We start from the raw sequence: 115343 nt of genomic DNA, 5'->3' as shown, positions 1-115343 counted from the left end.
CCATCGAAGGCGCGTTCGCCGGTGGTGCCAGCGAGGTGGTCGTGGCCGACAGTCATGCCGCCATGACCAACCTGCGCGCTGAAAACATCGACCCGCGCGCCCGTTTGGTGCAGGGCAAACCACGCGGTTTGTCGATGGTGGAAGGGCTGCAACAGCAGCAATTCGATGGTTTGATGTTCATCGGCTACCACAGTGCCGCCGGTGAGCACGGCGTATTGGCGCACACCATTAACGGCCGGGCATTTTATCGGGTGCGTATTAACGGTGAAGTGATGGGCGAAAGCGACATCTACGCAGCGGCAGGTGCTGAACTGAACACCCCGTTGTGGCTGGTTAGCGGTGACGACACACTGCAAAGCTGGATCAACCGCTACTACCCGGCGGCCGATTATGCCTGCGTGAAACGCGCCATTTCCCAGACCGCGGCAGAATCGCTCAGCCCGGAGGCCGCCCGCAACGCTATCCGGCTGGCAGCAACCCAGGCAGTGCAAAAAGCGCATAAAGAAACCACCACCCGTTTGCAGCCACCGTATGAGCTGGAACTGATGGTCGCCAAACCAGTACTGGCAGACCTGTTCTGCCTGATCCCCGGCGTTGTTCGCAAAGATGCCATCACCGTGGGTTACCAGTCACCCACCATCGCGCCGATCGTCAGCTTGCTGGGTGCCTTTTCCTATCTGGCAACCACGCAGAATTAATGCCCTGAACATAAGGAAGTACATCCAAGATGAAACCGGTCATTGTGATTCATGGCGGCGCAGGCGCGCTGAGCCGCACGGCGATGGACAGTGAAAAAGAACAGCGCTATCGCGCCGCGTTGCAGGCGATTGTCACCCGTGGACAGGAGATTCTGGCGGCCAACGGCAGCGCGCTGGATGCGGTCACCGAAGCCGTACGTCTGCTGGAAGAGTGCCCGTTGTTCAATGCTGGCAAAGGTGCCGTATTTACCCACCGTGGCACCCACGAACTGGATGCCAGTATTATGGATGGCCGCTCGCTGGACGCGGGTGCCATTGCCGGGGTTAACCATATCCGCAACCCGATTCTGGCTGTTCGCACCGTGCTGGAACGCAGCCCGCACGTAATGTTCACGGCAGAAGGCGCAGAAACCTTCGCCCGTGAGCAAGGGCTGGAGATGGTCGAGCCAGATTTTTCTCCACCGACGAACGCTATCAGCAGTTGCTAAAAGCGCAGGCAGGCAATGACAAGATCCTGCTGGATCACGACGGCGAACGACAAACACAGCAGGGCGCCGATCCGCTCGATCCGGATCGCAAATTCGGTACGGTGGGAGCCGTTGCGCTGGACGCCGCCGGGAATCTGGCAGCCGCTACGTCCACCGGCGGCATGACCAACAAACGCGCCGGACGTGTCGGCGACTCACCGATCATCGGCGCTGGCTGCTACGCCAACAACCGCACCGTCGCGGTCTCCTGCACTGGCACCGGCGAGGTGTTCATGCGTACCGTCGCCGCCTATGATGTCTCCGCACTGATGGAATATGCCAACCTGCCGCTGTCGCAAGCCGCCGATAAAGTCGTGATGGAAAAAGTGCTGGCGCTGGGCGGTAGCGGCGGGCTTATCGCCGTTGATCATCAAGGCAATATCGCACTGCCGTTCAACAGCGAAGGCATGTACCGTGGATACGGTTATGTCGGCGAGGACGCCGTAGTGGGGATTTATCGGGATTAAACACCCGTCGGCGAAGGAAGTCGCACACCAGAAAGGAAAACCCGTATTCCTTTCTGGTACCAATAGATCAATCCATCAACCTCACCCGCGCTGATTGTTAACGAGTGGCAGAGCCAACACGTTTTTCTTTTCAAATTACCCTACTGCCAATATTTACACCCATATCATAAATAAAAAACATTTAGACAAAAGGATATAAATATGGTTAAGTGCGCTAATTAACAACAAGGAGCGTTGATAAACTATGGCTAATTTAATCTATTTAACGATCGAAGGAAAAAACCAAGGTTTAATTTCTTCCGGATGTTCTACATTTGAATCAATAGGTAATAAATACCAGAAAGCACATGGCGATGAAATATTTGTCCTATCATTTGAGCACGACATGACAAGGGCGATGAATATCAATCATATGCCTGTTTCGTTCACAAAACTCATTGATAAATCATCCCCATTACTTGGTGTAGCGATAACAGAAAATGAGGAACTCTCGTTGCACTTTAAATTTTATAGAACATCAGAAACCGGCGGAGTTGAACTTTACTATTCAATAAAAATAAATAAAGCCTTTATTGTTAAACTAAGCGTTATCTATCCCCACGCTATAAATCATGCTGATAACCAACCTGAAGAGCTCATAAGTATAAAATACTCTGATATTCAGTGGAGCCACCACATTGCCAGAACATCAGGATACAGTATATGGGGAGAGAGTAGTTTCTAAGGGAATAATATGAAAAATCAATTCTGTGATGTAGACGAGCTCGGCTTTCCAAAATTTAATGGATTCGACGTCATCAGATGGCAACTACCAGATAACCCTAGACTTATTACCGGAAAATACTACTTATGGGCTTATAAAACGGCTTATGTGACTTATAACAGAGAAAGAATTATACAATATGCGCATGAAGAAAACATACCAGCATTTTTATTAGCTGGTATCGCCTTGGCAGAAGTGGGTGGCACACCAGAACGATTTAAAGCCTATGGTGTATTGCAAATCAGGCAAATGATTAATGACAATTTCAACGGCAACAATACATCTTCAAATGCTACGTCAGTAGGTTCGCTCGCTATTCAGCTAAGAGCTGCAGCAGAAACTATTGGTATAAACCCTGCAACATTAACATCAAGACAGCAGTTGCAACTGTCTAATTGTTTATTATCAGATAGTTTTAATATAAGAATCGTTGCTAAACACATCAAAACACTCATCCTACATGACTATCCTGATATAGCTGACACCGGCTCACTAACTGATGAACAAGTTATTTTAGCTGGTTCAAGGTATAATAGAGGCATTGAGAGAAAAAAAGAAGACTTTATCAACTCACTGTCGTCACCCATTGGCTCACCACAACGAGAATACAGCTCTTACGGCAGAAAGATAGTTGAGAGAAAAGAATCCATCAATAAAATACTGAGAGGAAGATGACATGCGAATCCAGGTAAAATTTTTTATTTTTATCTTTTTTATTTCGTTGTTACATTTATTCTCTTTATTTAAGGAGGAATCCTACATTGATGGAAAAGAGGTTTTCAACGCCTGCGTGGCATTTAAAACATTTGTAACTGATGATATACGTGATGTTACTGCACCGATTTCATTTTTTCTTCTTATACTTCCATTTTTTATCATTCTCTTTAAAGAGCGATTTAAAAAAACAAGCACTATAATATTCATTTCTTTTTTATTTTTATACTGGCTATGGCGTTTCTTTATCAGATTGAACATCTGTTAGATGAAAATCCATATAGAGACAATGAAAGATAATTATAAATCCCCAATCAAAATTCACTATATCAAAAATAATTCGAGTAGCAGGAAAGTAACAAACATATCGTAGTGGGGATTTATCGGGAAAACACCTGAACGTAACCGGCTTGCAGACCTTGTACTTCCACCCCTTGAACCACAGACCGACCGGGTGTGACAAGGACTCTGGAAACCGGTGCATCCGGTGTCGGCCGGTAAAACACGTAGGGCTGACCATGCTCATCAGTCTGTATCGCCTCTGGCGCAACGGCCATGCCCTGCTCAGTGCGATACAAGATAACCGCCAGCCGCGCACTCATCCCGAGGCGAATGGGGGGCGTAAAGTCCGACAATGCGCTATCGACCGAGACCACGATGTCGTAGCGCGCGCCAGCGCTCTGCACATCCGTTTCGCTACCCTGAACGGCGATAGAAGCTATGTGCCCGACCAGTTCCTGACCAGCAAAACCGTCCCCGGTGATTTGTACCGGCATGCCTTCCTGCAACAAGTGCAAGTCGGTTTCCTCAACGCGCGCGAGTACCTGGAAACGATCCTGTCCAATCAGCGTCAGTAGCGGCGTTCCCTGCGCCACCTGAACACCGGGCTGCACCATCACCGGTCGGCTGTTTTCCGGTGTGGTGGGCCGGACAATAAAACCCGTGACCGGTGCGGTAATATCCCGGTGCGCGTACATCACTTCCAGTGCCTGATAACGCGCCTGTGCATTGAGCAACTCCATCTCGCCAATCTTACGTTCCTCACCCTGCCCGCGCGCTAACACCGTGGCAAATTCTTCCTGTGCCGCAAGTAGTTCCTGACGCTGCGTGCGTACTTGTTGCGTGAGCGCATCCACTTCCATTCGCGCCACAATACCGCGCGCAAACAGCGTTTGTGTATCGCGTAAACTGGCTTCGGTATTGCTCAATTCCTGTCTGGCATTTGCGACAGCGCGCCGTGCACGAGAAACCTCAGCCCCTTTTTCCCATTGACGGTATTGCTGTACCTCACGCTGAGCCTTGAGGACATCGGCCTGAGCCTGACGCATCTGGATTTCAAGCAAGGCAGGATCGAGGGAAAGCAGGATTTGATCCCTGACAACCGACTGGCCTTCTCGTACCCGCACCTCACGGACAACACCTTCAAAGGGGGCCGCCAGCGTTATCCTGGTCGCTGCCTGAATTTGCCCAACCAGACCAAGCTGATTTTCCAGACGCTGCGGTTCAATACGCACCCATTGCGCTGGTACGCTATCGGCAGCCCCGGTATCAGCATGTCGGAAAGACAGCCCGGCGACCAGCAGAACCAATGCGACCGTGCCCAGCGCCAGGAAACGTTGTTTTCGTGTCTTGATATTAATCATTCAGCGCGATATCCCAACTTTCCAGCGTAGTCCCTAATGCCTCATCCAATACCGCCTGAGCATTCATGTAACCTATCAGGGCATTAAGCCGCGCATTTTCCGCGTTGCGCAGATCGTTTTCAAAACTCAGCACCTGAAAGTTACTGGAGCGGCCGACCGCGAGTTTTTCCCGCTCAATGTCCAGCTTGCGACGCGATAAATCACGGGCACGCTGTGCTATTTCAAACTGTCGCCATCGCACACCAATATCCCGAACCGCATTGGTCACATCACGCTCAAGCTGCTGGCGGGCTTCAGCCAGTTGCAGCGCCTGATCGCGCACCCCGACTTGCGCCTGCACTTCGGCTTGCCGACGGCTCAGATCGCCGATTGGAATATCCACCTGAACGCCAACATAGTTTTCCCAGGTACGCGCATTACCGCTCTGCGTGTTTCGGTCATTAACCTGGTTAGTCCCACCGACCAGCGATACGTCCCACAACTGGTCATTACGCGCGACCGTCAGATTGATTTGCGCCTGCTCGCTGGCAATCAGATGGCTGAGATAAGCCGGTTGCAATGACTCGGCCTGGCCCAGCGCCTGCGCAGCATTCACGTCAACGCGCGATGCCTGCATGGCCTCCGTCGCTACAATCGGCGTATCCAGATTCAAAGCCAGCAATTGCAGCAGCGCCAGACGTGTCGTATCCAATTGATTACGGGCATCTTCATAACCCAGTTCCTGATTGGCGACTTCAGCCTCGGTTTGTACTATCTCGAACTCGGCCATACGACCAGCGGCTATCATGGCGCGGTTAACCTCAACCAATTGTCTGGCCCGCGCCAGCGCGTCCCGCGCAATCTGTACCTGCTCCTGCGCACGCAGTAACTCACGATAGGCGGTGATTATCTGGGTAATGGTCTGTGAAACCGTAGATTTCAGGCTGAGCCGGTTCATCTGTTCAGCCAACCGGGCCTGCCGTACCGGTGCGGTTGCGACATCTTTTCCTGCACCGCGCAGTAGTGGCTGGATAACTGAAAAATTTACCCCGTCATTACGCGACACACCCGCCACATTCGCGTCAGTACGTCGGTAAGCCCACCCCAGACTCACACGCGTACCATAAGGTGTGAGCAAGGTTGACGTCGGCGTCAGGTTACCCTGGCGATAGCGATCCGACTGGTTTCTGGTCGACAAATAGCTACTGCTGAGCACCAGCTTGGGTGTAAAACGATCTTCAGCCACACGCAGATCGAACTTTTGAGCCACCCGGTACAGATAAGCACTGCGGATAGCCCGGTTATCGCGTAATCCCAGATAGATGGCATCGCTGAGTGTCAGATCAATGGTCTGTTCATTGAGCGACACACGGTCGGTGGCCGGTGAAGACGCGCCGGAACGTGTCGGCTGAGAGGGGGTCAGTCGCGTATCCGCCCTGGCACACGCACCGAACAACATGAGTAACCACAAGCAGAACAGCACCTTATTCATCGCGTAACGCCTGTACCGGTTGGAGGCGCGCCGCTGACAACGCCGGATTGAGACCAAAAAACAGGCCGGTGAGCACCGAACTGCCTATTCCCAATGGCAACGAGAGGGGGGAAAGCGCAAAGCTCGCCCAGTCGGAAACCATCACAAATAACCAGGCGGCACCAATGCCGCCGACAGCCCCCACCAACGCGCCCACCACCGCCAGTGCGATGGCCTCTAGCAGAAACAGGCTGGCAATATCACGGGAACGCGCCCCCAGCGCCACACGCACACCAATCTCACGCCGACGCTCCGAGACATTCATCAGCATCACGTTCATCACGCCAACGCCGCCCGCCAGCAGAGAAATCCCCCCCAAACCTGCCAGCAACCAGGAAAACATGCGCGACTGTTGCGCAATACCCGATAATAATTGTTGTGGTATTTGTACTTCTATCTGACGACCCGGCAGTGCGCTCAGCAGCCAGTCGTGTAGTTGCGGTGCGATGCGTTCCAGCGTATCGCTACTATGGCTACGGGCCAGTAACATATTGATTTGCGGCGAGGGAACCAGACGACGCATACTCTCTCCCGGCACTAAAATGCTGTCATCAACCGACACCACCACCATCGGATTCTGCTCCCGGGGTTGCAGGATTCCCACCACCTGAAACAGATAATCGCCCAATTGCACTCTCTCACCGGGCGTGACGGAAATACCTTTCGCGAGCAGTTCAGCCGCGATATGAGCGCCAAACACGGCGTAAGTACTGCGAGCATCATACTGACTCAGAAAACGACCTTGCGCCGTTTGTAAGTCCAACACCCGTGCCAGGGCAGGATTGACCCCGACCACCACCGTATTGAAGGAGCGCCCTTGCACGCGGGCTTCAACCGACGTCATCGTCAGCGCAGAGGCCCCCAGGATATCGGGTATCACCTGATACAGCGCGGCGATGTCCAGTATTTCCGGTGTGTAGCGTCGTGTCTGATTACCGGCTGGTAACTGGATATTCGCCACTAGCAGATCGCTGCCCATATTCCTGAATACCGACATCGCCTGTGCCTCGGCGTTATGGCCAACATTGATCAACGCCACCACAGCTCCACACCCCATAGCAATCCCTAACAACGCCAGCACCGCACGGCGTCCCAGCATCCGCAGGCTCTCAAGCGGTTCTATTAATCGCTGGCGCAGTGAAGGCCCGTAAGCCACAGGCACCATCTCACGCATGAGACCGCTCCCATACCCGGCCATCCTGAACCTGAATGCACCGCTGCATGCGCCCGGCAATCTCCCTATCGTGAGTCACGATTACCAGCGTCACCGCCTGATCACGATTAAGGGTAAGTAGCAAATCGATAATGTCGCGTGCGGTTTCGCTATCGAGATTACCAGTAGGTTCATCCGCCAACAGCAGGGCCGGTTCCCCCACTAGCGCACGGGCAATAGCAACTCGCTGACGTTGCCCACCTGACAGGCTGGCAGGGCGATGATGAAGATGGTCAGCCAACCCGACGCGCACCAGTTGGTGCCGGGCTCTTTGCCTGGCTGAATGGGAGGGTATGCCCCGGTAACACAGTGGCAATGCCACGTTGTCCAAAATATCCAGCCGGGGCAGCAGGTTGAAGCTCTGAAACACAAAGCCGATGGCCTGATTACGCATCACAGCCCGCTCGTCGGCGCTCGCCTGCGTCATGTCATAACCTGCCAGCCACAGGCGGCCGGAAGTGGGTCTATCCAGCAAACCAGCGATATTCAATAAGGTGCTTTTACCCGACCCCGATGCACCAACAATCGCGCAGGACTGCCCTTTAGGGATGGACAATGAGACATCATGCAGTACCGGTCGCACCGCTGATGTTTGTGCCGCATAGGCATAAGTAATGTGTTCTAAACAAAGCGCATCCGTTATGCCAGTCTCAGGCATCCTGTCCTTTATCCTTTTGTTTTTATCGTGCGTGACTCTGCACTATTCCTTCAGATAGGTGACCCATTCAGCGCTATCCTCAACCCTTGTCATCTGGATGTGGTCTGCGCCTGCTCGGCCCGCAGCGTCAGGGCATTCAGTAACGGGCGCAGCGCCTCCTGCTGGCGGGTCAGGGCATCATCACTGCCGCCTTGCTGGATCTGCGTCATCAGTTGCGACGCGTAACCATCCGGCAACTGCGCTTCTTCTATCGCTGGCAACGACTGGTAGTGATCCAGCATTGACCTGTAACTACTGGCCGACACTCGCCCTGTGCGATCGTATTCCTCTTTCACTTTGGCAAACATTGCTTCGTTCCAGGCTTTTTCCTGACTATACGACTCTTCCCAGGCAGCCCGGCGCTCATTGACGGTAAATGCGCCGCTGTCGTCGTAGGTGATCAGCGCCAGTTGGTCGCGTGACATCCCCTTGAACGGGTTCGTCCCTTTACCGTTCAAAAAATCGGTCGCCTGTGTGGCTTGTGCCAGCCGCTGCGGGTCCGTTGAGTCCGGTACTTCGGCATCATACGCTGCCTTGTTCTGGTTATAACCGGGCCCCAGCAGTTTTTCGATAGTCGCATCCGCTATCGCCTTCAGCCCACTACGGTCCGTGCTGGCATCGCGAGCGGCGGCACGTGTCGCCGCCTCACTCAGTAACCGCGCCATGCCGGAGAGTTGCACACCGCCGCTACCGGTTGCCTGCGCGGCGTCTGTCACGGTGCTGGCTGTCGCAGGCTGTGCCGCTGTTGATGAACGCGTCAGCGACGCTGCCTCACTATAGGCAGAGGAAGAATTCAGGGTATTGATGTTAGCCATCGTTGTTCTTATCGCCTGTCAGGACTGGACTGCTTGCGCCTGCTCTGCCCGCAGCGTCAGGGCATTCAGTAACGGGCGCAGCGCCTCCTGCTGGCGGGTCAGGGCATCATCACTGCCACCTTGCTGGATCTGCGTCATCAGTTGCGACGCGTAACCATCCGGCAACTGCGCTTCTTCTATCGCTGGCAGCGACTGGTAGTGATCCAGAATCGACTGATAGGTGCTGGAAGATACCCGGCCTTTGCGTGCGTCTTCCTCATTCATTTTTGCAACCATTGCTTCACTCCAGGCCTCTTCCTGATCATACGCTTCTTTCCAGGCAGCCCGGCGCTCATTGACGGTAAATGCGCCGCTGTCGTCGTAGGTGATCAGCGCCAGTTGGTCGCGCGACATCCCCTTGAACGGGTTCGTCCCTTTACCGTTCAAAAAATCAGTCGCCTGTGTAGCCTGCGCCAGCCGCTGCGGGTCCGTTGAGTCCGGCACTTCGGCATCATAGGCAGCCTTGTTCTGGTTATAACCGGGCCCCAGCAGTTTTTCGATAGTCGCATTCGCTATCGCCTTCAGCCCACTACGGTCCGTGCTGGCATCGCGAGCGGCGGCACGCGTCGCCGCCTCACTCAGTAACCGCGCCATGCCGGAGAGTTGCACACCACCGCTACCGGTTACCTGCGCGGTGTCTGTCACGGTGCTGACGGTAGCAGGCTGTGCCGCTGCTGATGAACGCGTCAGCGACGCCGCCTCACTATAGGCAGAGGAAGAATTCAGGGTGTTAATATTGGTCATAATCTGCTCCTGTTAATAACGCAAGGTGTCGTTTCATCAGGCTCCTGGCTTGATATTATCGGCAGGATAGGGTTGCCCCTCTCCACTACAGCCCTCGGAAGGGGAGAAAGGCAACACCAGATGGGGATTACTTCATCGTGAACTCAACGCTCCACGCATAAGTGGAGAAATTTTGAGAAGTAATGGTAGCGTTACATACCGCCCCACCACTCGCCTCGGCATTTTTGGTCCACTTCGGTGACTTCAGAATCTTGCCAGTTAACGCGCTGCCCGGCACGATGGTGTTGATAAAGGTGGTGCTAAATACGCAGGTCTTTCCACCGATGGTGTAGCGCACCACAGCGGCATTAGCGTCAGGGCTGATTGTATTCTGTACGCGATATACATTTAGGTCTTGAGCAGCGATCTGGGATAAAGGTTTCGGACTGGCAATAGCATTGGTGCTGATCTCGTTGTTGGTGATCGGCTTGTAAGTTGCAGTTTCATTGCCCAAATTCTTAAACGTAATAGTTACTGCTGGCCCAGCATACGCAGCCCCAGCTGCAGACATCATTACCGCCGTCATTGCGGCACCCAGGATATTTTTTTTGCTTAACATATTAATAGTTTCCATGTGTTGACATTATTTCTGTCACAGAGCGGCACTCACGCCTGCTCTGTCCGGTCTACAGCAGGTGCTGTAAATCCTCTCCCGGTCACTTTGCAGCCCTTGCCTTCCGTGAAGAACACCCCAGCTCACGCAAAGTCCCTTTAAGAGCCTATCCCATTAGGGCTATTTCACTTGCCATTTTGGCCCTGGGCAGTGCTCGAACTCCTCACGTACTCCGTGTACGCTGCGGGTTCTCCGCGCTGTCCGTGTCCAAACTGGCTACGCCAATAACGCCTACTGGGATAGGCTCTACGTCATCAGCAATAAAACACTGAAGAGGTTAACGGCCAGAACACTGGAAACTTTAAAATTATTTATGAGTTAGCGATTCCGCTAATGATAACGATGGGTCGTGTGACTGCTGTCACCCACGCTGATACCGCACCACCCGACTGCGATTCAGTAACAATGTCAGGTAGCCATCTTGTATCAACAACGAGAACCGTTTTTCCCACGGCCCGTCTTGCACAGTCGCCAGTGCACGGCCGTTGCCGAGCGGTTGCAGAGAACCGGCGATCGCCGCCGGACCGAGCCCCATCACGATACGGTCACCGTCGATCACCAGTTCGCTACGGGTGTCCGGCCAGTACCAGCGGCCTTGCAGCCGCGCCACGCTATCGTCAGCTTCCACCGGCCAAAAACGGCACGGTGCGTGGCCGATTTCTCCGGCTATCGCCATGCCGTCCTGCCGTAATCTCATCGGCAGATGGCTGGACAATGACGCCGCCACGCCGGGCTCTTCGCTACGGTACAAGGTTTCCGTCGCCCCCAACCAGCAGGCACCTGGTCCTTTCACCTCCAGCCAGTGCCCGCCCTGATCTGCAACATACAGCCCCGGCGTCAGGTCATGACCGCGCGTGGGCAGCGGCTGACCCAGCAGCGCCGACATCACCCGCAGCACACTGTCGTAGGTGGCGACATCTTCGCGGTTAGCGACCAGCGCTACCCCCGCCTGTGATAAGGGGTCGAGCAGGAAGTAACTCTTGTAACCGGCGTGAGAGCCGCCGTGCCCTACCAGTTGTGCCGACCCAATGCAGCTGTGCGCCACACCGAGCCCGTAGCCAGTCACGCAGCCATCACGCAGGTAGCGCGGCTGGGACAACCGTGCCAGCACGCCCTCACCCGGCCCCTGATTCATTAGCAACGCTTGTAGCCAGACGGTCAGGTCGTGCACGCTGCCGGTGACGCAACCCGAGGTGGACAGATGCAACCCGGCACAGGATAACTGCCAGCCCTGCGGCGCTCGCCAGTAGCCCGGCACCAGCCCGGGGACGATATCAAACCAGGTTTCCGGCGCGCTGAGGGCAATCCCCAACGGCTGGTTGATGTGCTGGCGCAGCAGGTCGGCAAAATAAATGCCCTTGGCTTTCAACGCTTCTTCCACCAGCCGGTAGCCGGTGTTGGTATAGGAGATCTCGCTGCCCGCCGGGTAATTCAGCTCGCCGTTCTCCGCCAGAAACGCCAGCAAGCTGTCAGCCGAGGTGGCGTTGTACACCGATAACCCCAGCAGCGACAGGCTTTCGCGCACATCCGGCAGGCCGGATGTCATATCCAGCGCCTGCCCGACCGTCACCTGACCGTTTTCGCCGGTCAGTTGCGGCAGATGCCTCTCAAGACGGTCCGTCAGCGCCAGAGCCTGACTGGCTGCTCCCGTCACCAGTGAGGCAAACAGGTGCTTGGTGACCGAGGCGAAACGCACCACGCTCTGGGTGGTAAACGGGGTGTTCTGCGCCAAATCCGCCAGCCCACCGCAACAGGCAGCCCGGATCTGTTCGCCGTCGAATAACGTGATAGCACCGCCCGGCTCACCGGGTTGATGCCAGGATTGTGTGATCGCCTGCGCTTCATCAATGGCGCGCTGCCAGTGTAATGTCATGCCGGTTCCTCCAGCGTCATGCTTAAATCGTACAGTTCCGCCGTGTGGGGGTGATGCAGGTTACGCGCCCGCAAGTCTTCCACACTGAGCTGTTCCACCATTTCGCCATGCTGCATCACACCGACGCGCTGGCACAGATGCGACACCACCGCCAGATTGTGGCTGACCATGATATAGGTCAGCCTACGCGCCTGACGCAGGTCTGTCAGCAGGTTGAGGATTTCCGCCTGCACCGAGACATCCAGCGCTGAGGTCGGTTCATCCAGCAATAGCACTTCCGGCTCGGCGATCAGTGCGCGGGCAATCGCCACCCGCTGGCGCTGGCCACCAGAAAGCTGATGGGGAAAACGAAAACGCGCCGCGGCAGGCAGGCCGACTTCCTCCAGCGCACGGGTAATGCGCTGTTCGGCACGATCGAAGCGGTGCACCAGCAGCGGCTCATGCAAAATACGATCGATAGTCTGACGTGGATGCAGTGATCCATACGGATCCTGAAACACCATCTGCACCTGCCGAAAAAAGCTGCGATCCCGTCGGGCTAATTGCGCCATGCCGCCAAACTCGATGCGCCCTTGCCAGTGGGTATTGAGCCCGGCCAGCGCACGTAAAATGGTGGATTTGCCGGAACCGCTTTCGCCCACCATACCGAAACTGTCGCCACTCTCCAGCGCGAAGGACACCCCTTTCACCACCTCGAGGTTACCGAAGGCAATGCGCAGGTTTTCTACGTTAATCATGCATTTTCCCCATTACGCATCCCTCCAGGCCGGGTCACGCTGCAGCACCGGCAGCCGGGCACGCGGGTGTTTCAACGACGGCAGGCAGGCCAGCAGCCCTTGTGTATACGGGTGCTGCGCCTGTAACAGTTCGCTGGCCTGTAGCATTTCGACGATCCGCCCGGCGTACATCACCGCGACGCGATCGCAAAAGTGCGACACCAGCGGCAGATCGTGACTGATCAGAATAAGCCCCATGCCACGTTGCGAAACCAGATCGTCAATCAGGCAGAGGATCTCCGCCTGCACGGTGGCATCCAGCGCAGAGGTCGGTTCATCGGCAATCAGTAATTCCGGGTCCGGTGCCAGCATCATGGCGATCATCACCCGCTGCCCCATACCGCCGGAAACTTCATGCGGATAACGCCCCGCCACCCGCTGCGGGTCACGAATGCGCACCTGATCCAACAGGTCGATGGCAGCATCCATCGCCGCACGGCGGCTACCGCCTTTGTGCTCGCGCCAGGCTTCCGCCACCTGCTGGCCGATGGTCATTACCGGGTTCAGCGAATATTTCGGGTCTTGCAGGATAAAACCGACCCGCTTGCCACGGATTTGGCGTAGCGTTTTTTCAGTGGCACCGCGCAGGTCGATACCGTCAAAACTCAGTTTGTCGGCCTGAACACGGGCGCTGCCCGGCAGCAGTTGCATCAGACTACGGGCCGTCAGCGACTTACCGGAACCGCTTTCACCGACGATAGCGAATTTTTCCTTACCAACACTGAAGCTAACGCCACGTACCGCCTCAAACGTTTCCATCCGGTTGGCAAACGCGATACGGAGATTCTCAATTTCCACCAGCATTTAGCGCTCCTTCGGGTCCAGCACATCACGCAGGCCATCACCCAAAAAGTTAAAGGCCAGCGAGGTCAGGAAAATGGCGACGCAGGGCACTAATGGCACCCACCAGGCGTTGAACAGGAAACGCCGCGCGGTGGCGATCATCGTGCCCCACTCCGGTGACGGCGGCTGTGCACCCATGCCAAGAAAGCCCAGACTGGCGGCGGTGATGATGATGGAGCTCATGTCCAACGTCACCCGCACAATCAGGCTCGGTACGCACAACGGCATAATGTGGCGCAGAATGATGCGCAGCGGCGCAGCACCGGTCAGGCGGCTGGCGGCGATAAAATCGGTATGACGGAATTGCAGCGTTTCCGCTCGCGCCAGCCGGGCATACGGTGGCCAGGCGGTCAGCGCAATCGCCAGAATGGCGCTTTCCACTCCCGGTTTCAGCGCCGCGACAAACGCCAGCGCCAGCACCAGTCGAGGAAAGGCCAGAAAGATATCGGTCAGCCGCATCAGGATTTTATCCAGCCACCCACCGGCATAACCGGCGATACAGCCAACCAGCAGGCCGATGGGCGCGGTCAGCGCCACCACCGCGAGCACCATACCGAGCGTGGTACGCCCGCCGTAGACAATACGGCTGAACACATCACGCCCCAGTTCATCGGTGCCGAACCAGTGCGCCGCAGACGGCGCGGCCAACCTGTTAGACAGGTTCTGAAAACCGGGGTCGTAAGGGGCCAGCCAGGGGGCCACCAGTGCCAGCAGCATCACCACCGCGATGATGATCAACCCTATCACCGCCAGCGGATTGGTGCGAAACCCCAGCCACAGGCGGTAACGCTGCCCCCACACCGCCTGACGGCGTGTGGCGGGCGTTTCGTCGAGCAACCAGGCTCGTGAGACCAAAAAACTCATGTTACGCGGGGATCCAAAAGTCGATAGAAAATGTCAGCCAGCAGGTTCAGCAGCACATAGACTGCGCCTACCAGCAACGTGGCACCCACCACCGGGTTCATATCTGCGTTGAGCAACGCGGTGGTAAGGTATTGGCCCAACCCCGGCCAGGAGAAGACGTTTTCTGTCACCACCGCCCCTTCGAGCAGCCCGGCGTAGGTCAACGCCAGTACGGTGACCAGCTGTACCGCAACCGTGGGGAACGCGTGCCGCCAGACCACCCGACGGGACGATAACCCTTTGGCGCGGGCGGTGATCACAAACTCGCCGCTGAGTGCGTTAAGCATGAAGGTGCGGGTCATACGGGTGATATACGCCATACTGAAATACGCCAGAATCAGCACCGGCTGCACCATGTGCGCCAGCGCGTCACGCAGTGCGTCATAGTCACCCGCCAGTAGCGAATCCACCGTCAGCAACCCGGTCACGTGCGGCACCATATCCTGAAAGATGATGTCCTGCCGCCCCGGCCCCGGCGCAATGCCCAGCACCGCATAGAACACCAGCAGGCTGAGTAACGCCAGCACAAATACCGGCAGTGAATGGCCCGCCAGACAGATGACGCGAATCACCTGATCGACCCAGCGCCCCTGGCGCACCGCCGCCCACACCCCCAGCGGAATGCCGACCAGCGCCGCGACGATGATCGCCGCCGTCGCCAGTTCCAGCGTGGCAGGGAAATAACGAGCAATATCGGTGGTGACCGGGTTAGAGGTCAGCACCGAACGACCTAAATCGCCATGCAGCAGTTGATTCAGGTAGTGACCGTATTGCACCCACAGGGGCTGATCCAGCCCCATTTCCTGACGCACCCGCTCCACCACCGCCTGCGGGGCATTGTCCCCAACGGCGGCAAGCACCGGGTCGGTCGGCATAATCCGACCGATGAAAAAGGTCAGTACCGAAAGCCCCAACAGGGTCAACAACAGGCTGCCGAGCGTACTGCAAAAACGAATCAGTATCTGCATCAGGCTTTCTTCACCTGCTGGTAAGGCACCTTGCTTAAGACCGTCATAGTGACGTCGCTGAGGTTCTTGCGACAGGCCAGCGTTTTCTCATCCTGCATCATCAGTGTGAACGGGCTCTGCTCACGGTGGTTACGTTGCAGGGTTTCGTACAGCGCGATGCGTTTAGCCGGGTCCTGCTCATGCAGCGCCTGCTCGGTCAACTGATTGAATTTTTCATCCGACCAGTTGCAACGCCACGCCAGCGTGCGGTTGCGCGCACCCTCGCTGTTGTCGGTGTTGATGCAAAACGCTTCGGCGTTGGAGTTCGGGTCAAAATAGTCGGCCCCCCACGCTGTCAGCGCCAGTTGCTGCTGGCGGGCGCGCATTTTGGTCAACACCTGACGGTTTTCCGCCGCGATCAGTTTCACGCGGATGCCGATAGCGCCCAACTGGGTCTGGATTGCCTGCGCGATATCCGGGTACGGCTGCGCGGAGTAGTGATCCAGGGTAATGTCAAAACCATCGAGATAACCGGCGTCTTTCAGCAACGCTTTGGCTTTGGCGACATCCAGGTGGAACGGGTTATCGTCCAACGCCGCCGGGAAGCCGCCCGGCAGGAAGCTCTGATGAACCTTGTGCGTGAGCGGCAGAATGTTTTTCTGGATGCTGTCGTAGTCCAGCGCCCACTTGATAGCCTGCCATACCTGCGGCTTTTTCAGGAACTCGTTGGCGGTATTGCAAGACAGCAACATCACGCTGGCGATGCTCTCGCGCACCAAATGGTAGTTGCTGTCGTTCACCAACGGACGGATCTGCTCGGTGGTCAGGTTGCGGGCGATATCCACGTCCCCTTTTTGCAACATCAGCAACTGGGCGGACGGGTCAACAATGTGTTTAATCAGCACCCGTTTGAAGGCGTTGTTCGCCGGGAAGTGATCGTTTTTCTGCAAAATGATGCTTTCACTGGCCTTCCAGCTCACCAGCGAGAACGGGCCGGAACCGGCGCTATTCTGCTTCAGCCACTGGTTGCCCAGATCGTCATTTTGCTGATTCGCCAGAGCGGCTTTTTTCTGCACGATGCTGCCCACCGGAGCCGACAGGCAATACAACAGGAAGGTTTCCGCCGCCGGTTTATCAAGGCTTATCACCAGTGTGCTGTCATCCGGCGCGGTAATGTGCTGCTCCACATTATCTTTGGTAAAACCGAACTGGTTGATGATGAACGCCGGGCTCTTATCCAGCTTCACCGCACGTTGCAGCGAGAAGGCCGCATCGGTAGCGGTCACCGGCGAGCCATCAGCGAATTGGGCCTTCGGGTTGAGGTGAAAAGTGAACGTTTTGCTGTCGTTGGCCACTTCCCAACTGACAGCCAAATCACCAATCACCTCTTGCGGGTTGGTCGGATTCGGCATCACCAGACGCTGATAGAGATTGCCGATAATTTCAGTTCCCACCGCCTCGAACCCTTCCTGCGGGTCGAGACTGGTCATGTTATCAAGCTGCATCGCCATCACCAGCATGGATGGCGGCGTATCGGCGAACGCGGTGTTCACATTAAGCCAGGACAGGAAAGGTACGGTAGCGCAACCGGCAAGAAAACGTCTTCTGGTAACCATTAATCCCCCAAGTGTCTGATTTTAAAATACAAAATAAGATATTTTTTTCTTTTTGCGGCTTGACAGACATCACGGGCGCTGGCTTAAATGGTGACGCGGCGAACAAAATTTCTCCGCCTGAATGACCTGCACCAGGAAGGTGCACATCAGGTTCCATCTCAGAAAATCATTTTCCTTCAATCCAGTATCGGTACTTCATCCATGTCAGATTCGCCTGTGTCAGACAAGCCGCTTGAGCAGCACGCCGCACTCCCTGTCTTTGATGGTCACAACGACGTGTTATCACGTCTGTGGCGGCTTCATCGCGATAATCCCACCGATGCCTTTCTGAACGGGCCGTCGCAAGGTCACATTGACCTGCCCCGGATCCGGCAGGGCGGATTCGCTGGCGGCCTGTTCGCCACCTACGTTCCTTCTGCCAATGGTGATGCAACATCCATACCAGATGGTAACGTTTCATTAACGACTCCATCGATGGCGCAGGCGCGTGACATCAGCTTCTGGATGCTCTCCACCCTGTTGCGCCTTGAAGCGGCGTCTGGCGGGCAACTGCGAGTCTGCCGCAGCGTGGCGGATATCCGTCGCTGCATGGCAGAAGGCGTGGTGGCCGCCGTGATGCACATCGAAGGTGCCGAGATGCTGGATGCCGACCTGGATCTGCTGGATATTCTCTACGCCTCTGGGCTGCGCAGCCTGGGGCCATTGTGGAGCAGGCCGAATATCTTCGGTCAGGGAGTGCCCTTTCGCTTTCCTTCCTCCCCAGACACCGGCGACGGCCTGACCGACGCCGGGCTGCGACTGGTACGCGCCTGCAACGCCAAACGCATTCTGGTGGACCTCTCCCACATGGATGAAAAAGGCTTCTGGCAAACGGCAGCGGTTTCCGATGCACCATTAGTAGCCAGCCACTCCAATGCCCACGCCTTGTGCGCCCAGTCGCGCAACCTGACAGACAGCCAATTGGCGGCGATTCGCGAACGCGACGGGTTTGTCGGCGTCAATTTTGGTACCTCCTTCCTGCGTGCCGACGGCCGTAAAGACCCGACCGCCACGGTGCAGGAGATCGTCCGCCATGTGGAGTATCTGCTGGAAAAATTGGGAGAAAATGGCGTCGGCTTCGGTTCCGATCTGGATGGCACCACCATCCCCGGTGACATGAAGGATGTGGCCGGTTTCCCCATTTTGGTGCAGGCACTGGCCGGGCGGGGCTACTCACGCACTCTTATGGAGAAGATCTGTTACGGCAACTGGTTGCGCGTGCTCGAAGCCACCTGGGGCGAATAGCCAGCAGCCGCGGCTTACAGCGGTTGCACCGCGTTTTTCAATTATCTGGCGTGAATTTTGCTTGTTTATACGTTGGATCGTGCTCCATCGGGCCGGTCGGGAACACACCATACACAGGACTCAGGTTATGCGTTTACGCCACATCGAAGTCTTTCAGGCGATCGTTCAGGCCGGCACCATCAGCGGTGCAGCACGGCTACTCAACGTTTCCCAACCCAACGTCAGCCGGGTGCTGAATCACGCCGAACAGCAATTGGGATTCGCCCTGTTCGAACGGCGTTCGCAAGGCCTGGTCCCTACAGTGGAAGGGCAACGGCTGATGCCGGAGATAGAACAGCTCTACAGCCAGTTGCAGGCGATTTCCCGCCTGACCGAGAACATTCGCAAAGGCCAGTGCGAAACCATGCGGCTCGGTGCGGCTCACGCCTTCGGCCAGATGATTGTCGCCCCGGCGATGGTCGAGTTCCAGCAGCAGGTGCCGCTCATGAACATCGAACTGGTCACCGAGCACTTCAGCACCCTGTGCCAGAACATTCAGCAGCACCAGCTCGACCTGGCGCTGGTATTCGGCCAGCAGGTGCCGCCGGATTTACTGGCCGAACCGCTGTGCCAGTCACGTATGGTGGCGATACTGCCGAAAGACAGCCCGCAACAAGGGCCGGTATCGCTGGAATGGCTGTGCCACAACAACCTGTTGATGATGCAGCAGCAAGACCCGCTGGGCCAGGTGGTACATCGCGCACTGCATGATCGCCGCCTTAAACCCGCCGCGTCGCTGTACATCAAAACCTATTCGGTGATCGCCGACATGGTGCTGGCAGGTGGTGGCACCGGTATTGTCGACCTGTTCACCGCCCGTCGTTACGCTGACCAGCTCAAAATCGTGCCCATCAGCCAGCCACTGCCGTTCGAAGTGATGCTGATAAGCCGCCGCGATATCCCGCAATCCCGCGAGATCCTGCAACTCAAACAGGTGCTGAAAAGTAAGTGCCGTGAACTCGCCAGCCAGTGCCAGCCGCTGCTGGACGCCGCCTGATTCCCTCCTTACGTTTCCGGCCACGGCACTGCCCGGCCGGAAGCCGTGATTTGTCAGCCCGTTACCGCTGTCGCTTTTAGTAAAGCGCCCGTTATAATTACCTCATCACTTCTTAACAGGTATGCACCGATGATTCGTAGCATGACCGCTTACGCCCGGCGAGAAATCAAGGGTGAATGGGGCAGCGCCGCCTGGGAGCTGCGCTCCGTAAACCAGCGTTATCTGGAAACCTACATCCGTTTACCCGAACAATTCCGAAGCCTGGAGCCGGTAATCCGCGAACGCATCCGCAACCGTCTGACCCGAGGCAAAATCGAGTGTGGCCTGCGTTTTGATCTGGACCCGCGCTCACAGGGGCAACTGATCCTCAACGAGTCACTGGCCAAACAACTGGTTGCGGCGGCGAATTGGGTGAAAATGCAAAGTGACGAAGGCGAGGTCAACCCACTCGACGTCCTGCGCTGGCCGGGAGTGATGTCGGCACAGGAGCAGGATCTGGACGCCATCAGCACAGAACTGATGCAGGCGCTGGAAGCCGCGCTGGATGACTTTATCCTCGCGCGCGAAAGCGAAGGCAACGCGCTCAAAGCGTTGATTGAACAACGTCTGGTCGGCGTCAGCGCCGAAGTCGCCAAAGTCCGCGCCCACATGCCGAACATTCTGCAGTGGCAACGGGAAAAACTGCAAAGCAAGCTGGAAGAAGCGCAGGTGCAGCTCGACGGCAACCGGCTGGAACAAGAGCTGGTGCTGATGGCGCAACGCATCGACGTGGCCGAAGAACTCGACCGGCTGGAAGCCCACGTGCGGGAAACCTACAAAATCCTCAACAAGCAGGAAGCCGTCGGCCGCCGTCTGGACTTTATGATGCAGGAATTCAACCGCGAATCGAACACGCTAGGTTCCAAATCCATCAACGCCGACGTCACCGCCTCCGCCATCGAACTGAAAGTGCTGATCGAGCAGATGCGGGAACAGATTCAGAATATTGAGTAAGTTCTCTCAAAATCCATTTGATTACACAAGCCCATGTTATATGGGCTTTTTTATTGAAAAAATCGTCTACCAAAGAACATCTAAATCCAGCAAGAACCACCGATAATCGGGGGGTAATCTGGAGATCATTTTAGCTTTACTAGGGTGTGTCCCTTAATTTGACAACCGCTTTAAAAATAACCGGATAGCGCCCAACTTAAGCATACTCAGGTAGTTTCTGGCTGTTTTTTCCGAGCGGGTTGCAATTCGGCGATGTTCCTTCAGCCGGGCAAAACAGCGTTCAACGATATTACGTTTTTTGTACTTCTGGATATCAAGTTTCCGACGCCTATCCCGGCTGGCTTTTTCATTCGACTTGAATGGAATTACAGCTTTTATTCCTTTTATTTTCAAATGCTAACGTAGTGAATGGCTTGAGTACCCTTTATCAGCCAGCACCGCGCCCGGACGCGATTTCAGGTGCCCGCTTTTTCTGATAATCCCAATCCGGTTAAGCAAGGTTTCCGCATATCGGCTCTCGTGGGCCTGTCCACCGCTCAGACAAAAACTCAGCGGTAATCCTGTGCTATCCGTCGCCAGATGGATTTTGGTGCCAAAGCCGCCTCTAGAGCGACCCAGCCCATGACAGTAGAGTTCATCGTGGTATTTTTTTTAGCCCCCGCAGCGGCTTTCAGTGCGGAGGTGGAGGTGCGGACATTAAGCGGTGTTGTTGACACAGCCAGTGAAACTGGGGTTTCGGTCTGTGTTACCTGTATCTGCGCAACGTGAAAGGCTTTGCCTGGAACCACAAAAGAATTTACCGGATTTACTGCGAACTGTCGCTGAATATGCGGATAAAACCTAAAAAACGGTTGAAACGTGAAAAGCCTGAACCACTGAGTGTTCCCGCAGGCCGTAATGAGAGCTGGTCAATGGATTTTATGCATGATCAGTTGTCAGATGGCCGCTCAGTCCGTCTGCTGAATATTATTGATGATTTCAATCGCGTGGCCCTGGCAATAGAAGTCGATTTTTCCCTTCCGGCTAGTCGGGTAGTCAGAACTCTCGAACAGCTGGTTGAATGGAAGGGAAAACCGGTATCGATTCGTTGTGACAACGGACCGGAATATGCAGGTAACACTCTGATAATATGGGCTGAACGACAAAATATTACCCTCAATTTTATTCAGCCGGGGAAGCCACAGCAGAATGCGTATATTGAGCGTTATAACCGGACAGTGCGTTATGACTGGCTGGGGCACTATCTGTTTTATTCGCTGAGTGAGTTGCAGGAATACGCCACACAATGGCAATGGTTCTATAATCATGAACGACCGAATATGGCGCTGAATGGCTTCACACCAATGCAGCATATTCAGCGCTTATCCGATTCTACTCATCTGCCCGGTTAAAAATGGGGGGATTACCCCATCAGGAGAGGTTTAAATAAATGTATGAGACTATTCTTTCTGACTCTTTTTTATCAAAAGTGGAAGAGTTAGACATTAAGGATATTCCTGAACCAAATTTTTATGATATAGGCGGTTCTGGTTATTTGGAAAATCCTACTTCAGACCTCATGTCTGTATTTATGGGATTAGATCCAAATATTAAACCGTGGCTATTGAAATCATTACTGCAACTTCTTGGGCAAGATGTTGATAATATGGATTTCTCTTCGCTAACTGTTCAGCGTGAGGTTGTCTGTAAAAATGGTGAACGGCTTGATATTGTTATCATTCATGACGATTTTATCATTGGGATTGAAAATAAGGTTTATTCATCTGTAAACAATCCGTTTAAAGCTTATGATGAATGTTTAGAAAGTCTTAAGAATAATTCCCAAGAAATATTTAAGTGTATTTTAAAACCAGAGATTAATAGATTTCCAGTGTTTAGTGATTGGACAGTAATAAACTACTCAAAGTTAGTCGAAGCTGCATTATCTAGAGTGGGTAAAGATATAACAGTTGAATCAGTAGATAAATGGTTTTTCTTCTATAAAGAATTTCTATCGCATCTTTTAACATTAAATGATAATAATGTGAGTAATGTTATGAATAAAGATCAATCAGACTTCATTATCAATAATTTTGATCGTCTTTTAAAAGCAAAAGAACTTCTCTCTTTCTTTGAAGAAGCTGTATACCAAGAGGGTAAAGATATTGTTGCAAAGATCTTACCTGATAGCACAATTGTCAAAAGTGCTAATAACTGGGAAGGGGATTATAAAGCTTTAAATTTCAAACCCAGTGAATGGGGAAATGGAAGTTCATATCTTAGACTTGTATATCGTCCTTCTAAGGAAGATACTGGTGTTCAGTTTTATGTAGATGCTGAAATTAATGAGAATGAGTATCCTGAATTATCATCGCTTAAAAATGAAGTGGAAACTCAGATTAGGAATAATGCATTTCTGAAAACTGCGAGTGATGATGAATATGGTATTGATTTTTCTAAAAGTGGTCGGCATCTAACATTAAGTTTTTGGGGATCCGCCAAAGATAAAGCAGCTGCTATGGCATTATTAGAGGATATGACTACATGGATGAAAGAGAAAATTTCACTAGCAAGTAAGATGAGAAATATCTGACTTGTGCTTCATCCTGATTTATTAAATTAAGCGGAAGTGGTTTTTCTTTCTAATCAGCAAGAAAGTCCATCAAAGTGATTTAACTATTTATCTCAGTGTCATATAGGAATAATTACATGAGTGAATTTGAAGGATTATCCTTTCCAGAAAAAGAATTAAAAGAAATTTTAAAGGCCAGTGAAAACAACAAGCTTGTTTTTTTCATAGGATCTGGTTTTTCTAAGTTTAGCGAAACTGAATTTAGGAAATCGCCGGACTGGAATGAGTTAATTGATGAGCTAAAAGAGGACTTAAATGCCTCACATGAAAGAGATCCTTTAAAGATTGCACAGCTTTATTTTCTTAAGTTCGGACACCATACTTATGTAAATAAAATAAAGTCATCTATTATAGAGCTAGAGCCGAGTGATTTTCATAGAAAACTTTTCGATTTAAATCCGCATTATATTATTACAACAAATTGGGATGATTTAATCGAAAAAACAGCTAAAAGTTTAGGGCTTGCTTATGACTTGATAAGTTCTGATGCCGATTTAGCACAAAGTCAATTAGATAAAAAAATTATCAAGATGCATGGTGACTTTCGTCAGCATAATTTTGTTTTCAAAGAGGACGATTATTTAAGATATAGTAATAACTTCCCACTCATAGAGAACTATATTAAAGGGATATTCTCGACCAGTATGGTTATATTTTTAGGATATTCATATAGCGATTATGATTTAAAACAAATTGTTACATGGATTACTAATATTTCAAAATCGACGCCAAAAAAATATCTTCTCCAAAAGAATTTTGATGATGCTCAGGTTCATTATTTAAAGAATCATGGAATATCAACATTAACACCCTTAATGGGGGCCGCATCCTATAAAGATTTGTATAATATTTTCTTCGCAGATCTAAAAAACATAACTAAAACAGATGAGCTAATTGCCAAATATATGTTAACTTTAGGTGATGCAATAAACAGTCCTGATGAGAAGTCTTTCATACTAAGGAAAATTAGTAACTATATAAATAATAAGCTAGGGGTTTTATCTCAGTATAACGTTGTACTACCAGAACAAATAGGTAGAAAGTTTACTAACTGCACCATTGAATATGATAGGGATATAATGTTTCGCGTTCAGGGAGACGATTTAACCACCGATTATAATAAATACAGCCGAATTGTGAATGAGTTTTATTTTAATAATATACTTAATTGCGATGACGAAAATCGTGATTGTATTATTAATATTTTAAATAAAGCATTCATAAGCAAGGTCGCTGTTGGTGGTAAGACATATCCAGTAAAAAGTTTTTTATTAGACGGTGATGATTTGTTGCGTGACAAAATTAGCTTTAATTATTCAAGTGATAGCGATGTGATATTGTTTGGTAATAAAGAGTTTAGAAAGCTTTTAGAGTATTTTTTATGTAAGGTACAACATTATATTAATGAGAATAACTATGTTATGGCTACTATACATATGGCTAATTATGATATTATCTATGATATTGTCGAATCGAATGCTTCGAATGAATATGATAAGCTATATGATGTTTCAAAAGAAATAATAAAAGATTTCCTCCCTTATGATTATAATAAAAAAATTCGCGATTTCCCTAAGTCGATACAAAAAGATCTTGAATATTTAATAAAAATAATAGAACTTGATGAAATATATAAGGCTTACTACAGGTTCAATGTAGAAATTCAGAAAAACCAGAGCTATGCTAATATTAGAATAAATGGTGGTTTCGCGTCATCTATCGATGAACTTAAACTAAGAAATAAGCTTTACCCATATATCTTCTTTATTATTGGGAACGATATCTTTATAGATGTGTTTGTTGAAACAAAGAATTTTTTTGAATCAACCATTTTAGGTAGTTTAGAACACAATCTAATGGAAGATGACTTTCATATCAATGTCCTAGATCTATTTATCCTTATTAAATATTGTAAGAAAAATAAATTAGAAGATTTCGCTCGTAAATTATTTACAGATAAAAGATTCCTTGCCGTCTGCAAGATTAGTATAAACGAAATTATTATCATAAAGAATTACTTGTTGAGTTCTATAAAGAATATTTGTCATCTTTTTTATTTTGAAGATCAACGCTCAATTTATCTTACATCTATACACAATTGGTTTTATAATGTCATATTAATTTCTGGGTTTGTCAGGTGGAATGATAAGCAACTTGGTGCATTAATAGACTGTATATTACCTGTTTTTGAATTTAGAACTAAAAATGTAGATATTTATGAAAGTATTAAATATTTTAAAGACATTAACTTATATTTTTATGAAAAACATCACCCTTACTTCCTCAAAATGATCGATGTAATTCTTAACAAGATAATCCTTGATGAACATAATGCATATGATAAATTTGTCCTCACAAGTAAAACGGTGTTAAATATATATGCAACCTCATTGAAACATGATTTTTTTTATGAAAATGTAGAGCTATTGGATAGTGCTTTAAGTAAACTAATGGGCAAGAGTGATAGGGTGAAAACATTTTTCACCGATAACTTATTACTAGATATAAAAGAAATTGGTAATGTTGATGTTAAAACTAGCATTGATAATTTTATCTATAATAATGTATTGGACGTTTCACTCAAAGAACCAAGTGATTATATTTCAAAGCTAATGTTATTTTCTCGTGGGTATCCTATCCCTGATGGGTTTATTCAACGATTAGAATTATTTATAAATGAAAGCATACCAGGTAAATTATTAAATGATAAATTTCTTTCCGCTGACATTCAAAATAGATTACCAAGTTTACTAAGGTTTCTGATTGAAGTGAAAGGACTTTCTCAATTCAGTGATGCACTAACGAATATCGAATCTAAGATGGGAGATCAGAAACAATAGAATAGAGTTTTTTATTTATTAATTCTTGAAAACCTTGATCATTCAATAGTCAAGGTTTTCTACATTGTAATAGCTTGGTTTAAATATTTAGTTTATAGATATATGGTTACGTTCGGTATAAAATTAAAGGTTTTATTGAAGGGGGAATTTCGATATGTCTAGAGTTTTTATAGCCAGTTTGAGTAAATATTAATTGCCTTATAAAAATAAGCAACTCGGTTTAGCTTTAGGAGTCATCACCTTTGTCCAGCCAAAAATAATTAATCTACTCTCCAGAGTTAGGTCAGATTAAATATAAAATAATAAAACAAGCCCCACAACGAGGCTTTTTTATTAGAATTTGAATGGAACAACCACATCATCGTAAATATCAGAAGTGGTTTCTTTATACTCCATCCCTGTAACACTCGCCAACAACACTGGTTTTACACCTAATTTATCGGCCATCATTTCAAATGTTATACCTAACTGCTCTTTCATAACAATAATACTTTCTTTCAGTATATGAGGATCTTCCATTTGGAGAATATCATCAAACTTCTCTTGTCGTGCTTGCCTAGTTTGGCTGAACCAGACATTAGCACTTCTATATTGTTGTGCATTAATGAAGCCTAAAAAATGAGCTCTGTATATTATTGCTTTTGCACTCACTTTCCATCTGACTTTTAATTCGTATACTTTTTTCCAATTAAAAGAGCCATCAAAATTCATACAGGCTGGAAATTCACTGGCAAATGACTTTCTTGGGAACAAAAATGCGCTGGCAAAAGCATCTGCCTCCCTTTCCGTTTGTTTACAACCTGTTTCAATGCCATCGTGCATCACTAAATGGCCACATTCGTGAGCCAAATCGAATCTCATTCTGCAAACACTTTCCTTAGCAGTATTCCTTATTATTATTGGATATTTTCTATTTACAGATAGAGCATCAACTTTATCGGACACACCATTGAAACAAGTTACAATAGCCCCTTGATTCTCCAACACATTAACCATGTTATCGATCGGAGCATCTGCTGATAAATTCCACCTGAGGCGGGCTCCCTCAGCAATTTTTTCTATTATTGGAGGGGTGAGTTCAGTAATCTTAGTATTATCGATTAAATTAAAACCATTTTGAGGCATATCTAAATGCTCATGCAACTCAACCACAAGCTGCTCAAGCACCGTGCTATATGCTTGCACCCGCTCTTTTACTCCCACTGGAGTTGTTTGTCTCTTCCGAAAATGGCATTGCTCCGGTTTAACATCTCCAGAGATAGGTATACCAAAAAAGCCAGGAGTTACTTCAAGGTATTCTGCCAAAGCGTTTCTGACATCCATTGAAGGAGCCCTTGCATCACTTTCATACTGGTGTATGCCCTGTCTGGAAACCGACACAGCATCACCTAGCTCTTGAAGAGTTATCCCTTTGAGTAAACGAGCCAGCCTTAATTTTTCACCATAGAAATCTAGATACATACCTTACTGACCATTATCCTCGCCATCATTCTCTGCTTTTTTGTCTTTCTTTTTGACAGAGACTGATGCTTTTTTCGTTTCAACTGGCTGAGGCAATTCACTTATGGCAGGGCCAAAAGCAGAAACCCGCTCATCAAGAGGAATCTCCCAACACGAAATCTGCTGTCCTTCAAGGAAACCGACAAACGTTACTCGCTCAACGTATCGCATTTCATCCAATTCGATAGCAAAAAACCAAAGTGCAGCAGCAACATCACCGACTTCTGGCTCAAGCCATGACATTTGTCTTAATGCTTCAATCGAAGGGATTAACCTTCTTTCTTCGGGGCAACTGGGCTTCCCTCTGTAAAGTCTTACAGGGACGGATTGAATAGAAAAAGTGAATCGACCATCAGGTTTCACAATTCCCAACCAAGGCCAATTTTTACTATCCTTTACCGCACGAATGATGCGTGTTCGTGAACACTCATAAGCCCTCATGCCAGTACCACGGGCCGTATCACCTATGTCGTCATCATGCCGATCAATGACATCATCCCTAACGTCTCTTATCAGAGAAGCTAGCTGTTTCAATCGATCAGCTGTTAGTACAGAGTTGAGTTCCCAAGGTTGCTTCATTCGAAAATGTTCCTCTTTCACAGGACAGATGCAGGTTTGAGGTAAGAAGATGTGACAAAGCAAATAATCTTGCACTTTTCAAAATTTGTCAAGCAAAGTTAAAAAAGTAACACCTACTTATGATTGTCAATTTCTGCTCATAGCTAAACATTCAAATTCATGTGTACTTATACGTGTACGCAATAACTAATGATCAAAAATAAAAACAATATAAATCAATGATAAAACACCAAACTCAACATTCAGATTCAACAACGCATCACCCACCATCAAAAAACCAATAAGCCCGGCGCATAGCGGGCTTTTTTAATGCCATAGAATCTAACGATATCTCAAAGTGTTACAAAGACTTTCCGGTACTTCTGGGACTCCGCCCCTCTCATACCCCACCCCATCAGCCATAAAAAAACCGGGCAGAGCCCGGTTAATAAAAACCTAAAAAATAAACACAGAAGAGGGGAGGGGGTTATCACAGCAGGTGAGGATGGGAAGAGCGAGCCCTTCCCACCTCGTCAATCACATTATTTATACAGAACCGCGTTGCCGTGCAGCGTGTCGTCACCCTGAACGGACGTGATCTGGAATGATTTAGCGCCAGCGGCATCCGCTTTGGCAGCCAGTTTAGCCTGCAGGCTATCGAGCGTGTTGGCACTGGCGGAGATGCTGCCGACTTCCTGACCCTGCGGGTATTGGATTTCAGTTGCAGCAAAAGCGCCGACGGACAGAGTGCTCAATGCGATGGCAGTAAAGACAGTTTTCATGTTCATGATGGTTTCCTTTTTTGCGTCTTCGTTGTTAAGGGTGTTCGTAAATGACAAGTCAATTATCACTATGGTAACTATACCCAACTTCACAAAAAGTGCGATCCATATCACATTCCTATGTCAGAAATATGAAACCACAGTGTATTCAGTCGATTACTGCCAGATCTGATCGGATGTTTTTTTGAGCGGCGAGGGAAATAAAGAAAATCTGCCGGGCAAACGGGCTGGGAACCCAGGTACAGGGTATGAACCCCTACCAAGGAATTCGCTACGCTATTCTGCATCGTTTATAAGGCGTGTTCTGCGGGAGTCAGTACATAGCGTTTTTCAATACGCCTGCATATTATTCCAAATATTATTATTTGTATTGTGGATATTATTACGCTCCCTGCGGGAGTTATCTCACTTCTGGCATACGCCACAAAAGTGGATATGGAAATAATATGTCAACTAATTAAAGTCAGTTTCCCTTAAATGACCTCAAATAATCACGCTGGAAAATCAAGCAATAAAAACGTTAAAATATCTCCCCACCAGGCGAGTTCCTGCGAAAAAAGACATGAAGTTAAGGACAGGGGGAAATATGTTAGAAATATTTGATGTGAGTTTTAGCTTAATGTCAAATAACAAGCTGGATGAGGTGTTTACACTACGAAAAGATACCTTTAAGGACCGCCTTGACTGGGCCGTCAACTGTATTAATGGGATGGAGTTCGATGAGTATGATAATGAGCACACCACCTACCTTTTAGGTGTCAAAGAGGGAAAGGTGATTTGTAGCGTCCGGTTTATAGAAATAAAATACCCCAATATGATTACCGGTACCTTTTATTCTTATTTCGATAATCTCAAGATCCCCGAAGGGAATTATATTGAATCCAGCCGTTTTTTTGTTGACCGTGATCGGGTAAGAAATTTAATTGGCACCCGCAATCCGGCATGTCTGACGTTATTCCTTGCTATGATTAATTATGCCAGAAAATACCACTACGACGGCATCCTCACTATTGTCAGCCACCCGATGTTGACCTTGTTAAAACGTTCAGGCTGGCGTATTTCCATCATTCAGCAAGGGCTCTCGGAAAAGCAGGAGCGTATTTATTTGCTGCATCTGCCCACAGATGACGACAGCCGACACGCGCTGATTGAGCGAATTACCCAAATGACACAGGCCGAGTCCGAGCAGCTTAAGACCTTGCCTTTACTGGTTCCACTGGCTTGATCAGGTTCATTTCGACCCCAAGCCGGATAGCGTGTTTAGCATTCAGTACACCCAATTTTTTCACAACATTACCAATATGAAATTTAACGGTGCTGGTGGTAATACCAAGAATAAGTGCAATTTCCTGATACGTTTTTCCCATACTTGCCCAGTAGAGAATTTCATTTTCTCGTTGTGAGAAAAGATTAGGTTCCTGCGACTTGCTGTTATTTCTGTTTTTGCTCATCTCCCGGTAAAGGGAGGTGAGCTTCTCATGGGCGGAAATCAACAGCATTTGCAGTTTTTCTTTATTATTCTGGACAATTTCTTCCAGTTCTCCGCTGCGTTTTTCTTCAAACATGAAAGACAATGTAGCCAGATTATTAGCTGGGTCATGTAACACAAATGTATAACCGTTAACAATGTCGTATTCTTTGGAGAGATTGAATATTCTGGAGAATTTTAATTTTGAGCTGATAACCAGGTCATCATCCCAGGAGAAAGGAGAGATTTTATTAATCGCCGTCAGAATAACCGGGTCAATGTGTTGATAATTATTACTCCGATAAATCTCAACCCATTCCGATGGATAATTAGAAATAATGACCACGTCCGTCGGCTTTTTCTTATTCATGATCAAATAGGCGTATTTCAGGTCGCCATAGCTCTTTAACTTTCGGTTAAGATAGTTTTGTATTGTGCTATTAATGAAGTCAACGTTAGAGAATGATATAGACATCTAACTCTCCCAAAATCGTGTACGACAGTGCAATCTGATCATGACGGCACGAAAGTATAGTATCAACCTATACCTAAGTCTAACTATCTTTCCCGGTGCAAAATCCTTAGAATTTTCAAAAAATAACATCAAATATGAAAATAAAAAACTCTGATCGCTATTAGCGTTCGGAAAGCCAATTTGGCGCACACCAGGGAAATATTTGTTAGTCTATTAATTATACCCAGAATAATTCGATTGCCATCAGGCAGCCACCAGACGCATCGCCAATAGCAGGTGTTAAGCCGCTAACGGGAGATGATTATGGTCGCCAGTCTTGCTGGTCATCTGAAGTATGACGGGTCAGTAGTGTTATTTTATTCTTCACCCTTCTCTCTCCTGTTACCGTTCGCAGGAGGGGGAAAGGTCGTTTTATCCGCCACGGTTATTCCATCACCCCTATTCCACTTTCAGCCCTCTGGCTGCTTCTGACATAAATCACCGGTAAACGCCGCGAAATACTGCCATCAGAATACATTATGGGTCTTTTTCCGTCTAACTGACGACATAGCTCCCGGTACATCAACGGGCATGCAATCTCAAACAAAACGCCCGAAGACAACGCTGGTTATACTCCCCAAAAAACAATGATAAGGGGAGTAGAATGGATTATACGGTAGTGACTCATCACGATGATGACACATTGCATACCCTTCTGCGTGATAAACTCACCGCGATCGGCATCGATAACGGTCGTATCACCGAGATCTTTCAAGGCGCTGCGCTGTTCGGTGCCGAAGGGCTGCTGGATTCCATCAATATCGTCAGCCTGATTGCCGTACTCAGCGATCACTGCGAAGCGGCTTACCATCTGACCGGTGACCTGTTTGATCTGACAGATGACCGCGTGTTCGATGCCTTCCAGAATCTGACCAGTCTGACAGCTTTCCTGCGTGAGCGGCTTCATCATGGCTGACCCTGCTCACCCCGCCACCCAGCCTGACGCGCTGTTTGCCAACGGCTATGTAGAAGAGATATCGGTTGCGACGATCGCCCGGCATGTCGGCACGCCTTTTTATGTCTACAGCGCCCGCCAGCTACGTCGTCAGCTTCATCATCTCTATCAGCAACTGCCAGCCGGAACAGCGGTGTACTATTCTCTGAAGGCGAACCCGAACCTGTCGGTAGTGAAAACGCTGGTGGAGCAAGGGACGGGGTGCGAGGTGTGTTCACCGGCGGAACTGGATACCGCGCTGGCAGCCGGTGTCTTACCGCAAAATATTCTGTATGTCGGGCCGGGCAAGTCGCTACCGGCACTGGCGCACGCCATGAATTGTGGTATCCGGGCGATTGTGGCGGAATCCGTCACCGAACTGGATAACATCAACCAGTTGGCGGCACAGGCTGGCACCGTGCAGACGGTGGCGCTACGTATCAACCCGGATTTCAGCAGCGAACACGCCAGACTGGTGATGAGCGGAAAACCCACCCAGTTCGGGATGACGCTAGATACGCTGCACACCGTGCTGGCCTCTCTGTCACGCTGGCCTTCCATTATTGTGCGCGGTTTTCATGTCTATCTGGGAACACGTATTCTCAACGCTCAGGCTATCGCCGACAACACCCGAAATATTCTGCAATTGGCGCTTAACCTGCGCGATCAATATCAATTAACGCTGGATTTTGTCGATATCGGCGGTGGTTTTGGCGTTCCTTATTTCCCCAAGGAAACACCGCTGGATCTGCCCGCATTGGGTGACGCTATCGCGCCGATTATGGCGGACTTCCGCCGCCAGGCCGCCGATACGCAAATCATTATTGAACTGGGGCGCTATCTGGTGGCGGAAGCGGGCCTGTTCGTTACCCGAGTCAACACCCTGAAAACCGCCGGTGGAAAAACATTTGCCATTTGCGATGGTGGTGCCAATTGCCATAGTGCGGCGGCAGGGCTGAACAGCATGCTGCGTAAAAACTTCCCACTACTACGGCTGGGTGATAACCAATCTCGTCCATTGCAGCCTTATCAGGTCAGCGGACCGCTTTGCACCCCTACCGACCTGCTGGGCGACAACGTGCTGCTGCCGACGCTGGCGGTCGGCGACCTGATCGGTATCACCCATTCTGGCGCTTATGGGTTAACCGCCTCACCCGGTTTGTTCCTGAGCTTCGGTTACCCGGCGGAAGTGATGGTGGATGGACACCGGCTGATTCAGATTCGCCAGCCAGAGACCACGGCACAGTTACTGGCTCGCCAACAGCCGGTTGAGCTCTGGCACGGAGAGGCATCATGACGTTGTGTATCCAGCCGGATGATCTGGTCTGGCGTACGTTCTCATCGGCAAGCGCACCTGAATGTGATGACGCATCACGGGTGCCGCACCCGAGCCAGGCGCTGATGGCGGATTATCTGCGGGCTTTTTTTCGCTCTCACGGCGAAACAGCCGAGCCGGACAGCGCGGTGCTGAACCGCTGGCTGAATAGCCGCCACTCCTTTACCGCGATGATGCAAGCGCTGTTACCTGAATTGCAGGCACGTCATACATTACAGCCGCTTGATGTGGTGGTATTCGCCCACTGGACCCCGGATAGCGACCTCGGCTGCGCCGTCTCTAACGCCCTGATCCACGCGTGCGAGGCTCACCGTGCGTTCGGGTTTTCCGTTTCGGATCGCGGCCTGGCGGCTCCGTTGTTCGCCCTGCACGCCATCAATGACTATCTGGCCTGTGAAGATGATCGGCATGAGGCCTTGTTGATGATTGCCGATCAGGATATCGCGCCTTATCCCAGCGAACGACTGGCACAGTTGCAGCCCCAGAAAAACTGCTGCCTGATGCGGATAGAAAAACGGCCAGCCGGACAAGCCAGCGGACTGGTATTTGAAGGCTACTATCGCCAGCCTTACGCCGATAACGGCGACATGACGGCGACCCTGCGCCACCTGCTCGCACGCTTGCCGACGCAAGAGACGCTACCGCTGACGCTACTGGGTAGCCCGGCGCTGATTGAGGCGTTGCAAGGCGGCGTTCCTCACTGCCAACGGGTAAGCGTGCCAGAGTCATTACTGTGTGCGGCCCCCTTTGTCTACCTGAAACAACAGGCACAACCGGGTCACCGTTACTTGCTGGCGGTACCCGAAGCGCGTCATCTCACCACCTGTGTGTTGCGTTATCAGCCGCACCACACCGGAATGTTCACCCGCTCCTCCTGTCCCCATTAAGGATGCTCCATGACGAACATTACCCATCTGACTCACTGGCTTGACCAGGCCGCCAAAGAAGCGGCCAATAAAACCGCCGTCATCGATACCGATCGCGAAATCAGCTGGTTTATGTTGCGCCTGCAAGCCCGACAACTGGCGGATTATTTGCGGGAAAAAGGGGTGGATAAAGGTGACCGGGTGATCGTCTACATGCCAAATTCACTGACGTTCGTGCTCTATTTCTGGGCGTTGCAATATCTGGGTGCGATCTTCATTCCACTGAACCCGGAAACCAAGGCCGGTAAACTCAGCTGGCTGGTGGATAACGCCGGATGTCGCCTGTTGATAGCCGACCCAGCCCTTAACGATGAAATCACCATCGCTCAGGTCAGTGAGCACTGGCAGCAGTTTAACCGCCACACGCGGGTCTGTTTTAGCCACGAGGTGGCTGCGGCACTGGCGAACGAACCGTACCGCATCTCCGTTGAGTGCGAGCGGCTCGCTACCGGCATTGACCTTGATCTGGCGTGCATTATCTACACGTCCGGTTCTACCGGTCACCCCAAGGGGGTGATGCTCAGCCGCCGCAATATGATTACCGCCGCCAGCTCAGTAGCCGGTTACCTGCAACTGCGCGACGATGACCGTATCATGTCGTTCATTCCGATGAGCTTCGACTACGGGTTATATCAGGTCATTATGTCTGCGCTGGCGCAGTGTACGTTAATCGTGGAGCCGGATTTCCGCCGACCCCTGTTAGCACTACAACGTATGGTCACCCTGCGCGCGACGGTGTTGCCTATCGTGCCGACCATGCTGCGACTGATCGCACCGTTGGCTTCGCGCTACAACTTCGCCTCGATTCGTACCGTCACCAACACCGCCGCTGCGCTGCATGCCGGTGATATCGACCAATTACGCCACATCTTTCCACACGCGCGCATCTACTCAATGTACGGGCTGACCGAGTGCCACCGTTGCACCTATCTGCCACCAGAGTACCTTGCCACCCATCCGCAAAGCGTCGGCATCGCGATTCCGAATACCGAACTGTGGGTGGTGGACGACAAGGGTCAGCGCCATACCCGCAATGCCACCGGCGAGCTGGTGATCCGCGGCGCGACCGTGATGTGCGGCTATTGGCGCAATGACGAGAAGAGTGCCGAGAAACTGCGCCCCGGTCTGCTGCCGGGCGAAAACGTCCTCTACACCGGCGATATCTGTCGGCTGGATGATCAGGGCCTGCTCTATTTCATCGGCCGTCGGGACGAAATGCTGAAAAGCTGCGGCGAGAAAGTCGCGCCCAAAGAAGTGGAAACCGTGCTTAACCGTCATCCGCAGGTGGTGCAAGTAGCCGTTGTCGGTATACCGCATGCGATTTACGGCGATGAAATCATCGCCTGTGTCGTTACCCGTGGCGATCTGAACGAAAAGGCATTGTCGCGCTGGAGCAAAACCCAGATGGAATCGTATATGGTGCCGCACCGTTTCCTGCTGATGCCGCAATTACCGCTGAATCAGAATGGTAAGGTCAACCGTACGTTGCTGCGGGAACAACTGATGGCAGGGATAACGGTAGCCGCCTGCCCACAACCCGGTTTGATGGAGTAACCGCGATGTCACATGATACTGATTGCCCCGCTAACACCGACTACAACCCGGATTTTTATTACCAGAAGATCGTCACGGCGATCGGTATGGTGCTGGAAACCGATGACCTGTCGGAATTGCATCCGCACACCGATCTGGAGCGGGATTTAGGGTTTGAGAGCGGTATTTTCATCGAACTGATGATGTATCTGGAAGAGATGATCGAAGGATTATCGATAGACCCGGTAACACTGGATAGCCAGCAGCTCAGCACCATCGATTCGCTCAGCCGCTTCATTCACTCACAACGGGAGCATGGCGTCTCTTGTGTATGATCGCATCGTGGCAATACCTGACTTCCCTGCTGGCGCGCTTCGATGGTGTGCACACCCCGGCCTGCCATCACATTGACGGTGAGCTGACCTACCACCAGTTGTACCACGGCGCGCTGGCGCTGGCGGAACACCTGCGCGCACATCATGTCGCCAGCGGTCGCCCGCAACCGGCACCGGTTATCTTGTACGGGCACAAGCACCCGGCCTGCCTGATCGCCTGGTGGGCCTGCCTATTAACCGGCCACCCGGTGGTCCCGGTCGAAACCGATAACACCGACGAGCGCCTGCGTTTTATCGCCAACAACATTCAAGCCGGTTTGCTGCTCAACGCCACCAGTCAGGCCGCGCCGCAGAGTGGTATCCCAACGCTGCCGGTGTCACTGCCAGAGGGAGATAGCGTCGCCGCCCGTCAGCCCGCCGCCCGACTGGCTGATTTTTGCCATCAGATGGGGCAGGCGTTCGGCCAACACGCCGTCAGTGGCATCGCCTACATTATGTTTTCTTCCGGTACCACCGGTGCCCCCAAAGGTATCCAGGTGAGTTACGCCAATCTGGCGCACTTCGTTCGCTGGGCAGTCGAGGCCTTTCCCCTATCCGGCGCAATCAGCGGCAATATTCGTTACTGCTTTGACGTCGCCCAGTACGAGCTGTGGCTGGCGTGGCATTATCGCCAGCCAATTTCAGTGCTGGATTACCGCGATTTCATCAATACCCGCAAAATGATCGCCCGCCATGCCGATGCGGGTATCCAGACTTGGGTGAGCACACCGTCGCTCACCCGCAACTATCTGCGGGATCGGGCATTCTGTCAGGACAACCTGCCGCACCTGAAAACCTTTATCTTTTGCGGCGAAGTGCTGACAAAAGAGCTCGTCGCCACATTGTGGCGAGTATTCCCTGACTGCCGCATCGTCAATACCTACGGCCCGACAGAGTGTACAGTCGCCATTACCGCCTGCGACATCACCCCCGATATGCTCAATGACGATGCGCCGCTGCCGCTGGGCTATGTCCGCCCAGGCGTCATCGTGCACATTGAGGCGCAGGCGGACAGCGATCGCGGGGAAATCGTTATCAGCGGCCCGGCGGTGAGCGAAGGCTACCTGAACGCATCGCCAATTCAGGCATCACGCTTTGTGGTTCATCCCGACGGCACGCGTCACTACCGCACTGGTGATCTGGGCTCACTACGCCATAACCTGCTCTATTTTCACGGTCGGGAAGACAGCGAGTTAAAAATACAGGGCTACCGCATCGCCCTTGACGACATCGAAAATGCACTGCGGGAACACCCTCAGGTACAGGACGCGATTGTCACTCCGTGGCTATTACACAACACCCCTCAGGGGCTACAGGCGTTTATCCTGTCCAGTCAGCCGGATATTTTGCCAGCGCTGGCGGACTATTTACGCCGCTACTTTCCGCTCTATATGGTGCCCAAATTTTGGTATCCGGTAGACCACGCCGCGCTCAACCACAACAGCAAGCTAGACCGCCAGCGTATCGCACAACAGGCGCTTGATAAGGGTAAACGCTATGTTTTCGTCAGTTCTTAATCCGATTCAAACCCGGATACGGGAGAACCCACAGCATCTCGCCATCGTTAACGATGAAGGCAGCTATACCTTTGCGCAGCTAGGCATGCGGGTGGGAGCCATACGTCAGGCGCTACAGCAGCACCGACCGCGTTGCGTGATGATTTACGGCCACAAGCAACTGGATGCCGCCGCCGCCATGCTGGCCTGCGCGTTTGAGGCCATCACGTTCACCTTTGTCGATATCGCCAATCCAGCAGCCCGTATCGCGCATATTGTCGCAGTAACGCAAGCGGACATGCTATTGCTGGCCTGCCCGCCACGTACCGCGTTACCGCCGCTATCCATCCCGCTCTGTACTACCGCCTCGCTGCCGGATACCCCGTCGCTTACCCAGCCGGTCAGGCCTGCACCTGAACAGATATTTTATATTTTGACCACCTCAGGCAGCACTGGCGAGCCGAAGGGGGTGAAAATCAGTTATGGGAATTACGATGCGTTGGCAAGTTGGGCCATACCGACACTGCATGGACAACAACCTGGCGTACATGTGAATCATGCCTGCTTGTCGTTCGATCTGGGCATCATGGATATTTTCCTGACACTGGCAGCAGGTAAAGCATTGGTCATGCTGGACCACGTCAATAATATCCGCCCACGTAAGAACCTCTCACTGCTAACACAACCTGCATTACGGATAGACAGTTGGTTTTCCACACCGGGTTTTCTTGAAGTGATGTGCTCAGACCCGAGCTTCAATCAGCTCACATTGCCCCATCTGACATGTATCGCTATTGGCGGGGAAGCGCTATTGCCGCCACTGGTACAGACCCTGCATCAGCGTTTTCCACAAGCGACCTTGTTGCATTGCTATGGCCCAACCGAAGCCGCCTGTATGACACATGCAGCACGCGTGACGCCAGACGACCTCCCCACCAACCCTCCCTTATCACTCGGCCATGCTAATGATCATAACAACGTCATCATTGTAGATGAACACGGCGAACCGCTACCTGTCGGTATGGCCGGTGAAATTGTACTTCTCGGCCCACAAATCAGCCCTGGCTACCTGCCGGAATCTGATCAACGCAATCGCCTTTTTAGCTGGCGACAAGGCCAACGTAGTTACCATACTGGCGATATCGGCTATCTGAACGCACAGGGAAATCTATTTGTAAAAGGCCGCAATGATGGTCAGATCAAATGGATGGGTAACCGAATAGAAATCGGTGAAATCGAAGCGGCGGCAAACCAACTGGACGATGTACAACAAGCTGTCGTTGTTGTCCGAAAACAGGATAACCATGTGACAGAATTAGTGTTATTCATACACCTCTCTCCTGATACCCGCGAACGGCGCGATAGCTTTCGGCGCTCTCTGGCGCAACGGCTACCTGCGTATATGATGCCACGCGTCATCCGTTTCACCGGTCCGTTTCCCCTGACGTTACATGGCAAGACCGATCGACAGGCGTTGATGCAGCAATGCCAAACCGATGTGCTACCAGAGCACGGCAATAGCACGACGCTCTATAGCTCACCAAAATAGCGGTACGACCTGCAAGCAGACATAAAAAAAACCGCTGTTGCCGGTAGTCTGTTACAAACGGCATTGACGGGAGAAAAGTCATGAAATTCAGCCATCTTGGATATATCGTCAAAGATAGTGACGCGACTATCGCTGCGATGACGGCTTTTTTCCCCCAGATCATGGTGTATCGCAAGAAAGTCAGCGCCCAGCAGATTTACGTCACCTTCATGAACACCACCCGTCAGGATATGCAGATAGAACTGGTGGAGCCGCTGCCGGAAAACCGGCTGTTAAGTGGCATGCTGGACAAAGAACGCAAAGATTGCCTGCCGTACCACATTTGCTTTGAAGTCGATGACTTCAACCAGAAATACCAGCAGTTGCGTGCAGATGGCTGGCTGGCGCTGACGCGCCCGTTCCATGCCTACCCACAAGGACCGCTGGCCAGTCATCTGTACAAACCGGAGGCAGGCATCATGGAGATCATGTCCGGCAGTACCAGCCTGATCGCGCAAGGAGAAACCGCGTGAATGATTACGCTCGCTTCCTTTTGCCCTTAAAGCGCCTGATTGAAGACACCGTGTCTGAAGGGCGCCACCTTGGCGGGCAAATCGACGTTGCCCCAGAGAAAGCGCGCCTGACGGCGCAATACTCACTGGCCCCCATGCTTAATACGCTGGGTGTCCCCGCTGATTACCAGCCAACGAGCTGGCTGGAGGAACAGGGTGACGCCCTGCGGATGTTACCATTACCCCTGCGCTGCGAGGCCTATGAATCGTTCGGTTATATCGATCCGAACCTGCTATTCGCCGCCCCTGGCCCCGGTATGGCGGCGCTGGTCGTCGAAAACATGGGCAACCAGGAACAGCGTGATGCATTCTTCTCCCAGTTTAATCGCGAGCTGACCTGGAGCTGTTTTGCCATGACCGAACCGGAAGCCGGCAGCGACGCACAACAAATCCAGACCAGCGCCGTCAAGGTGGATGGCGGCTGGCTGATCAACGGCGAGAAGTATCTGATTGGTAACGGTGTCATCGCCGATACCGGCGTATTGTTCGCCCGTACCGCATCCGGTCCGCTTGGCATTAATGTCTTCACGTTTTCACCACGTCATCAGGATGGCGTGTTCGCCGAACGTATCCCCATCAACGGAATACCCGGCTGCAACGTATCGCACCTGAGGCTTCGTGATGTGTTCGTACCGGACAGTGCACTGCTGGGACAACACCTGAAACCGACCGAGCGTTTTGCCCGTTCCGCGATGGTAACGTTCGATTCATTACGCCCTTGTGTCGGTGCTATTGCGCTGGGTGTAGCCCGTTCCGTACTCGATCTCACCTTGCAACAGCGTTGGTCTACGCCACGTGCCGCCTGGTTACTGAAAGCCCGACGTCAGTTGCAGGCCGCTATGGCGCAGGTACGCATGGTCTGTGAGCGTTTTGAACAAGGCGAAAACTGTGGGCGCGACGCCGGGCTTGCCAAAATTACCGCCACCCGGGTGGCCGAGCACGTGGTGATGGCCGCGATTCATCATGCGCCACCTGCCGCGTTGGGCGAGTATCCTCGTCTGGCGAAAGCCTGGCGTGACGTGAAGGCCTTTGAGTACACCGAAGGTACCACGTTCATCCACTTGATTAATCATGGTTATCGGGGGGCATAGTGTGGAATCTCCCGTTATCTCCCCCATCAACCACGCGATAGCACAGGAAGCCGGAAGTCTGACGGTGGAGACGCGCGCCACACCGCTTAGCGCTGAACAGCATGCCTTGTTGTTACCCTGGTTTGCCCTGAATGACGCCAACCCTGATATGCCCTGGTTTCTGCATCAGCCGGTTCATAGTGAGGAATCCGGCCTGCACGCCGCCGAGGTGATCGCGCTCTGCCGCCATTTTTGTGCCCGCCATGCCAACAGTGTCCTGCTCTATGAGTATCATGGCGTGCCGCCCCAGTTTCGCACCCCGCAGTTGCAAAGCCTGCTTTATGCCGCACCGGGCTTTCATCGCAGTCTGGGGATCAAAGCGCAAGGGCAGACACTGGCAGAGCGTGGCCTCGCCTGCACGTTGCTGGATCACGATAGCGCCGTACTCTACCTGAGCGATCCGTTGCGTCGTGTCAGCCCGTGTGCCGACGCGCAACCGGTCACCTATCGTTACTGCCGGTTTTACCCGCGCTAACGCTACCCACCGCGACCATGCTTATGTCCCTTGCCACGACGTCGGACCCACTGCTCACACTTTTCCGCCTTGCCCACTGTCAGGAGCGTACTTGTGCTGGGACACATTGAAGCGATAGAAATCGCATTTCCCCCCAACATTCAGTCGCTGGAGGATGTCGCGCAGGAAGTCGGCCTGAGTCGACTCGATATCCGCATGTTTGACCGCTTTTACGGACTACGCCGTTTTCATGGTGGCCCCGGCACGCTGGACGATCTACTGACGCCGGTTGTCGACCAGATACAACACCACCAGCCGCAGGCTTTCGCCGCCATCAGCCATGTAGTGCACTGTCATACCGTTCCCTGTGTACGGGTGTTCGACACCGCCAGCCTGACCCCTTCATGGCTGAAGCGCTTCCCACGCCAGACCGAGTTTGCCAGCCTGACCATGGGCCACTGCGCCACCCCACTAACGGCGGCAGAATGGTTACTCAAACAGCTCTCGCCCGGTGCGTTTGGTCTGATGCTGATCGGCGAGAAAGCGTTTCACCCCAGGGTCAAACTGATCAAAGACACGACGCTGATGGGTGAAGCCGCCTGTGCAGTATTACTGACCCGTAACGGTAACGGACCGGCCATCCTCAGCCGCTACACTGGGCAGGATGGCCGCTTCAGTATCCAGCAAGGCGCTGATGAACATGAAACATCAGATTTTGGGCAACATTATGTGGATTTTACCCGCCAGCATCTGCAGGCAGCGCTCGACAAGGCGGGGATCACCATAGACCGTGTCGACTGGATAGCGCCACATAACGTCAACCTTGCGTCATGGCATCGTCTGGCGCAATTGATGCATTTTCCACGGGAAAAAATCTTTCTGGAAAATGTCCCGCGATATGGTCACTGCTTTGGCGCGGATCCGTTTATTAATTTGCACCAGTTGCAGCAGCAACAACGTCTGCACAAAGGCGATACCGTATTGCTGGTCAGCGTCGGGTTGGGCGCCACCTACTCCTCGCTGCTGATTGAAATTTGACCTAATTGCAATACCGGACAATACAACGCCGTTATTCCCGATAAGGTACATAGTTATCGTGCGAATGGTATGTTTTGCGACTCGACTAACAGGACAGCTCATGAAAGCGCTTACGTTCAATAATGTATTAAAAGAATTGGATGCACTGGGCGAAAAATTACGGCACGCCGCCAGTCAGGTAGAATCCGATCGTCAGCAGGCTCTGTCCTGTCTCGAGGATGAACTGCTTTATACCATCGCCTATATCGGCATCCCACCCGAATTTATTCCCTTTCGACAGTGGGACTATCAGGCCTGCCACTACAGCGATCACATCGATATGCTGGAATACCTGAGCCGCTTTGATGCCAGCGGTTTGATGATGTTGCCCGGGGCGTCGCTGTCAGCGCGAGCGGTGACGACACTGGGTACGCCGGAGCAACAGGCGTTCTTCTTTTCCCGCTTTAATAAACCGCCCTGCTGGGCGTTTTTTGCTGTTACCGAGCCGGATGTCGGTTCCGATACACAATCGATCGCCTCGCTACTGACGCCGACAGAAAACGGTTACATACTGACTGCCCGCAAGAAATTTATCGGTGGCGGGCAGTTGGCATCCGTCGGGCTGGTTTTCGCCCGTGAAGATAACCGTCAACTGCTGGTCATGGTCGAGCCGGAACAGGCCGCATCCCATATGACTATCACGCCGCTGCAACAGTTCGGATTACAGGGCTCTAACCTGACGGAACTCGAGATTAACGGACTCGCTGTCACACCGGACCGCATTCTGGGCCATGACCGCAAAGGGCTGAATCAAGGGTTGGCCGCACTAGGGCAGGTGTTTGAACGCCACCGCCCGATGGTTAGCGCAATGGCGCTCGGCACCGCCTACGGGTTGCTGCAGGTGTTGGATAACGCCCCCTTAACGGCCGACCAACAGCGCTGGCGCGCTCAGCAATGGCGAACTTACCACCTACTGCGTCGGCAATTGTCGGACATCGCCGTGCGCTACCAGTCAGGTCAATCACACTATCACACCACCAGCCAGCTCAAACGGCACTGCACGCTGTTCGTGGAAACGGTGGCACACCGTATGCCGCACCTGTTGAGCGAACAAGCCTGGCTGGAAGACACATCGTTACGCCGCCGTTGTCGTGACGCACTGGCATTTGAATACATGGAAGGTACCGCCAATATTCACCTGATGAACAGCTTCCGCTGCTATACCGCCAGGGGAGGCGTCTGTGCCCACGTATCTTGACCCACGGTCAATACTGCACCGCAGCTTTACGGTGCCCATCAGTATGCCGCGACAGGCGATAAGTCCGGCACAGGAGTACTATTGGCACAGCTATGCCTCTCGGTTTTTCGCCAGTAACGGTCTTGACTGGCATGAACGGCTGACCAATGTGCAACACCGTAGCCAAACCAGCGATATGACTGCGTTCATCAGTATGATCAACCAGTTGCTGCCGGTTTACCGGGCTAGAAACGACCTGGCGCATATTGATAGTGTGCTGATGGCACACTGGACGCCAGACCTGCACCTTGGCAGTTCGGTGATTAACTATGTTATTGAATCGCTAGGATTACCGGCTTGTCTGGCGCTGACTATCAGCGATCGCGGACCGGATGCGGCGCTGTTTGCACTCTCCAGCATTGCCAACTGCCAGCGTGAAGATAACCACGACTCGCTGTTGCTGATCGCCGACCAAAGCAGCCTGCCCTATCATTCTGATTTGCTCGACTCGATCGCCCCGGAAAATAACGCCTGCCTGTTTTCCGTCTGTTGTCATGAGCGAGCGCTGCATTATCGGGGCTTCTGTCGTCACCCCCAGCCCAGTGCGCAAACATTACCGCAAACCGTCACGGCCTTATGCCAGCGTTTTGATCTACAGCGAAACCGCTTATGCGTGGTGGCAGAGCCGCTATTGCTGGCGACCTTACCGCCATCCATGAACGGCATCGCCACCAATCCGCATTTGGTCTGTGCGGCACCGTTTGTCGCGTTGGCGGAAAATTACCAGCCAGGCTGCGATTATCTGCTATTGGTTCACTATCAGGACATGCTCAGCGCTGTCGCTCTGCAAGGATTGGAATAGTGCGGCTGACCCATTTTGTTACCTGGATACCAGAGCGTCGGCTCAGTGCCAGCGACATCATCCAGGCAGCGGGTGCCAGCGCATCGGAAGCCCGGGTCTTCTCGCAGCTGTTCGGCTTTCGACACGTTGCAGCCCTCGATAACGGCGTACCGCTGGCGTCGGTATTCCATCGGCTGCTCAGTGAATTACAACACCAGTCGGCACACCCCGAACGCCCGGCTGATGTACTGATTTACGCGCATGGCATGCCGGTTCAGTCGCCAGAACAATCCCACTGGCTGGCGCAGCTTGGCCGAGAACATCCCTTTATTCATGCACATGCGCCTTGCTACGAACTGGACCAGCAAAACTGCGCGACGCTATTCTGGGCACTGGACCTGGCACAACGGCTGTTATCGCAACAACGGGCAGAACGGGTGGTGATTATTGCTGGCGATACCTTTGCCGCCTACCCGATACAAGAGCGTTATGTACCGGGTTGCTCGCTTGCTGGAGATGCTTTCGCCGCATTATTGCTGGAATCAGAACCTGGCGGGCTACAACTGGATCCCGTCTTCATGACGCAACGGACAGAATTTCATGAGGGATTGTACGGCAGTGACGAGGCATTGAAGGCTTTTTATCTCGCTCACGACGACATGGTCAATACCGCGCTATGGGGTGCCCTTTCCCATCTGCCAGATGTAGAACGGCATCAATTATCTATACTCCCCCACAACGTCAATCGGTTAAGCTGGCTCAACTATTCCCGCCGTCACCACCACCCGCTGGAAAATATCGCACTGGGCCTGATGCCGGATATCGGCCATTGCTACACCACCGACCCGCTGCTGTTATTGCACGCCGCTTTGCCCGCCATCCGCGCCGACAAGCCACATGTCATGCTGTCCGTCGGTCTGGGAGCCTGGATCGGCAGTTGTCGGATCAGCTATACCGGCACGCCGGGTTGATGCCTTTCGGTTTGACACCCTATGCACTATTCAGTCAGCACGGTGTTATTAGCCGGGCTTTAGCGGGACGGCTTAGAACAACATTTAATCGTATTTATTAGGGAAACTCTCAATCTCAGACAACAATGGATAATTCTGCTATGCATAATAGCACTCAGGGAAAGCTTTCGTTGGCTTGCCAACGATAAGAGACAAGGACGTAACTGCCCCGCACCGCCCGGTACCAGGGATGCATCATCGGACGGATTGGCCAGACAAGGATTGGCTGGCCGCGGGTTCCCTCCTGATAAGGATATCAGGCTGGCAGATAAGGATAGCGACGGGAAAGGAGAGAGGAATGAAAGCGCTGCTTTGTTCCGCGCTGGTGCTGCTACCATTGACGGTGGCCTGTTCGCCAACGAATCAGCAAAACGTGGATGTGCCCTCCTTTACGACATTGGATGTCAGCCGTGGTCTGAATGTCACACTGGTTTGCGGTAATGGATACCGCGTGGAGACCAGCGCCAGACAGGATGTTCTGGAGAAGCTGGTCATCCGCCCCCAGGGTCAGAGTCTAGTCATAGAAAACCACGCCAGCGATGACAGCATTCTGCGTGATCATGACGCGACCGTCAGGATAACGGTCAGCGCGCCGATCACGGTTGTTAAAGCGCAGGCTGGTGTCACGATGTCCATTCCCGCCTGTGCAGTATCACCGGATGCCTTCGCGGTCAACGGCAGTATGGGAACAGCGGTCAATGTCGCAGGGACAACGCGTCGGCTCGATTTGTCGCTGGCGATGGGAGCCTCGTTTAACGCCCATGAAAAGACCTTTTCGGCACAAGAAGCCGTCGTGAATATCGCGATGGGTGTTGATGCACGGTTATGTCAGGTAAGGAAGTTAAGCGGCACTATCACGACAGGAGCCAGAGTACGGGTCGCGCCAGACACGCTGGTTCAGACCAGCAATGGTATCGCCGGTCTGGTCGAGCATGATGGTTGCTAGCTACTGAGGTAGCCGACCGCATCTCGTTACGCCTGCACGTATGCGGTGCTCATCTCACCCTGTAGCCCTATCATCTGGTGCGCGCTTCATCCTGTTGTGTTTCATCTTGTAATAACAGCAAGCGCCATGCACCCGCGTCAGTCGATGCATCGGGTAACAGACAACAGCTCAGTGCGACGGCAGGTTCCCCTTCGACCCATTCCTCACTCAATCGGCACGCGACCACACTTCCGGAATCGACCACCTGGAGTGCGCCCTGATGGTCAGTCAGGCAGCTAAATGATTCCAGCGACTTGTGTAACCCCATCCCCAGCGCTTTGATATAGGCTTCTTTACGACTCCATAAGCGGGTAAACGCCGACAAAAATTGCACGTCATCAAGCGATTCCAACCAGCGGATTTCATCAAGGTGAAAAAAGCGTTTCGCGACTGCCCGTTTACGGTCCGCCTGCCCCTGACAACGTTCGACATCCACACCGACCTGGCTATAACGCGCAAAAGCAAACGCGAAAGCGCTACGGGTATGGGATAGATTGAACTGAATAGCCGGGTGTTGTGGTAAGAACGGTTTGCCATAGGGGTTGCGCGCAAAACACAGTGCAGAAGCCTCCTGTCGGCATAGCGGGGCCAGTAAAAGGCGCAGCATGCCTTCTGCCAGTTGACGCGATGTTAACGGCGCATCAGCAGCGAGACCACAAGCCTGACGCGCTTGTATCACGATCATCGGGTCCGGTTCTCGCGCTCGCGATACCACCACACAATGGGGGTACGGCCATGTTCTTGCCGTCAGGTCATCCCAACGGCAGGAAGATATTGACGACACAGCCTTCTGCATCCTTACGGTTCTCCAACGTCAGGTGTCCGTCATGCCCTTCAACAATCTGCCGACACAAAATCAGACCAATGCCGCTGCCATGCGTCTTGGTGGTATAAAACGGTACGAACAGGTTTTCGATATTCGCGACCCCTTTACCCTGATCGATAATCTCGATGTGCAACTGTCGGGCGACGGCTTTCCAGCGCAGTACAATTTCTCCCTGCCCCGGCGGCATCGCCTCATCGGCATTTTTTAGCAGGTTGATGAACATCTGCTGCATTTGGTTGGCATCAACCATTACCTGCTTCGGTGCTTCACCGGCAAAAACCAGCTTACGCTGCGGGAATAGCATCGTCATTTGCATCATTAACCCGGCGATATCACACGGCTGCTTATTCGCAGGCGGCAGGCGATTTAACTGACGATAGCTGCCAACAAACGTGATCAATTCACGGGCACGATTGTTGATGATCTCCATCCCATTGACCAGATCCGGCGCTGATGGGTGCGAGTTATCCTTACGGAATACCTGTAACAACGTCTGGCTGATAGAGGCGATCGGCGTCAGCGAGTTATTAATCTCATGGCTAATCACCCGCAGCAGGTTCTGCCAGGTTTTCTGTTCTTCGTTACGCAGCAGTTTGCTCACGTCACTGATAAATAACAGGTGGTTTTGTCGGCCATCTTCAATAAAGGAATCGTGGCGAATCTGGAACATGCCGCGAGTCCCGGGAAAACGCCAGTCAACAGGCTCAGCATCGGATGGTTGCTGCAACAACCCTTCCAGGCCAAATTCTGCCGCGGGTTGCCCAACCAGTAATGATAACGGTTTGTTGATCAACGCCGCCGCCGCATCGTTACACCAGATGATGCGACGCTCAGCATCCAGCGCAAAGACGCTGATGTTGATATTGGAGATCACCTTATGCAGCACATAGTAGGTTTCTTTTTGCTGCTGACGGCTGCGCGCCATTGCCCCAGAGAGCTGGTTAATCTGGCGGATCAGATTATCAAACCCCCCATTGCCCTTGGTCACACCGCGCAGGCTGAAATTCTCCTGCTCCAGCGCTTCCAGCAGGTTAGACACAACATGAATTTTGCCATTCAGACGTTCGGAAAACGTAAAGCTACTGTAGATCAGGCAAAGAAAAATAATAAATACCGTCAGTACCTTAAGATATACCGACTGATCGGGGAACAGCCATAGCAGAAAATACCCCAGCAAACCCGCAATCGCTGCGACATTGAATGACAACAGGTGAGGAGGCTCAAAAGAGGAGTCGAGTTTACTCATGGTTAATTTTGTACTTTTCCAGTCGTCGGTAGAACGCACTGCGACTCAGCCCCAGCGAGCGGGCTGCCTTGATGGCATTGCCGTCAAATTTCGCCATACGCTGGCATAGCAGACGTTCTTCAATATCGGCCAGCGTCGCATCGGAAGAGAACTCCGGCTCCGCTGTCACCATTTTTTGCGGCGCAGTGGGGAGTGACGGAAAAATATCGTCACTGTTTAGCCGTGGCGATCCGCACAGCAGTACTGCCCGTTCCAGCAAGTGACTCAGTTCACGGATATTTCCCGGCCAGTGGTATCCATATAATGCCGCCTGTCCGGACGAACTGAGTCCCGGCGCCGGCTTATTGTATTTTCTGGCATATCGGTCAATGAAGTTCAACGCCAGCGGCATGATGTCTTGCTGCCGTTCCGCCAGTGACGGCACACGTAGCTCAATGGTATTGAGACGGTAATACAGATCCTGTCGGAACGTGCCCTCAACCACTCTGGCACCGAGGTCGGCGTTAGTCGCGGCAATGATCCGGCAATTGGTCTTCAGTGTGCGAGATGACCCGACCCGTTCAAAGCTCCGCTCCTCAAGAATACGCAACAGCTTACTTTGCTGGGTCAGCGGCAGGTTACCTACCTCATCCAGAAACAGTGTCCCTTTATCCGCCAGTTCGAAACGCCCGACACGGCTTTCCCGCGCATCGGTAAACGCGCCTTTCACATGGCCGAACATCTCGCTTTCGAACAGGTTCTCGTTGATACACCCCATGTTCACCGACACCATGTTCTCGTCACGGCGTGAAGACAGTTGATGAATCACCCGGGCCAGCAGACTTTTGCCTGTACCATTTTCACCCAGAATCAGGATGTTGGTCTCGGTTGCGGCCACCTGCTCCACCACCCGCATTAACTGCTTCATTGGCGCGGATTCCACGACCCACTCGCCATTGAAATTGTCTTCCAGCTCCAGCTTGAGCAGTTTGTTTTCTTCTTTCAGCCGCTTACCAGAACGCTGGCTGAGGCTAAAAGAGATTTGCTGGCGAATAACATTCAACAGCCGCTCGTTGTCCCAGGGTTTCTGGATGAAATCAACCGCACCCGCCCGCATGGCGCTGACGGCAATATCGACACTTCCCCAGCCCGTCATCGCGACAACCGGCAGATACTCGTCATACCGTTTGATCTCGTCGAGCAATACCAGCCCTTCCTGCCCGGAAGTGGTATCTCGCTGATAGTTCATATCCATCAGGATCAAATCGAAATCGTGCTGGGATAGCTGAACGGGCACTTGCTCAACGGCAGAACACAGTGTGACCTGATACCCTTCCATGGACAGTAACATCTGCAAGCTGGCCAGAATATGTGCGTCGTCATCAACAATGAGGATATGTTGCTTATCCGCCATACGGGTCCTTATCACTCTGGTTCATACTGAAATTTACACTGACTGTCACCACCGCAGGCAACCCCTGCGGCGATGCCCTTACAGCATAATCGATCTGTGGTAACTATTAACGGCTCTGTTGCGGGAAACTGGAGTGCCAGCCGGTATCCTGCCATGAGCGCACATGTCGGTGCTACAGGCAGCATACCGCCTGCTCCGTTTATTCATAGCGTATCGCATCACCCGGTTTCATCATGATGACACGTCGGGATGGGATCCAGGTGGCCAGTGCGACGATAATTACGATAAACAAGGCCACACCGCCAAACAGCAGCATGAAGTTACCGCCACCATCGCCATACACTCGGTTAATTTTAGGCGCGGCAAATATCGCCAATGGTAGTCCAAGGGCAAGACCGGCAAATAACTGCCGAAGTCCGGAAAACATAAGCATGCGAAGTAATCGAGTTGGGGTCGCCCCTAACGCCTGGCGGATACCGATTTCTTGGGTACGCTGGTTTATAGCATGCTGCGTCACACCATAAATACCACTGGCTGCAAGCACCATAGCCGCGGCACCAAACAACAGGAACAAATTGGTGACAAACTGCACACCTATCGTATTACGTGTTAGTTGTTCACTCAGCGTCTGCGGCGGGGCACTGTCTATTACCGGGCCTAAAGAATTAAGTACCGTCATTAACGGCTTTGAAAACCGTTGAGGTTGCGGAGCTTTAAGCATGATGGTCAGCGACGGATTGACCTGCTGAATCTGCATCAGGGAACGATAAACCGTCGGACGCGTTTTGAATTCGCTAAACGGTCGCCCATGAATAATATGTGAAACCACCCCCACGACGGTAAACCAGCGGTAATCATTACCATCCCGAAAACGTAGCCGCTTCCCAACCACTGTTTTTTCATGCGGCCAATATTTCTGGATAAACGAATCACTGACAACAGCAACCGGAGGGGAAATATCAGTATCACGACGAGTAAACTCACGCCCACTAAGCAATGTTACACCCATGGTGGCAAGGCTACCGGGCATGACGCGCACATCATTCACCAGTGAATAGGACAAGGTTTCCTGCCCCTCTTGTTCCATACTTTCTGTGACTACCTGATGAGGGAAAGTGAATTGGCCTGGCGTGCTGGATGTAATAGCGGTGGCTTGTACACCCGGGATAGCATTAATCTGCTCGATCAAACTGGAATACAGTTTCCGACGGCTATCATCATCTGGATAACTTTCCTGATCGACATCGATTTTAGAGACCAAAAAATGATCGAGCGGCACACCATAATCAGCTTTAGTCGCACGCATCACCAGAAATAACAGTAATACGCTGATACAGAGTATCGAACAGGACAGGGCTACCTCAATGACCACCAACGACCGACTAAAACGCCCGATCTTCCGTCCTTGATCACTGTTAGCACCATCACGCAACGCATAGGCAAATTTACCATTGGCAATTTTCCATGCGGGTAACGCGCTGGTAATCAACGCCGTCGCCAAGATCAGAACAACAGCATCCAGAATGACATCACCATCCAGTGACAAATGCCACCACACTGGCACCTTATTCGGTACGAATTTAGGGAAAATATAATTGGTAATATCCAGGCCCCACGAAGCCAACAGCACACCAATGACGCCCGCGATGGAACTGATAATCAAGCTCTCCCACAGCATCTGCATCACCAGCCGGGACGTTGGCGAACCTAACGCCATCCGAATAGCGATTTCTCGGGTACGTTGGTTTGAGCGCGCCAGTAACAGGTTGCCAACGTTGAAACAGGCGAGCAACAAGATAAAACCTACAGCCGACAACATAACAAAGAAAGTTTGAGCGGTCTCTTCCCCGGTAAAACTCTCCTGAAAAGACAACACATTAGCGGAAATACTCTTTCCAGCTTTAGGGTACTGGTGAGCAACCTGCTGCATTAGTCCCTGCAGTTCGTGGCGGGCAACCGCCGTCTTGACACCTGTTGGTAGTCGTCCATAGACAAATACCTCCGGTGCCTGTTCCCGGTCAGGAAAAAGCTTGGGCTCAAGGCGCGAAGGAAGCCACAGATCATGATAGAAAGGAAAAGCAAATCCCTTGGGCATCACACCGACTACACGGGTATTGATACCGTTTACTTTGACGGTCTGATTAAGAATATCGCTAAGGCTATTAAAGTAACTTTGCCACAGTTGGTAGCTGATCACCGCCACCGGCTCGGCGCCAGATTGCATGTCATCCTGGGTGAAAGCTCGCCCAATAAAAGGGGTGACACCGGTATAACTAAACATATCCGGTGTGTTATACACCGCAATATATCGAACTGCCTTTTCCTCATCTTTGAGATCAACATAATCCGCATAGAAGTAGCTTATATCTGTCAGTTTCGTCGCTTTTTGCCGAATAAGTTCATAATCCAGAAAATTTAGTCCCGAATCATTCAGGCTTTCACCGTCCATTGTCGGCGTCACCATCACCATACCTTCCCCTCTAGGGTACGGCAGCGTCTTGTACATGATGGTGTTGATGACGGAATACATATAGAGCGCCAGCCCCAACCCGCAAGCCATCACGGTAATGGTCAGCACGCTAAATCCCGGGCTTTTAAGCAGCAGGCGCAGGGCGTAACGGATATCGAACCAGAAATTCATCGTACTATACCGCCTGACGCAATTGTCCATTCTCACCATCTGCCACGACCTGGCCGTCAGACAGGACAATGGTACGCTGAGCGCGCATGGCGGAACGGGGATCATGGGTGACAATGCAGATGGTCGCGCCATCCCGATGCAATTCATCCAGAATATTCATCACCGCCTCGGCGTTGGCGGAATCCAGGTTGCCGGTCGGCTCATCCGCCAGCAGCAGTGATGGTTTGCCAACAATCGCCCGCGCTACGGCAACCCGCTGTTGCTGACCACCGGAGAGTTGCGAGGGATAATGCCGCACCCGATGCGACATGTTGACTTTCTCCAGCGCCTGAATCACCCGCGCTTTCTGTTCCGCACGCGACAGGTCATTACGGTAAGTGAGCGGCAACGCGACGTTTTCCGCGATGGTCAAATCACTGATCAGATTAAACGACTGAAAAATAAAGCCGATTTCCCGATTACGCAGCCGGGCCATTTCCCGGCGGCTGATGCGTTCAACATCAGTCCCATTCAACCGGTATTGCCCCTCTGTGGGCGTATCCAACAGCCCCATGATGGACAGCAGTGTCGATTTCCCGCAGCCGGACGGCCCCGCTATGGAGACGTACTCTCCCGAGTGAATAGAAAGGTTTATCTTGCTAAGGGCATGCGTTTCAATTTCATCGGTAAGAAAAATTTTATGCACATTATCAAGTTGAACCAGCACCGTCATGGGAAATCCTCAGTGTATAAATAGAGTCAGCCTTCCTGAGACCGAGGGTATCTTACAGGCTGTAGACCACTCACTTTTATCTCTGGTTTTAAAAATGCGTCCAAAATACACAGGTTATCCGCAAAACGGGCTCCGCTTTTTCTTAATTTAGCAGCACAAATCATACCAACTATTCCCCTGACACCCTTCCCAAACACCATTTCTATCCTGCTTTATCCCGGCGGGCAGGCGAATCAACGGATAGCTGTCCACCGCTACCGGAACCGAGCTCTCGCCCATACCACGCCCCTACCCTGTTCACGCCGCAGGTAAGCCGCATCCACAGACCAATTACGAGACGAAAAATCCCATGTTCGGCACGCTCTCGTCCCATTAATGGGATCACTTATAGGTAGGCGTAAGCATTTCCCTTTAAAAACAAGCAATAACAACATGGCACACAAATTGCGTTAGACAGATCGTACGTCTGACCAAGGGACAATAATCAACCACTGAATTCGCCGCTGTAAGGATTTTTGGATTTAGCTGGACCAGACACGGGGAATCTATTTTTTTGGGATGACACCATGAGCTTACAGAACACCTTTGCCCATACCGTAGATAACGATATTTTTAACAATAACCTGATTCAGGACATGTATCGTCGTCACCCTAACCTGCGCAAAACACTCGCGGCGAACAATAAAGCGACCAGCCTGGCGGGAATTATTGACTATATCATCGACAATATCGGCAACAATATTACGCTGGAAGATCTTGAAGCGGTCAGCGGTAAATCAAAATTCGATATCTGTCGTCTCTTCAACCAGGTGTATAACATTACGCCGATGCGCTGGATTTGGCGTGTCAGGCTGACATTGGCCAAAGAGATTATTCATATTTCGCCCAATTGGTCGCTCACCGATATTTGTTACGCGTGCGGATTTTCCTCGCTGCCACACTTCTCGCGTTGCTTTACCAAGACGTACAATATAGCGCCGCTGAAGTACCGTAAAACCGTGTCACTGGAGCGGGAAAACGATTCACCGCGCACCCTGCAAAACATGAGCTTCGACATCATTTTCGGCAAACAGCGTCATCTGTTTTCTCGCCATGTGCTGCTGGACAACATTCATAATCTCTGTAATTAACGCCCTACCTTACGCCCGCCATGATATGACGCATGGCGGGCCTGCGTTTGCGCACCAGCAAAACACTGTTGCCCTGGCTTCGATACCATCAATGCCGCGCGTTACCGCATTATGACGCGACACGATCAATAAGTGGCTTTACCTGCACGTCGGTTCCGGCATTCGCCTCCGCTAAAAACGCCAGAATACGCCGGTGTACCAGTGGGCTGCGTAAAATCCCCAAATGCCCCAGCCCACGGGTATAGAAGAGCTCGCTGTGGGCAAGCGCCTGATGGATAGCATCAGCCACATCAGGGCAAACCCGGGCATCCTGCCAGTCATGACAAATCAACGTCGGGCAATCCAGCGTGCGGTACAACGCTTCACCCACCCAGTCGGGATGAAAGCCAAAACGCTGCGCATAAATGGCTTTCATGGGGGCGGCCAGCGATGCCGATACCGACGCCCCCGCCAGAAACCTGTCGATCATGCCGCCAAAATTGTCCGGGCTGGCCAGCAGCACCAACCGCTGTGCCGCCAACCCCTGAGCCAGCGCCAGACTACACACCAGACCACCGCTGGAATGCCCAACCACCGCGTAAAACGGCCCATAACGCCGCTCCATCTGGATAAGCAGACTGGCCAGCTCATAATTGGATACCCGCTTTCCTTCAGATAACCCATGCGCCAGCAGGTCCGGCATGACCACCGCGTATCCCTGCGCTTTTAGCGCCTCGCACAATGGTCGGAACATGATGCCGCGCCCTTCCCAGCCGTGCACCAGCAACACGGTTTTTGTCGGCGTATCCGCAGGCGGTGGCACCCAGCGAAACACATACACCGTCTGATGCCGAAAGCAGATTTTTTCCTGCCGAAAACTGGCCAGATACTCATGATCGACCTGCTTGTAGGCGATATAACGTGTGGTCTCAAATAAACACAACAGATAGCGCGCCGCCAGGTGCAGAGAACAGCGCTCCAGCAGCCACAAATCAGCCAGACGCAATGCACGACACAGGCGAACATAATGAGTTTCCGGCTTGATGTGCACTTTAAGTAGCAGAGACGGTCGACGCTTGAGCTTCACCAGCACGCGGTAATAATTGTATTGCACCAACGTCGCCAGCCACATCAGCGGGTAGCACAGGTTATACAGCAGCATCCTGTTCTCCCAGCGCGCAAGCCAGCAACCGATACTCACGCAGGAACACCACCGCATATACCAGGCTAAACGCGACGATCAAACTGGCAATCGCCTGTATATCGCTAAAGTAACGGTGAGCACCCAACGCCACCGCCACCATCAGCAGTTCCAGCACCAGCGTGAACAGCAGCACCCGTCTTCCCCGATCCACCTGTTCCAGCAATGTCTGTAACGCTGCCACCAGCGAGGTGAGGAAAAATGTCGGCAAGAGCAACCACAACAGTATCTGGCTGGATTGCCGAATGACCTCGTCGTTGGAAAAACCGGCCAGAATGCCGTTGCGCGCCCAGCATACGCCGAGGGTCAGCGCCAGATAGGCCAACACAATCAGCCAGACACCATTATTCAGCAACGCCACCAGCCGTGATGCCGGGTGGGTGCGGCGGCGTTGATTGAGCAAAATCGCAATCGCGGATCCGGTCGCCACCGCAGGAATGATGAAAAAAGCCCGCAGCTTTATCACAATCAGGAAGGCAGGTAGGAAACCCGCCCCCAGTGCCGCCACCAGCGGAAAAATCACCATTGAACTAAAAAACACCACCAGCATGGAAAAACCGACCGGCAGCCCGGCGTTAGCCAGCAACGCCAGCAAACGGGGTACAAACGCCCGTGGCCGCTCATCCAGTACCGGTGTAGCCGCCTGACGCAACGACCACAACGCAGCGGGCAGCAGCACCAGTGCCGGAAGGCTATTGGCCAGTAATACCGCCTCAAAGCCAAGCTGGTAGACATGGAATCCCAGGTAGCACCCCGCCGCGCTCAGCAGCACATAGCTGCACATCAGCGCCATGGCCGACACGGTGCGCCCCTGACCACGCAACGCGGCGTTACACATCTCCAGTGCCAGAAATGGCGTCATGGATAGCAGATACGCCGGTGCGGCGGTTCGCATCAACGCCAGATCCGGGCTGTTCATCCAGTCAGACAAGGGCAATGCCAACACGCGGCATACCAGTGCCGCCAGTGCCGTCACCACTACGCCAAGCGCCCCTAACAACAACGTACTATGCCAGATGCGCTGTCGCGGCCAGTCATGGCGTGAGCGGGCACTGAACACCTGATTAGTGATCGCCAGACATTCCAGAATAGCGATAAACAGAAAGTTGAACGGCTGTAAAAAAGAGAGCGTCAACAACGTTTGGCTTTCCGCGCCATTGCCCAAAATCGCAATCTGCATATTCTGAGATAACGACACCACTACTGCGGTCACCATCATCGGCCATGCCAACGCCACTATCTGCCGAATATCCCCGCTCGCAGCCGGGGCAGCTCTGGACATCACACGCGAGATCAGGCTCATGGTTCCCCACCCTCGTTTCGTATCAGGCCGCCGCCAGGCTACTCGCCTTGCCATAAATGCTGTAAAGCATCATGGAGAAATAGGACAGACTATGGGTATTGCCCAACAGGAAACCGTGTCCGCCCATCATCTTTTCCGCTTCATTATTAAGTTGGGTAATCTGGTAGTGGTCATCCTCCAGCCCAACGACGTCGCCTTCCCGCAAGCGTTGATACTGTTGTTCCAGCAATAGTGATGCCTTTCCCGCCACATCGGCGAAACTGGCTTTAATCAATTGATGGCGGGTCGTTTTGGCACCGAAGCTGTAACGGCCGGATAAATGCTGCCAACTCATGGTTTGTATGCGAGCCAGCACGCCCAGGCGGGCGACGCAGACCAGTATCGGGAAACTGACTGGCAGCACGATGGTCTCTGTGCCACGTACCGCATCCAGACCAAGGTGAGTCAGCACCCGATCAAACAGGCGCTGAGACTGGCTCTCGTCAGGCAGGCTGCTGATGTCCTGAATCTGATATCGGATCGGATGGACGTATTGCGCCCCTTCTGACGGTGGCTGCAACAACACCGTCAGCGCATCGGATAACGGTTGCTCGCGAAAAGCCTCCCAGACCTGTTTTATGCGTTCAGCTGACATGCCGCACCTCCGACAACACATTGGCATTCAGCCAGCCTATCAGGCTTCCTACCGTGGTGAAGGCATCCATATTGATTTGGTCAGGATCGAATAACAGTCCATCGATACTATCTTCAAGCGTCAGCAAAAATTGCACAAACATCACTGAGTCCAGATCGAGATCGTTATCAAAGTCCGTTTTTTCATTAATCTCGATGTCGTCATTCTCCATGACTTCACGTAATGCCTGTTGAATAGTGATTAATAACGCAGACATGCCTGTCTCCTGTTTACATATCAATTTGCTGTATCAGCGCGCAGGAAAGGGTGACGCCCATTCCCATTGAAAAACAAAAATAATTTTTCGCGCGGCCGGTTGTAGTTTTCATGAGTGAAGAAAAATTAAATAACACATCCGAACAATACAAATGCCCATAATCAGAAACCTGTTGGCTGAATAAGCGATCGCCCATATTCAGGCGCTGCGCCATCTGACGTAATAACGGAACATTCAGGTTGCAGGGAACAAAATAGTCCATATCATCCATGTCGAGACCGCTATCCCTCACGGCATCAACAATGAAACGGCATAACTCGTCCAGCAGACAGCCATTAAGCGCCGCTTTTTCCTGCCGGGTCATATTATCTGGGTTGTTATAAAAACGGCTCAGGTGCCTGACGGCCGTAAACGTCACTTGCCATGGGCTGCTCGCGGCATTAAAGAGCGCCGCTACCGGTAATTCCCCTTGAACACCGACCGTAAAACGGTTTATTTCGGGGTGAAACGCTTTTTCTCCCGTCAACAACAACACCGGTCGGTTGTCGCGGACTGCGCTACGGCGCACCAGGTGTAAAGCCGATAACGCGCTGGCGCAGTGATTCAGACTCAGCGTCGCGACATCCCAGTGCTCCAGTCGCTGGCTCAGCAGAATGTCATCCAGCCAGTGGCTATCAAAGAAGGTGTTATGCGTCTGCGTCTTGGCATAAATAAGCAACCCCTCGCGCGAGGGCAAGGTCGGCCACGCATCAACCACGCCAGCCACCACAGATTCCAGCATCACCTGATGACTGTCCGGGCGCATCGGTACCGACCTTAACTGGTATAGTTTTTCCATCATGCGGCGCTGTCCTTCCCGCAGCTGGTGTGAGTCTCCCAGCTCCGCCAGAGAAAAACGTCGAATGCGCTCTGGCGCTTCATGATGAATGGCATTAAGGCAAAACATGTCGGTTTCTGATGAAATTCGCACGGCTATCGTCCCCTTATCGTACCGAGGCTCAAGTACAGACCCGTCATAGACAGATGCACAGAGTGAAGCTGTGTCCCAGCAGCACCGCTCATGACTTGCTTGCAATCGCAGTCAGCATGCAACACTTTGCCAACAAACAAATTTTGTTTTTGTCCGCAGTTGCCACCCCTCGCTTTTCAGCACGCTTTTCGTCTCAATAATGGGATTTACACGCCAAAATATGGGATTTTCATCGCGAAATAGCGAAAAAGTCGGCTCAATAGCGGGACAAGGCGGAAAACACACGCGCGGGATCACCCCGCGCGTGCTATGCCTGCCGTCGCTTCACCCTACCTGACCGGGAGGTAATTGCTGATACTGGATAACGCTTGCCAGCTCGGCTATGCCCGCCGCCTTCAGCATGCTGTAGTGATCTGCCGTCAGATCCATGACCGTAGGTGGTAGGGCAGAGAACCCACCGTGGTCCTCAATGAATGAATAATCATCCCCCTGAGCCTTGATGATGGTGACAGGCGCTTTCAGTTGCCGCTGCTGTAGCTCACTAAAGGTGTAGCTGAACTCGAAGGTCTGCGACACAATGCGGGTAATCCGCCTGACCAGGCCGTCATCCAATGCCGGATTAAGTGCAGTAATAAACGCCACAAACCCCTCTTCATCGCGTACCGTTTCCAGACAACGCGCCAGCGCCGGGTCGGTAATACTGCCGATAAATACCGAAAACAGAATGGTCAGGTAACCGGGGTTATCAAAATCCGCTGTCCGGTGCATGGCAACCACCCGTTCATCGCGTAATTTCGGCGACCCCGGCGCCAGCAAGTACAGACTTTCCACTACTTCGCCCGCCTGCTCCAGTTGCCAGGCGGTTTCGAACGCGACGCGCGCCCCGAAAGAATACCCCCACAGCGTGTAAGGGCCGTGCGGCTGATGCTGACGAATCAGTTCAATATCTTTAGCGGCCATCTCGCTGATGGTGGCATAAGGCTCCTCACCTGGATTGATGCCGTGCGCCTGAATGCCAAAGAACGGTCGCGCCGTCCCCATTTGGCGCGCCAGTAAGCGCAGGTTCATACAGTAGCCACCCAGTCCAGGCCAGCAGTAGATGGGGGCCTGACGCCCTTTGGGTTGCAACGGCACAAGGCGGGACACCGGCTCCTGACGCGCACGGCTCAGCCACGCTGCCAGCTTTTCAACGGTGGGTGCCTGAAACAGCACCTGAAGCGGCAGGCTAGCATTCAGCGAGGTGTTCAACTCATTAATCAGGCTGACGGCGATCAGCGAATTGCCGCCTGATTCGAAGAAATTGTCATCGACCGACATCTCCTCACGCTTGAGCTTCGCCTGCCAGATAGCCAGAATTTGCTGCTCCAGCGGAGTACGGGGGGCCACAATCGTCTTATGCTTCAATTCAACATCGACGTTCGCCAACGCTTTCATGTCGATTTTGCCGTTTACCGTCAACGGTAACGCATCCAGAATCAGTACCTTGTTCGGCATCATGTAGTCCGGCATGAACGCCGCCAGATCATCACGAATCATCTCCGCTGGCCCTTTCATGTGTACCGCGTCTTCTTTCATGCCTTCGCTGTATTTCTGCTCATCGCTGATGCGTCCACCGATGAAGAAATAGTACGGCCCAGTCCGGCGACCGAGTATCTGCCAGAAACGACGAGCGGCAGGCAGATCATGGCCGGTTTCCGAGCTATAGCCGGAAGACATCAGCCCGATGTTCATGTCGTTCATCTGCAAATGCTGCAGTTTACGCCCCACATGCACATACCCTTCCCAACCTTCAGTCAGGCTGGCGATACTGATGCCAAACGATGAGCGCTCATAAACCGCCTGATTGATGGCGATAACCTGTTTCTTATCGATCACCTCATCGGCAATGTGCTCCAGGTCGCCGCGGATGTAGCGGTAGGTTCCGACGGGCAGATCGGCGATACGCGTCCCCGCAGTCTGCACGTAAATCTCCAAAGCATCGTCCGCAGGCAAACGCGGTCCGCACAGCACATCGCACGCCCCCAGATAATCATCATCCGGGTCAACCGCCAACGGCGTCGGGTCTGGCACAGTGGCGTCGCACAACGCCACGCCCAAACCATAATCCGGCAAGACGTTATCCAGCATACCGATGATGTGCCCCATTTCGATTTGCAGCACTTCCCGGATATTGTTCTTGTAAATCGGCTCGATCGCGCTTTGCTTGCCGACAAAGTGCAGTCGCAAACCACCCGACGGCAGCGACGTCAGCTCACTGACCCGGATCAACTGGTGGTGAACCGGCTGATAGTAGTAGTACCCCGCGGCTAATCCGGCTATGCCGTTCAGTTCCAGAAAAACCTGGGTCGCGTACAACGCCCCCGGTGAAGCATAGGTGTATTTGGGCAACAGCCGCTCTTCACTGGTGAACTGGCCGAGATAACGCAATCCGTGCCCCAATTCGTCCAGCGTCAGGTCGCCTGGCTGCCGGGAAGCCGCCGTCAGTAACGGCTCGCGCAACAGCGACAACACATCGTCACGTCCGACAACCCCCCCGTCGTAAAACCGGTAGGTTTTGCGGGAAAACGCCGTACGCCGCTGTTTCTCATCGGCGTCTTTGCCCGGCAGGTCAAGGGTATAGGGGTGGCTATCTTCCGGAAATTCCCGGCACCCTTTGTTGGCCAGTTGCAACATCACCTGCGCTTTATTGGCTTTGGACTGATGATGCGAACCGTGGTTACCCTGATCCATCAGCGCTGCTTCGCGGGCATTCAGTTCGATAAACGAAATCAGGTTCTGATAACCGGTGAAGGGATCATGCTTGACGATCACCGCCGCGGCTTTCACCCATTCATGGGTTTCGATAGCCGAACGAATCTCATCCAGCTCAACACGGTACCCCCGTAATTTCACCTGATTGTCAGCACGGCCGACATACTGGACCGTACCATCGGGGTTCCAACTGGCGATATCGCCGGTTTTATACAAACGTCGGCCCGCGTCGGTCGGCGCGAACGGATCAGCAATAAAACGCTCAGCGGTCAGGTCATCACGGTTCAGGTAGCCTCGCGCCACTCCATCACCACCAATGTACAGCTCCCCTATTTCACCCACCGCCACCGGCGTCAGGCAGTTATCCAGAATGTAATAGCGGGTATTCGCCACAGGGGTGCCGATGGACAGCGTATCCGGACCTTGCCGGGTCTCCGCTGAGTCGACACGAAACGCGGAGCTGTTGATCGTGCACTCGGTCGGGCCATACAAATTGACGAGCTCACAATCAGGCAGTGTCTCCAGACATTCCAGCGCCAGATGCTTTTGCAACGCCTCGCCGCCGCTGAACACATGCCGCAGCGAAGGACACTCGCTCAGGCGCTCGGTATCCAGCAACGCCTGCAATAATGTCGGTACGCACTGCAACGTGGTCACCTGGTATTCCGCCAGCATGTCCACCAGTTGTTCCGGATTGCGATACACCCCCGGCTCCCCCATCACCACCTGGCAACCGCAGGCGGGTGATAGAATCTCCCACTGCGCCGCATCAAAGCTCATCGGCGTTTTCTGCAAAATCACCGTTTCGTTATTTAATGCGAACGTGTGCGCCAGCCAGTTCATCTGATTTAGCACGCTGTGATGCTCTATCATCACGCCTTTCGGCTTGCCGGTGCTGCCGGAGGTATAAATGACATAAGCCAGGTGATGCGGCGCGATATCGATGGCGGGCGCGTCAGACAACACCGAGGGGTGCTGACGCACAAACGCCTCGACGTCATCCGGCGTGACCACGTGTATGCCCGGTGGTGCCAGCGCCAACAGCCGCTCGCGCAAATGAGGTTGGGTAACCACGATACGTGTCTGGCTATTTTCCAGCATATAAGCCAGCCGGTCTTCCGGGTACTCCGGCGATAACGGCAGGTAGGCATTGCCGGACAGCAAAATCCCCCATACCCCTACCATCAGCGTCAACGATGGCTCGACAAACACCCCCACACAACGCTCATGCTCCGTACTCTGCGCATTCAGGTAATGTGCCAGTGTACTTGCCTGATGGTAGAGCTGGCGGTAGCTCAGGCGCTGATCGCGAAACGCCACCGCAGTCTGCTCCGGCTGATTCAGCACCTGGCTTTTCAGCCGCTCAACGACGTTTTTCTCTCCTGACCAGACATGTTCGGTCTGGTTAAAAACATGCAATACGTGTTCGCTCTCGGCCTCATCAATCAGGCCGATATCCCGCAACGTCTCGGTCCCATCACTCCCGGCATAGTCTGTTATCTGACGCCATACCGCAGGCAACTTCTGAATCAGAGCGGGACTGAAACGGTCCGGGTTAAATCGCAGCGTCAACATCACCGTCTCTTCCCGGCTGTCGATATGGCAGACCAGCGACCGCACCGGCTCATTATCCGTTGGCGGCTGCCACGTTAATTCCAGGTCAAAAACATCATCGAGTGTTGGTTGTGCCCCCAGCGTGAGCACCCTGACACCACGGTTATTTTCCTGCTGAATCGCATCCGGCGTTATCCACTCCATCATATTCTGAATAAAACCAGCAATCGGCGTCGCACTATTAAGTTGAATATTTAATGCAATAATATTTTTACAAATACGCGGGTCATTTTCCCAAGCCGCTATTTCTTGTGGATGCAAATGAAAACCCACTACCATTTCTTCATTTCTGCTAATACGTGATATTGCTAACGTCATGGCAGAAAAGAGGTAACGAGCCAAAGAAATATTGTCATAATTCGGTAATAATCCTTTATTTAATACTAACACCGGATAATTGAGCGCATGATTCGAGATGTTATCCATTACAATCCTCATTTATGAATCAGTAAAAATATATTGAGCGGTTTTATTGCAGGGGTGAGACGCCGTACGAAGCACCTGGCCCAGATTCCTGTTCTCAGGCCAGGTGCATGTTCGGAACACATTAACGACTAAAAAAATCAGACAATATCAACAATAAGACACCGGGGAAGAAGACGACTTTAATAACGCGTGGGCAGCCCCGACTACCTCGCCAAATGTATCGACAATGACCTGTGGCTCCGCCGATTTAAGCTGAACGGCATGGTGGATCCCCCAGGTGACCGCGATGGCGGCAATGCCCGCCTGTTTTGCCATTAACAAATCATGGGTGGTATCCCCAACCATCGCGGTGGTAGCAGCCTCAGCTCCCAGACGCGACATCGCCAGCAGCCCCATTTCAGGATGGGGTTTGGGATGCGTCACCATGTCAGCGCCCAGCACCAGATCAAAGAACGGTGCCAGCCCCGCCGCATCCAGCAACGCGCTGGCGCTAGCAAACACCTTGCTGGTGGCGACCGCCAGCATATACCCCTGACGCTTGAGCAAAGACAGGCCATCCACCACGCCGGGAAAGACCAGCCCCGGTGCCTGCGGCAACACCTGTTCACGGAAAACCGCCTGATATTGCCTGATGGCCTGCGCTATCCGTTCATCCTCAATCGGTAGCGACAGGAGCTGGCTAAATGCCTTTTCCAGCGGCAAACCAATAGTGGCGCGAATGGCGCTGCGGTCCTCAACGGGCATACCCAAGTCACGTAATGCCGTTACAAACGCACTGACAATGCCGCTCGGTGTATCAACCAGCGTACCGTCCAGATCAAAAATAATAAGAGGCTTCATGAGACATATCCTTATGCCTGATTTTGCTGCCGCAGGTAATCGGTATGAGCGCAGGCCAGACGGCCCGCCAGCGCCGCAGTACTGATCAACACCGACATGTTCGCTTTCACTGTTCGTCCTTGCGTCGCTTTGGCGACGGCACGCATCAGATACGGCGTGGCCCCTGGCCCACGAATACCTTCATGCTCCGCCTGAGTCGCCGCTTCACGGATAATCGACTCGACCTCGTCCTTATCAATCGCATCGCTGTCATGAATCGGGTGGGTAATCAACACCGAGCTGCGGTTACCCAGCTTCCAGTGCATGTCAATGGCGCGGGCAACAACGTGTGGATCGTCCAGTCGGTGAGGGCTGGGGAAGCCGCTGGAGCGGCAGTAAAACGCAGGGAAATCGTCAGATTGATAGGAAATGATAGGTACGCACTGGGTTTCCAGATATTCGAGCGTCAGACCCAGGTCGAGAATACTCTTGGCACCGGCACAGACCACCGCCACCCGGGAGCGGGTGAACTGGATCAAGTCAGCGGAGACATCCATCGACTTTTCTGCCCCACGATGCACGCCGCCAATCCCCGCCGACGCAAAGAAAGGAATCCCCGCCAGGTCCGCTGCCAGCAGCGATGACGCCACGGTGGTCGCGCCTTTGCCGCCTTGCGCCAGAATCACCGGGATATCGCGGCTACTGGTTTTCACAATGCCTTTCGTCGCTCCAAAACGCTCGAGGTCGGCATCCGACATGCCAATTAAAAACCGACCGTTTTCGATGCCAATCGTCGCAGGAATCGCCCCTTCAGCGCGAACAGCCGCTTCAATATGTCTGGCGGTAGCCACATTGTCAGGGTAAGGCAGACCGTGAGCAATCACGGTCGACTCCAGCGCCACGACTGGTTTACCAGTATGCAGCGCGTCTTTTACTTCGTCGCTAAACCGCAGCAATTCATGCTCAAAATCCGTTTTAGACATAATATTCTCTCATCCTGGGGGTGATTATGTCAGGTTATATCCGGACGATGTCTTTCCCGCAGACGCAGGTATGACTCACGTCTGGCATCAATGACATAGCAATCATTAGTTACATGGTATTTTCGATAATAATACATCCTGAGTTACTATCGATTCATATTAATCACCCGTGGTTAAACTTAACCATTGGCGTATTACCTATTTATTAAATTAAAAAAATGTTTTCTTGTCTGCTAGATATAAACGATTAATCCAATTACTCAAATGAATGAACTCACTATTTTTCCATTATGCAGGCCGCAGACGCCACAAAAGGCCGATGTGTTGCGTTTTCAACACATCGGCCATATTGTCCAGAACCAAAGTTACTTTTTACCTGCTGGTGACATTATGTCATTTAGAAATCAATTTGGATTGTTTTAATTGTGTCGATTTTTTTCTTTTTCCAAATAACGAAATATCCTGCACGATAATAATTGCCGAAAAAATTAATAACACGCCAATTAATTGTGGGCTAGACAGCCCCTGATGAAGGAATAAAAAGCCCAGTAATAGCGCGACCATCGGACTGAGGAAGCCCAGCATGGACATAATCACCGGGGAATTGGCCTCAAGACCAGAGAACCACATGAAATAGGCCAGCAGGGAACCGGGTATTGCCAGATAGAAATAGCCAGCGAGATTGGTCAGGGTGAAAGCATGCGGCAGCGGCTCCAGAAACATCTGTACCGGCAGAATCACTAACCCGCCGCAAAACAGCTGCCAGCCGGTAAACGTCAGCATGGTCATCCCTGCCGGGCGACCCCATTTCTTGGTCAGCACCAGACCAGACGCCATACTCATCGTCGCCACCACCGATGCCACCAACCCGGCTGGATCCAACGGATCTTGCGGTAAGGAAATCAGCAACACAATGCCAATGCCGCCGATAATGGCGGCCACCATTTGTTTCTTCAGCACCGGCTGCATCAGTAGCAGGAAAGACAGTAGGATGACGATCAGCGGCTGAAGCGACCCCACCAGAGCGACAACACCGCCGGGCAGACGATAGGCCGCGAAAAACAACATCACAAAAAACACACCGATATTGAGCGCACCCAACACGAACAAGCGCCATAACCAACTGACTGGCGGCAGTTTTTTACCAAAAATAAGAATAAGACCGGCAGGTAGCGCACGAATCAATGCAGCCAACAACGGTTTGTCGGCAGGAAGAAACTGGGTGGTGACAAAATAGGTGGTTCCCCAGACACAGGGAGCATAAAAGGCGAAGTCTTTTAATTTCACGGAATGAACCTTCCTCAAACTGTTCCTGTCAAAAAGCACGATTCGGTTTGAACCGGCTCAGCCTGAGGCATGTACCGCCTCCCTGGCAGTACAGAAGGCGCACATCCATGTGCAATTCTCCTGACTTACTTACTTGCACTTGCGATCTTCCTGTATCCTGACATATCACATCCTGTGATATTTATAAGCAAAGCTACATATTACGATTTCGTAATATACATAACCGTAAATAACGTGTCAACAACATATGTGATTGAACATTTCCTTAAGGAATATTACAGTAGTGTTGATCGCGTAACGGTATTGGCCTACGCTTCAATAAAGGAATAGGTTTTATATTAATTAAGGATATTTACTCTATGGCACGCTACCTGGAAGTCTCAGATATTGTTCAGCAATGGCGCAACGAACGCCCCGACCTCGACGTTGAGCCGATGTTGGTTATTGGCACCCTTTCTCGTGCCAGCCTGTTGATTGACCGCGCGTTGGATAAGGTCTTTGGTAAGTACAAACTCAGCGCCCGCGAATTTGACATTCTGGCGACACTGCGTAGACGCGGTGCCCCTTATGCCATCAGCCCATCCCAAATTGTCAGCGCGCTGATGATCAACAACAGCACCCTGACCAGCCGCCTGGACAGGCTGGAACAAGCGGGCTGGTTGCGACGGATGCCGATTGAAGGCGATCGCCGTTCGGTCAACATCCAACTGACCGACGAAGGTCTCGCCCTCATCAATCGGGTGGTGGAAGAACACGTGGAAAACGAACGCGACATCCTCTCCCCATTCAGTGAAGAAGAAAAAAATCAGCTGCGTACGTTACTCGGGCGCGTTGAAAAACACTTAGTGAACAACCGCTAATGCTCTGATGCAATCACGAGCATGCAATCACGAACAAATAGCGAAAAATAACACACACAAAAAAGGGCATCCGACTGGATGCCCTTGTTGTTGTAGAGATGACTGTTGTAGAGATCGTATGCGCTTATTTCGCGGACTTATCCGGCAATGACTGAGGCGCGACTTGCGGCAACCCGGCATTGCCGGAAGAAATCAGGCCGCTTTCAACGTAGTTGAACAGTTTCTCGCGGGTATCGGTGATATCCAGGTTACGCATCGTCAACTGGCCGATACGATCATCCGGCGAGAACACAGATTCGCCTTTTTCCATCGTCAAACGTTCCGGTTTGTACGTCAGGTTGTCCGAAACGGTATTCAGAATTGAGTAATCGTTGCCACGACGCAGCTCAAGCGTTACCTCACCGGTGATTTCGCTGGCAACCCAACGCTGCAACGCATCACGCAGCATCAGTGCCTGCGGGTCAAACCAACGGCCTTGATACAACAGACGCCCCAGTTGGCGACCATGAGCATGGTACTGCTCGATGGTGTCTTCGTTATGAATACCGGTGACCAGACGCTCGTAGGCGATATGCAACAGCGCCATCCCCGGTGCTTCATAAATACCGCGGCTTTTCGCTTCAATGATACGGTTTTCGATCTGGTCGCTCATGCCCAGACCGTGACGACCGCCAATACGGTTGGCTTCCAGCATCAGTTCCACGTCATCAGAGAATGTCTGGCCATTTAACGCTACCGGGTGGCCGCGCTCAAAGCGCACAGTCACTTCTTCTGCCGGAATGCGGACGTTTTCGTCCCAAAACTTCACACCCATGATCGGATTGACGATTTTCACGCTGGAATTCAGGAACTCCAGGTCCTTCGCTTCATGCGTGGCACCCAGCATGTTGGAGTCGGTAGAGTAGGCTTTTTCCGCCGACATTTTGTAGTCAAAGCCCGACTTCGTCATAAACTCGGACATCTCCTGACGGCCGCCCAGTTCGTCGATAAAATCGGTATCCAGCCAGGGTTTGTAGATTTTCAATTCGGCATTGGTCAGCAGACCGTAGCGATAGAAACGCTCGATGTCGTTACCTTTGTACGTACTGCCATCGCCCCAGATATTCACGCCATCTTCTTTCATTGCTGCAACCAGCATCGTACCGGTCACCGCACGCCCCAACGGGGTGGTGTTGAAATAGGTCATACCGCCGGTGGTGTTGTGGAACGCACCACACTGAATCGCGGCAATCCCTTCTGCCACCAGTTGCTTACGGCAGTCGATCAGACGAGCATTTTCTGCACCATACTCTTTGGCGCGACGCGGAATGGCGTCGTAGTCGTCTTCATCCGGCTGCCCCAGATTCGCGGTATAGGCATACGGTACCGCGCCTTTCTGACGCATCCACAATAAGGCGGCGCTGGTATCCAGACCACCGGAGAAAGCAATCCCAATCCGCTGGCCCACCGGAAGATGTTTCAAAATCGTCGTCATAACTATTAGTCCCTGCTTGATTTCGATGGCGTTAAGCTTAGCAGCCCTGCCGCCGGGTTACGCAATATCTGGTTATGCATTGAGACGCGCACGACACGGCTCCATCAAAATCGACGACCCTAAATCACCGCGCATCAATGCATATTTATGCAAAATTTATGATTGATAATTTAAACATCTTTTCTGGCAGACCGGAAGAGAAGAGGCGGGTTTTCAGGAAAAAAATTCACTTCGGCAACCACCGGACTCAAGACAAGACCAGAAAATCGCCGTTTTTCACCCTCACCCGCGCATCCTGTCGGTATGAATTTCAGTATGAATAAGGTTATAGCGGCAAACGTACCCAGCCGTGCAGCAGCATATATCCCCCCACCACCGCGATCAGCAGGCTGGAAAAATAGGGAGCCCGACGCGCCAGCGCCGCGAACCCAGGCCAGCGACGACTGGCATGCTGCACGCTCAGCGCGGCCCCCACGCCCACTGCCACCAGCGTTAACGCCAGCCCGATACTGAAACACACCACCAGCGCGGCGCCTAGCGTAAACGCTTTTACCTGAATACACAGCAGTAATACCGTAATCGCGGCAGGACAGGGAATCAACCCGCCGGTCAACCCAAACAGCAGGATCTGCCCATTGGTTGCTTCCCGGTTGGCGAAACGCTGACGTATCTCGTTAGCATGCGCCCGTTCATGCGCATCCTGATATTCACCCTGTTCCTGTAGCGGGTCATGCGAATGGCCAGACTTAGTAACCGCGTGCGCAACGCCATGATGGCTGTGGTGGGGATGGCTATGATGGTGATGATGATGGGCATGCTCATCATGGTCATGGTCATGGTCATGATGCGAATGATCATGGTGATGCTGATGGTGTTTCCACGCCCGTTCATCACGCCAGGTGCGCCAAAACATCCAACTGGCCGTCCCCAGGATGATCACACCGGAAACAAACTGCAACCAGGGTTCGGCGGAGTCAGCGGTAAACTGCTGGCTCAAATACATCCCCCCTAATGCAATCAACCAGACTACAGCGGTATGAGACAAGGTAGCCGCAATACCCAGCATGACGGCCTGCTTCACCGTTCCTCGGATCGCGACGATAAATGCCGCCATCATCGTCTTGGAATGCCCCGGCTCCAGGCCATGCAACGCGCCTAACAATACGGCGCTGGGGATAAACAACCAGGCGTTGGTCACGCCCTGCTGCAAAAGTAAGGAAAAATCCGTCATAGTTAGCGTCCGAATCAGGCGATCGCGGGGTAAGCCTGAAGGTAAAATGATATAATCATACTATACCCCAGTATAGGGTCAGACAAGACGGGAGTAGCCATGCCGCATACTATTCATGAAAAAAAGAAACTGCTGACACGCGTCAGACGCATCAAAGGTCAGGCAGAAGCACTGGAAAAAGCGCTGGATGGTGGAGGACGTTCATGTCTGGAAATTCTGCAGCAAATTGCCGCTATTCGGGGTGCGGTGAACGGGCTGATGGGCGAAGTGCTGGAAGGCCACATCCGTGACCATCTGATGAATGAAGACGCAGACCCGGCAGAACGGTCTACCGATTTGGAAGCGATCGTGACGGTGATTCGCTCCTATATGAAGTAGCGATCAGGATGCAGCAGCGATCAAGAAAAACGGCCCCGGAAATCAGTTGTATGAAGCCATATCGTCACTGAATCACATTCCTGTCTTGTCGGGTGGTGATTACGGCATGAAGGGAGCGAGTATAACGCTAATTACCATCTGCACGGATGAGTAAACCTCGATTACGCGACCCACCGCTCAATATTGAAACGATGTTTCAATTGAAATCTATTTCTTTGCTATTCTCGGCGGCACAGATGTTACTCCCCTTGATGACTGCTGGAGATACCATGAAGAACGTCGCCATTCTGTTGGCTCCCGGATTCGAAGAAGCGGAAGCAATTATGGTGATCGATGTGCTGCATCGTACAAAAATCAACGTCACCCTGCTTTCCTGTCACGACCGGCTGGAGCTGCATAGCTACCACAATATCCGCATGTTTGCCGATGCCCTGTTGGAAAGAAACATGGACCGGCTATTTGACGCCGTGGTGATCCCAGGCGGGCCACAAGGCACGGTGAACCTGGCCGCCAACCCGCTGGTGACAGAATTTATTCGCCGCCATGATGACGCTGGCAAGCTAATTTGCCCGTTATGTTCAGCGGCAGCCAGAGTGCTGGGCGGTAACCATTTGCTCAAAGGACGCCATTACGTCTGCTCCGGCGATCTCTGGAAAGATGTCACAGACGGTGTGTATGTCGACCAAAAAGTCGTGGTAGACGGTAACCTTATTAGTGGCAAAGGGCTGGGCGTCGCATTTGACTTCGCCTTCACCCTTGCCAGTCTGCTGAGCGACGACAAAGACGATGTGAATTTCCAGGTCGAACATATCTATTACGACTACTGGCGCGTACCCGCCTGAGTCACATCATGACGACGATGACGGCGCACCAGTGCCGTCATCGGTAGCGACAAAATACCGCCTGATGATGGTCGTAGAGGTGATTGTCACAGAGATGATTGCCGTAACGATTGTCGTCGTAGCCCCCTTCGCCATAGCGTTCGCGGTACTCACGCGGCGTCAGGTTATAATCTTTGCGAAATACCGAATAAAAATACGGTAACGAGGGATAACCGCACATGGATGAAATCTCGTTAATCGACAACGAGGTAGACACCAACAGATTTCTTGCCCGTTCCAGCTTCTCGGCATGGATCATGCCATGAATCGTCTGCCCGGTTTCATCCTTGAAGCGCTTTTCAAGGTTGGAGCGCGACAACCCGACCGCATCCAGCACCTGCTCAACCTTGATGCCTTTGCAGGCGTGATGGCGAATAAAATGCATTGCCTGAATCACCGCCGGGTCGCGCACTGAACGGTAATCCGTCGAGCTGCGCTCCACGACCCGAAGCGGCGGCACCAAAATACGCTGCAACGGCAGCGCATTGGGCGTCAACAGCAACTGATGCAACAGTTTGGCGGCCCGATACCCCATTTGTCGTGTGCCCTGCGCCACCGACGATAACGCAACACGTGACAGATAGCGGGTCAGTTCTTCATTGTCGATACCAATCACACACAGCTTTTCCGGCACCGCGATGTTGAGGTGCTCGCAGACCTGCAACAAATGGCGGGCGCGGGCATCCGTCACCGCGATAATGCCGGTTTGTGGCGGCAGCGTCTGAATCCAGTCCGCCAGCCGATTCTGGGCATACTGCCAGTTGTCCGGTGATGTCTCCATGCCCTGATACACCACGCCCTGATACTGCTCGGCCGCCACCAACTGGCGAAAAGCATACTCCCGCTCCTGCGCCCACCCTTTGCCCACCGATGTCGGCAGGCCGTAAAACGCAAACCGGTTCAACCCCTTGTTCTTCAGATGCAAAAACGCACTTTCCACCAGTGCGTAATTATCGGTGGCAATGTAGTGCACCGGCGGGTAATCCTGTGGATTGTGATAAGAGCCGCCGACCCCCACCAACGGCACCCGCACCCCGGCCAGCAAGGCGATAATCGCCGGGTCATCAAAATCCGCGATCACCCCATCTCCTAGCCAGTCGCGAATATTATCGATACGGCAACGGAAATCCTCTTCGATGAAAATATCCCAGTCACACTGAGAGGCCTGCAGGTATTCTCCGACGCCTTCAACCACCTGCCGGTCGTATACTTTGTTGGCATTAAACAGCAACGTAATACGGTAGCGTTTCTCAAACATGGCGATATGTTCTCTTCGGATACGTGCGGCGGCAGCATCATGGCTTTCTGGACAACATCCGGCGCGGAAAGCCGACCTTCCGCCTACATAGCACGGTCGGCCGACAACCCCAAACCCGTTTACTGACTTTGCGAACTGTCTCGCTCATTTTGCACAGAGGCACCGTCATCCCGGCTATCCATAGTGTTCAGAGCTTACGTTTTTCAGGCTTTGTGTTTAGTAGCGGTATCCATCCACACCGCCAGCAGCAAAATGCCGCCCTTGACGATGTACTGCCAGAAGGTCGGCACATCGAGCATGCTCATACCGTTATCCAGCGATGCCATAATAAACGCCCCCATCACCGCACCGGCCACGCTACCGACCCCACCAGCCAGACTGGTACCGCCAATAACACAGGCGGCGATAGCATCCAGTTCCGCGATATTCCCCGCAGATGGCGACCCGGCACCCAGTCGGGAGCTCAGCACCAGTCCTGCCACCGCCACCATCAGGCCGTTGATGGCAAACACCACCAGTTTGGTGCGTTCGACATTCACCCCTGACAACCGGGCGGCGTCGATATTACCGCCCACCGCGTAGATACGTCGGCCAAAGGCAGTGCGCAATGCCATAAACATGCCGCCCAGCATGATGAGCGTCAGCAACAGTACCGGTGTGGGCACGCCGCGATAGTCATTGAGCAGGTAGATAGCGCCCAACACCAGGACGGCCATGAGCGACTGGCGAGTCACATCGCCTGACGCCGCCGCCACCGGCAACCCCAGGTGCTGACGACGCCACCGCTGACGCCAGCGCCACGCCACAAACAGCATCAACCCAACAACGCCGAACAAGAATCCCACCCCGTCCGGCAAATAGCTCTGACCAATCTGCGACATCGCCGGGCTGGTAGGCGATACCGTGGTACCGTTGGTGATACCAATCAGTACACCGCGAAACGCCAGCATGCCCGCCAGGGTGACAATGAACGACGGCACCCGGCGATACGCCACCCACCAGCCATTCCAGGCCCCGAGCAGTAACCCCAATAGCAAGGTCACCGCCACCGTCAGGGGTAACGGCCAGCCGTACCAGACATCCAGAATCGCCGCCACGCCACCCAGTAGCCCCATCATGGAACCCACCGACAGGTCAATTTCGGCGGAGATAATCACAAACACCATGCCCACCGCCAGAATGCCGGTAATCGCGGTCTGGCGCAGCAGGTTGGAGATGTTACGGGCGCTAAGATAGGCACCCTCGGTCATAACGGTGAAAAACAGCATGATCGCGATGATCGCCGCGATCATCACCAACACCTGTAAGTTGAAAGAACGGCGACGCGTGGCGTCACCGGAAGACGCCGCCGGTACAGGCGCACGGTCAGACAGCCAGGTTTTCAGCATGATGCTCACTCCTTAATGCAGCTTCCATCACCTGCTCCTGCGTTAGCCCACGGTTGGGTAAATCCGCCTTGAGCCGCCCCTGATGCATCACCAGCACCCGGTCACTCAAGCCCAAAACCTCAGGCAGTTCAGAGGAAATCACGATGACGGCGATCTGTTGCTTCACCAACTGATTGATCAATTTATAGATTTCGTATTTTGCACCGATATCTATCCCACGAGTCGGTTCATCCAGAATCAGGATTTTCGGGCGCAACAACAGGCACTTCGCCAGAATGGCCTTTTGCTGGTTGCCGCCGCTGAGACGGGCAATCGCCAGTTCAGGCGAGGCGGTTTTGACTTTCAGATGAGCTATCGACTCCCGCAGGCTGTGCTGCTCGTCGGCATCCCGCAGGACCGACAATGCGCCAGTGAACTGATCGAGCGCGGCCAGCGTGATGTTCTGCGCTACGCTCATCACCGGAATAATGCCGTCTTTTTTACGGTCTTCCGGCACCATAGCAATCCCCAACGCCATGGCCTGTCGGCAATGGCGGATAGTCACCGGTTTGCCTTCCACCTGGATGTCCCCTTGCCAGCGCCCCGGATACGCGCCGAACACGCATTGCACCGTCTCGGTACGACCCGCCCCCACCAGCCCGGCAATCCCCAACACCTCACCCCGGCGCAGGCTGAACGAGACATCATCCACGCGACGAATATGGCGATTAACCGGATGCCAGGCGGTCAGATGCTCGACCCGTAGTACCTCTTCGCCTATCTCATGCGGTTCATTTGGATACAGCTCCGTCAGTTCGCGCCCCACCATCATGGCAATAATCTGATCTTCACTGAGCGAGTCTGCCGGGCAGGTACCGATGTGCCTGCCGTCGCGGATAACACAGATCACATCAGAAATCGCTTTGACTTCGTTGAGCTTGTGGGAGATGTAGATACAAGCGATACCGTGATGACGCAGGTCACGCACAATATCCAGCAACACCGCGGTTTCTTTCTCCGTCAGCGATGCCGTCGGTTCATCGAGAATCAGCAGCCTGACCTGCTTGTTCAGCGCCTTGGCTATCTCCACCAGTTGCTGTTGGCCTAACCCCAGTTCACCGACGCGGGTATGCGGGTCAATACTCAAACGCACCTGTTCAAGCATGGTCTGACAGCGCAGGTACATGGCGTCGTAATCCATGACGCCACCGCGTGTCCACTCATTGCCAAGAAAGATGTTTTCCAGCACCGTCATGTTTTTGACCAGCGCCAGCTCCTGATGAATGATAGCGATCCCTTTTTGCTCGGTGTCGCGGATATGCCCGGCCCGCAGCTCATCGCCCGCAAAGCTGATGCTGCCCTCATAACTGCCGTACGGATAAACCGCACACAGGACTTTCATCAACGTCGACTTGCCGGAGCCGTTCTCGCCGCACAACGACAACACCTGCCCTGCCTCCAGTTGCAGACTGACATTGTCCACAGCTTTCACCGCCCCAAACGCCTTGGTGATGTTTTTCATTTCCAACAGATACGGCATACCCCCCTCCACCTGGCCGATGCCGCTCGCCCGGCACGACCGCAGTGGCGGCAGACCGGACGGCAGGCGAACGCGTCAATCAATAGATATCCGCTTTCTTGTGGAACCCGTCGGCAACGACCGTACTGTCGATATTTGTCTTGTCGACCGGAATCGGCGTCAGCAGGAAAGCGGGAACGTCTTTCTTGCCGTTATTGAGCGTGGCGTTGGACTCTGGCTTTTTCCCCTGTCCCAGCGATACCGCGATAGTCGCCGCCTCTTGCGCCAGCTTGCTGATAGGTTTGTAAACGGTCATGGTCTGGGTCCCTGCCACAATCCGTTTGATGGCCGCCAGGTCGGCATCCTGACCGGAGATAGCGACCTTACCCGCCAGCCCCTGAGCGGAAAGCGCCTGAATCGCACCACCGGCCGTGGCATCGTTCGAGGCCACTACCGCATCAATTTTGTTGTTGTTGGCGGTCAGCGCGTTTTCCATGATTTTTAGCGCATTTTCCGGCAGCCAGGCATCCACCCACTGGTCACCGACAACCTTAATTTTGCCGCTATCAATCAAGGGTTTTAACACTTTCATCTGCCCCTGACGGAACAACTTGGCATTATTATCAACCGGTGAACCGCCCATCAGAAAATAATTCCCTTGCGGCACCTTATTTATCAGATATTGTGCCTGAAGTTCTCCGACTTTTTCATTATCAAAAGAAATGTAAAAATCAATATCTGCATTATTAATCATACGATCATAAGCCAGTACCTTTATTCCCTCTCGTTTCGCCTCAGCAATCACGTTACTTAAAACCTGACCGTTATAAGGGATAATCACCAGCACATCGACACCGCGATTAATCATATTTTCTATCTGGGAAATCTGTGTTTCTTCATTGCCGTTGGCGGACTGCACAAACACTTTCGCCCCTTTTTCTTCGGCATTTTTCACAAAAATATCCCTGTCTTTCTGCCAGCGCTCAAGGCGTAAGTCATCGATAGCCATACCGATTTTCACTTCCTTGGCAAAACCCGGCTGGCCTAGCATGACCAGTGCAGCACAGACTGACAGTAATACGTGTTTCATTTTCATCGTAGAGTACCTTTGTTATAGGAAGGCGGGATAAAAACGTCACTTCACTTACGGCTACGTTGCATGGAATTGTTGACAAGAAAAGTCAGGCTCAGCAATTGCTGATTTTTATCTCTGAATTACGTTTTTTGGTTTAATTGTTATTTTATGATAGCGGTCATATTTTCATCTTGTTAATCCTTTTCTTAACACATCAGCATGCGAGCGGTTTTGCAGATTATTCCGGTTATTTTTTGCGATCAAACGCACAGTTAATAATTATCTGAATTTCAGTGTGAAATAACGTAATTGAGGAAATCGCAAAGCAAACGGAATATTGAAACAAGGCTGAATACCGCTATTTCGGTGGTTTGCAAGGAGATAACAATGCACGCTTATTTTGATCAGATAGAAAAAGTTCGCTTTGAAGGTCAGGGCAGCCGCAATCCGTTTGCCTTCCGCCATTACAATCCTGACGAGCTCGTCCTCGGCAAGCGTATGGCCGACCACTTGCGTTTTGCGGTCTGCTATTGGCATACCTTCTGCTGGAACGGTTCCGATATGTTTGGTGCGGGTGCCTTTGCCCGTCCCTGGCAGCAGTCCGGCGACGCACTGGCGCTGGCAAAACGTAAAGCCGATATCGCCTTTGAATTCCTGCACAAACTGGGGGCACCCTACTACTGCTTCCATGATATCGACGTCGCACCGGAAGGGGGCTCTCTTCAGGAGTATCTGAACAATTTTGCCGCCATGACCGAGATTCTGGCCGCCAAACAGCAAGAAACCGGGGTGAAGTTGCTCTGGGGTACCGCCAACTGCTTTACCAACCCGCGTTATGCCGCCGGTGCCGCCACCAACCCCGACCCGGACGTGTTCGCCTGGGCGGCGACACAAGTGTTTAGCGCGATGAACGCCACCAAAACGCTGGGCGGTGAAAACTACGTGTTATGGGGTGGCCGTGAAGGTTATGAAACCCTGTTGAACACCGACTTGCGTCAGGAACGCGAACAAATTGGCCGCTTCATGCAAATGGTGGTGGAGCACAAACACAAAATCGGCTTCAACGGTACATTGCTGATCGAACCCAAACCCCAGGAGCCGACCAAACATCAGTACGACTATGATGTCGCCACGGTTTATGGCTTCCTCAAACAATTTGGGCTGGAGAAGGAAATTAAGGTCAATATCGAAGCCAATCACGCCACACTGGCCGGGCATACCTTCCATCATGAGATAGCCACCGCGATTGCTCTCGGTATCTTTGGCTCGGTGGACACCAACCGCGGTGATGCACAACTCGGCTGGGATACCGACCAGTTCCCCAACAGCGTAGAGGAAAATGCGCTGGTACTTTATGAAATTCTCAAAGCAGGTGGTTTCACCACCGGTGGCCTCAATTTCGATGCCAAAGTCCGCCGCCAAAGTACCGATCGTTACGACCTGTTCCACGCCCACATCGGCGCGATGGATACGATGGCGCTGTCGCTCAAAGTGGCGGCCCGCATGGTGGAAGACGGCGAACTCAATCAGCATGTCGCCAACCGCTACGCAGGCTGGAATAGCGAGCTGGGCCAGCAAATCCTGCAAGGCAACGCGTCGCTGGATATGCTGGCAAGCTACGCCACCCGCCACCAGTTAAACCCGCAGCACCACAGCGGGCAGCAGGAACGGCTGGAAAATCTGGTTAATCGCTATTTGTTCGGTTGAATCGCTATCTGTTCAGTTGAATAGATGTAAGCTGGCGCACACCCCGTCACACCATACGGTTTTTGGGTTCTGCGCCAGCAGTACGGATATCACCACAGGGTACACCGCATCAGGGTGCAACCTGATAACCGCACATGAGTCACAGTGAGGCATTATGTACATCGGCATCGATCTTGGCACATCCGGCGTAAAAGCCATTTTATTACGGGAAAACGGCGAGGTCGCCGCCAGTCATAGCGCACCATTAAGTGTCTCTCGCCCCCATCCACTCTGGTCAGAACAGGAGCCAGAAATGTGGTGGCAGGCTACCGACGCCGCCTTGAGCGCTCTGGCGGCACAGCAGACGCTAAAAGCGGTGCGTGCCATCGGGCTAACCGGCCAGATGCACGGTGCAACGCTGCTGGATGCACAGCAACGGGTACTGCGACCGGCCATTTTGTGGAATGACGGGCGCAGCGCATCACAATGCCAAGAGTTGGAACAGCTGGTGCCAGATGCCCGCCGCATTACCGGTAATCTGATGATGCCCGGTTTTACCGCACCGAAGCTGAAATGGGTACAGCAACACGAACCGGATATTTTTCAACGTATCGACAAGGTGTTGTTGCCAAAAGACTATCTGCGCTGGCGGCTGACGGGGGATTTCGCCAGCGACATGTCCGATGCCGCCGGTACACTGTGGATGGATGTCGCCCGGCGCGACTGGAACGATCCCTTGCTCGCGGCCTGCGGGCTTAACCGCGACCAGATGCCTGCACTGTTCGAAGGTAACCAGATTACCGGGCAGTTGCGCGCCGACCTCGCCGAGCGCTGGGGCATGACATCAGTGCCGGTCGTGGCGGGTGGCGGCGACAACGCTGCTGGTGCCATCGGTGTCGGCCTCTATCAGGCGGGTCAGGCCATGTTGTCGCTCGGTACATCCGGGGTCTATTTCGCGGTTAGCAACGGCTTTCTTAGCAACCCTCAACGTGCGGTTCACAGCTTTTGCCATGCGTTGCCCAACAGTTGGCATCTGATGTCCGTCATGCTGAGCGCGGCATCCTGCCTCGACTGGGCCGCCCGACTAACCCATGCCGACAGCGTAGCGGCGCTGCTGAACGAAGCTGAGCAGGCCAGCGCCGAAGAAACCACGACGCCCGTGTGGTTCTTGCCTTATTTGTCTGGTGAACGCACGCCGCACAACAACCCACAGGCCAAAGGCGCGTTCTGGGGGCTGACGCACTCGCACGGGCGTGCCGCGCTGGCACGCGCGGTGCTGGAAGGGGTGGGATTTGCTCTGGCGGACGGGATGGACGCCCTGCACGCAACCGGGCTGGAACCTCAGCGGGTCACGCTGATTGGCGGCGGTGCGCGCAGCGCTTACTGGCGGCAAATGCTGGCCGATATCAGCGGCAAGACGCTGGAATACCGCACTGGCGGCGATGTGGGCCCGGCACTGGGTGCAGCAAGGCTGGCGCAAATCGCGCTGAATCCGACCATACCACTGGCGCAGTTACTGCCCGCCTTGCCACTGGAGCAGGTTCACCAGCCTGACGCCACGCGCCATGCGCAGTACACGCAACAGCGCACCGTATTCCGCCAGCTATACCAGTCTCTGTTGCCGCTGATGTCCTAATCTTTTCTCTTTCCCGCTGGACGGGGTGTTAATGCAACTCGTCCAGATATCGGGCAAAAGAAAGGGGCTGCAGATGCAGCCCCTGTATCGTCTGTCAGGCGACAACACACCGTTGTCGGGTTAGAACAGACCGAGCGGTTTTTCGGAGTAGCTCACCAGCAAGCATTTGGTCTGCTGGTAGTGTTCCAGCATCATCTTGTGGGTTTCACGCCCGATACCGGACTGTTTATAACCACCGAACGCGGCATGGGCCGGGTAAGCATGGTAACAGTTGGTCCAGACACGGCCTGCCTGAATGCCGCGCCCCATACGGTACGCAATGTTGGTATTGCGGCTCCACACACCCGCCCCCAGACCGTACGGCGTATCGTTGGCAATCGCCAGCGCTTCTTCCGGCGTTTTGAAGGTGGTGACCGCCAGTACCGGCCCAAAGATCTCTTCCTGGAACACGCGCATGCTGTTCTGGCCGAACAGGATAGTCGGCTCCAGATAGTAGCCTTGCGCCAGTTCCCCCGGCAGCACTTTACGGTGCCCACCCGTCAGAACTTCCGCCCCTTCTTTCTTACCGATATCAATGTAGTTGAGGATGGTGTCCAACTGACCGGCGGAGACCTGCGCGCCCATCATGGTCTGGCTATCGAGCGGGTTACCGACCCGAATAGACTCGACGCGTTTGATGGCGCGTTCCATAAACCGCTCGTAGATAGACTCCTGAATCAATGCCCGGCTCGGGCAGGTACAGACTTCGCCCTGGTTGAAGGCAAACAGTGCGAACCCTTCGAGCACTTTGTCAAAGAAACTGTCTTCCTGGTCCATTACGTCGGCAAAGAAAATGTTCGGCGATTTGCCGCCCAGCTCCAGCGTAACCGGGATAACGTTCTGCGCCGCATACCCCATGATCTGCTGGCCCACTTCGGTCGAGCCGGTAAAGGCGACTTTGGCGATGCGTGGCGATGTCGCCAGATATTCACCAATCTGCCCGCCCGCCCCGTTCACCACGTTCAGTACGCCCGGCGGCAGAATATCCTGGATCAATTCCATCAGCAGCAGCACCGACAGCGGGGTCAGTTTGGCCGGTTTCAGCACGATGCAGTTACCGGCAGCCAGCGCTGGTGCCAGCTTCCAGCACGCCATCAGCAGCGGGAAGTTCCAGGGGATAATTTGCCCGACAACGCCCAGCGGTTCATGGAAATGGTAGGCGACAGTGTCATGATCGATTTCACTTATCGACCCTTCCTGCGCGCGGATACAGGCGGCAAAATAACGGAAATGATCGATGCCCAACGGCACATCGGCATTCATGGTTTCGCGGATCGGCTTTCCGTTATCCCAGGTTTCTGCGCTGGCCAACAGTTCCAGATTCGCCTCCATACGATCAGCTATCCGGTTGAGGATTTGCGCACGCTCTCGGGTAGAGAGGGCACCCCACTCCGCGCTGGCTTTGTGAGCGGCATCCAGCGCATGATCAACATCACGGCTGCTGGAGCTGGCGACTTCGCACAGTGGTTGCCCGGTCACCGGCGTCAGGTTGACATAATACTCTCCACCGGAGGGCGGGACCCACGCGCCGCCGATAAAGTTGTCATAACGCTTTTTCAGCGTAAGGGCAGGGCCGTACTCACCAGGTTTCACCCGGCTTGTGTTATCGATGTCCATTCCTTTCTCCTTTGGTAACACGACGTGTCATTGCAGAAGATACGCGGCCTCATGCCGGTGCCCCTGCGCGCGGCAGCCAGACCTCGTCGGCACAAACGTCGGCAAGGATAGACCCTATCTGGCTGATTAGTCCTCACAGAAAGTAATGACTAAATCGTATACAGTGTTGCCGGGTTGTAAAAGCCCTGTAGCAGTAAAAAATACCACTCTTCGACACAGCGCACAGTTTGTTATCCCCGTATCGACGCCATTACTTTTACACTCAATGGGATAGCCGCACAGCGGCAGGATAAAAATTCGCATCGCCGCCGCAGCGGTGAAATAATGTCGGAATAGATTCAACAACAACAGGCACAACACAGTGAACAGTGATGATTCTCAGGACGTTGCAGCGCGTTCTGGCGCCTGCCAGCGTAGCGTCTGGCGTCAGGGTGCGCTGGATTCGCCGCAGCAGGATTGGCTGGCGGAAGAAGTGCCGGTGGCGCTGGTTTACAACGGTATTTCTCACGTCGTGATGATGGCGTCGCCAAAAGACCTGGAGCCGTTTGCGCTCGGCTTTTCTTTGTCGGAAGGCATCATTGAGTCTGCGCAGGATATCTACGGCATGGATGTGGTGCCGGCGTGTAACGGCATCGAAGTACAAATAGAGCTGTCCAGCCGCCGTTTTGCCGGACTAAAAGCACGTCGGCGAGCCATGGACGGGCGTACCGGTTGCGGTGTGTGTGGCGTGGAGCAACTGGCGGAAATCGGCAAGCCGGTAGCGCCGCTGCCATTTACACAGCACTTCTCACTGTCTTGTCTGGAAGGCGCATTACAGGCATTAAAAAACGTGCAACAGGCGGGCGCGCTGACCGGTGCGACCCATGCGGCGGCCTGGCTATCGCCGCAAGGGGAGTTACTGGGTGGTTGTGAAGATGTCGGTCGCCACGTAGCGCTGGATAAACTCTTGGGAACACGAGCACGCCAGCCCTGGCAACAAGGTGCCGCGCTGGTCTCCAGTCGCGCCAGCTATGAAATGGTGCAGAAATCCGCGATGTGCGGCGTAGAAATCCTGTTTGCGGTTTCTGCCGCCACCTCACTGGCCGTCGAGGTCGCCGAACGCTGCAATCTGACGCTGGTTGGCTTCTGTCGCCCTGGCCGCGCCACCATCTATACCCATCCGCAACGGTTGCAGCCATAACGGCTGCACCGGGTATAGCTTAGATCGATTTGTTGTTAGCTAGTCTAATTACGGCATAACCAATTGTAATAATAGGATAAAACCCCACATTAATCTGGCTTTCGCCGCGAATAATCGTTTTCAAGATCATTTAATTAACTATAATGAACTTAATGCTTACGCGGTGCTAACAAACAGAGGTGCCGCACAGACCGGTTACACAAACGCCTTGTGCATGATAACGATTTGTACATGACAAGAATTTGCGCACCACAACAATGGAGATGCTAAACATGAGTTATTCACTGCCATCCCTGCCTTATGCTTATGACGCACTGGAGCCGCACTTCGACGCGCAGACGATGGAAATCCATCACTCCAAACACCACCAGGCTTACGTCAATAACGCTAACGCAGCGCTGGAGTCCCTGCCTGAATTCGCCAGCCTGTCTGCCGAAGAGTTGATCACTAAACTGGATCAACTGCCTGCCGACAAGAAAGGCCCGCTGCGTAATAACGCCGGTGGCCATGCCAACCACAGCCTGTTCTGGAAAGGGCTGAAACTGGGCACCACGCTGGAAGGCGAACTGAAAGCGGCAATTGAGCGTGATTTCGGCAGCATCGACGAGTTCAAAACAAAATTCGAGCAAGCTGCTGCAACCCGTTTCGGTTCAGGCTGGGCGTGGCTGGTACTGAAAGATGACGGCAAGCTGGCTGTGGTTTCTACCGCCAACCAGGACAGCCCGCTGATGGGCGAAGCGATTTCCGGTGCCTCCGGCTACCCGCTCATCGCGCTGGACGTGTGGGAACACGCCTACTACCTGAAATATCAGAACCGTCGCCCGGATTACATCAAAGCCTTCTGGAACGTTGTAAACTGGGACGAAGCGGCTAAGCGTTTCGCTGAAGCGAAAAAGTAATACAGAAAGTAACAATTAATTTCCGAGCAGGAAATTAAACCCGACAAACCCGGAATAACCTTCGTTATACCGGGTTTTTTTTATTGTATTTTTCGAATCGTAAACGGGAAAACGGTGTATACCTTAAATATTCGAGTCGCGGGAAAGCCTAACACACCGGCAACTTGAAGTATGGCGGGTATAAAGTTTTAGTAGGGTACGCCGATAGACTCAGCGTGCTCTCGTCATAGTCGGTATATGGCCGCCAGCATGGCAATTTTATATTCACACGATTACCCAATAGATTTAAAAGCACAGCAAAAAAAGCAACAACCGGGTAGCGCTCCAGATATCGACTGGGGTACGCAATCAGGACCACTAATAACCCTGCACCCCGTGTCGGGAAAAACCAGGTGATGTACGGTAACCAGATAGATAACAGCTATAATACCCGGTGATTAATGGCCTATCCCACCAGGCGTAATGAGCGCAGGCAGCCTGGAGCGGACGGCGTGGAAAAACCAGAACGAGCACACAGTTTGTGAGGATTTTGAGCACTACCCTGGTCCCAAATGGCACGCAAAATAGCCTATTGGGATAGGCTCTAAGCCCTGACTTAATCACCCAGCCTATAAATGATGGAAGAAAACCAATGGCTATAAAATTCGAAAATATCAAAGTAGGCAGGAAGTTAGGATTAGGTTTCTCCTTGATCCTATTACTGACTGTCATTATTGCGGCCGTGAGTGTCCGCTATATTGAAACACTGAAAGGGCGTTTTGAAAAAGTTATCTTCAGCAACCAAATCAATGATGAAGTTACTGAAGCCCGTTATTATCGCGCACTGTATAGTGCCAGCTATAGTCCAGATAGCATTAAAGAAAATAGTAAACACATTGATAATATTGTTAAATTAATTTCTTCTATTCAGGATAAACCCTGGCGTGGCGATTATAATGAGCGTCTGGATAATATCAGCAAGCTGATTGCCCTATATAAAGAGCGTCAGAAAAATTACACTGACGCCGTAGCCAAAAAAGATGCCGTCAGAAAAAGCTGGAACCTGTCCGACTCTGAAAAGCCGCTCAAACAAATAGAACAACAGGTCGCTGGTAACATACCGCTGCAGTTACAACTGACCTCATTGCACCAAAAGCTGGTGAACGTGCGCTATCTGGTGCGTGGTCTGCTGTTATCGTTAAATAGCGATTCGGAAAAACCGCTGATTGCGGCGCTGGACGATGCACAAAAAGGCCTCAGCCAATTTATTCAAGCCCTGACGCCGGAACAGCAGGAAATCATGGCACCGGTTGTCTCTACCCTGTCGACCTATAAAACGCAGATTCTGGCATACCTCCCGGCTTATACGGTGGAGGTAGAACAGGCCAAACAACTGGGTGAAACGGCTAATCAATTACTCGACACAGTCGATAAGATGGTCGCAGAGGAAACCGCTGCTACCCAGAGCGATATCACCAGTGCCGAATGGCAGATTGCCATTACCTCAGTAATTACCCTGATACTCGGCGCGCTGATTGCCTGGTATATCTCGCACCTGATTACCCGTCCATTAAACAGTACCGTAGCTATTGCTGAAAGTATCGCCACTGGCGATCTGACCGTTGCGATTGAAACCACACGCCGCGACGAACTGGGTATGCTGTTTGGCGCGATGGCAAAAATGAAGGCCAACCTGCATAACATGATCGATGATATTCGGATGGGGGTCACTCAGATAACCACCGCCGCCAGCGAAATTGTCACCGGCAATAACGATCTGGCCGCCCGCACCGAATCTCAGGCCGCATCGGTAGAAGAAACCGCTGCCAGCATGGAGCAGCTCACGTCTACCGTGAAACAGAACGCCGCTAACGCCCACCAGGCCAACAAACTGGTGCTGGACGCCACGCACACCGCGCAGGAAGGCGGCAAACTGGTAGCCGATGTGGTGCAAACCATGTCCGATATCGAAGGCAGTTCCAAACGCATCGCGGAAATCACCTCTGTTATCAACGGCATTGCGTTCCAGACCAATATTCTGGCGCTTAACGCCGCGGTAGAGGCAGCCCGTGCGGGTGAGCAGGGTCGTGGTTTCGCCGTGGTCGCCAATGAAGTGCGTAACCTGGCACAGCGTAGTTCGCAGGCAGCCAAAGAGATTGAAGGCTTGATTTCCACCTCGGTCGAGCAGGTATCGAAAGGAGCGCATCTGGTGCACTCGGCGGGTAAAACCATGCAGGAGATCGTGACAGCGGTAACGCATGTACACGATATCATGGGGGAAATCACGGTCGCGTCCGATGAGCAAAGTCGCGGCATCGCGCAGGTGAATCAGGCCATTGTCGAGATGGACAGCACCACTCAGCAAAACGCCGCACTGGTGCAGCAATCATCCGCTGCCGCCAGCTCGCTGGAAGAGCAGGCTATGGTGCTCTCCAACGCCGTATCGGTTTTCCGCCTCTCATCCACACATGAGTTGGCACCCGCGAGTCACGGTTTGCCATTCGCCAGTCACCAACAACAGCTGTCTTATAAGCGTTAATCAGTCATCAAACGACTGCCCCTTTTTACCACAGCAAAACCGGTAAAAAGGGGAAGCGATAAAGCAGCACAAAAAAGGGCAACCCGACTGGGTTGCCCTTTTTTATAACTGGTGGTTATGGCGGATGGTGATGACCGACGTCAACAGCACACGGCAATCAGAAGGCTTTTTTCAGGCTGATGCCCGCGATAAGTTCCGTCAACGATAGCACCAGTGTGGAGCGCACCATCTGCTGGTAACGCTGCTGCTGCATCGCCGCCAGTAATGCATCATCAGGTTCAACACCCGGCGACGGCATCGGCTGGGGTAAGCTGCTCACGCAGTGCAACTCACTAACCGGCCCCAGGATTTCATCATCCGTAAACCGGTACTCATGCTCATCGTGAGTCAATTCCTCACCCAGTGCCATCAACAGTTCGGTGTCTTCATACTCTTTACGGCTAATCATGCCCAGCCCGTAAATCAGCTTTAGCCGTACGGATAATTCACCCAACGGCCCGCTGCCGGATAACAAAGGTTCGACGGCGTACTTTACGGCATAGTCGTCCTTGCGGAATACCTGCAACATCAACAGGCTGACCGCTTCCGCCAATAACTCGACGGCCATCAGCATAAAACTTCTGACCGTTTTCGATGCATTCAGGGATTCCAGTACCCGGTTTTCAAATGCCTGCGTATCGTCCATCGTCGCTTCTCGTACATTAATTCTGCGCACAGTACTGCCCCTGCGCGGTGGAGCGGCTGACTCCACGGGAGCATGGCTTCTCATCGTCAACGCTCCCGTCCTATCCAACGCACTCGATTGAAAAGCAGGGACACAGCCTGACCTGTGCCGAGACGCGCCGATTACTGCATGGCGTTATACACACTCACCGCTTTTCCGACAACCTCGCTATCAGCATCCAGACCAGAAATCTGCGCCAGCGCAACCTGTGGCCCTTGTGTGGCTATCAACGTCGCCAGTTCCTGCGCCTGCGGATCCTGCTCGCTACGGTAATGCATCGCAGCAGCAATCCCCTGGATCAGGTTGTCATGGGGCAAGCCATATTCCAGCGTACCCAGCAACGGCTTGATCAGGCGATCACCAGCGCTGAGTTTACGCAGCGGCTGACGACCGACACGCTCGACTTCATCGTGCAACCACGGGTTTTCAAACCGGGTGAGAATTTTGCGGATATATGCCTGATGTTTCTCGGCATCAAAACCATACCGACGAATCAATACCGCGCCGCTCTCTTCCATCGCCCCTTGCACCACACGGCGGATGGCCGGGTCCAGAATGGCGTCACGAATAGTGCCGTGCCCGGCGCGCTGGCCAAGATAGGCGGTAATCGCGTGGCCGGTATTCAGGGTGAACAGCTTACGCTCAACAAAAGCCATCAGGTTATCGGTCAGTTCCATACCGGTTATCGCTGGCGGCTCACCGTTGAACTGGGTTTTATCCACGATCCATTCACTGAAGGTTTCCACCGTCACCGCCAGCGGGTTGGATTCGCCCGCATCGGCAGGAGGGACAATACGGTCTACCGCCGAATCCACAAAGCCGACGTGCTGTGCCACCCACGCCTGCGTCTCTTGCGGCAGTTGCGCCAGCACATGCTCTTTGAGCTGGCTGGTACCACGCACCATGTTCTCACAGGCGATGATATTCAGCGGCGCGGTATTGCCGTTTTCCTGACGCTTTATCAACCCCTGAGCAATGGTACCGGCAATCTTCGCCAGGATCTGCGGCCCCACCGCCGTTGTCACCAGATCGACCTCAGCAATCAGCGCGACCGCCTGCGCCCCACCGCTGTGTACCGCGCTAACCTGGCTGACCGTTTCCACACGCTGCTGTTCACCGACGATACGCACCGGATAACTACCGTGCTGATTGATGGCATCCAGCAGCGGCTGGTTCACATCCGCAAACGTCAGGCCAACGCCTGCATCCGCCAACAGCTTGCCGATAAAACCACGGCCAATGTTACCGGCCCCAAAATGTAATGCTTTCATCATGCATGACCTTACTACTGAGATTTAACAATCTGTGAAAGACTATCTGTGAAAAACTGTCTGTGAAAGAAAGCGCCGCCCGAAGGCGGCACTTTTTTATCTGTCAGGCAGGGGACTTGCCACCGAGCAGGTCAAGGACATCCTGCACGCTCTGCGTTTGAGCCAGCCGTTCTATCACCGACTCGTCATCCAACGCACTGGTGAGGTTAGTGATAACCTGCACATGTTCGTTATTACGTGCGGCAATACCAATCACCAGACGGGCCACATCGTCTTCATCGTCGCCAAAACGCACCCCTTGCGGGTACTGGCAGAACACCACGCCGGTTTTCAGTACCCGGTCTTTGGCTTCAATCGTCCCGTGCGGTACGGCGATAGACTCACCCAAATACGTCGAGGTCAGTTTCTCACGTTCCAGCATCGCATCGACATACGCAGGCTCAACGTAACCCCCTTTTACCAGTTGTTCACCAGCAAAACGGATAGCCTGTTCTTTATCTGCCGCCTGCAGGTTCAGAAAGACGTTTTTCTCCGTCAGTTGAAACAGTGTCTGCGGGGCCGCCGCCTGCACAGCAGCAGGAGCCGCCTGAGCCGGCTTAACATTGCCCGCCTGCGCTGCCTGTAAACGAGCGACCAGGTCGCTGTACAGATGGCTATCGAGGAAGTTGGTCAGCGAAATATGCTGTGCCTGCGGTGCGTGGCGCATGGCGCGCTCGGTCAGATCACGGTGCGTGATCACCAGATCCACATCATCCGGCAAGTTATTGATAGCGCAGTTGGTCACCGAAATAGCCTGTAAACCTGCATCCTGCACTTTCTTGCGCAGCACCCCGGCACCCATCGCGCTGGAACCCATACCGGCGTCACAGGCGACGATGATTTTACGCACAGTGCTCAGATCGCCGCTCACACCGCCGACAGCCTGACCTTTGGACGCCGATTTCATCTCCTGCATGCGACGGGTCGCCTGCTCCAGTTCTTCATCATCCTTCACTTTGCTGCTTTTCAGCAGGATAGACGACACCACAAAAGAGACCGCAAACGCTGCGGCGATCGCCGTAATATTGGCGAAGTATGCGCCTTTTGGCGTCATCGCCAGCACCGCCAGAATAGAACCCGGTGACGCCGGAGAAACCAGACCGCCGTTCAGCACGCCCAGCGTGAACACACCGGTCATCCCGCCGAGAATCACAGCGAGGATCAAACGCGGGTTCATCAGTACATACGGGAAGTAGATTTCATGGATCCCGCCGAGGAAGTGGATAATAGCCGCGCCCGGTGCAGACTGTTTGGCGTTACCACGTCCAAACAGCATGTAGGCCACCAGCACACCCATACCCGGCCCTGGGTTGGCTTCAATCAGGAAGAAGATAGATTTCCCGGCTTCCGTCGCCTGCTGGATGCCCAGCGGCGAGAAGATACCGTGGTTAATTGCGTTATTCAGGAACAGGATCTTCGCCGGTTCAACGAAAATCGACGCCAGCGGCAACAGATTGTTTTGCACCATCAGGTGCACACCGGCAGCCAGAACGTGCGACAACGCCTCAACCAGCGGACCAATCGCCAGGAAAGACAGAATCGCCAGCAGCATGCCGATGATACCGGCGGAGAAGTTGTTAACCAGCATCTCAAAGCCGCTTTTGATTTTGCCGTCAACGGCAGCGTCAAAGTGTTTGATAGCCCAGCCGCCCAGCGGACCGGCAATCATGGCACCGAGGAACATGGGAATATCGGAACCAACCACCACACCCATGGTGGTAATCGCGCCGACCACGCCGCCACGCTCACCCCCGACCAGACGTCCGCCGGTAAAACCAATCAGCAGCGGCAGCAGGTAGGTGATCATCGGGCCGACCAGTTTGGCCAGCGTCGCGTTAGGGATCCATCCGGTAGGAATAAACAGTGCTGTGATAATCCCCCAGGCAATAAAGGCGCCGATATTCGGCATCACCATATTGCTCAGGAAACGGCCAAAATTCTGCACTTTGACCTTGGTATCTGGTGAGAGCATAGAGATACACCCCTTTGAAACGCGCGGCGGAAAGCGTGCGCGGTAATTATTGATTGTTAGACAGCGTGATGACTTCCGTCGGTATCATGAGGTCGCGTACCGCACTGTGTGCATACTGCTATTGCCGCTTACAGCGCTTCACCATGACGACACCGCGTGACGGTGAAAAATCGCAATAGCGTGGCCCCAAAAAACTCCGTTATCACAGCGGACTCTAGCACGTGGTTTTCAGACCGCAACTCATGACAAAAACGTGATCAAAATCACATACAACACCCGACAATCAGCCACAAATGAGTGACATAATTCACAAAAAAATAATAAAAATGGGGAAATGGTTAGAAAAAAAACAATCTGGCCGCAAAAAATAGTGATTTGCATCACAGTTTTGCATATCGGTTTTGTATGGGAAGTGTGATTTAAATCACAATAAATTTCAGCGTGGGCCGGCCTTTTCGCGAAAACCGGCCCCTATCGCGAACCACCTTAGTGGGGCAGGAAATTCTGAGACTTGAGGGTGGTGAACAGTTTTTGCTGTTGGTTAGCAATGTCCGTCATCAGGCTGTTGTACTGATCCACCTGCTGCTGGGTGTGGAACTGTACGCCGTTGTTACCGAATACCACCTGGTTGCCCTGTGCCTGGAGATATTCCCCTACCTGCACAACGCTCTGCGCAAATGACGTGCTGGCTGGCACCACGGTCACCATCGCGTTGGCGGGCAAAGAAACCGCGCGGTTGTAGACCTTGTCATACACCGACTGCAATTCTTCCGTCTGTTTGAGCGCACGGCGGGCGTTATCCGCCAGTGTTTTGGCGTTCTGCACCTGCGGGCTTAGCATATTCAGGCCACCAAGCGTCTGACGCAGGTTATCGCGTTGCGTCATGTAATCCTGCGGTACACGAATGTGGGATATCACATCCAGCACCGGTGTCAGGCTGCCCGCTAATGCCTGATCCAACTGCTGGTTGAAATCGGTCATCACAGCGTAATCCTGGGTAAAGCGCCCGAAGCTCTGTTTCTGCTGTTCGGTCAACGCTGGCAACTGACGCCCTTCCTGTTGTGAAATTCCCTGCAGGAAAGTGATGAACGCCTGACGAGCATCCTTATCCTTGTCGCCGCAGGCCGACAGTTGCAATGCCACAACCAACATAACCACTGGCAGCAGCCAGCGCGAACGGTAATCCGCCAACATCATTACTACTCCTGTTTATTTTCACTACCGTGACCCGGCGACCTTGTTGGCTCACCAACGAGCCGTCACCCGACAGTCATATCGCCCTAAGCGTAACCGAACCAGCCGCCGCATGGCACATGCCACGCCTGTTTTTTTCACCCAGCCGCCAGTTCAGCCGTTAAGAATCGCTATTCTACGCCGGAACAGCACCATGCCACCTGCAGAATTGTCTGTTCTGTTACCCAGGCACGCTCGCGCAACGGGCAATGTGCCTACGTGATTGCACACAACTGGCTCCTTTCACGCCAACACCGTGCCATCTTGCACATAAACAGTGCAACCCGACAAGGCACACTGACCCTCATCGCTCCGTCCTCCCTTTACAGGCTTGTTATCTGGCCCGATGACATCACCCGTTAATAGCTTGAAAGATAATCAAAACATGGCTATTGCCCTTCGAGGGGGCGCTAATTGCCGCACAAGCTGGCAAGCATTTTGCTTTATATCATCGACAGCAGGAGCGATAGCGGGCAACCGGTGTCGCCAGACAATTTGGAAATGGGTGACTAGGGTTCCGGCTTTACTGCGCAGGTCCGAGAGTTACCGACCGCCCTCTGGCGGTTACACGGCGGGAAAAAAGCCCGGGAGGATACAGCGAGATGCATGCTCGCCGCCCTCCTGCTTTTTCTTTCTTTAATGATTGCGCCCAACGTCAGAGGAAATCCACCATGAAAACGATTCAACGATTACTACTTGTTTGCGCACTGGCACTGTGCAGCCTCGGCGTACAGGCCGCTGACAAACCCGCGTTTAAACTCTGCTGGTCTATTTATGCCGGCTGGATGCCTTGGGATTACGCCCAACAGCACGGCATTATCAAAAAATGGGCCGACAAGTACGGCATTGATATCCAGTTTGTACAGGTCAACGATTATATTGAATCCGTTAACCAATACACCTCTGGTGGTTTTGACGGCTGCGCCATGACCAACATGGACGCGCTGACTATCCCTGCCGCAGGCGGCGTGGACAGCACCGCACTTATCGTCGGCGACTACTCAAACGGCAACGACGGCATTCTGATCAAAGGGACCAACAGTCTGGCGTCGCTCAAAGGCAAACCGATTAATCTGGTGCAACTGTCGGTCTCTCACTACCTGCTGGCCCGAGCGCTGGAAAAGAACGGCATGAGCGAAAAAGACATCAAGGTGGTGAACACCGCCGATGCTGATCTCGTCGCCGCCTTTGGTACGCCTGACGTACAGGCCATCGTCACCTGGAACCCGCTGCTGGCGGAAGCCAAAAAACAGCCGGGTAGCCAGCTGGCGTTTTCTTCCGCGCAAATCCCCGGTGAAATCCTCGATCTGCTGGTGGTCAACACCGCCACCCTGAAAAAACACCCGGAGTTGGGCAAAGCACTGACCGGCGCATGGTATGAAACCCTGCAAACCATGTCAGGCGACAGCGCTACCGCCCGTGAAGCCCGCACCGCCATGGGGCAAGCCTCGGGTACCGATCTGGCCGGGTTTGACGCACAACTGGCCGCTACCCACCTGTTCACCACCCCGAAACAGACGCTGGAGTTCGTTCAGAACCCGCAGTTGAAAACCACCATGCAGTCAGTCGCGGAGTTCTCCTTCCGTCACGGCTTGCTGGGTGACAACGCCCCCAGCGCAGACGTGGTCGGTGTCTCTACCCCGGCTGGCCTGTGGGGCAATACCGGCAACGTCAAACTGCGTTTTAGCGACGAGTTCCTGAAACTAGCCGTCGACAACAAGCTGTAATACAGGAGAACGCCGGATGCGCAAATTGATTAACTACCAGCCGTTACCGCTGACGCGCGGGATGATGGGGTTTCTGCCGCTACTGGCGCTGCTGCTGGTCTACCTGATGGCGTCTGACGCCCGGCTGGCGGTGAACGCCGCTGACAAACTGCTGCCAGGCCTGGGTGCGATGGCGCAAGCCATGCACCGTATGGCGTTTGAACCCAACGAGCGCACCGGCGAATACCTGCTGTGGGTCGACACCGCCGCCAGCCTGCTGCGGCTGTTGACCGGCGTGGGCTTAAGCGCTGTGCTGGCGCTGGTCTTCGGGCTGCTATGCGGCGCGCTCCCGGCGGTGCGCGCCACCCTGTCGCCGCTGATCACCCTGTTTGCGTTGATCCCACCGCTGGCGGTGCTACCGATCCTGTTCATCGTTTTCGGGCTGGGCGAGGTCTCCAAGGTGGTGTTGATTATGGTGGGTATCACGCCATTCATCGTGCGGGATCTGCAACTCTACATCCAGAGCCTGCCGCAGGAACAGTTGGTGAAAGCGCAAACCCTCGGCGGCCACAGCGGCCAAATTCTGTGGCGGGTGATCCTGCCACAGCTGATGCCGCGTTTGCTGGACGCCGTACGCCTGTCGCTCAGCTCCGCCTGGCTGTTTCTGATCGCCGCCGAAGCTATCGCCGCCACCGAAGGGTTGGGCTACCGCATCTTCCTGATGCGCCGCTATCTGGCGATGGACGTCATTCTGCCCTACGTCGCCTGGATAACCGTGCTGGCGTTTTTGCTTGATGTCCTGTTGCGGGCCATCAGCCGTCGCGGCTGGCCCTGGTATTACGCGAAATAAGCCACCGGCCAGAACGCAGGAGAACCTATGTCGTTATTAACGCTAAAAAATCTCAGAAAAGAGTACGACGGTCAGGTGGTGCTGGAACGGCTCAACATCTCCGTTGAAGAGGGCGAGTTCGTTTCTATTGTCGGTGCCTCCGGCTGTGGCAAAACCACGTTTCTCAAGATGCTGCTCGGCACCGAAAGCCCCAGTAGCGGCCAGTTGCTACTCGATGGCGAGCCGATGCCACAAGAGCCAGATGAACATCGCGGCGTGGTCTTCCAGCGCTACTCGGTGTTCCCTCATCTGCGGGTGGTGGAAAACGTGATGATTGGCGCGGAGTTTGCCGAAGCGCGTTGGCTCGGCCGGGTATGGGGCAAGCGCCGCCAGGCGCTTCGTGATCAGGCGATGGCAATGCTGCGTCAGGTCGGGCTGGAGCAATCCGCCCAGAAATATCCGCATCAGTTATCCGGTGGCATGCAACAACGGCTGGCGCTGGCGCAAGCGTTGATTAAGCGCCCACGCATTTTGCTGCTGGATGAACCGTTCGGTGCGCTTGACCCCGGCATCCGTGCCGAAATGCACCAATTGATCAGCCAGTTATGGCAGGAACACCGCCTGACCATTTTCATGATCACCCATGACCTTAAAGAGGGATTTTCACTCGGGTCACGCCTATGGGTGTTCGACAAGCTCCGTCAGGACCCACAAGCACCAGACGCCTTTGGCGCCAGCATCACCTATGACCTGCCATTGGAGCGCGCACCAGCCGGTGTGCGGGCTTCGGTGGGAGAACTGATTGACAGGCAGCGGCACGTCGCCTGACCAGGAGGAACACACTATGCACAATACCCCACACACCATGAATGAGCATTATCTCACCGAGTTGCCCGCCGGGTCGCACTGGTCGCTGCTGATGCGGCGCGGTACTGCGCTGCGTCTGACCGACATCGAAGGCGGAGCCAACGTCGGTATGCTGTTCTACAACCCGGAAAATACGCTGGAGCGCTACAACGCACCGGATACGCTCAAATGCCAGCACACGTTTCGCCTGACAACCGGGCACTGCCTGTATTCGGATATGGGGCGCATTTTCTGCGGTATCGAAGCCGACGGCTTCGGCTGGCATGACACCGTATGCGGCACCGCCAATGCCCAGCAGGTGGCGCGTCAGTTTGGCGAGCTGAACTACCAGCAAGCCCGCAATGAACGTCACCAAAACGGCTACGACAGCTTTCTGGTGGAACTGGCCAAATACGGTCTCGGCAAGCGCGACATGGCGGCGTGCGTCAACTTTTTCGCTCACGTTGGTAGCGATGACAACGGAAACCTGCGGCTTGAGCAACAGGGTAAAGCCGGTGCCAGTGTCACGCTGCGCTTCGCCATGGACACACTGGTCATTCTGCACACCTGCCCGCACCCGCTTAGCACCGCTACCGATTATCCGCGTCATCCGGTGCGTCTGACGCTGGATTATCAGCGCGCACCGCTACCGGCTATCTGTCTGGAGCGCCCGGAAAACCAGCGCGGGCTTCGCAACAACACACTTTATTATCTGGCTGAACAGCCACAAGGAGTCTGAACATGATAAAGACCAGTCAACGCGACCCCGCCACGGCGGTTTACCGCGCCACCGTTCAGGCTGGCGACTACTGGTTACACCGCCTCGAAGCCGGTCAGACGCTGCGTATTACCGACCTCGAAGGCAATCAGGCCGCCGATACCCTGTTCTACAATGCTGACGATACCGCTGAACGCTACAGCATGAGCGACACCCTGCGCGGCCAGGGTAATGTCTTCCTCACCACTGGCAGCGTACTGCGTTCCAATGAAGACCGCCCGATGCTGGAAATCGTGGCGGATACCTGCGGCCGTCATGACACGCTCGGTGGCGCGTGTGCCACCGAGAGCAACACGGTGCGCTATGATCTGGAAAAACGCCACATGCATGCCTGCCGCGACAGCTGGATGCTGGCGGTAGCACAACACCCGGAGTATCACCTGACCAAACGCGACATCACCCACAACATCAATTTCTTTATGAACGTACCGGTCACGCCGGACGGCGGGCTGACCTTTGCCGACGGTATCTCCGCACCGGGGAAATACGTGGAAATGGTGGCCAAAATGAACGTACTGGTGCTGATCTCCAATTGTCCGCAGTTGAATAACCCCTGCAACGGCTACAACCCCACACCGATCGATATCGCTATCTGGTAAACGGAGCGAAACGGCACACATCGGGAACAGTGACGCGCGGGACGACCCGCAACACGCGTCCAGAATAGCGCAGGACGACCTGCCCGTAAGAGACTCGGTCATGTTTGAGCGTGTATTGATTGCCAACCGTGGCGCTATTGCGGTGCGTATCATCCGCACCCTGAAAAAAATGGGCGTAAAAGCCATCGCGGTTTACGCCGAAGCGGACCGCCATTCGCAGCACGTACGTCAGGCCGATGAAGCCTGGTCGCTGGGCGACGGCCCGGTGCGCGATACCTACCTGAATCAGGACAAATTACTGCATATCGCCGCCCAATGTGGCGCGCAGGCGATCCACCCCGGCTACGGTTTTCTGAGTGAAAACGCCGGTTTTGTGACCCGCTGCGAACAAGCAGGCCTGGTGTTCCTCGGCCCAACCGTAGCACAGATGACCGCGTTCGGCCTCAAGCATCAGGCCCGGGCGCTGGCACAACAGAACGACGTCCCTCTGCTGCCCGGCAGCGGCTTGCTCACCTCGCTGGACAGCGCCTGCGAACAGGCACAGCGCATCGGTTATCCGGTGATGTTAAAGAGCACCGCGGGAGGCGGCGGCATCGGCATGCAGCGCTGCAACGACCACGACCAACTGGTTGATGCGTTTACCCGCGTCAAACGACTGGCGGGTAACAACTTCGCCGACGACGGCGTATTTCTGGAAAAATTTATCGCCCAGGCCCGCCACATCGAAGTGCAGGTCTTCGGCGATGGCCAGGGCAACGTGATAGCCCTTGGCGAGCGCGATTGCTCCGCCCAACGCCGCAACCAGAAAGTGATTGAAGAAACCCCGGCACCCCACCTGAGTGACAGCGTGCGCGCTGAACTGCAGGCTACCGCCATTCGGCTGTGTCAGGCGGTCAATTACCGCAGTGCAGGCACGGTTGAGTATGTGTATGACGAGAGCAGCAAGCAGTTCTGGTTTCTGGAGGTCAACACTCGCCTGCAAGTCGAGCACGGCGTCACCGAACTGGTGTACGGCGTCGACATCGTGCAGTGGATGGTGGAACTGGGCGCGGGTTGCCTGCCGCCGCTTGATACGCTCATCACCACGCCTCGCGGTCACGCCATTCAGGTGCGGTTATACGCCGAAGACCCGGCCAAACAGTTCCAGCCCTGTGCGGGCTTGCTTAGTCACGTTGATTTTCCAGACGCCTTGCCCGGGCTTACCCTGCGCATCGACCACTGGCTGGACAGCGGCAGCGAGGTATCACCGTTCTATGACCCGATGCTGGCAAAAATCATCGTACACGGCGACAGCCGGGACGCCGCCCTCGACGGCATGGCGCAAGCGCTGGCGTCTACATCGCTGTACGGCATCGAAACCAACCTCGACTGGCTTCGTCACCTGCTGACTCTGCCGACGGTCAGACGCGGAGAAATCATCACCGCAACACTGGGCGACGTCGTCTGGCAGCCCGCGACGCTGGATGTGCTCAGCGGCGGCACGCTGACGACCGTGCAGGATGCGCCCGGCCGCATCGGCTATTGGCACGTCGGTGTACCGCCTTCCGGCCCCTTCGATACCCACTCATTCCGGCTCGGCAATCAGTTGCTGGGCAACGCGGCCGATACCGCCGGGCTGGAGATCACCCTACGTGGGCCAACCCTGCGTTTCAATCATGACTGCGCGTTCGTGGTGACCGGCGCTGTCATCGACATCCGGTTAGATAACACCACCCTCGACGGCGGACGCGTTCATCACGCCCGCGCCGGACAAACGCTCACGCTCGGCGATATTCAGGGTGCCGGGTGCCGCAGCTATCTGTTGCTGGCCGGCGGCCTGGCCTGTCCGACCTATCTGGGTAGCCGCAGCACCTTCACGCTCGGCAAGTTCGGCGGCTATGCCGGACGGGCCTTGCGCGCAGGCGACGTACTGCATCTGGCCGCCCCGGCGTTACCCACGTCAGACGCCGTATTACCCGCGCCTGACTGGAATACCCACTGGTCGCTGCGGGTGATTTATGGCCCACACGGCGCACCAGACTATTTTACCGCGCAAGACATCGACACCTTTTTCGCCGCTGACTGGCAGGTGCATTACAACTCCAGCCGCACCGGTATCCGGCTGATTGGCCCCAAACCCCAGTGGGCGCGAACCGACGGCGGCGAAGCCGGTATGCACCCGTCCAATATCCACGACAACGCCTACGCCTTCGGCACCGTCGACTTTACCGGCGATATGCCGGTGATTCTGGGGCCGGATGGGCCGTCACTGGGCGGCTTCGTCTGCCCGGCTACGGTGATCCACGCTGACTTGTGGAAACTGGGCCAGCTCAAAGCAGGCGACAGCATCCGTTTTATTCCGGTCACGCTGGAACAGGCGGACGAGCTGGCGTGCGCCGCGGAATGCGCCATCTCTGCCGGTCGCCCTGCCGCCGAGCCTGCTCTCACGCCATGTTGCCCGTCACCGGTGCTGTACCACCACACGGCGCAGGACGAGCGACCTTCGGTAACCTGCCTCGCCGCAGGCGATCGTTTCCTGTTGCTGGAATACGGCGAGCACCGGCTGGATATCGCGTTGCGTTTTCGCGTACACGCGTTGATGCAGTGGCTGGAACAGCACCCGCTGCCGGGTGTGCAGGAACTGACACCGGGCATTCGTTCGCTGCAAATCCATTTCGACAGCCTGCTCTGCCCGCGCAGCACGCTGCTCTCACACCTGCAACAGGCGGACGACGCCCTCGGCGACCTGCGGCACGCCGCCGTGCCCTCCCGCACCGTCTGGCTGCCGCTCAGTTGGGATGACGACGCCTGCCGCGAAGCCATCACCCGCTATACCCAATCGGTCAGACCCGGTGCGCCCTGGTGCCCCAGCAACATCGAATTCATTCGCCGTATCAACGGGCTCGAGTCGGTGGATCAGGTCAAAGAGATCGTCTTCAACGCCCATTATCTGGTGATGGGGCTGGGTGATGTCTACCTCGGTGCCCCCGTCGCCACCCCACTCGACCCACGCCATCGGCTGGTCACCACCAAGTACAACCCAGCCCGCACCTGGACGGCGGAAAACTCGGTCGGCATCGGCGGCGCGTATCTGTGTGTATACGGTATGGAAGGCCCCGGCGGCTATCAGTTCGTGGGCCGTACGTTACAGATGTGGAATCGCGATCGGCAAACCGATGTCTTTCGTCAGCCATGGTTACTGCGCTTTTTCGATCAGATTCGCTTTTATCCGGTCAGCGCGCAGGAGCTGCTGGCTATCCGCGAACGCTTCCCGTGGGGAGATTATCCGTTGCGTATCGAAGAGGGCGAATTTCGCCTCGCCGACTACCAGCACATGCTGGCTGAACAGCAACCCGCTATCGATGCCTTCCAGCAACAGCGCCAGCAGGCCTTCGACGAAGAGCTGGCACGCTGGCGCGCCGACGGCCAGTTCACCTTCGATAGCAGCCTGCAAGAGACGGTCAGCGACGATGAAGTGATCCCGGCGAACGGTTACGGTGTGGAAAGTCAGGTGGCAGGGAGTGTGTGGCAATGGCTTGCCGCCCCCGGCGATAACGTCAGCGCCGGGCAAATCGTCGGTATTCTGGAGTCGATGAAAATGGAAATCCCGATTACCGCACCGGTCGACGGTATTATTCATACGTTGCACCGTCAGGCAGGGCATCAGGTGCAGGCCGGGCAGTTACTGATGGTGATCGAACCGGCAGAGCATTAACCGGTAATACATTGATCAGTAATACATTGACCGGTCAAACATTAATCGGTAGAGCATTCAGCAGTAAAACCGATCCACTAAGACATGAATACAATAACCCCGCACGTTGCTAGCGTGCGGGGTTATTTCATATCACTGCATCAAGCGGACGCCACTTACTACTTACTCCTTGGTCGCACCCGCCATCAATCCGTTCATGAAATAGCGTTGTAGCGCCAGGAAAATCGCCAGCATCGGCAATACCGCCATCGCCGACATCGCCAACAGCCGCGGCCAGTTGATATCAAACTGACCGACGTTACTGGCCAGCGCCAGTTGTACCGTCCATTGGCTCTGGTCGCTGATGACCAGAAACGGCCACAGAAAATCATTCCAACGCCAGACGAAGGTAAAGGCCGCCAGTGTGGCGATTGCCGGTAACGACAGCGGCACCACGATACGCCACAGAATTCGCCACTCTCCGGTGCCTTCCAGACGCGCCGCTTCCAGCAGGCTGTCAGGAATGTTGCGGATATACTGCCGCATCAGGAACACCCCGGTAGGCGTCGCCGCCGGCGCGATAATCACCCCCCACAGCGTATTGAGCAGATGCAGGTCACGCAGCAGCAGGAAAATCGGAATCAGGATAATCTGCAGCGGGATCATCAGCGCACACATGATGACCATGAAAACCAGCGTATCCCCCCGAAACCGGAATTTCGCCAGCGCATAGCCCGCCATGACGCTGATCGTGACCGACAGCAGCGATGACAGGACGGAAACGAAAAAGGAGTTGCCGAGCGTATGAACAAAGTTGGTGTTGACGAACACATCGACAAAATTCTCCAGCGTCGCGTTTTCCGGCCACAGCGATGGCGGCCAGGCGAAAATCTCATCGACCGACTTCAGCGCGTTGGAAAAAATCCAGATTGGCGGCAACAGGAAAAACAGCAGCATGAAACCAATGATTATCCAGCGCGTCAGCAGAGATGACCCCTTCATTTGAAACTCCTCGACAGACGAAGTTGGATGACCGACAGCGCGAACAAAATCACGAACAGCACCACCGATTGTGCCGCTGCAACCCCTGCTGTCGCCGGTTGCATGAAGGCGTTCTCATAAATGGTCTGAATCAGATAGACGGTGGCACGTCCCGGCCCACCGCCCGTCAGCGAAATCACCAGTTCGTAGACCTTGAAGGCTTCTATCGATGACAGCACCACTACCACCACTACGCTGGGTTGCAGCAGTGGCAGGGTAATGCGCCAGAAGGTACGCCAGCGGCTGGTTCCATCCATACGGGAGGCCTCATACAAATCCTCCGGAATAGCCGTTAAACCTGCCAGCAGGATCATCATATTGAAGCCCGCACTGGCCCACACCCACACAATCACCACCGCAATCTGCGCCATGGTTTCCTGCTGTAGCCAGGGAACCGGGCTGATATCCACTAGGCTCAGTACATAGTTGATTAATCCAGAGTTATAACCAAACAGCCATTTCCACATGATGCCGATGGTCAGCAGGCTTATCATCGACGGGAAAAAGACGATGGTTCGCGCCAGTCCGAATCCCCGCACCTGGGGCGCTAACAACAGCGCCATACACAGAGCGATGACCAGATTAAGCGGCACGGCAAATACCACAAACACCACCGTGCGCAGCAGCACGTGCTGAAATTCGGGGTCAGTAAATACCTGGATAAAGTTATCGATCCCGACGAATTTAGGCTGCGTGCTGGCGACCTGAGGCAACACCACCACGCCACGTTGAAATACCGACATCCAAAACCCTTGCAGTAATGGATAGAAGGTGAACAACAGCAACAACCCAAACGACGGCAATATCAACAAATAAGGCCAGTACTTCCTGAGACGACGAGTAAACACTCCCGAACCTTGTGACATGACTGCCAGACTGGCCGACTCCGGATTCATCACTTTCATTGAGAGGCCCCTAATCCATCCTGGGCGGCCTTCATGATTTTCTCGATGGCCTGCTCCGGCGTTATCTGATGAGTCACCGCCTGCATAACCGCGTCTTTCATTGGTGCCCAGACGAACTGCATCGCTTCATTGGCCTGATCCGCCGCCGCATAAGCCGGGCTTTCCACCAGTTCATGCTGCATCAGCGCCATCGCCTGGCTGATTTTCGGATCCTCATATTTCACCGGCTCATCGGACAAGGTGGCCGGGATCATACCGATCGGAACGGAAAGGCGTTTCAGGACATCCGGCGAAGTCAGCCATTTGATCACACTGGTAGACTCATCGAGGTGTTTACTGGTGTTGAACGCCACCACGTATTCACCGCCGTACACGCTGGATTTCACCGTACCCCGTGGGGTATAGCCAGCACGCCAGTCGAATTTGGCGCGTTGCGCCAGCGAGCTTAACTGCCAGCTACCGGTCATCCAGGCCACGGCCTGCCCACCGATAAACAGCTCTTTCGGGTTATCCGAACTGGAGCCTGACCACTGCCCACGCGGCATGTAGTCATCGGCGATTTTCACGAAATCCGCCAACGTTTTGGCCGCTTTCTGTTTATCCATCACCACTTTATACGGCGGCTCGGTGGAAAAAACATGGTTGCCATAATGGTATTCGTGGATGATCCAACGGCTGGCGGAAACGTCCCACACCAGCGGATAGCGGACATGGGCTTTCTGTGCGACCTCTTTAATCTTCGGCAGGAACTCTTCCCACGTCCAACCGGTCTGTACATCCGGCAGGGGTACGCCCGCTTTCTTGAAGGCATCGGCATTCAGCAACAGCCCGGTGGAGGTCACATACAGCGGAGCCGCTATCGCTTTATCGCCGAGTCTGGCACCGTCCGCCCATCCTTTGATGTACTGATTCAGGTAGTCTTTGCCAAAATATTGATTGAAATCGACCAGATAGGGGCGAATGACTGCCTCCATCGACGACGTTTTGGAGATGTCCGGCATACCGGAGCCCGATGCAGCGTATTGGCGGAATTTCTGGATCACATTATCATAAGGAACCAGTTGCAGATTAAAGGTGGTCTGCGGATGCTGCTGCGTATATTCATTCAGTAGCTGCTTGAGTACGGTGGATTCATTTTTATCCGTCTCGTACCACATGATCGTCAACTCGGCCGCCTGCAATGATGAACATGCAAGCGTCATAGCACCAGCCAGTACTGCGATAACAGTCTTTTTCTTCATGATGTGTTTCCTGATCAATGTTATTGCATCACACAGTCAAACTACGCTGCGATTACTGTCCGCCGTCAAAGTGATGACGATACTTCATCACCACCGCAGCCGGCATACTGCTCCACCCCTGTAATAACGATCCCCGGCCAAACGGCGGTGAGAAGTACTCCACCGCACCGGCCCATCCCTGTTCCAGGCAGGTCATCCACCAACGTGTCAGCGGGTATTCACTGCCCGATATGCCGTACTGCAACAACGTATCGGCGTACAACCCATCCAGATAAGGCCAGTCAGAGCCATTGTGATAACGCAGGGCAAAGGCCGACTTGGCACGTGTATCGCTGCGGCGTTTGAACGGCGGCCACGCGCACAACACCCCCCAGTCGCCATAACGCTGTTCACTGTTATGACGGCTCTCCAACCGGGCCTGAACCCGACGCAACACCGCCTCGGCACGCCCGGCATCCACCGCGCCGTAGCGCAGCAACGTCAGGCTATCGAGCGTGAGGTGGTCTTCAATAAATTCCCCCGGACGACCATAATCCGCGTAATGGCCATCCGGCTGTAATAACGCGGCGTCAAGGTGGCGGGACGCCTGAGACGCCAGACGTGCGCAACGCTGTGCCAGCGCCGGATCGCGCTCTGTCGCCCATTGCGCCACCGCGTTAACCGCGCCAAACCACAGGCCAAGATCGTAGGCAACATAGCCAAAACGGTAGACGTTATCCGCCCAGTCCCGGTCGTTGTGCGACGGTTTCTGCGGCAGGCCATCCTCATGGAGAATAAAGCCTTCGTAACGTGTAATGATGGTGGCGATCTGCGCCCAGTACTGCTCGCAGGGAGACGCATCCCCCGTGACCCGCACGTAGTCGGCAATCGTCAGAATAAAGAACAATGGGCTGTCAAAATGGTCACTCCACCAGTCTTGCGGACGGCTGTGGTTTTCTTTGACGGCGGGGTTATGGCGTCGTGCGTCTTCCCAGGCGGCTGACAAACCGGGACCATTGAGGATAACCCCGCTCGGCGCTTCACCGGTCGGCTGCAACCCTGCCGCCATCAGGTGGATTTCCTCCAGCACAATCTGCGGCTGTAATGGCAGCAACGCCTGCAACGTCCAGTAACCGTCGCGATAATACGTGCGGGCTGGGGCGCTGTAGTCCATTCCTGCGGCCAGCCCGGCAAACTTCCCGGTATGGTCGTAACGGATGCTCGACAACGCGGCATGCAAACTCTGTTGCACCATGCTACGCAGTAGCGGTTGCGCCTGTGGCAACTGGTCGCAGTCATCGATATAACGCTGCGCCTCCAGCCTGATCTGCTCTGTGCTGAGCGACAGACCGCGCAACGCTTCCGCATCATCGTTACCGGCGGCGATCAGTACATCGTTATCGCGTTGCTCGACAATCACCACCCCCCAGGGCAGTACCCAACGCTGCTGCGTCCCTTGCTTCTCACGCAAGGCTCGCCCAGCCTGCTGATCCCACCAGGCACGTCTTTTCGCCGGATAAAAGCGCAGAAACGAAGTCTGCGTGAGCAGCACTACAGGCTGAGATTGCGCCACATAAAAGCCTTGTGTTTCACTCAGCAGACGATTGGGTGCGAAGGTACAAGGCCCGCTAAACGGCGCGACATGAAGGCGTCCCAGCGTGCCACTACCCCACAGGGCCAGTTGCACGATGCCTTCTTCGCCAGAGAATGACCCTTGTATGCGCCGTGCCATAAAAGGCAGTAACGGCGCGGCCGTGCTGAGCAGCTGTCCGTCCGATTGGGGTTTCAATACCCATTCTGATGGCGATACCGAAATGTTATTGCTATTCATACCGCTTCCCTCACATCATGCCAGGCTAATGCGGCCAGGCAGTGTTCTCTGGCCAGATGCACGGCGCCGACCACTCCCGCCTCATCCAGCAAGGCGCTGCCGACCAACTGAACCGGCACCGGCAGCAATGTTTGTACATGCTGACGAACACGCTCATGAAACGCGGGTCTCGCACCAATTCCGCCGCCCAACACCAGCCACTCAGGATTCAGCAAACTCACGGCTGAAGCCACGCCCAACGCGGCAATCTGTGCGGTGTTTTCCAGCACGGTACGCGCCTGCTCATCCCCTTGTTCTGCCCGGCGGAAAATATCGATAACCTCAGTCCCGCCACCCTGATAGCGCTGGCGAATCGCGCTGCTGCTGACACGATCTTCAAACACCCCGCCGACGGAAATTTTGGCGTCGTCGTAAGGTGTTGCGCTCAACGGTAATAGGGCGATTTCCCCCGCCATACCGTTGTGTCCACTGATGATGCTGCCTTGTGTGATAATCCCCATACCGACACCGGTACCGAAGGCGATAAACACCAGCGAGTCGCTGCCTTTGCCATGCCCATAGTGATATTCCCCCAATGCCGCCAGATTAACGTCATTTTCGAATACCACCGGGCACGACTGCCCATCAGGCAGAGAAAACAGGTTGGGTAAGCGGGCAGGAAGGCGCAGGTTAGGGGAAAGCTGTACATTGCGTTGCTTATCGATTGAACCGGGAATACCGATAGCGACTTGTTTCAAGCGGTTCGGTGCGATATGTGCCTGTTGCAGTAGTGCCTGCGCCAGCGATGACATCTGTTGCAGTGCCGCCTGTTCATCACCTTTAGCGGTAGGCTGTGACGTGTGCGCCAATACCTCGCCGCTCAACGTTGTCAGCCACCCATTGACTTTTGTGCCGCCCAGATCAAAACCAATCACCACAGGCGACTGCGGGTGCAATTCAACACCCGGTGATTTCTGCTGGATAATGTGCTGTTTTTCCAGAAAATTCATTAAATTCTGCACACTCCCCGGCGCAATATCGAGGGCGGCAGCCCAGCCGGAAGTCGTTTCCAGCGACAGACGCTCCAACTGAGAAAGCGCGTTTGCAAGAGTTTTACCAAGTGGCTGCGAGTTCGCCATATAACGTCCTTTTTCTCCGACGTGGATTACTGCCATCAATAACTGCTATAATTAGTTCATCAACCTTACGAATTAATATCCTTTCCGGTGAATACCGTCAACATGAACCATGAGTCAAATAATAATTTTCTCTGGCAGATGAACAGAAACGAGAGCGGGATAACACTTTTATTGCATAATATGCAGGCATCTCTGGTGATCACGCTTCCTGATTCAATACCGTCCCGATGAATGATTGAGAACAAATAAGTGATTGAAATAGAAAATGATGTTCCAGTTCTTCGCCAGATATCCGTCCGTGCCGTGATGGAGTACCTGCTGCATGCGGGACCGGCATCCCGCGCGGCGATGGCGAAAGCGACCAGGCTATCCAAGCAGACCATGTCTGAAGTGATTCTAATCCTGGAAGAGCGGGGGTGGGTTCGCCCTTGTGGGCTCGAATCAGGTAAGGTCGGGCGCGCCGCCATGAATTATGAAATCGCCGACGATCTGGCTTACGTGCTGGGTATGGACGTCGGTGCTACCAGCATCCGGCTGAGTCTGGTTAACCTCCGCGGCAACGAAATAGCGCATTACGAAGAGGAAAACGATAACTCGGGCGGCATCAACCTGGTCAATCGCCTGTGCCAGTTGAAAAAGGATTTGCTGGCTCAGCAGCAGATAGACGAACGCAAGTTGCACAGCGTCAGTGTCGCTATTCCCGGCGTGATCAATCAGAAAACTGGCACGCTGGATATGGCACCCAACCTGAAAAATATGAGCGGCTTCGCGCTACGAGACAGCATGCAGCAGGCTTTTGGCTGTGAAGTGCTGATCGAAAACGACATCAATGCCGCCGCCATCGGCGAATACTGGCGGGGATGTGGGCAAGATGATCACTCACTGGCCTTCATTTCGCTGGGTACCGGGATTGGTCTGGGGCTGATACTGGAAGGGATTCTGCTGCGCGGCGCGATGGGTGCGGCCGGGGAGATCTCTTATCTGCCGCTGGGCGGCGATGCCTATACGTCAGAGAGTCTCCGTCAAGGGACGCTGGAATCGGTACTGGGAGCCGCAGGCATCAGCAAGCGCTACCATTTTGCAGGCGGTGGTGCCAATACGCCGGTACGGGAGATTCTAAGCCGTTACGCCGACAAAGAGCCCGCCGCCATCGTGACCATCGAAGAAACCGCCCGTACCGCCGCCTTACTGGTCCTGTCGGTGTCACTGATGTTTGACCCTGAAAGCATTATCATTGGCGGTAATATTGGCATCCGCCCGGAACTGACCGAGCGCATTCGTTTTTACCTGAACAACTGCTCGCCTCACCCAATCCAGCTCAAGTCCAGTACCCTCGGGTCACAGTCAGTGCTCACTGGAGCTGTAGCCATTTCATTGAATAAACTACATAATTCTCTTTTTGGCTTACCAGAGTTATCGCGGCAGATCTCCTTGCCAAAGCACATCTGATTCGACCTGCCATGTCTGAGAATCACTCCGGCATGGCAGAGTTGAGGCAACCGCCAGGTCACGCGGGAAAATGCGCTTTTCTTGCCCGAGATGCTCCAATCTAACCGCTGGCTGATGGCGATCCTCAACGTAGCGATAAGAAAAAACTATCGTAACCAACTAAATTATAAGTGATTTTCTCCATTACTGCCTGATGTCACATTTTTTTAATTATTTAGTTCGACATATTGACGAACTAAATAGAGCTCCGTCATGATGTCATCCACTCCGGTAGCCGATCGGGTTTACATCGGTTACCAGCGTCTCTCAACAATGAGCGGTGGACGGAACGATCTGATGGCACAACTTACGCTAAAAAATATCACGAAATCCTTCGGTAACACGCAAATCATCAAGGGGGTCGACCTTGATGTTAAAGACGGCGAGTTTGTGGTTTTCGTCGGCCCCTCCGGTTGCGGAAAATCGACGTTGCTCAGGTTGATAGCCGGTCTTGAAGACTGCACGTCCGGTAGCATTGCCATTGGCGGCCATGACGTCACGCAGGTTTCGTCAAGCGATCGCGGTATCGCGATGGTGTTCCAGTCCTACGCCCTCTACCCGCACATGACGGTCGCGCAGAATCTCTCTTTCGGCCTGGAAAACACCCGTATGTCCAAAGCCGATATCCAGGCCCGCGTGCAGGAAGCCGCCCGCATGCTACAGATAGAACCCTATCTGACCAGAAAACCGCGCGCGCTTTCCGGCGGTCAGCGCCAGCGCGTGGCCATCGGCCGTGCCATTGTACGCAACCCCAGCGTGTTTCTGTTCGATGAACCCTTATCCAATCTGGATGCCGCTTTGCGGGTGGATACCCGTTCGGAAATCATCAAACTGCACAAACGACTCAAAAGTACCATCGTTTACGTTACCCATGATCAGATAGAAGCCATGACGATGGCGGATCGCATCGCGATCCTTAATGCTGGTAAAGTGGAGCAGTTCGATAAGCCGCTGGAGCTCTTCCATCACCCCAGAAACCGTTTTGTCGCCGGTTTTATCGGCTCGCCAAAAATGAATTTTTACGCGGGAACCATTACGGCATTACAAGGCAATCAGGCGTCGATTGCTATCGATGCCTTCCCCCCGCTGACGTTGACGGTCAATCCGGAACTGGCGGAGCCTGGCATGGCCATCGAACTTGGCATCCGCCCAAGTCACCTGCAATTAGACCCCACGCATAAACAGGCGCTGCCTTTCCGGGTGGATTACGCGGAAATGATTGGCACAGAAACCTATATGTATGGGCATATTGAAGGCAACGACAGCAAAACCACCTTACACCTGCCGGACAACCTCCGTGTCGCCGAAGGCGATTTGCTGATGCTGGCGTTACCGGCTGAACGCCTGCACCTGTTCCGGCTCAGTGATGGCCTGTCGCTGGCTGCCAAAAAGCACGACCCGGCCTGATAACGCCAGCCCATACGACGTCATGACTCACTGACTCAACAAAGAACGGCCAGCATGACTGGCCGTTCTTCTTTTATTACAACAACCCCCTCACAGGTACTACTCCACGTCCCCCCATTCCCCTTTGTTCCAGCTCGCAGCAGCCTGACAAGAGGCGACCAGAAACCGACATAATCGCGGGACACAGACCAATATTTAATGCTATATTTTCCAACGTTTGAGCCCCAGCTCGAGCCATAAATAATTACCCCGAGGATAACGGCATTATGCGTTTGTTATTTATTTGCCCGGATTGGGCTAATTTAGCCACACCAATCGTGACAGAGATGAAACGCCAGGGGCACGACGTTATCCATATTGATCATTCTGATCTATCAACATTTAGCTATTTTGATTCACACCATAAATCCATTGCGAAAACCTACGAAACGATAACCGGTAAAAATTACAAAAACCTTGTTATTGATAATCAAATAAAACTGGGCTTACACAATTTCTTTATTGGCAGGGAGCCATTCGATGCCATTATTATGACGGAACCTAACTTGTTCAATGAGCAGCACCTGTCAATATTGCGTCAGCATGGTAGAAAGCTCGTCGCCACATTGTGGGATGGCTTGAAAAAAGCCCCTGCCAATGGATTGCATCTGAATCAATTCGATCACATACTCAGTTTCGATAGTGAAGATTGTGAGCAATTTCACTTCACCAAAATCACCAATTATATTGATCCTTCCTGGAAAAGCACGATACCTTATCAGGCGTGTGAGTATGATATTTTCTCTATTATGAGTTTCACGCCGGAGAGATACCAGCAAGTCGCCAATTTTCTTGATAAAAACCCCTGCCTTAAATCCAATGTTATTTTTTATATTGGGGAATCAGGAAAGCCAGAATATATAAAAGACAACAGAATAAAGACCTCAGAAAAATTACTGCTGGGTGCTGAACTAGCCCATGAGATTAGTAACTCCCGCGCAATTCTGGATATTCTACAAGGCCAACAGACAGGACTCTCATTCCGTGCCTATGAATCGATGGCTTATCAGCGTAAGTTGATTACGACGAATTCGCATATCACCAGTTATGATTTTTATAATCCACAGAATATATGTGTTCTGGATCAAGATGGATACCTTCCACAAGGTTTTATCCATACCCCTTACCAACCCGTACCGGAACCTGTCTACCATCAGTACACACTTTGTTCATGGGTAGAAAAAGTTATTCAGGAAATATCAGATAACATCAGCCCAGTTTAGCAATTCCCAATGACAAAAAAGCCTCCACAGAGGAGGCTTTTGCATACACAGCGCGCTCTGCGCTGATTATCCCGGTGTTTACTGCAACACCGAAATATCCGCTACTTTCAGGAACAGGTTACGCAGTTCGTTGAGCAGCGTCAGGCGGTTGATACGCACCTGCGCGTCATCAGCGTTGACCATCACCTTATCGAAGAAGTTATCGACTGATTCACGCAACTGCGCCAGTTCCGCCAGCGCTTCCTGATAACGCCCTTCGGCAAACCACGGCGCCAACTTGCTGGTCAGCGCGGTAACATAGGTCGCCAGCTGAATTTCTTCCTTCTCTTTGAGCAACGCCGCCTGCACGCTGCCGTTCAGCGTTTCGGTAGACTTCGCCAAAATGTTGGAGACACGCTTGTTGGCTGCCGCCAGCGCTTCGGCTTGCTCCAGTGTGCGGAAATGACTCACCGCTTTCACACGGGCATCGAAATCCGCCGGGCGGGTCGGACGACGCGCCAGCACCGCCTGAATGGTGTCAACACTGTGACCTTCCTCCTGATACCAGGCACGGAAGCGGCCCAGCATGAATTCAATCACATCGTCGACCACGTTGGCGTTAGTCAGCTTGTCGCCATACAAACGCGCCGCTTCTTCGGTCAGGGTTTGCAAGTCCAGCGGCAGGCGTTTTTCCACGATGATGCGCAACACACCCAATGCGGCACGGCGCAGTGCAAACGGATCTTTATCGCCTTTCGGGTGCTGACCGATACCGAAAATACCCGCCAGGGTATCCATTTTATCGGCAATCGCCAGCGCGCAAGCGACCAGTGAGGACGGCAGTTCATCGCCAGCAAAACGCGGCTGGTACTGTTCGTTTAGCGCGACGGCCACATCTTCAGCTTCACCGTCGTGACGGGCGTAGTGCATCCCCATCACACCCTGAGTATCGGTGAACTCAAACACCATGTTAGTCATCAGGTCGCATTTAGACAGCAGACCCGCACGTTTGGCGTGATTGACATCGGCACCGATCTGCTCAGCCACCCAGCCGGTTAATGCCGCGATACGGTCAGTCTTGTCGCGCAGCGTGCCCAGCTGTTGCTGGAACAGCACGGTTTCCAGACGCGGCAGGTGATCTTCAAGGCGCTTTTTACGGTCGGTATTGAAGAAGAACTCGGCGTCAGCCAGACGCGGACGTACCACCTTCTCGTTACCGGCGATAATCTGCTGCGGATCTTTCGATTCAATATTGGCGACAAAAATGAAATTCGGCAGCAGCTTGCCGTCGTTGTCGTAAACCGGGAAGTATTTCTGGTCGCCTTTCATGGTGTACACCAGCGCTTCCGCCGGTACCGCCAGGAATTTCTCTTCAAATTTCGCCGTCAGGACCACCGGCCATTCCACCAGCGAGGTAACTTCTTCCAGCAGGCTGTCGCTCAGATCAGCATTGCCGCCAATCTTACGCGCCGCTTCTTCGGCATCAGCCTTGATTTTGGCTTTACGCGCGTCGTAATCGGCGATGACCTTGCCACGTTCCTGCAAAATCTGCGGGTACTGATCAGCGTTATCAATCGTGAATTCTGGCTCACCCATAAAGCGGTGACCGCGAAGGGTACGCCCGGAATCAATACCCAGCACAGTACCGGGGATCAGTTCATCACCCAGCAACAGGGTCACGGTATGCACCGGACGCACAAACTGGGTGTCGTTATCGCCCCAGCGCATCAGTTTCGGAATAGGCAACTTCGCCAGCGCGGTGCTGACCATGCCCGGCAGCAGCGTTTGTGCCGCTTCGCCCTTCACGTGTGCGCGGAATAACAGCCACTCGCCTTTGTCGGTGGTCAGGCGCTCGGCCTGCTCGACGGTGATGCCGCAACCGCGTGCCCAGCCTTCTGCGGCTTTGGTCGGGTTGCCGGAGGCGTCAAACGCCTGCGCGATGGCTGGACCACGTTTTTCTACTTCCCTGTCCGGCTGGGACGCGCTTAAACCGGCCACTTTCAGTGCCAGACGGCGCGGGGCCGCGAACCAATCGACCGACTGGTAACCCAGCCCGGCGGCGTCCAGTTCAGCGGTAAAATTGGCGGCAAAAGATTCCGCCAGGGTACGCAAAGCCTTCGGTGGCAGCTCTTCGGTGCCGATTTCCACCAAAAATGTCTTATCTGTCATCGCTGCCTCTCAGCTCTGTTTACGATTGCACATCGGGAAGCCCAGTGCCTCACGAGAGGCATAATAGGCTTCCGCTACCGCTTTGGTCAGGGTACGGATCCGCAGGATGTAGCGCTGACGTTCGGTCACGGAAATGGCTTTGCGCGCGTCCAGCAGGTTGAAGCTGTGGGCGGCTTTCAGAATGCGCTCGTAAGCAGGCAGCGGCAGCGGTTTTTCCAGCGCCAGCAACTGCTGGGCTTCTTTTTCATACTGCTCGAAGCAGGTAAACAGGAAATCCACATCGGCGTATTCGAAGTTATAAGTCGATTGCTCCACTTCGTTTTGATGGAACACGTCGCCGTAGGTGGTTTTACCCAGCGGGCCATCGCTCCACACCAGATCGTAGACGCTGTCCACGCCCTGAATGTACATCGCCAGACGTTCCAGGCCGTAAGTAATCTCGCCGGTTACCGGTTTGCACTCCAGACCACCGACCTGCTGGAAATAGGTGAACTGGGTCACTTCCATCCCGTTCAGCCACACTTCCCAGCCCAGACCCCAGGCACCCAGCGTCGGGTTTTCCCAGTTATCTTCCACGAAACGGATGTCGTGGATGGTCGGGTCCATGCCCAGTTCTTTCAGCGAACCGAGGTACAGTTCCTGAATGTTGTCCGGCGACGGCTTAATGATCACCTGAAACTGGTAGTAGTGTTGCAGGCGGTTGGGGTTCTCACCGTAGCGGCCGTCGGTAGGACGGCGGGACGGCTGCACATAAGCGGCGGCGATAGGCTCTGGGCCAAGCGCACGCAGGCAGGTCATAGGGTGAGAAGTGCCGGCACCGACTTCCATGTCCAACGGTTGGACAATGGTGCAGCCCTGACGCGACCAGTAATCCTGTAATGTCAGGATCAGGCCCTGAAAGGTCTTGGTATCAAACTTTTGCATGTTGGATTCGCACGCGATACAAGTGGTTTTTACAATGAAGCCGCCAGTATACCCTCTGAGTGCAAGATATACAGCCAGAATGCGGCAACAACTTCTGTGACAGCGACATTTTCAGTGACATAGCATTATCGCCATCGCCGCCTTTTCCTTCCCGTTTCGGGTAACGATCAACCGGTAAACACGGTATGCAGCATTTTCAGGCTCAACAGCAGCAGCAGCCCGGCAAACGCTTTCTTTAGCGTCGCGACCGGCAAGCGATGCGCTAAACGCGCGCCCACCGGCGCGGTGAAGAAGCTGACCGCCGAGATCAGCGCTACCGCCGGTAACGAAACATAACCCACGCTGAACGCGGGCAAGCCGGTCGCCGACCAGCCGTTAATCATGTAGCCCAGCGCGCCAGAGAGCGCGATCGGCAACCCCACCGCGGCCGAGGTGCCGATGGCCTGCTGGATGCGTACATTACACCAGGTCAGAAACGGCACAGTGAGCGAACCACCGCCAATGGCGACCAGTGCAGAAATACCGCCGATAGTCAGCCCGGCCAGCGACATGCCTGTCATGCCCGGTAACTGACGGTGAGGTTTTGGCTTGATGTTCAACACCATTTGCAGCGAGACATACGCCATAAAACAGGAAAAGAAGATTGCCAGCGCCCGGGTCGGCAACAACGCCGCCAGCCAGGTAGCGGCGAAGGTTCCCAGTAAAATCGCGGGTGTGATGCGCCATACCACCGGCCATATCACCGCCTGATGTTGATGGTGGGTGCGCAGGCTGGAGATAGCGGTGATCACAATCGCCGCCATCGAGGTTCCCAACGCCAGATGCACCAAATGCGTTTTCTCCACACCTTGTGCGGCGAACAACGCTGTCAGCACCGGCACCATGATGCCGCCACCGCCTATCCCCAGTAATCCGGCCATAAATCCCACCACGGCTCCCAGCGCCAGATAGGCCAGCATCCACTCAATCTCCATTCTCATCCCCTGTCGCTTACACGGTATTGTCGTTTTACACTTGTCGTTTTTTTGGTGTGATTCCAGCGCCATGTCACATATTGCCCTGTCAGGTCAGGGTTGCATCACATCACGCTTAGGCTGATGATCGCCACACCACGCGGTTGGTGCGCCGAAATCGGCCATCATCAATACCAACAACGCGGGTGAATAACAATGCCGCTAAATAGCAATCGTCGGCGAATAACCACTGGGAGTTAAGGAGAAGAGGATGGCACGCTGTGGCTGGGTCACGCAGGATACGCTGTATCAGGATTATCACGATAACGAGTGGGGAAAACCCTGTACTGATAGCCGCACGCTGTTTGAACTGCTGTGTCTGGAAGGCCAGCAAGCCGGGTTGTCGTGGATAACCGTGCTCAAAAAACGCGAGCACTACCGCCGTTGTTTCCACGGATTTGATCCGCACCGGGTAGCGGCCATGACCGATGACGACGTGAACCGGCTGGTACTGGACCCAGGCATCATCCGCCATCGCGGAAAAATTGAAGCCATTATCCGCAATGCCCGCGCCTGGCTGGCGATGCAGCAGCAAGGGGACGACTTTGCGACGTTTATCTGGTCCTTCGTTAACCATCAGCCGCTCGTCAATAACCCGACATCGCTGGCTGATGTACCGGCAAAAACCGCCGTGTCGGATGCCATGTCGAAAGCGTTGAAAAAACGCGGCTTCACATTCATCGGCTCCACCATCTGCTACGCCTTTATGCAGGCTGCCGGGCTGGTAAACGACCATACCACCGACTGTTGCTGTCATCCGGAGGCGTTGTGATTCGACCTTATCGGCCACAAGACCTGGACGCGCTGGTCGCACTATGGCGGGAAAGTACCACGCTGGCGCACCCGTTTATCTCGGCGCACTATTGGCAGGAAAGTGAAGAACTGGTTCGCGGGCATTATATCCCCCACTCACAAACCTGGATTTATGAGCATGCTCAGGGCATCGGCGGTTTTATCAGCGTGATGGATCAGCGCTTTGTCGGCGCGCTCTTTGTTCACCACAGCCTGTATGGTCAGGGCGTGGGCGCGGCGCTGATGCAGCATATTCAGCATCGCTTCCCGGTGCTCAGTCTGGAGGTGTATCAGCAGAACCACCGTGCCTGCGCCTTTTATCGCAAACAAGGGTTT

General features: G+C 53.5%; 96 protein-coding genes, 3 pseudogenes and 1 riboswitch (2 of these 100 cut by a window edge). Of the genes and pseudogenes, 47 read left to right on the top strand and 52 right to left on the bottom strand.

Annotated elements, in window-relative coordinates:
* From DZE2538_RS00785 to DZE2538_RS00765, 5 genes and pseudogenes are all read left to right on the top strand, one after another.
* Nucleotides 1-698, top strand: the 3' portion of a protein-coding gene (locus DZE2538_RS00785) for a M55 family metallopeptidase (RefSeq protein WP_012882885.1). It extends 124 nt beyond the left edge of the window; 698 of the gene's 822 nt are visible here — the last part of the coding sequence; the start codon falls outside the window, past its left edge; its stop codon occupies nt 696-698.
* 29 nt (nt 699-727) lie between these two features.
* A pseudogene (locus DZE2538_RS00780) lies at nt 728-1692 on the top strand (isoaspartyl peptidase/L-asparaginase family protein).
* Nucleotides 1693-1936: 244 nt separating this feature from the next.
* Nucleotides 1937-2416, top strand: a complete 480-nt coding sequence (locus DZE2538_RS00775) for an Hcp family type VI secretion system effector (RefSeq protein ID WP_038915353.1) — start codon at nt 1937-1939, stop codon at nt 2414-2416.
* A 9-nt stretch (nt 2417-2425) separates the two neighbouring features.
* On the top strand, nt 2426-3130 hold the full coding sequence (locus tag DZE2538_RS00770; protein ID WP_038915352.1) for a hypothetical protein: 705 nt from the start codon (nt 2426-2428) through the stop codon (nt 3128-3130).
* Between the two features lies 1 nt (nt 3131).
* Nucleotides 3132-3437 carry a DUF2645 family protein gene (locus tag DZE2538_RS00765; RefSeq protein ID WP_038915351.1) on the top strand — a complete coding sequence of 102 codons (306 nt, stop codon included), beginning with the start codon at nt 3132-3134 and terminating at the stop codon, nt 3435-3437.
* Between the two features lie 112 nt (nt 3438-3549).
* Here DZE2538_RS00765 and DZE2538_RS00760 read toward each other — a convergent pair whose 3' ends face one another.
* From DZE2538_RS00760 to DZE2538_RS00700, 13 genes are all read right to left on the bottom strand, one after another.
* Nucleotides 3550-4812, bottom strand: coding sequence for an HlyD family secretion protein (locus DZE2538_RS00760; RefSeq protein WP_038915349.1), 1263 nt, complete (start codon nt 4810-4812; stop codon nt 3550-3552).
* The gene (locus DZE2538_RS00755) at nt 4805-6283 is read right to left on the bottom strand and encodes a TolC family protein (RefSeq protein ID WP_038915348.1); all 1479 of its coding nucleotides are present in this window, start codon (nt 6281-6283) and stop codon (nt 4805-4807) included. Before DZE2538_RS00755 ends, DZE2538_RS00760 begins: the two co-directional genes overlap by 8 nt.
* Entirely contained in the window at nt 6276-7496 is a 1221-nt protein-coding gene (locus DZE2538_RS00750; RefSeq protein ID WP_038915347.1) for an ABC transporter permease, read from the bottom strand. Before DZE2538_RS00750 ends, DZE2538_RS00755 begins: the two co-directional genes overlap by 8 nt.
* The gene (locus DZE2538_RS00745) at nt 7489-8193 is read right to left on the bottom strand and encodes an ABC transporter ATP-binding protein (protein ID WP_038915346.1); all 705 of its coding nucleotides are present in this window, start codon (nt 8191-8193) and stop codon (nt 7489-7491) included. Before DZE2538_RS00745 ends, DZE2538_RS00750 begins: the two co-directional genes overlap by 8 nt.
* An 89-nt stretch (nt 8194-8282) precedes the next feature.
* On the bottom strand, nt 8283-9047 hold the full coding sequence (locus DZE2538_RS00740; RefSeq protein WP_038915344.1) for a hypothetical protein: 765 nt from the start codon (nt 9045-9047) through the stop codon (nt 8283-8285).
* Nucleotides 9048-9065: 18 nt separating this feature from the next.
* Nucleotides 9066-9830, bottom strand: a complete 765-nt coding sequence (locus DZE2538_RS00735; RefSeq protein WP_038915343.1) for a hypothetical protein — start codon at nt 9828-9830, stop codon at nt 9066-9068.
* Nucleotides 9831-9957: 127 nt separating this feature from the next.
* Complete coding sequence (locus DZE2538_RS00730) at nt 9958-10443, bottom strand: hypothetical protein (protein ID WP_236616986.1); 486 nt, start codon at nt 10441-10443, stop codon at nt 9958-9960.
* A 400-nt stretch (nt 10444-10843) separates the two neighbouring features.
* Nucleotides 10844-12355 carry a serine hydrolase domain-containing protein gene (locus DZE2538_RS00725; RefSeq protein ID WP_038915341.1) on the bottom strand — a complete coding sequence of 504 codons (1512 nt, stop codon included), beginning with the start codon at nt 12353-12355 and terminating at the stop codon, nt 10844-10846.
* Complete coding sequence (locus tag DZE2538_RS00720; RefSeq protein ID WP_019844131.1) at nt 12352-13092, bottom strand: ABC transporter ATP-binding protein; 741 nt, start codon at nt 13090-13092, stop codon at nt 12352-12354. The genes DZE2538_RS00725 and DZE2538_RS00720 overlap by 4 nt, the downstream gene beginning before the upstream one ends.
* 12 nt (nt 13093-13104) lie before the next feature.
* Nucleotides 13105-13935 carry an ABC transporter ATP-binding protein gene (locus DZE2538_RS00715; RefSeq protein WP_038915340.1) on the bottom strand — a complete coding sequence of 277 codons (831 nt, stop codon included), beginning with the start codon at nt 13933-13935 and terminating at the stop codon, nt 13105-13107.
* Nucleotides 13936-14838, bottom strand: coding sequence for a nickel transporter permease (gene nikC / locus DZE2538_RS00710; RefSeq protein WP_012882870.1), 903 nt, complete (start codon nt 14836-14838; stop codon nt 13936-13938).
* Nucleotides 14835-15845, bottom strand: a complete 1011-nt coding sequence (locus DZE2538_RS00705) for an ABC transporter permease (protein ID WP_019844133.1) — start codon at nt 15843-15845, stop codon at nt 14835-14837. The genes nikC and DZE2538_RS00705 overlap by 4 nt, the downstream gene beginning before the upstream one ends.
* Nucleotides 15845-17440 carry an ABC transporter substrate-binding protein gene (locus DZE2538_RS00700; RefSeq protein ID WP_038915339.1) on the bottom strand — a complete coding sequence of 532 codons (1596 nt, stop codon included), beginning with the start codon at nt 17438-17440 and terminating at the stop codon, nt 15845-15847. Before DZE2538_RS00700 ends, DZE2538_RS00705 begins: the two co-directional genes overlap by 1 nt.
* 201 nt (nt 17441-17641) lie before the next feature.
* On the opposite strand from DZE2538_RS00700, the gene DZE2538_RS00695 reads away from it, so the two are divergent.
* The 3 genes from DZE2538_RS00695 to DZE2538_RS00685 all read left to right on the top strand — a co-directional run bounded on the left by DZE2538_RS00695 (nt 17642) and on the right by DZE2538_RS00685 (nt 20753).
* A complete protein-coding gene (locus DZE2538_RS00695; RefSeq protein ID WP_038917079.1) occupies nt 17642-18724 on the top strand; it encodes a dipeptidase in 1083 nt (360 codons plus the stop codon).
* A gap of 127 nt (nt 18725-18851) precedes the next feature.
* Nucleotides 18852-19760 carry a LysR family transcriptional regulator gene (locus DZE2538_RS00690; RefSeq protein ID WP_012882866.1) on the top strand — a complete coding sequence of 303 codons (909 nt, stop codon included), beginning with the start codon at nt 18852-18854 and terminating at the stop codon, nt 19758-19760.
* 129 nt (nt 19761-19889) lie between these two features.
* Complete coding sequence (locus DZE2538_RS00685) at nt 19890-20753, top strand: YicC/YloC family endoribonuclease (protein ID WP_016943498.1); 864 nt, start codon at nt 19890-19892, stop codon at nt 20751-20753.
* A gap of 153 nt (nt 20754-20906) precedes the next feature.
* Here the strand turns inward: DZE2538_RS00685 and DZE2538_RS20060 are convergent.
* Nucleotides 20907-21430, bottom strand: a pseudogene (locus DZE2538_RS20060) (IS5 family transposase); the annotation flags it as partial.
* A 48-nt stretch (nt 21431-21478) separates the two neighbouring features.
* On the opposite strand from DZE2538_RS20060, the pseudogene DZE2538_RS00680 reads away from it, so the two are divergent.
* The 3 genes and pseudogenes from DZE2538_RS00680 to DZE2538_RS00670 all read left to right on the top strand — a co-directional run.
* Nucleotides 21479-22144 (top strand): annotated as a pseudogene (locus tag DZE2538_RS00680) (IS3 family transposase); the annotation flags it as partial.
* Nucleotides 22145-22182: 38 nt separating this feature from the next.
* Entirely contained in the window at nt 22183-23325 is a 1143-nt protein-coding gene (locus DZE2538_RS00675; RefSeq protein ID WP_038915338.1) for a PD-(D/E)XK nuclease family protein, read from the top strand.
* 116 nt (nt 23326-23441) lie between these two features.
* The gene (locus DZE2538_RS00670; RefSeq protein WP_038915337.1) at nt 23442-26204 is read left to right on the top strand and encodes an SIR2 family protein; all 2763 of its coding nucleotides are present in this window, start codon (nt 23442-23444) and stop codon (nt 26202-26204) included.
* Between the two features lie 333 nt (nt 26205-26537).
* Here the strand turns inward: DZE2538_RS00670 and DZE2538_RS00665 are convergent, their stop codons facing one another.
* From DZE2538_RS00665 to bhsA, 3 genes are all read right to left on the bottom strand, one after another.
* Entirely contained in the window at nt 26538-27665 is a 1128-nt protein-coding gene (locus DZE2538_RS00665; protein ID WP_038915335.1) for a helix-turn-helix domain-containing protein, read from the bottom strand.
* Nucleotides 27666-27668: 3 nt separating this feature from the next.
* A complete protein-coding gene (locus tag DZE2538_RS21150; protein ID WP_227788593.1) occupies nt 27669-28283 on the bottom strand; it encodes a hypothetical protein in 615 nt (204 codons plus the stop codon).
* 521 nt (nt 28284-28804) lie between these two features.
* Nucleotides 28805-29050 carry a multiple stress resistance protein BhsA gene (gene bhsA, locus DZE2538_RS00655; protein ID WP_012882864.1) on the bottom strand — a complete coding sequence of 82 codons (246 nt, stop codon included), beginning with the start codon at nt 29048-29050 and terminating at the stop codon, nt 28805-28807.
* Nucleotides 29051-29630: 580 nt separating this feature from the next.
* Here bhsA and DZE2538_RS00650 point away from each other — a divergent pair.
* Nucleotides 29631-30269, top strand: a complete 639-nt coding sequence (locus tag DZE2538_RS00650) for an acyl-homoserine-lactone synthase (RefSeq protein WP_012882863.1) — start codon at nt 29631-29633, stop codon at nt 30267-30269.
* Here DZE2538_RS00650 and DZE2538_RS00645 read toward each other — a convergent pair.
* Nucleotides 30235-30987 (bottom strand): helix-turn-helix transcriptional regulator, encoded by a 753-nt coding sequence (locus tag DZE2538_RS00645; protein ID WP_038915334.1) that lies wholly within the window; start codon nt 30985-30987, stop codon nt 30235-30237. The genes DZE2538_RS00650 and DZE2538_RS00645 overlap by 35 nt on opposite strands.
* Before the next feature lie 643 nt (nt 30988-31630).
* On the opposite strand from DZE2538_RS00645, the gene DZE2538_RS00640 reads away from it, so the two are divergent.
* The 15 genes from DZE2538_RS00640 (at nt 31631) to DZE2538_RS00570 (ending at nt 46360) form a co-directional block, all read left to right on the top strand.
* Nucleotides 31631-31942 (top strand): hypothetical protein, encoded by a 312-nt coding sequence (locus tag DZE2538_RS00640; RefSeq protein WP_038915333.1) that lies wholly within the window; start codon nt 31631-31633, stop codon nt 31940-31942.
* Complete coding sequence (locus tag DZE2538_RS00635) at nt 31935-33257, top strand: type III PLP-dependent enzyme (protein ID WP_038915332.1); 1323 nt, start codon at nt 31935-31937, stop codon at nt 33255-33257. Before DZE2538_RS00640 ends, DZE2538_RS00635 begins: the two co-directional genes overlap by 8 nt.
* Entirely contained in the window at nt 33254-34183 is a 930-nt protein-coding gene (locus DZE2538_RS00630) for a hypothetical protein (protein WP_038915331.1), read from the top strand. Before DZE2538_RS00635 ends, DZE2538_RS00630 begins: the two co-directional genes overlap by 4 nt.
* Nucleotides 34184-34192: 9 nt before the next feature.
* Nucleotides 34193-35776, top strand: a complete 1584-nt coding sequence (locus DZE2538_RS00625) for a class I adenylate-forming enzyme family protein (RefSeq protein WP_038915330.1) — start codon at nt 34193-34195, stop codon at nt 35774-35776.
* 5 nt (nt 35777-35781) lie between these two features.
* Nucleotides 35782-36090, top strand: coding sequence for an acyl carrier protein (locus tag DZE2538_RS00620; protein ID WP_019844142.1), 309 nt, complete (start codon nt 35782-35784; stop codon nt 36088-36090).
* Nucleotides 36087-37646: an AMP-binding protein gene (locus DZE2538_RS00615; protein WP_038915328.1), complete on the top strand. Its 1560-nt coding sequence runs from the start codon at nt 36087-36089 to the stop codon at nt 37644-37646. Before DZE2538_RS00620 ends, DZE2538_RS00615 begins: the two co-directional genes overlap by 4 nt.
* On the top strand, nt 37627-39174 hold the full coding sequence (locus tag DZE2538_RS00610; protein ID WP_038915327.1) for an AMP-binding protein: 1548 nt from the start codon (nt 37627-37629) through the stop codon (nt 39172-39174). The genes DZE2538_RS00615 and DZE2538_RS00610 overlap by 20 nt, the downstream gene beginning before the upstream one ends.
* 80 nt (nt 39175-39254) lie before the next feature.
* Entirely contained in the window at nt 39255-39686 is a 432-nt protein-coding gene (locus tag DZE2538_RS00605) for a VOC family protein (RefSeq protein ID WP_038915326.1), read from the top strand.
* On the top strand, nt 39683-40816 hold the full coding sequence (locus tag DZE2538_RS00600; protein WP_038912822.1) for an acyl-CoA dehydrogenase family protein: 1134 nt from the start codon (nt 39683-39685) through the stop codon (nt 40814-40816). The genes DZE2538_RS00605 and DZE2538_RS00600 overlap by 4 nt, the downstream gene beginning before the upstream one ends.
* Before the next feature lie 64 nt (nt 40817-40880).
* Nucleotides 40881-41330, top strand: coding sequence for a hypothetical protein (locus DZE2538_RS00595; protein ID WP_038917077.1), 450 nt, complete (start codon nt 40881-40883; stop codon nt 41328-41330).
* A gap of 93 nt (nt 41331-41423) precedes the next feature.
* Nucleotides 41424-42347: a 3-oxoacyl-[acyl-carrier-protein] synthase III C-terminal domain-containing protein gene (locus tag DZE2538_RS00590; RefSeq protein ID WP_050568645.1), complete on the top strand. Its 924-nt coding sequence runs from the start codon at nt 41424-41426 to the stop codon at nt 42345-42347.
* A gap of 100 nt (nt 42348-42447) precedes the next feature.
* Nucleotides 42448-43584 (top strand): acyl-CoA dehydrogenase family protein, encoded by a 1137-nt coding sequence (locus tag DZE2538_RS00585; RefSeq protein ID WP_038915325.1) that lies wholly within the window; start codon nt 42448-42450, stop codon nt 43582-43584.
* Nucleotides 43568-44425: a hypothetical protein gene (locus tag DZE2538_RS00580; protein ID WP_038912819.1), complete on the top strand. Its 858-nt coding sequence runs from the start codon at nt 43568-43570 to the stop codon at nt 44423-44425. The genes DZE2538_RS00585 and DZE2538_RS00580 overlap by 17 nt, the downstream gene beginning before the upstream one ends.
* Complete coding sequence (locus tag DZE2538_RS00575; RefSeq protein ID WP_038915324.1) at nt 44425-45375, top strand: beta-ketoacyl-[acyl-carrier-protein] synthase family protein; 951 nt, start codon at nt 44425-44427, stop codon at nt 45373-45375. Before DZE2538_RS00580 ends, DZE2538_RS00575 begins: the two co-directional genes overlap by 1 nt.
* A 337-nt stretch (nt 45376-45712) precedes the next feature.
* Nucleotides 45713-46360: a GIN domain-containing protein gene (locus tag DZE2538_RS00570; RefSeq protein WP_038915323.1), complete on the top strand. Its 648-nt coding sequence runs from the start codon at nt 45713-45715 to the stop codon at nt 46358-46360.
* A 70-nt stretch (nt 46361-46430) separates the two neighbouring features.
* Here DZE2538_RS00570 and DZE2538_RS00565 read toward each other — a convergent pair whose 3' ends face one another.
* The 6 genes from DZE2538_RS00565 to DZE2538_RS21335 all read right to left on the bottom strand — a co-directional run bounded on the left by DZE2538_RS00565 (nt 46431) and on the right by DZE2538_RS21335 (nt 53496).
* A complete protein-coding gene (locus tag DZE2538_RS00565) occupies nt 46431-47183 on the bottom strand; it encodes a 4'-phosphopantetheinyl transferase family protein (RefSeq protein ID WP_236616984.1) in 753 nt (250 codons plus the stop codon).
* On the bottom strand, nt 47152-48471 hold the full coding sequence (gene vfmI, locus DZE2538_RS00560; RefSeq protein WP_038915321.1) for a two-component system sensor histidine kinase VfmI: 1320 nt from the start codon (nt 48469-48471) through the stop codon (nt 47152-47154). Before vfmI ends, DZE2538_RS00565 begins: the two co-directional genes overlap by 32 nt.
* Complete coding sequence (vfmH, locus tag DZE2538_RS00555) at nt 48464-49864, bottom strand: two-component system response regulator VfmH (protein ID WP_023638604.1); 1401 nt, start codon at nt 49862-49864, stop codon at nt 48464-48466. Before vfmH ends, vfmI begins: the two co-directional genes overlap by 8 nt.
* A 199-nt stretch (nt 49865-50063) precedes the next feature.
* Nucleotides 50064-52505, bottom strand: coding sequence for an ADOP family duplicated permease (locus DZE2538_RS00550; protein WP_038915319.1), 2442 nt, complete (start codon nt 52503-52505; stop codon nt 50064-50066).
* A 4-nt stretch (nt 52506-52509) separates the two neighbouring features.
* Nucleotides 52510-53217, bottom strand: coding sequence for an ABC transporter ATP-binding protein (locus tag DZE2538_RS00545; protein WP_019844156.1), 708 nt, complete (start codon nt 53215-53217; stop codon nt 52510-52512).
* A gap of 147 nt (nt 53218-53364) precedes the next feature.
* A complete protein-coding gene (locus DZE2538_RS21335) occupies nt 53365-53496 on the bottom strand; it encodes a hypothetical protein (RefSeq protein ID WP_268906927.1) in 132 nt (43 codons plus the stop codon).
* A 287-nt stretch (nt 53497-53783) separates the two neighbouring features.
* On the opposite strand from DZE2538_RS21335, the gene vfmE reads away from it, so the two are divergent.
* The gene (vfmE, locus tag DZE2538_RS00540) at nt 53784-54347 is read left to right on the top strand and encodes an AraC family transcriptional regulator VfmE (protein ID WP_012882841.1); all 564 of its coding nucleotides are present in this window, start codon (nt 53784-53786) and stop codon (nt 54345-54347) included.
* Nucleotides 54348-54456: 109 nt separating this feature from the next.
* Here vfmE and DZE2538_RS00535 read toward each other — a convergent pair whose 3' ends face one another.
* From DZE2538_RS00535 to DZE2538_RS00495, 9 genes are all read right to left on the bottom strand, one after another.
* On the bottom strand, nt 54457-55488 hold the full coding sequence (locus DZE2538_RS00535) for an alpha/beta hydrolase (protein WP_038915318.1): 1032 nt from the start codon (nt 55486-55488) through the stop codon (nt 54457-54459).
* A complete protein-coding gene (locus tag DZE2538_RS00530) occupies nt 55475-56830 on the bottom strand; it encodes an MATE family efflux transporter (RefSeq protein ID WP_038915316.1) in 1356 nt (451 codons plus the stop codon). Before DZE2538_RS00530 ends, DZE2538_RS00535 begins: the two co-directional genes overlap by 14 nt.
* A gap of 22 nt (nt 56831-56852) precedes the next feature.
* Nucleotides 56853-57464, bottom strand: coding sequence for a hypothetical protein (locus tag DZE2538_RS00525; protein WP_019844160.1), 612 nt, complete (start codon nt 57462-57464; stop codon nt 56853-56855).
* Nucleotides 57454-57720, bottom strand: a complete 267-nt coding sequence (locus DZE2538_RS00520) for an acyl carrier protein (RefSeq protein ID WP_023638599.1) — start codon at nt 57718-57720, stop codon at nt 57454-57456. The genes DZE2538_RS00525 and DZE2538_RS00520 overlap by 11 nt, the downstream gene beginning before the upstream one ends.
* 13 nt (nt 57721-57733) lie before the next feature.
* Nucleotides 57734-58666: a 3-oxoacyl-[acyl-carrier-protein] synthase III C-terminal domain-containing protein gene (locus DZE2538_RS00515; RefSeq protein WP_038915315.1), complete on the bottom strand. Its 933-nt coding sequence runs from the start codon at nt 58664-58666 to the stop codon at nt 57734-57736.
* A gap of 348 nt (nt 58667-59014) precedes the next feature.
* Nucleotides 59015-63481 carry an amino acid adenylation domain-containing protein gene (locus DZE2538_RS00510; protein WP_038915314.1) on the bottom strand — a complete coding sequence of 1489 codons (4467 nt, stop codon included), beginning with the start codon at nt 63479-63481 and terminating at the stop codon, nt 59015-59017.
* Nucleotides 63482-63628: 147 nt separating this feature from the next.
* Entirely contained in the window at nt 63629-64321 is a 693-nt protein-coding gene (locus tag DZE2538_RS00505) for an HAD family hydrolase (RefSeq protein WP_019844164.1), read from the bottom strand.
* Between the two features lie 11 nt (nt 64322-64332).
* Entirely contained in the window at nt 64333-65283 is a 951-nt protein-coding gene (locus DZE2538_RS00500; protein WP_038915313.1) for a pseudouridine-5'-phosphate glycosidase, read from the bottom strand.
* Between the two features lie 393 nt (nt 65284-65676).
* On the bottom strand, nt 65677-66570 hold the full coding sequence (locus DZE2538_RS00495; RefSeq protein ID WP_019844166.1) for a carboxylate/amino acid/amine transporter: 894 nt from the start codon (nt 66568-66570) through the stop codon (nt 65677-65679).
* Nucleotides 66571-66929: 359 nt separating this feature from the next.
* Between DZE2538_RS00495 and DZE2538_RS00490 the strand changes: the two genes are divergently transcribed.
* Complete coding sequence (locus DZE2538_RS00490; RefSeq protein WP_012882831.1) at nt 66930-67430, top strand: MarR family winged helix-turn-helix transcriptional regulator; 501 nt, start codon at nt 66930-66932, stop codon at nt 67428-67430.
* A gap of 124 nt (nt 67431-67554) precedes the next feature.
* Here the strand turns inward: DZE2538_RS00490 and argG are convergent, their stop codons facing one another.
* Together argG and DZE2538_RS00480 are read right to left on the bottom strand one after the other, a co-directional pair.
* Nucleotides 67555-68904, bottom strand: coding sequence for an argininosuccinate synthase (gene argG / locus DZE2538_RS00485; protein ID WP_016941565.1), 1350 nt, complete (start codon nt 68902-68904; stop codon nt 67555-67557).
* 325 nt (nt 68905-69229) lie between these two features.
* Complete coding sequence (locus tag DZE2538_RS00480; protein WP_038915312.1) at nt 69230-70135, bottom strand: nickel/cobalt efflux protein RcnA; 906 nt, start codon at nt 70133-70135, stop codon at nt 69230-69232.
* A 99-nt stretch (nt 70136-70234) separates the two neighbouring features.
* Between DZE2538_RS00480 and DZE2538_RS00475 the strand changes: the two genes are divergently transcribed.
* Together DZE2538_RS00475 and DZE2538_RS00470 are read left to right on the top strand one after the other, a co-directional pair.
* A complete protein-coding gene (locus tag DZE2538_RS00475) occupies nt 70235-70513 on the top strand; it encodes a metal/formaldehyde-sensitive transcriptional repressor (protein WP_038915311.1) in 279 nt (92 codons plus the stop codon).
* Nucleotides 70514-70782: 269 nt separating this feature from the next.
* On the top strand, nt 70783-71355 hold the full coding sequence (locus DZE2538_RS00470; RefSeq protein ID WP_012882827.1) for a DJ-1/PfpI family protein: 573 nt from the start codon (nt 70783-70785) through the stop codon (nt 71353-71355).
* Nucleotides 71356-71392: 37 nt separating this feature from the next.
* On the opposite strand, the gene xylR is transcribed toward DZE2538_RS00470, so the two are convergent.
* The 4 genes from xylR to xylF form a co-directional block, all read right to left on the bottom strand.
* Nucleotides 71393-72652, bottom strand: coding sequence for a D-xylose utilization transcriptional activator XylR (gene xylR, locus DZE2538_RS00465; protein WP_038915310.1), 1260 nt, complete (start codon nt 72650-72652; stop codon nt 71393-71395).
* A 203-nt stretch (nt 72653-72855) separates the two neighbouring features.
* On the bottom strand, nt 72856-74040 hold the full coding sequence (gene xylH, locus DZE2538_RS00460; RefSeq protein WP_038912805.1) for a xylose ABC transporter permease XylH: 1185 nt from the start codon (nt 74038-74040) through the stop codon (nt 72856-72858).
* Nucleotides 74018-75559, bottom strand: coding sequence for a xylose ABC transporter ATP-binding protein (locus tag DZE2538_RS00455; RefSeq protein WP_038915309.1), 1542 nt, complete (start codon nt 75557-75559; stop codon nt 74018-74020). The genes xylH and DZE2538_RS00455 overlap by 23 nt, the downstream gene beginning before the upstream one ends.
* 79 nt (nt 75560-75638) lie before the next feature.
* Nucleotides 75639-76634, bottom strand: a complete 996-nt coding sequence (gene xylF / locus DZE2538_RS00450; protein WP_038912803.1) for a D-xylose ABC transporter substrate-binding protein — start codon at nt 76632-76634, stop codon at nt 75639-75641.
* 366 nt (nt 76635-77000) lie between these two features.
* On the opposite strand from xylF, the gene xylA reads away from it, so the two are divergent.
* Together xylA and xylB are read left to right on the top strand one after the other, a co-directional pair.
* Nucleotides 77001-78320, top strand: a complete 1320-nt coding sequence (gene xylA, locus DZE2538_RS00445) for a xylose isomerase (protein WP_012882822.1) — start codon at nt 77001-77003, stop codon at nt 78318-78320.
* Between the two features lie 154 nt (nt 78321-78474).
* Nucleotides 78475-79935 carry a xylulokinase gene (xylB, locus tag DZE2538_RS00440; protein ID WP_038915307.1) on the top strand — a complete coding sequence of 487 codons (1461 nt, stop codon included), beginning with the start codon at nt 78475-78477 and terminating at the stop codon, nt 79933-79935.
* 120 nt (nt 79936-80055) lie between these two features.
* Here the strand turns inward: xylB and exaC are convergent, their stop codons facing one another.
* Nucleotides 80056-81591, bottom strand: coding sequence for an acetaldehyde dehydrogenase ExaC (exaC, locus tag DZE2538_RS00435; RefSeq protein WP_019844175.1), 1536 nt, complete (start codon nt 81589-81591; stop codon nt 80056-80058).
* Between the two features lie 361 nt (nt 81592-81952).
* Here exaC and fdhD point away from each other — a divergent pair, with 361 nt between their 5' ends.
* The 3 genes from fdhD (at nt 81953) to DZE2538_RS00420 (ending at nt 86188) form a co-directional block, all read left to right on the top strand.
* A complete protein-coding gene (fdhD, locus tag DZE2538_RS00430; protein ID WP_023638589.1) occupies nt 81953-82771 on the top strand; it encodes a formate dehydrogenase accessory sulfurtransferase FdhD in 819 nt (272 codons plus the stop codon).
* Between the two features lie 272 nt (nt 82772-83043).
* Nucleotides 83044-83670 (top strand): superoxide dismutase [Mn], encoded by a 627-nt coding sequence (gene sodA, locus DZE2538_RS00425; RefSeq protein WP_019844177.1) that lies wholly within the window; start codon nt 83044-83046, stop codon nt 83668-83670.
* Nucleotides 83671-84301: 631 nt separating this feature from the next.
* Nucleotides 84302-86188 (top strand): methyl-accepting chemotaxis protein, encoded by a 1887-nt coding sequence (locus tag DZE2538_RS00420; protein ID WP_012882815.1) that lies wholly within the window; start codon nt 84302-84304, stop codon nt 86186-86188.
* A 157-nt stretch (nt 86189-86345) separates the two neighbouring features.
* Here the strand turns inward: DZE2538_RS00420 and DZE2538_RS00415 are convergent, their stop codons facing one another.
* The 4 genes from DZE2538_RS00415 to DZE2538_RS00400 all read right to left on the bottom strand — a co-directional run bounded on the left by DZE2538_RS00415 (nt 86346) and on the right by DZE2538_RS00400 (nt 91391).
* A complete protein-coding gene (locus DZE2538_RS00415) occupies nt 86346-86957 on the bottom strand; it encodes an MltR family transcriptional regulator (RefSeq protein WP_012882814.1) in 612 nt (203 codons plus the stop codon).
* Between the two features lie 77 nt (nt 86958-87034).
* The gene (locus tag DZE2538_RS00410; RefSeq protein WP_038915306.1) at nt 87035-88183 is read right to left on the bottom strand and encodes a mannitol-1-phosphate 5-dehydrogenase; all 1149 of its coding nucleotides are present in this window, start codon (nt 88181-88183) and stop codon (nt 87035-87037) included.
* Nucleotides 88184-88286: 103 nt separating this feature from the next.
* The gene (locus DZE2538_RS00405; RefSeq protein WP_019844179.1) at nt 88287-90194 is read right to left on the bottom strand and encodes a PTS mannitol transporter subunit IICBA; all 1908 of its coding nucleotides are present in this window, start codon (nt 90192-90194) and stop codon (nt 88287-88289) included.
* A 486-nt stretch (nt 90195-90680) separates the two neighbouring features.
* A complete protein-coding gene (locus DZE2538_RS00400; protein WP_028085539.1) occupies nt 90681-91391 on the bottom strand; it encodes a DUF3053 domain-containing protein in 711 nt (236 codons plus the stop codon).
* Nucleotides 91392-91925: 534 nt separating this feature from the next.
* A riboswitch (guanidine-I (ykkC/yxkD leader) is annotated at nt 91926-92020 on the top strand.
* Nucleotides 92021-92098: 78 nt separating this feature from the next.
* On the opposite strand from DZE2538_RS00400, the gene DZE2538_RS00395 reads away from it, so the two are divergent.
* From DZE2538_RS00395 to uca, 6 genes are all read left to right on the top strand, one after another.
* On the top strand, nt 92099-93154 hold the full coding sequence (locus DZE2538_RS00395) for a putative urea ABC transporter substrate-binding protein (protein ID WP_038912799.1): 1056 nt from the start codon (nt 92099-92101) through the stop codon (nt 93152-93154).
* A 16-nt stretch (nt 93155-93170) separates the two neighbouring features.
* Nucleotides 93171-93983 (top strand): ABC transporter permease, encoded by an 813-nt coding sequence (locus tag DZE2538_RS00390; protein WP_019844182.1) that lies wholly within the window; start codon nt 93171-93173, stop codon nt 93981-93983.
* A gap of 27 nt (nt 93984-94010) precedes the next feature.
* Nucleotides 94011-94790 carry an ABC transporter ATP-binding protein gene (locus DZE2538_RS00385; RefSeq protein ID WP_019844183.1) on the top strand — a complete coding sequence of 260 codons (780 nt, stop codon included), beginning with the start codon at nt 94011-94013 and terminating at the stop codon, nt 94788-94790.
* Between the two features lie 16 nt (nt 94791-94806).
* On the top strand, nt 94807-95547 hold the full coding sequence (locus DZE2538_RS00380) for an urea amidolyase associated protein UAAP1 (RefSeq protein ID WP_080638379.1): 741 nt from the start codon (nt 94807-94809) through the stop codon (nt 95545-95547).
* 2 nt (nt 95548-95549) lie between these two features.
* Entirely contained in the window at nt 95550-96185 is a 636-nt protein-coding gene (locus DZE2538_RS00375; protein WP_038912797.1) for an urea amidolyase associated protein UAAP2, read from the top strand.
* Between the two features lie 100 nt (nt 96186-96285).
* Nucleotides 96286-99879, top strand: coding sequence for an urea carboxylase (gene uca, locus DZE2538_RS00370; protein ID WP_038915305.1), 3594 nt, complete (start codon nt 96286-96288; stop codon nt 99877-99879).
* A gap of 162 nt (nt 99880-100041) precedes the next feature.
* Here the strand turns inward: uca and DZE2538_RS00365 are convergent, their stop codons facing one another.
* From DZE2538_RS00365 to DZE2538_RS00345, 5 genes are read right to left on the bottom strand one after another with little or no spacing between them, the layout of a single operon-like run.
* Nucleotides 100042-100860: a carbohydrate ABC transporter permease gene (locus DZE2538_RS00365; RefSeq protein ID WP_012882804.1), complete on the bottom strand. Its 819-nt coding sequence runs from the start codon at nt 100858-100860 to the stop codon at nt 100042-100044.
* Nucleotides 100857-101804, bottom strand: coding sequence for a carbohydrate ABC transporter permease (locus DZE2538_RS00360; protein ID WP_023638584.1), 948 nt, complete (start codon nt 101802-101804; stop codon nt 100857-100859). The genes DZE2538_RS00365 and DZE2538_RS00360 overlap by 4 nt, the downstream gene beginning before the upstream one ends.
* Nucleotides 101801-103045, bottom strand: coding sequence for an ABC transporter substrate-binding protein (locus DZE2538_RS00355; RefSeq protein WP_038915304.1), 1245 nt, complete (start codon nt 103043-103045; stop codon nt 101801-101803). Before DZE2538_RS00355 ends, DZE2538_RS00360 begins: the two co-directional genes overlap by 4 nt.
* Before the next feature lie 52 nt (nt 103046-103097).
* On the bottom strand, nt 103098-104855 hold the full coding sequence (locus tag DZE2538_RS00350) for a glucosidase family protein (RefSeq protein WP_038915303.1): 1758 nt from the start codon (nt 104853-104855) through the stop codon (nt 103098-103100).
* Entirely contained in the window at nt 104852-105973 is a 1122-nt protein-coding gene (locus DZE2538_RS00345; RefSeq protein ID WP_050568642.1) for an ROK family protein, read from the bottom strand. Before DZE2538_RS00345 ends, DZE2538_RS00350 begins: the two co-directional genes overlap by 4 nt.
* A gap of 249 nt (nt 105974-106222) precedes the next feature.
* Here DZE2538_RS00345 and DZE2538_RS00340 point away from each other — a divergent pair, with 249 nt between their 5' ends.
* The 3 genes from DZE2538_RS00340 (at nt 106223) to DZE2538_RS00330 (ending at nt 110130) form a co-directional block, all read left to right on the top strand.
* Entirely contained in the window at nt 106223-107422 is a 1200-nt protein-coding gene (locus DZE2538_RS00340; protein ID WP_038915301.1) for an ROK family transcriptional regulator, read from the top strand.
* Nucleotides 107423-107758: 336 nt separating this feature from the next.
* The gene (locus DZE2538_RS00335; protein ID WP_038915300.1) at nt 107759-108868 is read left to right on the top strand and encodes an ABC transporter ATP-binding protein; all 1110 of its coding nucleotides are present in this window, start codon (nt 107759-107761) and stop codon (nt 108866-108868) included.
* A 266-nt stretch (nt 108869-109134) separates the two neighbouring features.
* Nucleotides 109135-110130, top strand: a complete 996-nt coding sequence (locus DZE2538_RS00330) for a hypothetical protein (RefSeq protein WP_038915299.1) — start codon at nt 109135-109137, stop codon at nt 110128-110130.
* A 78-nt stretch (nt 110131-110208) separates the two neighbouring features.
* Here DZE2538_RS00330 and glyS read toward each other — a convergent pair whose 3' ends face one another.
* The 3 genes from glyS to DZE2538_RS00315 form a co-directional block, all read right to left on the bottom strand.
* Nucleotides 110209-112278: a glycine--tRNA ligase subunit beta gene (gene glyS, locus DZE2538_RS00325; RefSeq protein ID WP_038915298.1), complete on the bottom strand. Its 2070-nt coding sequence runs from the start codon at nt 112276-112278 to the stop codon at nt 110209-110211.
* 9 nt (nt 112279-112287) lie between these two features.
* A complete protein-coding gene (gene glyQ, locus DZE2538_RS00320) occupies nt 112288-113202 on the bottom strand; it encodes a glycine--tRNA ligase subunit alpha (RefSeq protein WP_012882795.1) in 915 nt (304 codons plus the stop codon).
* A 167-nt stretch (nt 113203-113369) separates the two neighbouring features.
* A complete protein-coding gene (locus tag DZE2538_RS00315; RefSeq protein ID WP_038915297.1) occupies nt 113370-114176 on the bottom strand; it encodes a sulfite exporter TauE/SafE family protein in 807 nt (268 codons plus the stop codon).
* A 250-nt stretch (nt 114177-114426) separates the two neighbouring features.
* Between DZE2538_RS00315 and DZE2538_RS00310 the strand changes: the two genes are divergently transcribed.
* Together DZE2538_RS00310 and DZE2538_RS00305 are read left to right on the top strand one after the other, a co-directional pair.
* A complete protein-coding gene (locus tag DZE2538_RS00310) occupies nt 114427-114987 on the top strand; it encodes a DNA-3-methyladenine glycosylase I (protein ID WP_038915296.1) in 561 nt (186 codons plus the stop codon).
* Nucleotides 114984-115343, top strand: partial view of an N-acetyltransferase gene (locus DZE2538_RS00305; protein WP_012882792.1) — the 5' portion only. Its footprint extends 96 nt past the window's final position; 360 of the gene's 456 nt are visible here — the first part of the coding sequence; it begins with the start codon at nt 114984-114986; its stop codon lies beyond the right edge, outside the window. Before DZE2538_RS00310 ends, DZE2538_RS00305 begins: the two co-directional genes overlap by 4 nt.

The sequence above is a fragment of the Dickeya zeae NCPPB 2538 genome, assembly GCF_000406165.1.
Taxonomy (GTDB): Bacteria; Pseudomonadota; Gammaproteobacteria; order Enterobacterales; family Enterobacteriaceae; genus Dickeya; species Dickeya zeae.
Note: the sequence above shows the minus strand (reverse complement) of the source record. Positions and strands in the feature narration are given on the sequence as shown.

Bases quoted from the DNA above. Each gene is read 5' to 3' on its own strand.
- DZE2538_RS00760 (WP_038915349.1), bottom strand. From the start codon at position 4,812: ATGATTAATATCAAGACACGAAAACAACGTTTCCTGGCGCTGGGCACG.
- DZE2538_RS00755 (WP_038915348.1), bottom strand. From the start codon at position 6,283: ATGAATAAGGTGCTGTTCTGCTTGTGGTTACTCATGTTGTTCGGTGCG.
- DZE2538_RS00735 (WP_038915343.1), bottom strand. From the start codon at position 9,830: ATGACCAATATTAACACCCTGAATTCTTCCTCTGCCTATAGTGAGGCG.
- DZE2538_RS00640 (WP_038915333.1), top strand. From the start codon at position 31,631: ATGGATTATACGGTAGTGACTCATCACGATGATGACACATTGCATACC.
- nikC (WP_012882870.1), bottom strand. From the start codon at position 14,838: ATGAGTTTTTTGGTCTCACGAGCCTGGTTGCTCGACGAAACGCCCGCC.
- DZE2538_RS00355 (WP_038915304.1), bottom strand. From the start codon at position 103,045: ATGAAGAAAAAGACTGTTATCGCAGTACTGGCTGGTGCTATGACGCTT.
- DZE2538_RS00520 (WP_023638599.1), bottom strand. From the start codon at position 57,720: ATGTCTGCGTTATTAATCACTATTCAACAGGCATTACGTGAAGTCATG.
- DZE2538_RS00730 (WP_236616986.1), bottom strand. From the start codon at position 10,443: ATGGAAACTATTAATATGTTAAGCAAAAAAAATATCCTGGGTGCCGCA.
- DZE2538_RS00630 (WP_038915331.1), top strand. From the start codon at position 33,254: ATGACGTTGTGTATCCAGCCGGATGATCTGGTCTGGCGTACGTTCTCA.
- DZE2538_RS00750 (WP_038915347.1), bottom strand. From the start codon at position 7,496: ATGCGTGAGATGGTGCCTGTGGCTTACGGGCCTTCACTGCGCCAGCGA.
- DZE2538_RS21150 (WP_227788593.1), bottom strand. From the start codon at position 28,283: ATGAAGCAACCTTGGGAACTCAACTCTGTACTAACAGCTGATCGATTG.
- DZE2538_RS00765 (WP_038915351.1), top strand. From the start codon at position 3,132: ATGCGAATCCAGGTAAAATTTTTTATTTTTATCTTTTTTATTTCGTTG.
- DZE2538_RS00645 (WP_038915334.1), bottom strand. From the start codon at position 30,987: ATGTCTATATCATTCTCTAACGTTGACTTCATTAATAGCACAATACAA.
- DZE2538_RS00620 (WP_019844142.1), top strand. From the start codon at position 35,782: ATGTCACATGATACTGATTGCCCCGCTAACACCGACTACAACCCGGAT.
- DZE2538_RS00480 (WP_038915312.1), bottom strand. From the start codon at position 70,135: ATGACGGATTTTTCCTTACTTTTGCAGCAGGGCGTGACCAACGCCTGG.
- DZE2538_RS00380 (WP_080638379.1), top strand. From the start codon at position 94,807: ATGCACAATACCCCACACACCATGAATGAGCATTATCTCACCGAGTTG.
- DZE2538_RS00500 (WP_038915313.1), bottom strand. From the start codon at position 65,283: ATGTCTAAAACGGATTTTGAGCATGAATTGCTGCGGTTTAGCGACGAA.
- vfmE (WP_012882841.1), top strand. From the start codon at position 53,784: ATGAGCTTACAGAACACCTTTGCCCATACCGTAGATAACGATATTTTT.
- DZE2538_RS00725 (WP_038915341.1), bottom strand. From the start codon at position 12,355: ATGACATTACACTGGCAGCGCGCCATTGATGAAGCGCAGGCGATCACA.
- DZE2538_RS00330 (WP_038915299.1), top strand. From the start codon at position 109,135: ATGCGTTTGTTATTTATTTGCCCGGATTGGGCTAATTTAGCCACACCA.
- xylA (WP_012882822.1), top strand. From the start codon at position 77,001: ATGCACGCTTATTTTGATCAGATAGAAAAAGTTCGCTTTGAAGGTCAG.
- DZE2538_RS00675 (WP_038915338.1), top strand. From the start codon at position 22,183: ATGTATGAGACTATTCTTTCTGACTCTTTTTTATCAAAAGTGGAAGAG.
- DZE2538_RS00455 (WP_038915309.1), bottom strand. From the start codon at position 75,559: ATGCCGTATCTGTTGGAAATGAAAAACATCACCAAGGCGTTTGGGGCG.
- DZE2538_RS00740 (WP_038915344.1), bottom strand. From the start codon at position 9,047: ATGGCTAACATCAATACCCTGAATTCTTCCTCTGCCTATAGTGAGGCA.
- DZE2538_RS00365 (WP_012882804.1), bottom strand. From the start codon at position 100,860: ATGAAGGGGTCATCTCTGCTGACGCGCTGGATAATCATTGGTTTCATG.
- DZE2538_RS00335 (WP_038915300.1), top strand. From the start codon at position 107,759: ATGGCACAACTTACGCTAAAAAATATCACGAAATCCTTCGGTAACACG.
- DZE2538_RS00385 (WP_019844183.1), top strand. From the start codon at position 94,011: ATGTCGTTATTAACGCTAAAAAATCTCAGAAAAGAGTACGACGGTCAG.
- DZE2538_RS00390 (WP_019844182.1), top strand. From the start codon at position 93,171: ATGCGCAAATTGATTAACTACCAGCCGTTACCGCTGACGCGCGGGATG.
- vfmI (WP_038915321.1), bottom strand. From the start codon at position 48,471: ATGAGTAAACTCGACTCCTCTTTTGAGCCTCCTCACCTGTTGTCATTC.
- bhsA (WP_012882864.1), bottom strand. From the start codon at position 29,050: ATGAACATGAAAACTGTCTTTACTGCCATCGCATTGAGCACTCTGTCC.
- DZE2538_RS00685 (WP_016943498.1), top strand. From the start codon at position 19,890: ATGATTCGTAGCATGACCGCTTACGCCCGGCGAGAAATCAAGGGTGAA.
- DZE2538_RS00475 (WP_038915311.1), top strand. From the start codon at position 70,235: ATGCCGCATACTATTCATGAAAAAAAGAAACTGCTGACACGCGTCAGA.
- DZE2538_RS00420 (WP_012882815.1), top strand. From the start codon at position 84,302: ATGGCTATAAAATTCGAAAATATCAAAGTAGGCAGGAAGTTAGGATTA.
- DZE2538_RS00720 (WP_019844131.1), bottom strand. From the start codon at position 13,092: ATGATTAACGTAGAAAACCTGCGCATTGCCTTCGGTAACCTCGAGGTG.
- uca (WP_038915305.1), top strand. From the start codon at position 96,286: ATGTTTGAGCGTGTATTGATTGCCAACCGTGGCGCTATTGCGGTGCGT.
- DZE2538_RS00315 (WP_038915297.1), bottom strand. From the start codon at position 114,176: ATGGAGATTGAGTGGATGCTGGCCTATCTGGCGCTGGGAGCCGTGGTG.
- exaC (WP_019844175.1), bottom strand. From the start codon at position 81,591: ATGGACATCGATAACACAAGCCGGGTGAAACCTGGTGAGTACGGCCCT.
- DZE2538_RS00665 (WP_038915335.1), bottom strand. From the start codon at position 27,665: ATGTATCTAGATTTCTATGGTGAAAAATTAAGGCTGGCTCGTTTACTC.
- DZE2538_RS00510 (WP_038915314.1), bottom strand. From the start codon at position 63,481: ATGGATAACATCTCGAATCATGCGCTCAATTATCCGGTGTTAGTATTA.
- DZE2538_RS00705 (WP_019844133.1), bottom strand. From the start codon at position 15,845: ATGCAGATACTGATTCGTTTTTGCAGTACGCTCGGCAGCCTGTTGTTG.
- DZE2538_RS00700 (WP_038915339.1), bottom strand. From the start codon at position 17,440: ATGGTTACCAGAAGACGTTTTCTTGCCGGTTGCGCTACCGTACCTTTC.
- DZE2538_RS00670 (WP_038915337.1), top strand. From the start codon at position 23,442: ATGAGTGAATTTGAAGGATTATCCTTTCCAGAAAAAGAATTAAAAGAA.
- glyS (WP_038915298.1), bottom strand. From the start codon at position 112,278: ATGACAGATAAGACATTTTTGGTGGAAATCGGCACCGAAGAGCTGCCA.
- DZE2538_RS00545 (WP_019844156.1), bottom strand. From the start codon at position 53,217: ATGACGGTGCTGGTTCAACTTGATAATGTGCATAAAATTTTTCTTACC.
- DZE2538_RS00395 (WP_038912799.1), top strand. From the start codon at position 92,099: ATGAAAACGATTCAACGATTACTACTTGTTTGCGCACTGGCACTGTGC.
- DZE2538_RS00745 (WP_038915346.1), bottom strand. From the start codon at position 8,193: ATGCCTGAGACTGGCATAACGGATGCGCTTTGTTTAGAACACATTACT.
- DZE2538_RS00605 (WP_038915326.1), top strand. From the start codon at position 39,255: ATGAAATTCAGCCATCTTGGATATATCGTCAAAGATAGTGACGCGACT.
- DZE2538_RS00615 (WP_038915328.1), top strand. From the start codon at position 36,087: ATGATCGCATCGTGGCAATACCTGACTTCCCTGCTGGCGCGCTTCGAT.
- DZE2538_RS00350 (WP_038915303.1), bottom strand. From the start codon at position 104,855: ATGAATAGCAATAACATTTCGGTATCGCCATCAGAATGGGTATTGAAA.
- DZE2538_RS00650 (WP_012882863.1), top strand. From the start codon at position 29,631: ATGTTAGAAATATTTGATGTGAGTTTTAGCTTAATGTCAAATAACAAG.
- DZE2538_RS00400 (WP_028085539.1), bottom strand. From the start codon at position 91,391: ATGATGTTGGCGGATTACCGTTCGCGCTGGCTGCTGCCAGTGGTTATG.
- DZE2538_RS00635 (WP_038915332.1), top strand. From the start codon at position 31,935: ATGGCTGACCCTGCTCACCCCGCCACCCAGCCTGACGCGCTGTTTGCC.
- DZE2538_RS00690 (WP_012882866.1), top strand. From the start codon at position 18,852: ATGCGTTTACGCCACATCGAAGTCTTTCAGGCGATCGTTCAGGCCGGC.
- xylF (WP_038912803.1), bottom strand. From the start codon at position 76,634: ATGAAAATGAAACACGTATTACTGTCAGTCTGTGCTGCACTGGTCATG.
- xylH (WP_038912805.1), bottom strand. From the start codon at position 74,040: ATGCTGAAAACCTGGCTGTCTGACCGTGCGCCTGTACCGGCGGCGTCT.
- vfmH (WP_023638604.1), bottom strand. From the start codon at position 49,864: ATGGCGGATAAGCAACATATCCTCATTGTTGATGACGACGCACATATT.
- DZE2538_RS00585 (WP_038915325.1), top strand. From the start codon at position 42,448: ATGAAAGCGCTTACGTTCAATAATGTATTAAAAGAATTGGATGCACTG.
- DZE2538_RS00375 (WP_038912797.1), top strand. From the start codon at position 95,550: ATGATAAAGACCAGTCAACGCGACCCCGCCACGGCGGTTTACCGCGCC.
- DZE2538_RS21335 (WP_268906927.1), bottom strand. From the start codon at position 53,496: ATGGGCGAGAGCTCGGTTCCGGTAGCGGTGGACAGCTATCCGTTGATT.
- DZE2538_RS00570 (WP_038915323.1), top strand. From the start codon at position 45,713: ATGAAAGCGCTGCTTTGTTCCGCGCTGGTGCTGCTACCATTGACGGTG.
- argG (WP_016941565.1), bottom strand. From the start codon at position 68,904: ATGACGACGATTTTGAAACATCTTCCGGTGGGCCAGCGGATTGGGATT.
- sodA (WP_019844177.1), top strand. From the start codon at position 83,044: ATGAGTTATTCACTGCCATCCCTGCCTTATGCTTATGACGCACTGGAG.
- DZE2538_RS00360 (WP_023638584.1), bottom strand. From the start codon at position 101,804: ATGAAAGTGATGAATCCGGAGTCGGCCAGTCTGGCAGTCATGTCACAA.
- DZE2538_RS00535 (WP_038915318.1), bottom strand. From the start codon at position 55,488: ATGCTGCTGTATAACCTGTGCTACCCGCTGATGTGGCTGGCGACGTTG.
- DZE2538_RS00415 (WP_012882814.1), bottom strand. From the start codon at position 86,957: ATGAGAAGCCATGCTCCCGTGGAGTCAGCCGCTCCACCGCGCAGGGGC.
- glyQ (WP_012882795.1), bottom strand. From the start codon at position 113,202: ATGCAAAAGTTTGATACCAAGACCTTTCAGGGCCTGATCCTGACATTA.
- xylB (WP_038915307.1), top strand. From the start codon at position 78,475: ATGTACATCGGCATCGATCTTGGCACATCCGGCGTAAAAGCCATTTTA.
- DZE2538_RS00345 (WP_050568642.1), bottom strand. From the start codon at position 105,973: ATGGCGAACTCGCAGCCACTTGGTAAAACTCTTGCAAACGCGCTTTCT.
- DZE2538_RS00610 (WP_038915327.1), top strand. From the start codon at position 37,627: ATGTTTTCGTCAGTTCTTAATCCGATTCAAACCCGGATACGGGAGAAC.
- DZE2538_RS00695 (WP_038917079.1), top strand. From the start codon at position 17,642: ATGTCAGATTCGCCTGTGTCAGACAAGCCGCTTGAGCAGCACGCCGCA.
- xylR (WP_038915310.1), bottom strand. From the start codon at position 72,652: ATGTTTGAGAAACGCTACCGTATTACGTTGCTGTTTAATGCCAACAAA.
- DZE2538_RS00505 (WP_019844164.1), bottom strand. From the start codon at position 64,321: ATGAAGCCTCTTATTATTTTTGATCTGGACGGTACGCTGGTTGATACA.
- DZE2538_RS00405 (WP_019844179.1), bottom strand. From the start codon at position 90,194: ATGCTCTCACCAGATACCAAGGTCAAAGTGCAGAATTTTGGCCGTTTC.
- DZE2538_RS00770 (WP_038915352.1), top strand. From the start codon at position 2,426: ATGAAAAATCAATTCTGTGATGTAGACGAGCTCGGCTTTCCAAAATTT.
- DZE2538_RS00525 (WP_019844160.1), bottom strand. From the start codon at position 57,464: ATGTCAGCTGAACGCATAAAACAGGTCTGGGAGGCTTTTCGCGAGCAA.
- DZE2538_RS00310 (WP_038915296.1), top strand. From the start codon at position 114,427: ATGGCACGCTGTGGCTGGGTCACGCAGGATACGCTGTATCAGGATTAT.
- DZE2538_RS00410 (WP_038915306.1), bottom strand. From the start codon at position 88,183: ATGAAAGCATTACATTTTGGGGCCGGTAACATTGGCCGTGGTTTTATC.
- DZE2538_RS00530 (WP_038915316.1), bottom strand. From the start codon at position 56,830: ATGAGCCTGATCTCGCGTGTGATGTCCAGAGCTGCCCCGGCTGCGAGC.
- DZE2538_RS00470 (WP_012882827.1), top strand. From the start codon at position 70,783: ATGAAGAACGTCGCCATTCTGTTGGCTCCCGGATTCGAAGAAGCGGAA.
- DZE2538_RS00515 (WP_038915315.1), bottom strand. From the start codon at position 58,666: ATGTTTTGCCTTAATGCCATTCATCATGAAGCGCCAGAGCGCATTCGA.
- DZE2538_RS00715 (WP_038915340.1), bottom strand. From the start codon at position 13,935: ATGCTGGTGGAAATTGAGAATCTCCGTATCGCGTTTGCCAACCGGATG.
- DZE2538_RS00490 (WP_012882831.1), top strand. From the start codon at position 66,930: ATGGCACGCTACCTGGAAGTCTCAGATATTGTTCAGCAATGGCGCAAC.
- DZE2538_RS00775 (WP_038915353.1), top strand. From the start codon at position 1,937: ATGGCTAATTTAATCTATTTAACGATCGAAGGAAAAAACCAAGGTTTA.
- DZE2538_RS00625 (WP_038915330.1), top strand. From the start codon at position 34,193: ATGACGAACATTACCCATCTGACTCACTGGCTTGACCAGGCCGCCAAA.
- DZE2538_RS00550 (WP_038915319.1), bottom strand. From the start codon at position 52,505: ATGAATTTCTGGTTCGATATCCGTTACGCCCTGCGCCTGCTGCTTAAA.